This is a genomic window from Edwardsiella hoshinae NBRC 105699 = ATCC 33379 (genome assembly GCF_000474215.1).
Classification (GTDB): domain Bacteria; phylum Pseudomonadota; class Gammaproteobacteria; order Enterobacterales; family Enterobacteriaceae; genus Edwardsiella; species Edwardsiella hoshinae.
This window is the reverse complement of the sequence record NZ_BAUC01000023.1, coordinates 57,019-153,560: the sequence shown is the minus strand read 5'-3', so window position 1 is coordinate 153,560 and position 96,542 is coordinate 57,019. Positions and strand designations below refer to the sequence as shown.

The following is a 96,542-nucleotide window of genomic DNA, read 5'->3' as shown; positions in this document are numbered from 1 at the left end:
ATGTGAGAACTATGGCTTGTGGCTCCCCCTCGGTTTCGTTGCTCTCTGGGTAAGCCGGCGCAAAGAACCATGCCTCCGTTTTTATCCCAACGGCCTTTTGCGGCTGTATGACGAAATGTGGCGACATGATCTGTACGTCGAGCGGATTAAATACATCTAGCATATGGGCCGTGCAACGTACTTTTTACTTGCATGGGAGCTTCATTTGCGGTGATTTCGCCCTGTAGTTCATAACTGACATACCAATTCTGTAGCTCTGTCTGGCGAATACGTGCTGCTTCCTCATGCAATATTCCATCCGTTCGTTATAGGAGGGGCGGCAAGGGAGAGCGCGAATAACCCGATGATGACACTCAACAGGCGATGCGTCGTGAGAGTGGGGTGGAGCACAAACCTGTGAACAACAGCAGGAGCCTGTGCCGGGTAGCCCTCCCGATAACGACGGTAGGATACTGCTAAGTATAGGCGAGGGGGGATGGCAGTCGGTGGCACGGGTAAGAAGGCGGCCTCCCACAGGAGGCCTGATCAGCGCTTACAAGATGCGGCTAATGAGACGATCGACACGGATGCGACGTAGGCGGCGGATCAGCTTACGTACTTTTAACGGATAGTGTTGGATATTCTCCAGCTCTTCATAGCTGCGAACGACTTGGGTATGGCGGCGGATACATGCCAGCTCTTCCTGACGCTGATGCTGGATTTCACCCAGGGGATCATGGATCAGGATGGCATTTTCCAGATCCAGACGCCAAGCGCGCGGGTTGAGATTGTTGCCGGTGATCAGTTGCCAGCGATCGTCGACCCACATCCCCTTGAGATGATAGGTGTTGTCGTCATCACGCCACAGACGCACAGTGAGCTGACCATTATCGACGTAGGGCTGCAAGCGACTGATGAAGCGGCGCAGGTTGATCTCATAGAGATAAGGGAGTGCACCGATGATTTTGAACGGTTCATTCTCTGGGATGAAGAAGTCGTTAGCCCTCTTGTCTCCCACGATGATTTCCACCTGTTTTCCCTGACGTAATAGCGAGATGATGTCACGAACCAGTAATGCAGGCAGGTTAAAGTAAGGAGTACAAAGGGTCAGCTTGTGCTCGGTACTACAGATCAGATGATGAATCGTTCTGTTCAGAATGTTTTGCTTGCCCAGCCCGGCCAACGGGGTCACCGCGAGTTCGCCGTTTCCTGCCTCAGCAGGGATACGGTAGCCGCTGTCGCGCAGCGTATGGCGGAATTGACGCGTTTCGTTGCGGATCTCTGGGCTCTTCGGACGATCGCAACGATCCAGTCGCTGTACGGCGGGATCGCTCAGCAGCGTGGACTGTACAAATTGGCACATCACTCCGGCCAGACGCGGGTTACGGATAAAGTGGTAACGATCGTAACGGTATTTGTCATGGCGATGTAGATAGACATCGTTCAGACTGGCACCGCTGTAGATCACCCGATCATCAATGATGAATCCTTTTAGATGCAGTACTCCCAAGGCTTCGCGGGTGTTGACCGGAACGCCATAGATCGGCACGATGACGTCGGGATGTTCGCTGGCCATGCTGCAGTACCAGTCGGCATTGGTGTTACTGGCCTCGGCACCGATGCGGCCTCGCTGGGCGCGATGCCAGTCGACCAGAACGAAAATCTCTAACTGCGGGCGCTGACGTTTGGCCTGATAAAGCGCGTTCAACACATCCCGGCCACCGTCATCATTTTCCAGATACAGCGCAACCAGATAGATCCGCTGGGTCGCTTGACCAATGGCCTCAAGCAACGCCTGGCGGAAATCCGCCGGGGCAAACAGCGTTTCCACCTCGCCGACCTGTTGCGGGAGTTTTGGCAGCTGGGCAAGGTGTTGTTGATGTCTGGCTCGCTTAAATTTGGACAACATCACAGTGCGCTTCTTCTCTTGTCATAGTGCAGCGCGGCAGTCGCACACGCTCAGTTTAACCAACGGAATCGGACGATAATAACACTAGTTTTATCTGGTTGCGTATGTTTTGCCACGATTTGCCGAAATTGTCTCAGCATTTTTCTCTGTCTTGCGTTGCATCCGTCGTCAGGGGGAGAGAAAGATTGACGATGCCATCCTCTAACAGAATTTCCACCTTAAATCCCACTTTACGCGCTAGGGCGATCATGCCGCGATTGGTCGGCATGGTGATCCCTAGCAAGCGTTGTAGCTGGCGCTGGCGGGCATAGCGGATCAGCTTATCCAGTAGAATGAATCCCAAGCCGAGACCTTTACGATCGCTGCGTACCAGTACGGCGAATTCTGCTTCGATGCTGTCGGGATCGATCAGCGCGCGGGTCACGCCGAGGATTGCCTCTCCCTCCGAGTTGTTTTGCACGGCCACAAAAGCCATCTCCCGCTCGTAGTCGATCTGCGTCATTTTAGCGAGATCTTCGTGGGTAAACTCATTGATCTCACTAAAGTAACGGTAATAGAGATCCTCTTTGCTGACGCGCTGAATGAACTGCTGCAATAGCGGCTCATCTTCCGGCAGGATCGGCCGTAACAGGCAAGGACTGCCATTGCGTAAGGTTACAGCCTCTCGCAATTGATGCGGGTAGGGGCAGATGGCTAGGCGCGCGGGCACCGCATCAAGGGGGGCCAGGTGGAGTGTGGCATCCAATAGGGTAAAGGCACCGCCGTTGGCGAGTAACGGATCGATGTCTAAACGCTGAATGGCAGGACAGTCGACAATCAGGTTTGATACTTGCACCAGCACCTGGCTTAGACCGGCGACATCCCGATCCGTCAATGGTGTACGGCGGCGAATTTGACCCTTTTTCTGTGCCTGTACGATCAGGTAACGCGCCAGATTCATGTTGAGCGGCGGTAGCGCGGCAGCGGCGTCACGTTGGGTGTCCCACGGCGTGCCACCTTCGCCTAGCAGGATCAATGGCCCGAACACCGCGTCGTTTTCGACGCAGATGCGCAACTCCTGCGCCCCGATACGATTGGCGCTGCTCTGCACCAACAGGCCGAAGATGCGCGCCTGGGGGTATGCTTGACGGGCCCGATCGAAGATGGCGTTGGCGGCCTGTTCGACTTCCCGTGCATTGCGCAGGTAGAGCATAACCCCCTGGATCGCCGAGTTATGAGCGATATCCGGCGAACGTAGCTTGAGGGCGACGGGGTAGCCGACGCGTTCGGCGATGTGCACCGCCTCGGTGCTGTCATTGGCGATCCAGCCGGGGAGGGTCTCCAGACCGTAACATGCCAGGATATCGCGCACTTCATGGGTATCGAGGCGGGTGAGGCCATCGGCTTGCGCTTGTGTCAGCAGGCGGTGAGCCAGGGCGCTATTGACTGGCAGTCCCGCCGGTAGTGCTGGCGTCTCCATCAACTGCTTCTGGTTACGCCGGTACTCCACCATGTGCATGAAGGCCGTGACGGCACCTTCTGGCGTGCGATAGGTCGGGATGCCGGCTTCGCTAAAGCGGCGGCGTGCCTCTTGCGAGGTGCTCTCACCGCTCCAGTTGGTCATCAACGTGATGTGTTTGGCGCGAGGGTGCACGCGCAGCGTCTCGATCAGGGCCTGTGCGGTCTCGGTTGCTGGCGCGGCGGCGCTGGGAGCGTGCTGGATCAGCAGGGCATCGTAGCAATGGCTGTCGAGCACCCGTTGTAGTGTGGCGCGGTAACGCGTTGGGGTGGCGTCATCACGCAGGTCGATAGGACCTCGCAAATAGACATCTCCCGTCAGCTCGCCAGACAGCGCGTTACGTAACGTGTCATCCGTCTCGGCGGGGTGGCCGTTACGCCGTTGTAACTCGTCTAACGCCATCGCGATCGGCGCGGCGCCGTTGCCAATTATCAGCAATCGTTCACCGCGTAAGGGACGCATATGGCTAAGGGTCTCGACGGCAGAAAAGAGCTCATGGGTGTTCTGTACCCGGAGTAGACCGGCGCGTTGAATGGCGGCGTCATAGGCGATGTCGAGCCCGGCCGCCTCGCCAAGAACCTGACGCGCCTGAGGCGATCGTCCGCTTTTGATCACCAGGATCGGCTTATTGCGTGCCGCGCTTCGCGCGGCAGAGAGGAAACGCCGGGCATCGTGTAGATGCTCCAGATAGAGAAGGATTGCGCCAGTCTTCGCATCTCGCGCTAAATAATCCAGTAACTCGTCGACGTCGCTATCCAGACCATCGCCTAATGCTACGAATAGCGAGAAGCCGATCTCACGCTGGCGCGCCCAGTCGAGAATGGTGTTGGAGACTGCCGCCGATTGAGAGATGAAGGCCAAGCGGCCCGGTAAGATCGGTACCGGTGAGAAACTGGCATTCAGCTTTTGCCAGGGGGCCAGTAACCCCAGACTATTGGGGCCGAGCAAACGCACGCCGTGCTGTTGGGCGCACTGCTTTAGCATCTGAGCTTGACTCGCCGGTGAGGCGAGGACGATCGCCGCCCGGCAGCCCTTGGCGCCCAGTTCGGCGATCAGTGTCAAATTGCGCTGGGGGTTAACGCACAGGATAGCGAGATCCGGTACGCCCGGTAACGCATCGATCGACGGATAGGCTAATACACCGCACACGGCCTGGTAGCGAGGATTGACGGGCATGACTGGACCGGAGAAGCCTCCGCGCAACAGGTTCTGCATGACCAAATAGCCATTGCGACCGATTTGATTGGAAGCGCCGATGACGGCGATGGATTTGGGACGTAGCAGGGATTCGAGACTGCGTTGACTCATGCCATCCTCCTGTACGGGGGAAGCCCTCTGGCGGGCGTGTTAAAACGCACGGGATGGCATGATAGTAGAGGTTTTATTCCACCTGTGCAGCGTTTCCGCTTGGAGGGTGCGATTTGCCTAGCAAATATTGCTGCCGGAAATGGGTGAAATGCTGGCGTAACCCCTGCGCGGCGGGTTGGTCGCCGGCCAGACTCAGTAGCGCCGCCGCAACTTCGGCGGTGCAATACTGCTCCGGGCGCTGCGCCTCGCGTAGTAGGTAACCGGGAGCCTGCGCCATATTGATGGAGAGAACCGGGAAGCCGTCCAGGTAGGGGCTCTTGCGGAACATCTTACGCGCCTCGGGCCAGGTGCCGTCCAGCATGATGAACAGCGGGCGGCGTTCGGCCTCGATGGCGACCTGGGTGACGACGCGTTGCGGCTCGGCATAGCTACCGGGGAAGATGACGTAGGGCTGATAGTGCGGATCGGCAAGGAGCGCCAGAAGCGTAGGATCCGGTTGGGTACGCGACCAGCTATAGGCCAGGGTATCCGGTAACACGTCAGCGATGAGGCGCCCGGTATTACTCGGTTTTAGCGGCTCGGTATCGTACATCATCAGGCAGAAACGGCTATGTGCCGGGTAGCTCGTCAGGGTTGCGCACAGACAGTGCTTCTTAGGTAGCAGACAACGCTGACAGCGTTGTACACGGCAACCGCGGGCGTGAAATGGCCGGGTCGACTGGCGTAGACGCTCGGCCCGCAGGCGGAGTACGGCATTGGGGGACATGATTATCTCGGGAGGATGCACAAAGACGTCATTCTAAACAAGCCCTACTCTCGGGTACAGCGTTAAGCGGCCCGGATGGCTCCGGGCCGTGTATTATTAGGGCTGTTTCGCCAGTTGCTCGTCAAGCCAGGCATCGAATGGCGCCTGTGGCATGGCACCGTTAAGCATGTCGACCAATTGACCGTTGCGGTACAGCATAATAGTCGGAATGCTACGGATGCGGAAACGCGTGCTGAGCGCCGGTTGATCTTCGGTGTTTACCTTCAGGCAGCGTATCTGTCCGGCCCGCTCGGCGGCGACGGCGGCGAAGATCGGAGCGAACGCTTGGCATGGACTGCACCACGGTGCCCAGAAGTCGATCAGAAGCGGCATCTCGTCTTGCAGGAGACGATCCAATGTTTCACCCTTGGCCTCAATGACCTTGCCGTCGAAGAGCGGCTGGGCACAGCGTCCGCACTTCGCCTGCTCATTGCGGCGTTCATCAGGGACACGGTTGATGGTATGGCAGGCAGGACAAACAGTATTCATGATTACCCTCGGAGAGAAAACAGTGAAACGTCAGCTATCATAATCAGCGATGTTTCATAGATGTTAATCATTATTATTCTGAATGTTCTTTAGCACAATCAGATTTATTCAATGACTATAATAGACTAGGGCTTTTATCCTAGGCGTATGGTAACGCGTACTCACATCAGGTAATCTTCGCGCCCTGCGCGTAGGTGGAGAAAGCAATGAACGATTCTTTGAATGGTAAGAACGGTAAGGTAAAAGTGATGTACGTCCGCGATGCGGATACGACGGACGCGCGTTCGTCACGGACATCGGGTAAGGGACGCCAGGGACAGAGTGGACGCGGTGAGCGGGCTGAGCGTAGTCGTGGCGATCGCACCGATCGTCCGCGCCACGAACGCGGCGGACGCCCGGCGCGCGCGGATAAGCCGAGCGCTGAACGTTCGCCGTGGCGTACGGTTGCGCTGGGGGATAGCCCGGCTCAGGTCAGCGATCATGGTGGCATCAGCGGTAAGAGCTTTATCGACCCGGAACAACTGCGCCGCCAGCGGGCTGAAGAGACGCGCGTTTATGGTGAGAACGCTTGCCAGGCGCTATTTGCTAGCCGTCCAGAGGCGATCGTCCGCGCCTGGTTCCTGCAATCGGTTACCCCTCGCTTCCGTGAAGCACTGCGCTGGATGGCGGCCAACCGCAAGGCTTATCATGTGGTCGATGATGCGGAACTGACCAAGGCATCCGGTACCGATCATCACGGCGGCGTCTGCTTCCTGATCAAGAAACGTCGTGCGCTCGACGTTCAGCAGTATTTGGCCTCACAGGCTGAGCAAGCGGTCGATTGTGTACTGGCGCTGGAGAGTGTCGCCAACCCGCATAACCTGGGCGGCATCATGCGCACCTGCGCTCATTTTGGCATCCGTGGCATCATGGCACCGGAAAGCATGGCGCTAGAGTCGGGTGCCGCGGTACGGACCGCCGAAGGGGGCGCCGAGCATGTTCAGGCCATCGATGCCGAGGACTTTGCCGCGACGCTGGATACCTTTCGGCGCGCCGGTTATACCATTGTGACGACGTCGAGCCACAAGGGAACGACGCAGCTGCATCGTGCAACATTGCCGGCCAAGATCGTGCTGGTGGTCGGTCATGAAGGGGATGGTCTGTCTGACGGTACCCTGCACCAGGGGGACTTGAGCATCTCCATCGGGGGAACCGGTAGTGTCGAGAGTCTGAATGTCTCGGTGGCGACCGGGATTATGCTGGCCGAATGGTGGCGGCAGAACACACGTTAAGCGTGGCTTCAGATAGCGAAAAGGCCGGGTAATCCGGCCTTTTGTTTGCTGTATCGTATCCGATGCTGCCGATTACTCTTCTAGATCGCCGCAGAAACGATATCCTTCGCCGTGAATGGTGGCGATGATTTCTGGTGTATCCGGTGTCGATTCGAAGTGCTTACGGATACGGCGGATGGTGACATCTACCGTACGATCGTGCGGCTTCAACTCGCGGCCGGTCATTTTCTTCAGCAGTTCGGCACGAGATTGGATCTTGCCCGGATTCTCGCAGAAGTGCAGCATGGCGCGGAACTCGCTACGCGGCAGTTTATACTGCTCGCCGTCTGGGCTGACCAAAGAGCGGCTGTTGATATCCAGTTCCCAACCGTTGAAGCGATAGTGTTCAACGCTTTTGCGTTCTTCGCTGCCGCTGCCCAGATTCATGGTACGGGAGAGTAGGTTACGGGCGCGGATGGTCAGTTCACGCGGGTTAAACGGTTTAGTGATGTAATCGTCGGCACCGATTTCCAGGCCGAGGATCTTATCCACTTCGTTATCGCGACCGGTCAGGAACATCAGTGCGACATTCGCCTGCTCACGCAATTCGCGTGCCAGCAGCAGGCCGTTTTTCCCAGGCAGGTTGATGTCCATGATGACCAGATTGATGTCGAATTCAGACAGAATCTGATGCATCTCGGCACCATCATTGGCTTCATGAACGATATAACCTTCCGCTTCGAAAATACTTTTTAACGTATTGCGAGTGACGAGTTCGTCCTCGACGATCAGAATGTGCGGGGTCTGCATGTTTTGCTACCTAAAATTGCCAACAAAATAGAAAAATAGGGGGTGTACAGCAGTCCGGGAACCCAGATCACCAAATATGGGCGGTTCAACCGCGGGGCTCTAGTGACTAAAGTACGTAAACTCGTTCTTGATGCACTTTCCATCAACGTCAACAACATCGCTAGGTTGGTCAGGGGGTGTCACTCCCTACAGCCCCGGTGGTGCCAAAAGCGGCGCACATCCTAACCCTATTAACAGCAATATAACAGCGCATGTGTCAAATGCCACCTAACAAAACTATCCTTTGTTGACATATATCAAGTCCAATTGTAGCACGTTAACAGATTTGTGAAAAACACTTACAAGTTTGCAAGCTTAATGCCTCTCGGATAGCGATTTCTCCAGAATGTTCGAACGGGTATGGCCCGATGAATAAATGGAGTTTTTTGGTTTTCGGTCATAAGTAAACGCATGAATATAATAACAATATTTATTTGTTTTTTCTGAAAATTGCATTTCGATGTTAATGAGTAAAATTTTTTGCATAGAACGTTATTTAACAAATGGAAACGTTATTTTTTGTTAAGAATATGTGGTAAAAATGCGGCGTAGAAAAATGATGTTTGGCGGGGTAGAGTGTGCGCTTCGGTAAAAAATAGGCACTGAATATGCAAATTCATATTGTACTGGTCGCTCCGGCCAGGGCGGAAAATGTCGGCGCGGCGGCGCGGGCGATGAAAACCATGGGCTTTACCTCGTTGCGTATCGTGGATAGCCAGGTGGACCACGAACCGGCTGCTCGTTGGGTGGCACATGGGGCCGGCGACATTCTGGATAACGCCTGTCATTTTGCCACCTTGGAACAAGCGCTAGCGGATGTTGAGTTCAGCGTGGCCTCAACGGCGCGCAGTCGCGCCCGTTTCCATTACTACTGCACGCCGCAGGAATTAGTCGATATCTTGCAGGAAAAGCAGCAGTGGATGGCTAGCTGTGCGTTGGTTTTTGGTCGTGAGGACTCCGGCCTGACGAATGATGAGTTGGCGCAGGTGGACTTGTTGACCGGGGTGCCGATGGCGGCTGATTACCCTTCGTTGAACCTGGGGCAGGCCGTGATGGTCTTCTGCTATCAACTCTCCTCGTTGATGCAGGTACAAGCAGCATCAGAGGCGGCGGCACAAGGAGATCAACTGGCAGCCTTACGGAGGCGAACGACGCGTCTACTGAAGACGCTGGGAGTCGAGGGTGATAGCAAACTGAGCGATTGGCTTGACCAACGGCTCGGTCTGCTGGCACAACGCGATACTGCTATGCTGCATCGTTTGCTGCACGACATCGAATCCGCCTTAGATAATGCGGCGGTGCCGAAGAAATACTAAAAAGGATAATCCTTGGCTATTTAGTGTGTTGAGTTGTGATATGTGGTGAGGATGCGCTGATAAACCATAATTTTATTCTAATTATTTTGATTTATTGGTTTTTAAAACTGCTAAAAATTGGCTGCGATCGATATCACAAAATAGAAATAGGTTGACTCACCGTTGGCTTTGCTTTAACCAATATAGGGCAGACACAGGAATAACTTGGACAGACTATGCGTAACTTCGGCCTGAATATCATCACTACAATTACCACCACCGGTACGACCAGTAACGGGGCGGGCTGACGCATACAGAAAAGTGAAAACGAAAAAGCCCGCACTGTACAGTGCGGGCTTTTTTTTCGGCCAAATTCGGAGAGAGTCAGATGAAAGTATTAAAGTTCGGCGGAACATCGGTTGCCAACGCCCAGCGCGTGCTCAGCGTAGCCGACATTTTGGAAAATAACGCCGCCCAAGGACAGGTCGCCGCCGTGCTGTCTGCTCCGGCTCGTATCACTAACCACTTGGTTGCCCTGATCGAGCGCACTATTGTCGGCCAAGATGTGCAACCGATCCTCGGTGAAGCCGAGAAGATTTTTACCGATCTGCTTGATGGCTTGGCTCTGGCGCAGCCGGGATTCGATGCCGCGTCGTTGCGTCTACGGGTGAGTCAGGAATTCGGCCAGATCCGCCAGGTATTGCACGGCATTTCCTTGTTAGGGCAGTGTCCGGATAGCGTTAACGCAGCCTTGATCTGTCGCGGTGAAAAACTCTCTATCGCCATCATGGCCGCACTGCTACAAGCACGCGGCCGACATGTCAGTGTTATCGATCCGGTCAGTCATCTGCTGGCGCGCGGCGGCTATCTTGAGTCGAGCGTCGATATCGCCGAATCCAGTCGCCGTATCGCCGCACTGGGCATCCCTGGCGACAGCGTGATCCTGATGGCTGGCTTTACCGCAGGCAATGAACAGGGTGAGCTGGTGGTTTTGGGGCGTAACGGCTCTGACTATTCCGCGGCGGTGTTGGCCGCCTGTCTGCATGCCGAGTGTTGTGAGATCTGGACTGATGTCGACGGTGTATATACCTGCGATCCTCGCCTGGTGCCCGATGCCCGTTTGCTGGATGCCATGTCCTATCAGGAGGCGATGGAGCTCTCCTATTTCGGTGCCAAGGTGTTACACCCGCGCACCATTTCCCCCATCGCTCAGTTCCAGATCCCCTGCCTGATTAAGAACACCGCCAATCCGCAAGCGCCTGGAACCCTGATCGGGGCGCAGCGTGGCGATGCGGCGCTGCCGGTCAAGGGGATCACCCATCTGAACAATATGGCGATGATCAACGTCTCCGGGCCGGGAATGAAGGGGATGATTGGCATGGCGGCGCGCGTCTTCGCCGAGATGTCGCGTAGCGGCATCTCGGTGGTACTGATCACCCAATCTTCCTCGGAGTACAGCATCAGCTTCTGTGTCCCGCAGCGTGAGTTGCAGCGGGCCTGCCAGGCGTTACAGGAAGCGTTCTATCTGGAGCTGAAGGATGGTTTGTTGGAGCCGTTAGATGTGACGGAGCATCTGGCTATCATCTCGGTGGTCGGTGATGGCATGCGTACCTTGAGAGGTATCTCGGCGAAGTTCTTTTCGGCGTTGGCGCGAGCCAATATCAATATCGTAGCCATCGCGCAAGGCTCGTCGGAGCGCTCCATCTCCGTGGTGGTCAGTAACGACGTCGCAACCACCGCCGTGCGGGTAACGCATCAGATGCTGTTTAATACCGATCAAGTGATCGAGGTCTTTGTGATTGGCGTCGGCGGCGTCGGCGGCGCGCTGCTGGCGCAGATAGAGCGCCAACAAGCCTGGTTGAAGAGCAAGCACATCGATCTGCGGGTGTGCGGCATCGCTAACTCGAAAGCGTTACTGACCAATGTGCACGGTATCGACATGGCACAGTGGCATGCGGCGTTGGCACAGGCGTCGGAGCCGTTTAATTTGGGTCGGTTGATCCGTCTGGTGAATGATTACCATCTGCTCAATCCGGTGATCGTCGACTGTACTTCCAGTCAGACGCTGGCTGATCAGTATGCTGACTTCTTAGCGAACGGTTTCCATGTGGTGACGCCGAACAAGAAGGCGAATACCGCCTCGATGGATTATTACCATCTGTTGCGTCAGCGGGCAGCGGGTAGCCGGCGTAAGTTCCTGTATGACACCAACGTGGGAGCGGGGCTGCCGGTGATCGAGAATCTGCAAAACTTGTTGAGCGCCGGCGATGAGCTCCAGCGTTTCAGCGGCATCTTGTCTGGTTCACTCTCGTTTATCTTTGGCCGTCTGGAAGACGGGGCAACGCTCTCTCAGGCTACCGTCGAGGCTCGCCAATTAGGTTATACCGAGCCGGATCCACGCGATGATCTCTCGGGTATGGATGTGGCACGCAAACTGCTGATCCTGGCTCGTGAAGCGGGTTATACCCTGGAGCTGGATGATATCCATGTTGAACCGGTACTGCCGGCAAGCTTTGATGCGAGCGGAGAGGTCGACGTTTTCCTGCATAACCTGACGCGTCTAGACGACGACTTTGCTGCTCGGGTGTCGGCGGCGCGTGCGCATGGTTGCGTGCTGCGCTACGTCGGCGAAATCGATCAAGGCCGCTGTGTGGTCCGTATCGCCGAGGTGGATGGCAATGATGCACTGTATAAGGTGAAGAATGGCGAGAATGCCTTGGCGTTTTATAGCCGCTATTATCAGCCGCTGCCGCTGGTACTGCGCGGTTACGGCGCCGGCAATGAGGTGACGGCCGCCGGTGTGTTCGCTGATCTGCTGCGCACCCTGTCATGGAAACTGGGGGTATAACATGGTGACAATCTATGCGCCGGCCTCGATCGGCAACATTAGCGTCGGTTTCGACGTGTTGGGGGCGGCGGTCACGCCGCTGGATGGCAGCTTATTGGGCGACTGCGTGAGCGTCGCGGCCAGCGATCGTTTTTCCCTGGCGTGTCGTGGCCGTTTCGTCGCTAGCCTGCCGATGCGTGAACAAGAGAATATTGTCTATCAGTGTTGGCAACGTTTTTGCGCAGTAACAGGACGCGAGCTGGCCGTCGAGATGGTGCTGGAAAAGAACATGCCGATCGGCTCTGGGTTAGGCTCCAGTGCCTGCTCGGTCGTGGCCGCTTTGGCGGCGTTGAATCGGTTCGCTGGTGACCCCCTTTCGCCACAGCAATTACTGACTTTGATGGGGGAGCTGGAGGGGCGTATCTCCGGTAGCATACATTACGATAACGTCGCTCCCTGTTATCTGGGCGGCGTGCAACTGATGGTTGAGGCCCAGGGGATCATCAGTCAGCCTGTGCCCTGTTTCGCTGACTGGCTCTGGGTGATGGCCTATCCGGGGATCAAGGTGTCCACCGCCGAGGCGCGCGCCATTCTGCCGCCTCACTATGCCCGCGCCGACTGTGTACGTCACGGGCGCAATCTGGCTGGTTTTATTCATGCCTGTCACACGCGTCAACCACAGTTGGCTGCCGCCTTGATGCAGGATGTGATCGCCGAACCTTACCGCAGCGGCCTGCTACCCGGTTTCATTGAAGCGCGTCAGGCGGCGGAAGGCCTTGGTGCACTAGCGTGCGGTATCTCGGGATCGGGGCCGACGCTATTCGCGGTGTGCGACGATCAGGCTGTTGCCCAACAGGTGGCGCACTGGTTGGCACAACACTATCTGCAAAACGAGCAGGGATTCGTTCATATTTGCCGTTTGGATACGGCGGGCGCACGACAACTGGGATAAACCATGAAACTGTACAATCTGAAAGATCACAACGAGCAGGTTAACTTTGCCCAGGCGTTGCTCCAGGGACTGGGTCGTCAACAGGGGTTATTTTTTCCTCATACGTTGCCGTCGTTTGAACGATGCGAGATCGATGCCTTACTGGCACAGGATTTTGTGACGCGCAGCGCCCACATCTTGGCCGCCTATTTGGGGGATGAGTTCCCCTTCGATACCATCTTGGCGCGGGTAGGCGCCGCCTTCACTTTTCCTGCGCCGGTTGTGCCGGTGAGCGAAGATATTGCGGCGTTGGAGCTGTTTCATGGCCCGACGCTGGCCTTTAAAGATTTCGGCGGGCGCTTTATGGCGCAGATGTTGCAGCAGGTGGCGGGCGATCGACCGGTCACCATCTTGACGGCGACCTCGGGCGATACCGGAGCTGCCGTTGCCCACGCTTTCTACGGCCTGGATAACGTGCAGGTGGTGATCCTCTATCCGTACGGCAAGATCAGCCCGTTGCAGGAGAAGCTGTTCTGTACTCTGGGCGGCAATATCCGCACCGTGGCGATCGAGGGGGACTTCGATGCTTGTCAGGCGTTGGTCAAGCAGGCGTTCGATGATGTGGCGTTGCGTGAGCGACTCGGCTTGAATTCGGCGAACTCGATCAACATCAGCCGGTTACTGGCACAGATCTGTTACTACTTTGAAGCGGTGGCGCAACTGCCACAAGCGGCACGCAATCAGTTGGTGATCGCGGTGCCGAGCGGCAACTTTGGCGATCTAACTGCCGGATTGTTGGCCCAGTCGTTGGGGCTGCCAGTGAAGCGTTTCATTGCCGCCACCAATGCCAACGACACGGTGCCGCGTTTCTTAGCCAGTGGCGTTTGGCAGCCGCACGCCACGCTGGCGACGCTCTCCAACGCGATGGATGTCAGCCGTCCCAATAACTGGCCGCGTGTCGAAGAGTTGTTCCGCCGCCGCGAGTGGCCGTTGGGCTCCTTGGGGTATGGGACATTGAATGACGCGCAGACCGAGGAGGCGATGCGGGCATTGGCCGCGCTGGGGTATGTCAGTGAGCCGCACGCGGCCATCGCTTATCAGGTGCTGCGCGCGAACCTCGCTCCCGGTGAGTATGGTTTGTTCCTGGGGACGGCGCACCCGGCTAAGTTTGCCGAGTCGGTGGAGCGCATCTTGGCGCGCGCGTTGCCGTTGCCGCCGGCCTTGGCCGAGCGTGCCGCGCTGCCGCTATTATCACAGACGTTGCCTGCCGACTTTTCTCGCTTGCGCCGTTTTCTCTTGGCCGATGAATAAGACCTCTCGCCCCGACTGAGTGCGGGGGCGAGACACTTCGCGGGGAGAGGCATTTTAGTGGCGGCGTTGGAACAGAAGTTCTCGACCCAGCCGGCCCTGGCTCTCCCCGGCAAAATAGTAGCCCTCGAGATCGAAGCTTTTCAGCTGTTCTACATCTTGGAGTCGTTGCTTGATGATAAAGCGACTCATCAGCCCGCGCGCTTTCTTGGCGTAGAAGCTGATAACTTTAAAGCTGCCGTTTTTTTCATCCATGAAGATGGGTTTGATCACCTCACCCGCCAGGATGCGGGGATTGACCGCCTTAAAGTACTCGTCCGACGCCAGGTTGATCAGTACCCGATCGCCTTGTTGTTGTAACTGCTGGTTCAATTGGTGGGTGATTTTATCACCCCAGAAGGCATACAGGTCGTTACCATAGGGGGTGGTCAGCCGGGTCCCCATCTCCAGACGATAGGGCATCATCAGATCCAGCGGGCGCAGTAGGCCGTACAGCCCGGAAAGCATGCACAGCTGCTGTTGGGCGAAGTCGAAATCTGCCTCGCTAAAGTCTTCCGCCTGGAGTCCGCTATACACATCACCTTTAAATGCGAGCACCGCCTGGCGGGCATTATCTGGGGTAAAATGGGGTTGCCATTCGGCGAAGCGCGCGGCATTCAACCCGGCCAGCTTGTCGCTGATCTTCATCAGCGAGGCCAACTGCGCTGGCGTGAGGGTACGAACCGTCTGCATCAGGATCTCAGCTTGCGCCAGCATCAAGGGTTGCGTATAGCGTTGTGTGGCGAGCGGGGTGCGGTAATCCAGCGTTTTAGCGGGAGAGATAATCGTCAGCATGGCGGCATCCTACAAGAAAGAAAAGAGAAACGTCGTCTACTGTAGCAAACTGGCGTGCAGGTAGGAAAAATTGCTGTGATAGGGCGCAGGGGAGTCGCCTCCCCCGCCGGCATTACTTACGTGCGGGTTTTTCCCAGATCCCCGCTTCGACTTGCTGTTGGATCTCGGGATATTTACTGAGATCTAAGGTCGGCACCAGTCCCAAGCGACGCTGGTGGTTATAATCACGGGCCAGTTTAAAGGCGACGCCTGATAGCAGCAGGATGGCGATCAGATTGGTGATTGCCATCAGGGCCATCGAGAGATCAGCCATCTTCCATACTAACGGCAGCTCCGCCAAGGCGCCAAACATCACCATACCCAGCGCTCCTAGACGTAGGAAGATCAAGCCACTAGGGTGATTATGCTCCAGGAAGATCAGGTTACTTTCAGCATAGGCATAGTTGGCGATGATCGACGTGAAGGCGAAGAAGAAGATCGCCACCGCGATGAAGATCCCCCCCCAGTCGCCGACGGCCGACGAGAGTGCCCGTTGGGTGAGTTCGATACCGCTGATGGTGCCTGGTGCCGCGTCCAATACGCCAGAAGAGAGGATGATGGCGGCGGTGGCGCTACAGATCACTAGCGTATCCATGAACACTCCGAGCATCTGTACGTAGCCCTGAGACGCGGGATGAGGTGGATAAGGCGTGGCGGAGGCCGCGGCGTTCGGTGCCGAGCCCATGCCTGCCTCGTTGGAGAACAAGCCGCGTTGGATCCCCTGGGTCATCGCCTGGGATATACCATAGCCGACGGCGCCAGCGGCGGCTTCTTGGAGGCCAAACGCACTCTTGAGCACCAGCATCAGTACTTCCGGCAGACGGGCGATGTTATGCCCCATAACCCAGAAAGCCAGCAGCAGATAGGTGATGGCCATCACCGGCACGATCAGTTCGGCGGTACGGGCTATCGAGCGTAGACCACCGAAGATCACCACGCCGCAGATCACCACCAAGGTCATGCCAACATACAGCGGTGAAATGTGGAAGGCGACGGCGGTTGCCTGAGCGATGGAGTTGGCTTGTACTGCGTTGAATACCAAGCCGAAAGCAACCAACAGGAATAGGGAGAAGAGCACCCCCATCCAACGCATGCCGAGTCCTTTTTCCATATAGTAGGCCGGCCCACCGCGGAAGTTACCCTGATCGTCGCGTGTCTTGTAGAGCTGGGCCAACGTACTTTCGATGAAAGAGGTAGCCATACCGATCAAGGCGATGATCCACATCCAGAAGATCGCGCCCGGCCCACCGGCGGTCAGCGCGATGGCGACTCCAGTTAGATTACCGGTACCGACGCGTGCAGCCAGACTCGTGCACAGTGCCTGAAAGGAGGAGATACCACCGCTGTCGGCTTTATTGCTGTTTTTTAAGACAGAAAACATATGACCGAAGTGGCGAAACTGAATAAACCCGGTGCGGAACGTGAAATACAGGCCGGCACCGATCAATAGATAGATCAGTACTGAGCCCCATAAGATGTTGTTGATAAAACTAATGAGATCCGTCAATGCGTAGTCCTCTCTTATTATGTCTTTCCCTGATGATACGACGTCGCCACTCGTCCGTTGCGCAACGCTGTGTGGCACCGTATCGGTAAGGCGGCAAGAATGTAGCATGATTTTTAACAACTAGGGCAGAATATTCGCGTTAACGCTTGCCTTAGGGTGACTGTCAACAGGGAAACGGTTGCGATGCAATTTCCTTGATGGATGGGGGAAAAACGGCGCATTTACTGGGATGTTTCCTCCATTGCGCAACGCAAACAGCGTGTTATCATCAGACCAGGCACGTCACAAGCTCATGCTCAATTTGTTAGCACCTTCGCCTTTGCGCAAGGCGATGCCCCTGATTACAGTGTGGCGGAGTGGCCATAGATTAAGAGGGGGAGATAACAATTGGCGTATCAAGCTGGTTAATACACCAAAATGGGAACGCTAAAAATGACCGATAAACTGACCTCCCTACGTCAACTGACTACTGTGGTCGCTGATACCGGCGATATCGCCGCGATGAAGCAGTACCAACCGCAGGATGCCACGACGAACCCTTCTCTGATCCTCAACGCTGCGCAGATCCCCGAGTACCGCAAGCTGATCGATGACGCCATCGCTTGGGCACGTAGCCAGAGTGGCGATCGCGCACAGCAGATCGTGGACGCCTCCGATAAACTGGCGGTGAATATCGGTCTGGAAATCCTGAAGCTGATCCCGGGCCGTATCTCCACCGAAGTTGATGCTCGCCTCTCTTATGACACCGAAGCCAGCGTGGCCAAGGCGAAGCGCCTGATCAAGCTGTATAACGATGCCGGTATTAGCAACGATCGTATCCTGATCAAACTGGCCTCCACCTGGCAGGGCATCCGTGCCGCCGAGCGTCTGGAGAAAGAGGGCATCAATTGTAACCTGACGCTGCTGTTCTCCTTCGCTCAGGCGCGTGCATGTGCCGAAGCGGGCGTTTACCTGATTTCGCCGTTCGTTGGTCGTATCCTCGACTGGTATAAGGCGAATAGCGGTAAGAGCGAGTTTGCCGCGGCGGAAGATCCGGGCGTCATCTCTGTAACCGAAATCTATAACTACTATAAGCAGCATGGTTATGAGACGGTGGTGATGGGCGCTAGTTTCCGTAACGTCGGCGAGATCTTGGAACTGGCAGGGTGCGACCGCCTGACCATCTCGCCGTCGCTGCTCAAGGAACTGTCAGAAAGCGCCGGTAGCGTCGAGCGTAAGCTTGTCTATCAGGGGGAGATTAAGGCGCGCCCGGCACGCATGAGCGAAGCCGAGTTCTACTGGCAGCATAATCAAGATCCGATGGCGGTAGAAAAACTGGCCGACGGTATCCGCAAATTCGCCGTGGATCAAGGTAAACTGGAAAGCATGATCGACGCACTACTGTAAGTGGGTCTGGTTTACCAATGAGCCCCCCGGCCGCGTAGGCGCCCGGGGGGTTATTTTTTATCGGCCGGTTAGGGGTTCGGCAACGAGCGTACTGCCGGTATAGCGAGTGCAGCGAGGGGAATATGATACAGCTTAATGATCGTGGCCTGTTTCGTCAGCAGGCGCTGATCGACGGTGTCTGGTGTGATGCTGATAACGGTGCCACCATCACTGTCGTCAATCCGGCGAATAGTGAGGTTATCGGCCGAGTACCGCAGATGGGGCGTGACGAGACCCGGCGAGCGATCGATGCCGCAGCTCGGGCCTTGCCAGCCTGGCGAGGGCATACTGCCAAGGCCAGGGCGCAGATCTTACGTCGTTGGTTTGATCTGATCCTGGTTCATCAGGAGGATCTGGCGCGTTTGATGACCTTGGAGCAGGGTAAGCCGCTGGCTGAATCACGCGGCGAGATCGCCTATGCCGCCTCTTTCATCGAATGGTTTGCCGAGGAGGCGAAGCGTGTTTATGGCGACACCATCCCGGCTCCGCAAGGGGATAAGCGTTTATTGGTCCTGAAACAGCCTATCGGAGTGACGGCGGCGATCACGCCGTGGAACTTCCCGGCGGCGATGATCACCCGCAAGGCAGGGCCGGCATTGGCCGCCGGCTGTACCATGGTACTTAAGCCAGCCAGCCAAACACCCTATTCCGCTCTGGCGTTGGCAGAGTTAGCGTTACGCGCCGGGGTGCCGCAGGGGGTGTTTAGCGTGGTGACCGGTGCCGCGGGCGAGGTGGGCGCCGAGCTGACCGCCAATCCGCAAGTGCGTAAGTTGAGCTTCACCGGCTCAACGGAGATCGGGCGACAGTTGATGGCACAGTGTGCGCATGACATCAAGAAGGTTTCTCTCGAGTTGGGAGGCAACGCGCCGTTCATCGTGTTCGACGACGCGGATCTGGATCAAGCGGTGGCGGGGGCATTGGCCAGTAAGTTCCGTAATGCCGGACAGACCTGTGTCTGTGCCAACCGCCTGTATATTCAACAGGGGATCTATGATCGTTTCGCCGAGAAGCTGATCCAGGCAGTGCAGGCACTACGCGTCGGCGATGGCTTGGAGGAGGGGGTGACGGTAGGGCCTCTGATTGACCAGCGGGCGCGCGCGAAGGTTGAAGCGCATATCGCCGATGCTGTCGCGCGCGGTGCCCGCATCGCCTGCGGCGGGACGGTCGATAGCCACGGTGAGAACTTCTTCACGCCGACCGTGCTGCTGGATGTGCCGGTTGATGCCTTGGTGGCGCGTGAGGAGACCTTCGGCCCGCTGGCGCCGTTGTTCCGCTTCCGCGATGAGGATGAGGCGATCGCCTTGGCCAATGCGACTGAGTTTGGCCTGGCCTCCTACTTTTACACCCGTGACCTGGGACGGGTGTTCCGCGTCGGCGAGGCACTGGAGTATGGCATCGTCGGCGTTAACAGCGGTCTGATCTCGAATGAGATGGCGCCTTTCGGCGGCGTGAAGTCGTCGGGATTGGGGCGCGAAGGATCGAAGTACGGTATCGACGATTATCTGGAGATTAAATACCTTTGTCTGGGGCTCTAAGCGGGTGTACTGCTGGCGAGTGCCGGCGTGTTTGATGCTTGCTGGCAGCTTTCTTTGCCGTTTCACGCCGGTAATGGCAGCGATAAACTTTGCCTCTTCGCTGCGATGGCGCTAACGTTTTTCCAGAGCGTCAGTTACGACACAGTACATTGCCGATAGAGGAGTATGCGTCATGTGGAGAAAGCATTTCGCCGCCATCTTTCTGGATATGGACGGCGCGTTGCTCGACAGCGATAGTCACGCCGAACAGGTATGGGAGCAGTGGGCGCAGCAGCGGCGTATCGACCGCGCCCTATTGCGTCCGCGCATCTATAGCCAACGCGTGCAGGAGACCCTGCGCCAATTGGCGCCCGCTTATAGCGATCGGGCCGAATGTCTGCGTCTGGAGCAGGCGCTGTTGGCGGCAGTGCGTCAGCAACGTAGCGCGTTGCGTCAGGATGCGGCGGCGTGGTTGCGGGGACTGGGTGAGCTCCCTTGGGGGGTAGTCACCCAGGCTGGGCAGCAACGTGCCGCCGAGCAGATTGCACATAGCGGTATGCCGCGCCCGCCGTTGGTGGTCGGGGCGGAACAGGTGAGCTGCGGGCGGCCGGATCCAGAGCCTTACCTCCAGGCCGCGAGTCACTATGGCTTGGATCCGCGCGATTGTCTGGTGATCGAAAGCGATGAGGCGGGAATTCGCGCCGCTCAGGCGGCGGGTATGACGGTGATCGCCCTCAGTTACCGTCGTCCGCGTCACTCTTTGCAGCGTGCGGATGTGGTGATCGGCGGTTGGCGTAGTATCATCCTGCATCCACAGCCGGAAGGCATCGTCGTTGAGGTTATTGCATGAATACACTACGCATAGGTTTGGTATCGATCTCCGATAGGGCATCTAACGGTGTCTACCAGGATCAAGGCATTCCGGCGCTGGAGGCGTGGTTGGCCGCAGCACTGGCGACACCCTATAGCCTGGAGACACGCTTGATCCCCGATGAACAGTTATTGATCGAGCAAACGCTGTGTGAGCTGGTGGATGAGCAGCGTTGCCATTTGGTGTTGACCACCGGTGGTACCGGTCCAGCGCGGCGCGACGTGACACCGGACGCGACACTGGCGGTTGCCGATCGCGAGATGCCGGGCTTCGGCGAACAGATGCGCCAAATTAGCCTGAACTTCGTGCCGACGGCGATCCTGTCGCGTCAGGTCGGTGTGATCCGCAAGCAAGCGTTAATCATTAATCTGCCGGGGCAGCCTAAGTCGATCCGCGAGACGCTGGAGGGGCTGAAGGATGAGTCTGGGCAGACGCGGGTCGCAGGGATCTTTGCCAGTGTGCCTTACTGCATTCAGTTGTTAGATGGTCCCTATGTGGAGACGCATAGCGAAGTCATAGCAGCATTTCGGCCAAAAAACGCCCGTCGCGAAACAATCAACTGAAGTTACAGTCATTGCAAGATAAGATTCAGAATGACTGGTATGTATACGACTAACGTTATATCTCTATTTTTGCAACACAACATGATTAATAAGTGTCAAAAAAATAGGGCCGTAATGACATATGGAATTGTACAATCACCGTCAGTTGAATCCGCAGGACTATAAAACGCTAGCGCTGGCCGCTCTTGGCGGGGCGCTAGAGTTTTATGACTTCATCATCTTCGTGTTTTTCGCCGCCGTAGTCGGCGCGCTATTTTTCCCGTCGGATATGCCGGATTGGCTGCGCTTGGTGCAGACCTTCGGCATTTTCGCCGCCGGGTATCTGGCGCGTCCGCTCGGCGGGATCGTCATGGCGCATTTCGGCGATCGTATTGGCCGCAAGCGCATGTTCTCTCTCAGTATTCTGTTGATGGCGTTACCGACGTTAGCGATGGGGATGCTGCCGACCTATCAAACCCTCGGTATCGCGGCACCGTTGTTGCTGTTGTTGATGCGTGTGTTACAGGGGGCTGCTATCGGTGGCGAGGTGCCCGGTGCCTGGGTGTTTGTCGCCGAGCATGTTCCTCCGCAACGCATTGGTTTCGCCTGCGGTGTGCTGACGGCCGGCCTGACTTTCGGCATTCTGCTCGGATCGTTGGTGGCGACGGGACTGAACAGTTGGCTGACGCCGCAGGCGATCCAGGATGGTGGCTGGCGTATTCCCTTCTTCCTTGGCGGGGTATTTGGGCTGATGGCGATGTATCTACGTCGTTGGTTGCAGGAGACGCCCGTCTTCCTAGAGATGCAGGCGCGCCGCACCCTGGCCGAGGAGTTGCCGCTAAAGCGCGTGGTACGAGACCACCGGCGCTCGGTGGTGGTCTCGATGCTGCTGACCTGGTTACTCTCTGCCGGTATCGTCGTGGTGATCCTGATGACGCCTAGCTTGTTGCAGACACAGTATGGTTTACCCGCCGCATTGACCCTACAGGCGAACAGTATCGCCATCCTCACCTTGACTCTGGGTTGTATTGTGGCGGGTTCGCTGGCAGATCGCTTAGGGGCCGGGTGGTTGTTTATCGCAGGTAGCTTGCTGCTGGGCGTGTGTAGTTGGCAATTCTTTAGTCATCTATCGCCGCAGATCGCGGTGGAGCAACTGTTCTGGCGTTACGCTCTAGCCGGTTTCAGTGTCGGCCTGGTTGGGGCGGTGCCTTTCGTGATGGTCTGCGCCTTTCCCGCCGAGGTCCGTTTTAGTGGCATCTCCTTTTCCTATAATCTGGCTTATGCCATATTCGGCGGCTTGACGCCGATCGCCGTGACGCTCTTACTGACCCTGACACCGCTGGCAGCAGGATGGTATGTTCTGGCGCTTTCATTGTTGGGGGTAGCATTAGGCGGCTACTTCCTGCGTATGCCTTGGCGGGCGGTATCGCGTCAGCGAGGCTTCGTGCGCTAGTCTACGCGGCGCATTCAGCGATAAAAAAGGCTTCCTAAGGGAAGCCTGTACTTTTATGAGGAATCAGCCTTAATCAGGCATGCTTGGCACCGATAGGCAGGAGGTCGCGACCGTACTGCTCATTGATCACCTCGGCCATCGCCAAGTAGATGGCGCTGGCGCCGCAGATGATGCCTTCGATGCCGGCGATGTGCAGTACACTGGCGTTAGCGGTGATGTTGCCATAAGCCAACAAGAAGAACAGCACGGTCAGGCTGGCGAAGACAAACTGCAATACCCGATTGCCGCGCAGGGTGCCGAAAAACATGAACAGTGTGAAGACGCCCCATAGCGCCAGGTAGGCGCCGAGCGACAGGGCATCGGTCGCTTCGGCTAGGCCCATCTTCGGCAGCGTCAGCAGCGCCACCAGAGTCAGCCAGAAGGAACCATAGGCGGTAAAAGCGGTGAGTCCAAAGGTATTGCCTTTCTTATATTCCAGCAATCCGGCCAAGATCTGAGCGATACCGCCAAAGAAGATCCCCATAGCCAAAATAACGGAAGTTAGTGGAAAGAGCCCCGCGTTGTGCAGGTTCAGCAAGACGGTAGTCATCCCAAAACCCATCAGACCCAGAGGGCCGGGATTTGCCAACTTGTTGGTGTGCATAAAGCCTCTGTAATAATAGAATGTAGAAACAGGCGAACGCCTGTAGGTACGTGCGCCGAGCCGCCCAGACCGGCCGCTTTTCTCGAGCGCGCGGCATAATAAAGAGGCATCGGACAAGAAACAATCTCTAGCAATAAAAAATCCATTTTTTTTGCATCCGCCCCCTTGATGCGCATTAGAGCGACCCCATCTTAGTAACATCGAAGTTGTTACCCTGTTCGGCAAATGTAGTGAGAACGGTGGTTGAAAGGCGAAAAATCGCCCCCACTTAAGGTAACAACGAGCTTGAAAACCGAATTTTTAGTGGAGACGTTCGATGGGTAAAATCATTGGTATCGACCTGGGTACAACTAACTCTTGTGTAGCAATCATGGATGGCGGCCAGCCTCGTGTACTGGAAAACGCCGAAGGCGACCGTACCACGCCTTCTATCATCGCCTATACGCAGGATGGCGAAGTGCTGGTAGGTCAGCCGGCCAAACGCCAGGCGGTCACCAACCCGCAGAATACGCTGTTTGCGATCAAACGTTTGATCGGTCGTCGTTTTGAAGACGCCGAAGCGCAGCGTGATAAAGACATCATGCCCTATAAGATCGTGGCCGCCGACAATGGCGACGCGTGGGTAGAAGTGAAAGGTCAGAAAATCGCGCCGCCGCAGATCTCTGCCGAAGTACTGAAGAAAATGAAGAAGACGGCGGAAGATTTCCTGGGCGAGCCGGTTACTGAAGCTGTTATCACCGTCCCGGCCTACTTCAACGATGCGCAGCGTCAGGCAACGAAAGATGCCGGCCGTATCGCCGGGCTGGATGTAAAACGTATCATCAACGAACCGACCGCTGCTGCACTGGCCTACGGGTTGGATAAAGGCGCCGGTAACCGTACTATCGCGGTCTATGACCTGGGTGGCGGTACCTTCGATATCTCCATCATCGAAATCGACGATGTCGATGGTGAGAAGACTTTCGAAGTTCTGGCAACCAACGGGGATACTCATCTGGGTGGGGAAGACTTCGATAGCCGCTTGATTAACTACCTGGTTGACGAGTTTAAGAAAGAGCAGGGTATCGACCTGCGTAATGACCCGCTGGCGATGCAGCGTCTGAAAGAAGCCGCTGAGAAGGCGAAGATCGAACTCTCTTCCGCTCAGCAGACCGACGTCAACCTGCCGTACATCACCGCAGACGCCACCGGTCCTAAACACATGAACATCAAGGTGACCCGTGCCAAATTGGAGTCTTTGGTCGAAGATCTGGTTGCACGCTCCATGGAACCGCTGAAGGTAGCCTTGAAAGATGCCGGTCTGTCTGTTTCCGACATCGATGATGTGATCCTGGTCGGTGGTCAGACACGTATGCCGATGGTTCAGAAGCAGGTTGCCGATTTCTTCGGTAAAGAGCCGCGTAAAGACGTAAACCCGGACGAAGCTGTGGCTATCGGCGCCGCGGTACAGGGTGGCGTATTGGCCGGTGATGTGAAAGATGTGTTGTTGCTTGACGTAACGCCGCTGTCACTGGGTATCGAAACCATGGGTGGGGTAATGACCTCCCTGATTTCGAAGAACACCACGATTCCGACCAAGCATAGCCAGGTGTTCTCTACCGCCGAAGACAACCAGTCTGCCGTGACCATCCATGTCCTACAGGGTGAGCGTAAGCGTGCGGCAGATAACAAGTCTCTGGGGCAGTTTAACCTGGATGGTATTCAGCCGGCTCCGCGCGGTATGCCGCAGATCGAAGTCACTTTCGATATCGATGCCGACGGTATCTTGCACGTTTCCGCTAAGGATAAGAACAGCGGTCGCGAGCAGAACATCACCATCAAGGCCTCTTCTGGTCTGAGCGAAGACGAGATTAAGCAGATGGTTCGCGACGCGGAAGCCAACGCTGAGGCTGACCGTAAGTTCGAAGAGCTGGTACAGGTCCGTAACCAAGCCGATCAGCTGGTACACGGTACCCGTAAGCTGGTTGAGGAAGCGGGCGATAAACTGCCGGCCTCCGATAAGAGCGCTATCGAGGATGCCGTGAAGGCGTTGGAAGCGGCCAGCAAGGGTGAGGATAAGGCTGAGATCGAAGCTAAGATCCAGGCCCTGGTTCAGGCTTCCGCTAAGTTGCAAGAACTGGCGCAGCAGCAGGCTCAGGCCGGTGAAGCGCAGGCAGACACCAGCGCCAAGAAAGACGACGACGTGGTCGATGCCGAGTTCGAAGAAGTGAAAGATAAAAAATAATCGCCCTTAAGCGGGCATGGTAACGGCGGCGAATGCCGCCGTTATTCACCGGCACGGGCGTCGAGGAAACTCAACGCCCGTGCCTCTATGTTAGGGGCAAAGTAATCGAGATGGCGAAGAAAGACTACTATGAGATTTTGGGCGTATCCCGTGAAGCGGATGAGCGCGAAATCAAGAAAGCCTATAAACGCCTGGCCATGAAGTATCACCCTGACCGTAATCAGGGAGATAAAGAGGCTGAGGATAAGTTTAAGGAAATCAAAGAAGCCTATGAGATCCTGACCGATGCTCAGAAGCGTGCGGCCTATGACCAGTACGGTCATGCGGCCTTCGAGCAGGGCGGCATGGGGGGCGGGGCCGGCGGTTTCGGCGCCGGGGCCGACTTTAGCGACATCTTCGGCGATGTATTCGGTGACATCTTTGGCGGCGGCCGCCGTCAGCGGGCGGCCCGTGGCGCAGATTTGCGTTACAACATGGATCTGACCTTAGAAGAGGCGGTACGTGGCGTCACCAAAGAGATCCGCATCCCGACCTTAGTCGAGTGTGATGTTTGCCATGGCAGCGGCGCGAAGAAAGGCAGTGAGCCGATCACATGCCCGACCTGCCATGGCGCGGGTCAGGTACAGATGCGTCAGGGTTTCTTTACCGTACAGCAGCCTTGCCCACACTGTCATGGCCGCGGCACTATCATCAAGGATCCTTGCACTAAGTGTCATGGACATGGTCGGATTGAAAAATCCAAGACGTTGTCGGTCAAGATCCCGGCAGGGGTCGATACGGGTGACCGTATTCGCCTGGCGGGGGAAGGGGAGGCCGGGGAGAACGGCGCGCCAGCCGGCGATCTGTATGTACAGGTACAGGTGAAGGCGCACCCGATCTTCGAGCGTGAAGACAACAATCTGTTCTGTGAGGTACCGATCAACTTCGCCATGGCGGCATTGGGCGGTGAGATCGAGGTACCGACGTTAGATGGCCGGGTCAAGTTGAAGATCCCAGCAGAAACCCAGACCGGCAAGATGTTCCGTATGCGGGGCAAAGGGGTGAAATCGGTACGGGGTGGCGCGCAAGGCGATCTGCTGTGCCGGGTGGTAGTCGAGACCCCGGTCAACCTGAACGAGAAGCAGAAGCAGTTGCTGCGTGAACTGGAGGAAAGCTTCGGCGGCCCGACCAGCGATAAAAATAGTCCACGCTCTAAGCGCTTCTTTGATGGCGTGAAGAAATTTTTTGACGATCTAACGCGCTAAATCAGTCAGTTGCCGCATGAAATCTCCCTGTACCGCTGAGGCGTACGGGGATTTTTTTATCCAACGATGTGAATTCAATTCGTTAATGATGTTATCTTTTCGTCATGCATTTCATTTTTTTCGAATAATATGTGAAAAATAAATTACTTTTTTCGAGCTATGAGAGGGAGTATTCTACCGCCAGAGTTTTTCTATTTAAGTTGCTTGGATGAGTGCAATGATAAAGAGTTTGCAACGTTTTGTCGGCAGTGATGCCTTTGGCGGGGTCATCCTGATCATCGCCGCCGCGTTGGCAATGGTCTTGGCCAACACGGAGTGGACTAGCCATATCTATCAGGCGTTCCTTAACACGCCGGTCGAGGTACGGGTAGGTAGTCTGCATATCAATAAAAATATGTTGCTGTGGGTCAATGATGCTTTGATGGCAATCTTCTTCCTGATGATTGGCCTTGAGGTGAAGCGTGAGTTGGTCTGTGGCTCATTAGCCAGTGCGCGCCAGGCGGCTTTCCCGGTGATTGCCGCCCTCGGTGGGATGGTGGTGCCGGCGCTGATTTATCTGCTCTTTAACGGTCAGGATGCGGTGGCCAGCACGGGGTGGGCTATCCCGGCGGCGACGGATATTGCGTTCGCTTTAGGGGTGCTGGCGCTGTTGGGCAATCGTGTCCCATTGGCGCTGAAGGTCTTTTTGTTGGCCTTGGCGATTATCGATGACCTGGGCGCTATCATCATCATCGCGCTGTTCTATACCAGCGATCTGTCTATCTTGTCGCTGGCGGTGGCCGGAGCGGCGATCGTGGTATTGGCGTTGCTGAATCTGTTTAACGTACGCCGCATTGGGCTCTATGTCCTGGTTGGCGTGATCCTGTGGACGGCGGTGTTGAAGTCCGGGGTACATGCGACATTGGCAGGGGTCGTGATCGGTTTCTTCATTCCGCTGAAAGAGCAGAATGGTTCGTCGCCGGCACGTACCTTGGAGCATGCCTTGCACCCTTGGGTGGCTTACATGATTCTGCCGTTGTTCGCTTTTGCCAACGCCGGGGTTTCGTTGGATGGGGTGACCTTTTCCGGCCTGTTCTCGCTGTTACCGCTTGGGGTGATCGCGGGCCTGTTTATCGGTAAGCCGTTGGGGATTAGTTTGTTCTGCTGGCTGGCGGTGAAGATGAAGTGGGCCAGCTTACCGCAGGGGACGACGTTCAAAGAGATCATCGCGGTTGGCGTGCTGTGCGGCATCGGGTTTACCATGTCGATTTTCATCGCCTCGCTGGCCTTCGGTGATGCGGATCCGGCGCTGGCCGTTTTCTCTCGCCTGGGTATACTGCTGGGCTCGTCGCTGGCGGCGATCGTCGGTTATCTGCTGTTGCGGCGGGTGTTACCGGCTCAGAAAGCCAACGCCTGATGGCGCAAGGATAGCGCTGTACCTAAACTGCGGGGTCGCTTTTGCGACCCCGCTCTCGTATAGGAGGTGATGACGTGTGGTTCCCGATTTATTGATGGCATCATATTACTCTGTGTTATTGCTAGACTTAAGATACCTTTTCTGCCGCTATGCGGATAGTCGTCTGGCGGTTTGTGGTGGCAACTCATTTAGGAGAGCGCAGCAGTGCGTTTGTCACATATAAATTTCAATCATCTCTATTACTTCTGGCAGGTGTGTAAAGAGGGATCGGTGGTCGGGGCCGCCGAGGCGCTGTTCCTGACCCCTCAAACCATTACCGGCCAGATTAAGGCGTTGGAAGAGCGCCTTGGCGGGAAGTTATTCAAACGCCAGGGGCGCGGTCTGGTACCCTCTGAGCTGGGGCAACTGGTATTCCGCTATGCGGATCGGATGTTTATGCTTAGCCAAGAGATGCTGGACATTGTGAATTACCGCAAAGAGTCTAGCATGTTGTTCGATGTCGGCGTCGCCGATGCGTTGTCGAAACGCTTGGTCAGTCAGGTGTTGGAGACGGCGGTGGCTGACCACGAGCAGATCCATCTACGTTGTTTCGAGTCGACCCATGAACTGCTGTTAGAACAGTTGAGTCAGCATAAGTTGGATATGATCTTATCGGACTGTCCGGTAGACTCTAGCCAGCAGGAGGGCTTGTTCTCGGTTAAACTCGGCGAGTGTGGTGTCAGCTTCTTTTGTCGTCAGCCGTTACCGGAGATGCCGTTTCCGACGTGTCTTGAGCAGCGTAAGTTACTGATTCCGGGGCGTCGTTCGATGCTCGGACGTAAATTATTGAACTGGTTTAATAGCCAGGGGCTACAGGTGCAGATCCTCGGAGAGTTCGACGATGCGGCGTTGATGAAGGCTTTTGGTCTGTATCATGATGCCATCTTTGTGGCGCCGTCGATCTATGCGCAAGATATGTACGCTAACGTGCAGGATAATATCCGAGAGGTTGGGCGCATCGACAACGTGCAGGAGGAGTACTACGTGATCTTCGCCGAGCGGATGATCCAACATCCGGCGGTACAGCGGGTGTGTAACAAGGACTTCTCGGCGCTGTTCAGCCGCTAGCGGACAGGTACAGGCAATAAAAAAACCGGCCGAGGCCGGTTTTTTTATCACGCTTACAACGTAAGGCAGATTACTGCATTGCGTTGATCTGAGCGGTCAGATTAGCTTTATGACGTGCAGCTTTATTCTTGTGGATCAGGCCTTTGCTTGCCTGACGGTCAACGATCGGCTGCATTTCATTGTAAGCAGCCTGTGCTGCTGCTTTGTCGCCGGTAGCGATAGCTGCGTATACTTTCTTGATGAAAGTACGCATCATGGAACGACGGCTAGCATTGTGCTTGCGACGCTTTTCAGACTGAACGGCGCGTTTCTTAGCTGATTTGATATTAGCCAAGGTCCAACTCCCAAAATATTCTATAGAGGACAATTCAAAGGCCGAGGAATATGCCCTTTCAGCCTTCTTTTGTCAATGGATTTGTGCAAATAAGCGCCGCATATACTGGCGACACCCGTGCGTTTCAATGGCGCCGAATTTTACCAGCTTTGTTGTGTGGAATACAGCGTTTCGCACTATTTTTCCCATCTTGTCGTGCGCCGCGCGCAACGAGGAAGAAAAAAGGCGCCGCTAAGGGACGATGTTGGGGGAAAAAGCCGCATTCATGTATTTAATCGTAGCCTTAACTCCGGTATGGTGATTCTATCCCGTTAAACACCTAACAATCGCCGGTTAACCTTAGTCGCTGTACAAGGTATAATCCGTCGATTTTCACTGTTTTGAGCCTGATATGGAGCTAATTCGCGGCATTCATAACCTGCGCGCGCGGCATCGTGGCTGCGTGCTGACCATCGGTAACTTCGACGGCGTGCACCAGGGGCACCGGGCTTTGTTGGCGCGATTGCGTCAGGAGGGCGAGCGTCTGGGGCTGCCGGTGATGGTGATGATCTTCGAACCGCAGCCGTTGGAGATGTTTGCGCCGCAGAATGCGCCGGCTCGACTGACTCGGTTGCGCGATAAGTGTCGCTACCTGGCCGAGGCTGGCGTCGATGCCGTACTGTGCGTGCGTTTCGACCGCCAGTTCGCTGCCCATTCGGCTCATTATTTCGTGAAACACCTGCTGGTCGATCGCCTCGGGGTGAAGTTTCTGATGATTGGCGACGATTTTCGCTTCGGCGCGGGGCGTGAGGGCGATTACCGCCTGCTACAGGCGGCGGGTAGAACGTATGGGTTCACCGTGGCCAATAGTCTCAGCTTCTGCGTCGGCGATCTGCGTGTCAGCAGTACCGCCGTGCGTCAGGCTTTACGTCATGATGATCTGGCGTTGGCGGAAACCCTGCTCGGCCACCCTTACTGCATCGCTGGCCGAGTGGTGCATGGCGATGCCTTGGGGCGAACCATCGGTTTCCCTACCGCTAATCTGCCGTTGAAACGGCTGGTCGCGCCGGTAAAGGGTGTCTACGCCGTGGATGTTTATGGACTGTGGCCCACGCCGCTGCCCGGTGTGGCGAATATCGGAACCCGTCCGACTGTCGCTGGCATCCGCCAGCAATTAGAGGTTCATTTGCTCGATGTGACAATGGATCTCTATGGGCGCCACATTGATGTGGTGCTCCGCGCAAAACTGCGTAACGAACAGCGTTTTGATTCGCTTGATGCACTAAAGCGGCAAATCGCCCAAGATGTGGTGGCTGCCCGCAAGTTTTTTGGGCTGACAACACCGGTCCAGAGCCTGATGGCTCAATCCCAATAGCCGAAAACGGAACCGAAATCGAAGATGAGTGACTACAAGAATACCCTGAATTTGCCGGAAACAGGGTTCCCGATGCGCGGCGATCTGGCCAAGCGCGAACCTGGCATGCTGCAACATTGGTATGAGCAGGATCTGTACGGGATGATCCGTAATGCTAAGAAAGGCAAGAAAAGCTTCATTCTGCATGATGGCCCTCCGTATGCGAACGGCAGCATTCATATCGGTCACTCAGTCAACAAGATTCTGAAAGATATTATTATCAAGTCCAAGGGGCTTTCCGGTTATGACTCCCCCTATATCCCGGGTTGGGATTGTCATGGTCTGCCGATCGAACTGAAAGTCGAACAACTGATCGGCAAGCCCGGGGAGAAGTACAGCGCCGCCGAGTTCCGTGAGCAGTGCCGCGCCTACGCCGCCGAACAGGTCGCTGGACAGAAGGCAGACTTTATCCGTCTTGGGGTGCTGGGCGACTGGGATCATCCTTACCTGACTATGGACTATGGCACCGAGGCCAATATCATTCGCGCCCTGGCGCGCATTGTGGATAACGGCCACCTGATGAAAGGGGCGAAGCCGGTACACTGGTGTCCGGATTGTGCCTCCTCGCTGGCGGAAGCTGAAGTCGAATACTACGACAAAGTATCGCCGTCCATCGATGTGCGCTTCAGCGCCGTGGATAAGGCGCTGGTACTGGAGAAATTCGGCGTGCAGCAGGTTGAGGGCCCGGTGAATGTCGTCATCTGGACTACCACCCCCTGGACTCTGCCTGCTAACCGTGCCGTGGCGTTGCATCCGGAGTTGGAGTACCAGCTGGTACAGATCGAAGGTGAATGCCTGATCTTGGCGGCCGAGCTGGTCGACAGCGTGATGAAGCGCGCGGGTATCGCTCACTGGCAGGTGTTGGGTAGCTGCAAAGGGGCCGATCTGGAACTGTTGCGCTTCCAGCATCCCTTCATGGCTTTCGCTGTGCCGATCATCATGGGCGAGCATGTCACCCTGGATGCTGGTACCGGTGCCGTACACACAGCACCGGGCCATGGCCCGGATGACTATGTCGTCGGCCAGAAATATGGTTTGGAGATCGCGAACCCGGTCGGCAGCAATGGTTGCTATCTGCCGGGCACGCATCCGGAGTTGGATGGACTGTTTGTCTTCAAAGCTAACGATGTGGTGGTGGCGATGCTACAGCGTAGCGGCGCCTTGCTGCATGTCGAGAAGCTGACTCACAGCTACCCATGCTGCTGGCGCCATAAAACTCCGATTATCTTCCGTGCCACACCGCAGTGGTTCATCAGCATGGATCGTCAGGGGTTGCGTCGCCAGTCGCTGGCCGAGATCGATCGTATCGAACAGCAGGGGCTGGAGCAGAACAACCTCAGTGGCTGGATCCCGGCCTGGGGCAAGGCGCGCATCGAATCGATGGTCGCCAACCGTCCAGACTGGTGTATCTCACGTCAGCGCACCTGGGGGGTGCCGATGGCCATGCTGGTCCACAAAGAGACGCAAGAGCTGCATCCGCGCACCACGGAGCTGATGGAGGCGGTCGCTCAGCGTGTCGAGCAGTCTGGCATTCAGGCTTGGTGGGATCTGGATATTCGTGACTTGTTGGGTGACGAGGCCGATCAGTACGAGAAGGTACCGGATACCTTGGACGTCTGGTTCGATTCTGGCTCGACCAGCTACTCGGTGGTGGATGCCCGCCCGGAGTTTGCAGGCCATAGCCCAGATATGTACCTGGAGGGTTCCGACCAGCATCGCGGCTGGTTTATGTCCTCGCTGATGATCGCCGTAGCGATGAAGGGTAAGGCCCCTTACCGCCAGGTGTTGACGCATGGTTTCACCGTCGACGGTCAGGGACGCAAGATGTCCAAGTCGGTCGGCAACGTGGTCAGCCCCCAGCAGGTAATGAACAAGCTGGGCGGTGATATTCTGCGCCTGTGGGTAGCGTCGACCGATTACACCGGCGAGATGGCCGTTTCCGATGAGATCCTCAAGCGCTCTGCCGATGCCTATCGTCGCATCCGTAACACCGCGCGCTTCTTGTTGGCCAACCTGAACGGTTTCGATCCGCGCAAAGACATGGTGAAGCCGGAGGAGATGGTGGTTCTGGATCGCTGGGCGGTCGGTTGTGCTAAGCAAGCGCAGGACGAAATCATCGCAGCCTATGAAAATTACGATTTCCATGAGGTGGTACAGCGTCTGATGCAGTTCTGCTCTGTCGAGATGGGATCTTTCTATCTGGATATCATCAAGGATCGTCAGTACACCGCCAAATCCGATTCGGTGGCGCGTCGCAGTTGCCAGACCGCGTTGTACCACATCGCCGAGGCGTTGGTACGCTGGATGGCTCCGATCCTTTCCTTCACTGCCGATGAGATCTGGGGCTATCTGCCGGGCGAACGTGCGCAGTTTGTGTTTACCGAGGAGTGGTATCAAGGGCTGTTCAGTCTGGAGAGCAGCGAGCCGATGAATGACGCCTTCTGGGCGGCGTTGCTGAAGGTGCGTGGCGAGGTCAATAAGGTTATCGAGCAGGCGCGTAACGACAAGAAAGTTGGTGGCTCGCTGGAGGCGGCGATCACCTTGTATGCCGATGAGGCATTGGCAGAGCAGTTGAACAGCTTGCACGATGAGCTGCGTTTCGTGTTGATCACCTCGGCGGCGCGCGTACAACCGCTGGCGCAGGCTCCTGCGGATGCCGTCGCCAGCGAATTGGCCGGGCTGAAAGTGGGCTTGAGCAAGGCGTCTGGCAGTAAGTGCCCGCGTTGCTGGCACTATTCCGATGCTATCGGTGCGGATGCCGCGCATCCGCAGCTGTGTCCGCGTTGTGTCACCAATGTGGCCGGCCAGGGCGAAGAGCGTAAGTTTGCATGATGCGGCGGCCTCTTCTTTCAACCGGACTGCGTTGGCTGTGGGTGGTTGTCGCGGTGCTGATTGTGGATTTGGGCAGTAAACAGCTGATCCTCCAGCATTTTATGCTGGGGGAAACCCTGCCACTGTTCCCGTCACTGAACCTGCACTACGCACGTAACTACGGTGCCGCATTTAGCTTCTTGGCGGACAGCGGCGGTTGGCAGCGCTGGTTCTTTGCCGCTATTGCTATTGCCATTTGTCTGGCGCTGTTGGTGATGATGTACCGTAACGCGGCGAGCGCGCGTCTGAACAACATCGCCTATGCGCTGATCATCGGGGGGGCCTTGGGTAACCTGTTCGATCGTTTGTGGCACGGTTTTGTGGTCGATATGATCGATTTCTATGTCGGTAATTGGCACTTCGCTACCTTTAACTTGGCCGATACCGCCATCTGTATCGGGGCGGCCTTGGTGGTATTGGAAGGCTTTCTGCCAGCGCACAACAAGGAAAAGTCGTGATGCAGCAAGCCCCGCGTGCACTGTTGGTACACTTTACGCTGACGCTGGAGGATGGCTCCCTGGCGGAGTCGTCGCGTGAACGTGGCCAGCCGGCCTTGTTCCGCTTCGGTGATGGCAGCTTGTCGCCAGCGCTAGAGGCCGAGTTAGCATCCTGTGTCGCCGGTGATCGCCGTTGCTTCACGCTAGCGCCTACCGATGCGTTCGGCGAGCGTAGCGATGATCTGGTGCAGTTCTTCCCTTTGGGGCAATTCCGTGACAGCGGCGAACCACAGGCCGGAATGGTGATCCTGTTTAGCGCCGCCGATGGTGCTCAGATGCCGGGTCTGGTGCGCGAGGTCACCGGCGAGTCGGTGACCGTCGATTTCAACCATCCGCTGGCGGGGCGGCCGGTGACCTTCGATATCGAGGTGCTGGAGCGCGATCCCCAGCAAGAGGTGAAGCATGAACATCCTGTTGGCTAATCCACGCGGCTTTTGTGCCGGCGTGGATCGGGCGATTAGCATCGTGGAGCGGGCGCTGGCGATTTACGGTGCGCCGATCTATGTGCGGCATGAGGTGGTGCATAACCGTTTCGTGGTCAATAGTCTGCGTGAACGCGGCGCGGTGTTTATTGAGGCGATCAGCGAAGTGCCTGATGGGGCGATCTTGATCTTCTCCGCGCATGGCGTCTCTCAGGCGGTGCGCGCCGAAGCCAAGGCGCGTAACCTGACTATGCTGTTCGACGCCACCTGTCCATTGGTGACGAAGGTGCACATGGAAGTGGCGCGAGCTAGCCGGCGCGGCACCGAGGCGATCCTGATCGGTCATGCTGGTCACCCGGAGGTCGAAGGTACCATGGGGCAGTACAGCAATCCTCAAGGGGGGATGTATCTGGTCGAGGCACCGGAGGATGTTTGGCGTTTGCAGGTCAAAGATGAAGGTAATCTTTGTTTTATGACCCAGACGACATTGTCGGTTGATGATACGTCGGCCGTGATCGATGCCCTACGGGCGCGCTTCCCGGCGATCGTCGGACCGCGCAAGGACGATATCTGTTACGCCACGACCAATCGCCAAGAGGCGGTGCGTTCGTTGGCGGCACAGGCGGATGTGGTACTGGTCGTCGGATCGAAGAACTCTTCCAACTCTAATCGTCTGGCTGAATTGGCCCGTCGGGCGGGGAAATCGGCCTACCTGATCGACAGTGCGGCGGACATCGATGAGCGCTGGCTAAGCGGCGTGGCCTGTGTCGGTGTGACGGCTGGCGCTTCCGCCCCGGAAGTCTTGGTGCGCGAGGTCGTCGCGCGTCTCCAAGCGTTAGGTGGCGTGCTGGCGCAGGAGATGCAAGGACGCGAGGAGAACATCGTATTCGAAGTCCCGCGTGAGCTACGCATCGAAACGCAGCAGGTTGACTAACGACAGCGGGATGCCGGCGTGTGAGAATGAGAACGGGGCGCCGAGGCGCCCCGTTTTTTTGTCTTCATCTACCGTCAGAGCGGAAGCGTGACGGTGGGTTTAACGCATATTGGTCGGCGCGGTCAGGCGCGCCTCGCCAATTTTGTGTTGCAGAATGAAGTAACCGGCATAGGCGGGAGACGCGTGAGGTGGGATGTCGAGTTTCGCCACATTTAGCGCATACACCGTGATCTGGTAATTATGCGGTTTGGCGCCCGGCGGTGGACAGGCACCACCGAAGCCGTCATAGCCAAAGTCGTTACGTAGTTGGATGGCTCCCTTGGGGAGATCTTTACTGCCCTTCTCGCCGACATTCTGTGCCAAGCTATGCGTTGAGGCCGGAATATCGACCATTACCCAATGCCACCAACCACTGCCCGTAGGGGCGTCGGGATCATACATGGTAACAGCGAAACTCTTGGTTCCGGCGGGGATATCGCCCCAACTTAAGGCCGGTGAGATGTTCTTTCCGCTGCACCCCCAGGCGTTAAAGATCTGGGCTTTTTGCAGCGACTGACCGTTCTCCACCGTTGGACTGCTGAGCGTCATCGCTTGTGCGCTCATGCTTAACCCGCCGGCGACCAGCAGGCATACCAGTGCTTTCTTTGCAAACATACACGGTCTCCCATGGATTGTGTGGTAGTGCTTGGTTTGTTCTCTTCGCGTCTTGAGCATAGACGCTGTGCGGGGAACCACCAGTTTATCGTGTGACTTTTGTGGGGACGTCGAGGAGCTATCGCAACGCTCCCGCGCAGGCGGATGACTGCGCGGGAGGAGAAGGTTAAGACGAAGAGTCGTCCGTCGCCCGCTGGCAGGCATCGACGGCACGTACGATGGCCTGATAGCCGGTGCAACGGCATAGGTTACCGGATAGACCGCGGCGGATCTCCTCATGGGTCAGCGGGCGGCTACGCGGCTTGGCCAATAGCGCATGGGTTGCCACCACTAAGCCGGGGGTGCAGAAACCGCATTGAACCGCGCCGGCATCGACATAGGCTTGCTGTACCGGCGATAGCCCCTGTGGCTTGCCCAGCCCCTCGGCGGTGACGATCTGTTTGCCGTCGGCCCACAACGCCAGATAGAGGCAGCTATCGGTCGCTATGCCATCGATCAGGACGCTACAGGCACCACATTCGCCGACACAGCAGCCTTGTTTGACGCTGGTCAGGCCATGCTCACGCAGCAGTTCCAGAAGGGACATGGCCGGCGAGACGCAGAACTGATAGCGTTTACCGTTGATCTGACAACTGATTTCAACCCATTCTTTGACATTCATGCAATCTCTCCTCCCGCACGCTGTACGGCCAGGGTGATGGCTCGCTGCGCTAAGGTACGGATCAGGTGTAAACGGAATTCCTTTTCTGCGCGCCAGGACGAGCGCGGCGAGACATCGCGGGCCACGGCCTCACTCACCGCCGCCAGTGTCTGGCGGCTCAGAGGTTGGTCGATGGCGCAAGACTCTGCCTGCGGACAGCGGATCGGTGTCGGCGCCGCGACGCCATAGGCCAGGCGTAGCTCGCTGAAGCGCCCGTCCGCGATGCGGCACAACGCCGCGCAGCCGATAGTGGCGATATCCATGGCTCCCCGCATGGCGTACTTGATGTAGGCGCTGCCGCAGTCGCGGTGATCGGCGGGATGGAAGTGGAAAGCCAACAGGATCTCGCCTGGCGTCAGGGCGACTTTGCCCGGGCCGGTATGGAAGCCATCGATTGGGCGTAGGATGACGCCGTTGGGCGTTAGGATCTCAAGTTGAGCTTTGAGCGCCACGCTGGGGGCCGCAGAGTCGGCGCTGGTGGCGCCGTTACAGATGTTGCCGCCATAGGTGGCGACGTTACGGATCTGTGGGCCGGCGATGGTGGCGGCGGCTTCGGCCAACATCGGCAGGCGTGCCTGGATCAGCGGATGTTCGATAAGTTGGCTGAAGGTGGTGCCGGAACCGATACGCAGGGTGCCATCTTCCAGTTCGCGGATACCGCAGAGCTCGGCTAAGCCGTGGATATCGACGATGTGGGCATAGTGTGCGTTGTGATGATGCAACTGGATCAGCACATCGGTGCCGCCAGCGAGCAGACGGCTGTCCGGGTAGGCCAGCATCAGTTCGCTGGCGTGGCGCGCGCTGGTGGCGCGTAGATAGCGTTGAATATCATACATGAAGCATTACTCCCTGATCAGTCCGGCCTGCACAAACTCGCGATACAGCGTTTTCGGGGTGAGCGGCAGTGCGTTGATCGCGACGCCGGTCGCCATGCGGATCGCGTTACGGATAGCCGGTCCCGGCGAGATGATCGGGGGCTCACCCAACGCCTTATGACCATAGGCCGACTGCGGCTCGTAGGTCTCGACGAAGGCACACTCCAGATCCGGCAGATCGACGCAGGTGGGGAACTTGTAATCGAGCAGATTGGGGTTGCGGACGACGCCGCTGTGTTCGTCGATGATCATCTCTTCGAATAACGCCCAACCGATCCCCATGCCCATGCCGCCATGAACCTGTCCCTCGGCCAGTTGCGGGTTGAGAATACGCCCGGAGTCATGCAGGTTCAGGATACGGTTGATGGTGACCTGACACAGATCGATGTCGACACTGAGATCGACGAAAGTGCAGCCGAAGGCTGGCGGGTTGGTGGTGGTCTTATGCGAGACCTCCGCCAGGATCTGTGCGCCGATCTCCTGGTGATAGTAGGCCTGCATCGACACGTCGGCGACACTCATCAACACCTGTTCTGGTTGCATCGCCATGACCACATTGCCATCACGCAGAGTCAGTCCCCACTCGGGCTGGTGACTGAGTAACGCGGCGTGCGCCAGGATCTTCTGACGTAGCTGCTCGGCTGCCTGGCGGATAGCGGGGGCCGCGACATAACTCTGCCGTGAGGCGAAAGCCCCGGGATCGAAGGCGGTGATATCGGTGTCTTGTGTCGAGATGACCCGGATCTGTGTAAACGGGATCCCCAGGGTTTCCGCCGCCATCTGGGCGAAGACTGTGTCGGAACCTTGGCCGATTTCGGTGGCGCCGATCTGCAAGTTCACCGTACCGTCCTGATTGAGCAGCATGCGCGCGCCAGCGATCTCAACACCGACCGGATAGGTATTGGAGCCATAACTGAAACAGGCGACACCGATACCGCGCCGCAGGCGTGCATCCGCATCTTGGGCCAGGCAAGCGGCTCGGCGCTGATCCCATTCGAACAGGGTACGTCCTTTCTCAAGACATTCGCTCAGACCGGCGCTGTAGATGGTCTTACCGTTGACGGGGTTGCGATCGCCTTGGCGGGCGACGTTACGTAGACGCACCTCTAGCGGATCTAATCCCAGGCTGACGGCAGCATCATCCATCAGGCACTCCAGGGCGAAATCGACCTGTGGCGCGCCATAGCCCCGCATCGCCCCGGCGGCGGGAAGGTTGGTGTATACCGTGTCGGCGCAATAACCGAAAGCACTGCGTGGGTAGAGGTAGCTGATCTTATTGGCCCCGGCGGCGGCGATGGAGTGCCCATGCGAGGCATAGGCGCCGGTATTGGACAAGACATTCAGCCGGTAGCCCAGCAATTGCCCATCGCGCTGCATGCCTAAACGTGCATCGATACTGAAGGCGTGGCGAGTGCGCGTAGCGACAAAGCACTCTTCGCGGCTCAGGCTGACTTTCACCGGCTTACCACCAAGGCGTAGCGTCAGGAAGGCCGCCATCGGCTCCTCCAATACATCCTGCTTATTACCGAAGCCACCACCGATGTAGGGTTTGATCACGCGAACATGTGACCAGGGCAAGCTGAGGGCCTGAGCGACGGTACGACGCACGATCTGGGGGATCTGGGTACTGGATACGATGACCACATGGCCGGGTTGCTCCATGTAGGCATAGCAAGTGACGCCTTCCATATGGCAGTGCTGCACCACCGGAGTCTCGTAATGCCCCGCGAATTGCCGCTCGGCGGCGGCGATACGCGCATCCGGCTCGCCGGCGTCGATCTCGCTGTGACGCAACAGATTTCCGTTAGGATGGAGCGCAGGCGCCCCCTCGGCTAAGGCGGCTTGTGGCCGCGTCAGTACCGGCAACGCTTCATAGCTGACCTGCACCCGTGCCGCGGCGCGCTCGGCGCTCAACAGATCGCGTGCCACCACGATAGCGACACCGTCGCCGAAGTGGCGTACATGGTCGGTAAGCAGATGACGATCGGCGACGTCGTGTTTCGCGGGATCCAGAGACCAGGCGTGCCCGGCGGTGGGAAAGGGCGTCTGCGGGACGTCATAACAGGTGAAGATGGCCTCGACACCCGGCATCGCAGCGGCCTCGCGGGTATCGATGGCAGTAACCTTGCCGTGGGCGATGCGGCTGCGAACATAACAGGCGTGGAGCATGCCGGGCATCATCATATCATCGGTATAACGTGCCTGTCCGGTGACCTTGGCTTCGGCATCAACCCGCCGTAGCGGTGATCCTAAAGACATAGTGTTCTCCTGTGAGGAAATAAGCCTGGGGGGATGGTTCAAAGCAGCAAGATATGCGCCAGACTCCTTGATAATAGGGGAGATATCCTCATAACTGTGAGTCAGATCGAGATATACCCGGAAAATTATGATGCCCTAAGGCGGGAAAAAACGGGCTGTATATCACTTTGAGAGTGATAAGGGGGTATTTTTGATAGTTTTTCTCTCAAAGTGATAGCATTATCATGCTTCGTTATAGGGTGTGATTTGCATAATTATGCGTATTGATTCTGGCTGTTGCTTACCGGTGCGGCGTGGGGGGAATGGCGAGTGAACTTTCTAATGATAGGCGATTTCCACTGGCTCGCGGCGCAGAGTGTCGCTAACCTGCAAGAGCGCGTTAGCGCCGCGCGATCCGGCATGTGACCATGTCAATGGCGTGATGCGTAAGACAACAACGAGGGATACTGACGATGGTAGAACAGATTCGGGTGGCCGTGGCGGGAGCCGGCGGCCGTATGGGCCGTCAGCTGATCGCGGCGGCGCAGGCGATGCCTGGCGTGACGTTAACTGCCGCCTTAGAGCGTGAGGGATCGAGTCTGCTAGGTTGTGACGCGGGTGAGTTAGCCGGTTGCGGTGCATTGGGCGTGGTGGTGGAGAGCGCCTTGGCGCGTGTCGTCGATCAGTTTGATGTTTTGATTGATTTTACCCGTCCACAGGCGACCCTGGCGCATTTGGATTTCTGTCGGATGCACGGTAAGGCGATGGTGATCGGTACCACCGGTTTTAGTGGGGCTGAGAAAGCGATGATCAGTGCGGCAGCACAGACGAGTGCCATCGTCTTCGCTGCCAATTTTAGCGTCGGTGTCAATGTGATGCTGCGTTTGTTGGCGAAGGCGAGCCAAGTGATGGGCGACTATTGCGATATCGAGATCGTGGAAGCGCATCATCGTCATAAGGTCGATGCGCCTTCTGGGACGGCATTGGCAATGGGGGAAACCATCGCCGCCACCTTGGGTCATAGTCTCGCCAGCTGCGCGGTGTACAGTCGCCAGGGGCAGACTGGGGAGCGTATTCCCGGTAGCATCGGTTTTGCCACCGTGCGGGCTGGCGATATCGTCGGCGAGCATACGGCGATCTTTGCCGATATCGGTGAACGCTTAGAGATCACGCATAAAGCCTCTAGCCGGATGACCTTTGCCAACGGTGCGTTGCGTGCGGCCCAGTGGGTAGTACAGCAACCTGCCGGTTTATATGATATGTGTGATGTTTTGGCGTTAGATACCTTGTAAATGCCCGATTAAGGCATAATTTATTGCGTGGTTTATTTTATTAAGGTGATGAAAATAATGATTTTTTATCACCTTTTTGTTTTCATGCGCCTTATTTTTCTTTTTATCGATAATGTCGCTAATTGTTTCACTCTTCTGTTTTTTATCCCCCGCCAAACCGTGTGTGCCTTGATTTTTTCAGTGAAAAAACGCATTATAGCGTCATTGCCTTTAATATGTGTCTTTGGCAACCGTTTTCTACTTTCCTAATAAATGTGTTTTTGAGCGCTTCGCTTAAAAAACACATCCAACATCGTAAAAAAACATAAAAAACTCGTCTTTCATCTGGACAATGCCCGGGTGCGTCATTAGAATGCGCGCAATTTGTCAGAAATTCGCCGCAATGAGCACGTTGCCCATTGATTCAGATGACGATGTCTGAATTAATATGCAGTCATTGTGATTGGATATTACTTTGGAGGGTGTTTTGATTAAGTCAGCGCTTTTGGTTCTGGAAGACGGAACCCAGTTTCACGGCAGGTCGATCGGAGCGGATGGATCGGCTGTGGGGGAAGTGGTCTTCAATACCTCGATGACCGGTTACCAAGAAATCCTCACCGACCCCTCCTATTCCCGTCAGATCGTTACCCTTACTTATCCCCATATTGGCAATGTCGGCACTAACGCCGCCGATGAGGAATCCTCTGCCGTACATGCCCAGGGGCTGATCGTGCGTGACCTGCCGCTGATAGCCAGTAATTTCCGTAGTCAGGAGAGCCTCTCCGACTACTTGCGTCGTCATCAGGTGGTCGCCATCGCCGATATTGATACGCGTAAGCTGACCCGCCTGCTGCGCGAGAAAGGGGCGCAGAATGGTTGTATCATCACGGCCGAACCCGGGTGTGAGCCGGATGCCGCGTTGGCGCTGATGCAAGCGCAAGCCTTCCCTGGTCTGAAGGGGATGGATTTAGCCAAAGAGGTTACCACGCCGCAGCCCTATGCGTGGTGTCAGGGCAGTTGGACCTTGAACGAAGGCCTGCTGGCACTGCGCGACGCCGCGGCGCTGCCCTACCATGTGGTGGCCTATGACTTTGGCGTCAAGCGCAACATCCTACGTATGCTGGTGGATCGCGGCTGCCGTTTGACGGTTGTTCCGGCACAGACGCCAGCACAAGCGGTGCTGGCGCTTAACCCGGATGGCATTTTCCTCTCCAACGGCCCTGGCGACCCGGCGCCGTGTACCTATGCCATTGAGGCTATCGCTACTTTCCTGCGTGGTGAGATCCCGCTGTTCGGTATCTGTCTGGGGCATCAGCTGTTGGCGTTGGCCAGTGGCGCTCAGACGGTGAAGATGAAGTTCGGCCACCACGGCGGTAACCATCCGGTGAAGGATCTGGATCATGACCGAGTGATGATCACGGCGCAAAACCACGGCTTCGCCGTCGATGAAGCGACGCTACCGGCGACACTGCGTGCGACCCATAAGTCGCTGTTCGATGGCTCGCTACAAGGTATCCATCGTACCGACCGTCCGGCCTTCAGCTTCCAGGGCCATCCAGAGGCTAGCCCCGGACCGCATGATGCCGCGCCGCTGTTCGACCACTTTATCGCATTGATTGAAAACTACCGCCGTAGCGCTAAGTAATCAGGGAGCCTGAACAACCATGCCAAAACGTACTGATATTAAAAGCATCCTGATCCTGGGCGCCGGCCCGATCGTCATCGGCCAGGCGTGTGAATTCGATTACTCCGGCGCACAGGCCTGCAAGGCGCTGCGTGAAGAGGGCTATCGTGTCATCCTGGTCAACTCAAATCCGGCTACCATCATGACCGATCCGGAGATGGCCGACGCCACCTACATAGAGCCGATCCATTGGGAGGTGGTGCGTAAGATTATCGAGAAAGAGCGTCCGGACGCGGTGCTACCCACCATGGGGGGGCAGACGGCGTTGAACTGTGCGTTGGAGCTGGAGCGCCAAGGGGTGTTGGCCGAGTTTGGCGTCACCATGATCGGCGCGACCGCCGATGCCATCGATAAGGCCGAGGATCGCCGACGCTTCGATCAGGCGATGAAAAAAATTGGTTTGGATACCGCGCGCTCCGGCATCGCCCATAGTATGGAAGAGGCTTTGGCGGTGGCTGAGCAGGTGGGTTTCCCCTGTATCATTCGGCCCTCGTTCACCATGGGCGGTACAGGCGGCGGCATTGCTTATAACCGCGAAGAGTTTGAAGAGATCTGTGAGCGCGGTCTGGATCTATCACCGACCAACGAGTTGCTGATCGACGAGTCGTTGATCGGATGGAAAGAGTATGAGATGGAGGTGGTGCGCGATAAGAACGACAATTGCATCATCATCTGCTCCATCGAAAACCTCGACCCGATGGGGATCCACACTGGGGATTCGATCACCGTCGCCCCGGCACAGACCCTGACGGATAAAGAGTATCAAATCATGCGTAACGCCTCGATGGCGGTACTGCGTGAGATCGGTGTCGAAACCGGTGGCTCCAACGTGCAGTTCGCGGTCAATCCGAAAAATGGGCGGTTGATCGTCATCGAAATGAACCCGCGCGTATCGCGCTCCTCCGCGCTGGCCTCCAAGGCGACCGGTTTTCCCATCGCCAAGGTCGCCGCCAAACTGGCGGTGGGGTACACCTTAGATGAGCTGATGAATGATATCACCGGTGGCCGCACCCCGGCCTCTTTCGAGCCCTCTATCGACTACGTGGTTACCAAGATCCCGCGTTTTAACTTCGAGAAGTTCGCCGGCGCCAACGATCGTCTGACCACGCAGATGAAATCGGTGGGGGAGGTGATGGCCATCGGTCGTACCCAGCAGGAGTCGCTTCAAAAGGCGCTGCGTGGCTTGGAGGTGGGCGCGAGTGGCTTCGATCCCAAGGTTAATCTGGACGATCCGCAGGCGCTGACCAAGATCCGCCGCGAGCTGAAGGATGCCGGTGCCGAGCGTATCTGGTATATCGCCGATGCCTTCCGCGCAGGTCTGTCAGTGGATGGGGTGTTTAACCTCACTAACATTGATCGCTGGTTCTTGGTGCAGATCGAGGAACTGGTACGCCTGGAAGAGCGGGTCGCCGAGGTCGGTATCAACGGCCTGAACGCGCCTTTCCTGCGCCAACTGAAGCGCAAGGGGTTCGCCGATGCACGTTTGGCTCGTCTGGCCGGCGTGGCGGAGAGTGAAATTCGCAAGCTGCGTCATAAGCTGGGGCTGCATCCGGTGTATAAGCGCGTCGATACCTGCGCCGCCGAGTTTGCCACCGATACTGCCTATATGTACTCCACCTATGAGGAGGAGTGTGAAGCCAATCCGCACCACGATCGGCCGAAGATCATGGTGTTGGGCGGTGGGCCGAATCGTATTGGTCAGGGGATCGAGTTCGACTACTGCTGTGTGCATGCGGCGCTGGCCCTGCGCGAAGATGGTTACGAGACCATCATGGTCAACTGTAACCCAGAGACCGTCTCCACGGACTACGATACCTCCGACCGTCTCTACTTTGAGCCGGTAACGCTGGAGGACGTGCTGGAGATCGTCGCCGTCGAACAGCCGCAAGGGGTGATCGTGCAGTATGGCGGACAGACGCCGCTGAAACTGGCGCGGGCGCTGGAGGCGGCCGGGGTGCCGGTTATCGGCACCAGCCCGGATGCCATCGACCGAGCCGAAGACCGCGAGCGCTTTCAACAGGCCGTCAATCGTTTGGGGCTGAAGCAACCGGCCAATGCTACGGTGACCGCTATCGAGCAGGCGGTGGAGAAGGGGGCCCAGATCGGTTATCCGTTGGTGGTGCGCCCCTCCTATGTCCTCGGCGGACGGGCGATGGAAATCGTTTACGATGAGAGCGATCTGCGCCGTTACTTCCAGACCGCAGTCAGCGTTTCCAACGATGCGCCGGTGCTGCTGGATCATTTCCTGGATGATGCCGTTGAGGTGGATGTCGATGCCATCTGCGACGGTGAGCAGGTGTTGATCGGCGGTATCATGGAGCACATCGAACAGGCGGGGGTGCACTCCGGTGACTCCGCCTGCTCGCTGCCAGCCTATACCCTGAGCGCGGAGATTCAAGATGAGTTACGCCGCCAGGCGGAGAAACTGGCGATGGAGCTGTGTGTGCGCGGTCTGATGAACGTACAGTTCGCCGTTAAGGATAACGAAGTGTACCTGATCGAGGTGAACCCGCGCGCCGCTCGCACTGTCCCGTTCGTCTCCAAGGCGACCGGTGTCCCGCTGGCCAAGGTGGCGGCCCGAGTGATGGTAGGCCAGACACTGGCGCAACAAGGCGTCACCGAAGAAGTGATCCCGCCGTACTATTCGGTCAAGGAGGTGGTGCTGCCGTTCAACAAGTTCCCCGGCGTCGACCCGATCCTCGGGCCGGAGATGCGCTCTACCGGCGAGGTGATGGGGGTTGGCCGAACCTTTGCCGAGGCTTTCGCCAAGGCGATGCTCGGCAGCCAATCCCAGGTGAAAAAGCCGGGCCGTGCCCTGCTGTCGGTACGCGAAGGGGACAAGCACCGGGTGGTGGATCTGGCGGCCAAGCTGCTCAAGCAGGGCTTCGAGCTGGATGCGACCCATGGTACCGCCGTGGTATTGGGAGAGGCCGGGATCAACCCGCGTCTGGTCAATAAGGTTCACGAGGGGCGCCCGCACATTCAGGATCGCATTAAGAATGGCGAGTATACTTACATCGTGAATACCACCGCCGGACGTCAGGCGATCGAGGACTCTAAGCTGATCCGTCGCAGCGCACTACAGTATAAGGTGCACTATGACACCACGTTGAATGGCGGTTTCGCCACGGCGATGGCGCTTAATGCCGACCCGACCGAACAGGTGGTTTCGCTACAGGAGATGCACGCGCGTCTACAGTAACGTCAACGCAGCTTTACGAGGCCCGGCATTGCTGGGCCTTTTTCATTCGCGCATCGATTCGTTGCGAGGGATGGGCGCAATAGGTTACGCCACCTGTGCCATTGTGGCACAATAAATCGCCATGGCGAGGTGAGGGTCGAGCCATGGTAACCCCGTGTCCACGATCACAACGGATACGGAGCGATGATAAGGCGGCCCGGACAGGAGTCGATTGTGGAGTATGATCACCAGCGGGAAGTGACCCGTTTGTGTATTTACTGTGCCCTTTTTTTACTACAACATGGCGCGGAAAGCATGTTAGTCGAGCAGCTTTCTACCCGCCTGGGGTTGGCGCTGGGCGTGGATAGTGTCGAGAGCTCTATTTCGGCCAACGCGGTGGTGCTCACCACCATAAAGGAGGGACGTTGCCTGACGTCAACGCGTAAGAATATCGATCGCGGCATTAACATGCATGTGGTGACGGAGGTGCAGCATATTGTGATCATGGTAGAGCACCAACTGTTAGATATTCGCGATGTGCGTAAACGCTTCGAGCATATTCGTCCGCTGCGCTATCCGCGAGCGTTGGTGGTACTGATGGTAGGACTATCCTGTGCCTGTTTCTGTAAGCTCAACGGAGGCGGATGGGACGGTTCACTGGTCGCGTTTTTTGCCAGTGCGGTGGCAATGTACTTCCGCCAGGTGATGACGCATCGCCAATTAAATCCCCTGATTAATTTTTGCTTCACCGCCTTTATCGCTACTTCAGTCTCTGGCGGACTGCTGCAACTCTCCGCCTTTTCACAGACATCGGTGATTGCGATGGCGGCCAGTACCCTGTTGCTGGTGCCGGGTTTTCCCCTGATCAATGCCGTGGCGGATATGTTTAAGGGGCACGTCAATACCGGCCTGGCGCGTTGGGCGATGGCGACCTTACTGACGCTCGCGACCTGTCTGGGGGTGGTGATGGCGTTGTCGCTGTGGGGACTACAAGGGTGGGCATGATGACGCTGTTGTTGCAACTGCTACAGGATATGCTATTGGCGGCGGTGCCGGCACTTGGCTTCGCCATGGTGTTCAACGTGCCGACGCGGGCACTGGGTTACTGCGCGCTCTTAGGAGCCATCGGTCATGGTGCGCGTTGGTTCATGATGACCCTAGGGATGAACATCGAGTGGGCCTCATTGTTGGCGGCGATCCTGATCGGTATCATCGGCATTCAGTGGTCGCGCTGGTTGCTGGCGCACCCAAAAGTCTTTACCGTGGCGGCGGTGATCCCGATGTTCCCCGGGATCTATGCCTACCGGGCGATGATCGCAGTGGTGGAGATCTCTCATACCGGCTACAGTGAACCGTTGTTCGCCAATGTGGTGACCAACTTCCTTAAGGCGTCGTTTATCGTTGGCGCGCTCTCTGTGGGTCTGTCACTACCGGGAATATGGCTATATCGTAAGCGCCCCGGGGTGTAAACGGCGCGATGCACCCTGGCAAGATTTTAGCGGGGTAGGGGAAAAATCCCTCACCTGGGCTATCGACGCTGCTATGCCCTTTCCGTATAGTGTGCGCACTTTTTCTCCCAGACAGGACAGACAAGCATGATTATCAGCCTGATCGCCGCGCTGAGCGCGGATCGCGTGATCGGCATGGAGAACGCGATGCCATGGCATTTACCCGCCGATCTCGCCTGGTTTAAGCGTAATACGCTGGCAAAACCGGTGGTAATGGGACGTAAGACCTACGAGTCTATCGGTCGCCCGCTGCCGGGGCGACATAATATCGTGTTGAGCCATTGGCCAGGCCAGGATGCGCGGGTGACGTGGGTGAGTACGCCACAGGCCGCTTTGGCGGCGGCGGCGGGGGCGGACGAGGTGATGATCATCGGTGGCGGTACCCTTTACCAGCAATTCTTGCCGCTGGCGTCTCGCCTCTATCTGACCCATGTGGATGCCGATGTCGCCGGGGATACTTACTTCCCCGATTATGCCTCGGAGGAGTGGCAGACTCGCTTTAGCGAGTTTCACGATGCGGATGGCGATAACACGCATCCCTATTGCTTCGAGATCCTCGAACGGCGTTAATCGAGAGATAATTGCCCTGTGTTGACGCGCCCCCGCGAGAGATGGGGCGCGAGTTGCGCTTAAGCTCTCTTGTCATGACGTGCAGCACGCTGTGAGGGCACATGGAAATAACGCCCATCCTCCCAACGCAGCGCGGTCAGCGTTCCCCCCCAACAGCAACCCGTATCTAGGGCGTAGACCTGTGCGGGGGTACCCCGGCCTTCCAATGATGCCCAGTGGCCGAAGGCGATACGGTAACCTGCCGCCAACACCGGACTGTCGAGATCGAACCAGGGACGCAACGGTGCTGGCGCTTCGCCTGGCGCATCCTTACAGATCATGTCCAGTTCGCCGCCCGGGAAGCAGTAACGCATGCGGGTGAAGGCGTTGGTACTGAAACGGAGGCGAGCCAGTCCGCTGAGAGATTCGCTCCAATTATTCGGCATGTCGCCGTACATGGCGTTCAGGAAATAGGGATAGCTGTCGCTGGCCAGCACTGCTTCCACCTCGCGCGCGCAGCGTTGGGCGCAGGCCAGATCCCATTGCGGGCTGATACCCGCGTGCGCCATCACTAAGCGTAATGACTCATCGACCTGCAACACCGGCTGGCGACGTAGCCAGTTGATCAGGCTGTCGGCGTCGTCGGCGGCTAGCAGCGGGCTCAGCTTATCCTTGGGTTTGTTGCGACTGATGCCCGCGTAAACCGCCAGCAGATGCAGATCGTGATTGCCTAGCACCAGGCGTACACTGTCGCCGAGGGATTTGACATAGCGCAGCACCGCCAGTGAGTCGGGGCCGCGGGCCACCAAATCGCCGGTCAGCCACAAGGTATCACGGGTGGGATCGAAGTCCGCCAGAGACAGCAGGTCGCGCAGTTCCTGGTAGCAGCCATGAACGTCGCCAATAAGCAGTGTCGACATAAATTAGTTAATCAGACTCGGGATGGCTAGACGGAATACCGGGATGGCGATACGGAAGATCTGCCCGTGATGGTCGACCATTTCGTAATGCCCCTCCATGGTTCCGCAGGGGGTTTCGATGATAGCGCCGCTGGTGTACTGAAACTCGCCACTGGGCAGGATCAGCGGCTGTTCGCCGATGACTCCTTCGCCCTGGACTTCAGTTTGGCGACCGTTACCATTGGTTATCAACCAATAACGGCGCAGGAGCTGTACGTTAAAACGCCCTAGGTTACGCAGCGTCACCGTGTAGGCGAAGACGAAGCGCGCCTCTTCCGGCAGAGACTGCGATGCGGCATAGACACTCTGTACCTGGACGGTAATACGCGGGGTGTCGATCATAACGTAAGGCTCCTGTTTGCACGGTTACTGGACCGGAGGATGCTCACACAGCCAGTTAGCCAGCCGGCAATACTCTGCCACGGATAGCGTCTCTGCTCTGCGTGCGGGATCGATTCCCAGCGCGCTGAGTTGTTCGGCGCTAAACAGATGGCCCAGGCTATTGCGGATGGTCTTACGCCGCTGGTTAAAGGCCTCGGTGGTGATACGGCTCAACACCCGTACATCGCTAACCGGATGGGGCAGTTCGCGGTGCGGGATCAGACGAACCACGGCGGAATCCACTTTCGGTGCGGGACGGAAGGCTGAGGGCGGCACCTCCAATACCGGGATCACCTGGCAATAGTATTGCGCCATCACGCTCAGTCGGCCATAGGTTTTGCTATCTGGCCCGGCAACTAAACGGTTAACGACCTCTTTTTGCAGCATAAAATGCATATCGCCGATGGCGGCGGCGTAGCTGAATAGATGGAACATCAGCGGCGTGGAGATGTTATACGGCAGGTTGCCGAAGACACGCAGAGGCTGGCCGGCTTCACGTGCCATCTCACCGAAGTCGACGCTCATGGCGTCTTGCTGGCGAATGGTCAGCTTGCGGCTGATAAACGGATGGGTCGACAGGCGTTCGGCCAGATCGCGATCCAGCTCGATGACGGTCATCTTATCCATCCGATCGGCAACGGGCTCGGTCAGGGCACCGAGTCCTGGGCCGATTTCGACCACCGCCTGACCTGGCTGTGGATTGATGGCGGACACGATGCTGTCGATCACGAACTGATCGGTCAGGAAGTTCTGTCCAAAACGCTTGCGGGCCAAATGCCCCTGGTGAACTCGACTATTCATTGCTGTGGTTGGTCATCTCTATGGCAAGATTTAATGCGGTAATAAAACTGCCGGGTTGTGCCTGGCCGCTGGCGGCGAGATCCAGCGCGGTGCCGTGATCTACCGAAGTACGGATAAATGGCAAGCCCAGCGTGATGTTGACGGCGTGGCCGAAGCCTTGGAACTTGAGCACCGGCAAGCCTTGATCGTGATACATCGCCAATACGGCGTCGGCCTGATCCAGGTACTTGGGTTGAAACAGTGTGTCAGCGGGAAGTGGCCCGACGAGATCCAGGCCACGGGCGCGTAGGTGCTCAAGAGTCGGGATGATCACCTCCAGCTCTTCGCGCCCCATATGCCCGCCTTCGCCGGCGTGGGGATTGAGCCCACACACGTAGATGCGCGGCTGGTGAATACCGAATTTATTGCGTAGATCACTATCCAGAATGGTGATCACTTCGCTCAGTGTCTGCGGGGTGATGGCGGCGGGCACGGCCTGCAATGGCAGATGGGTGGTGGCCAACGCCACCCGCAGGCGTTCGCTAGCCAGCATCATCACGACTCGCGCGCAACCGCTGCGCTCGGCAAAAAACTCGGTATGGCCCGTAAACGGCACGCCGGCATCGTTGATGATCCCTTTATGCACCGGCCCGGTGACCAGGGCGGCGAACTCACCGTTCAGACAACCATCACAGGCACGCGCCAATGTGGCGACGACATAGTGGCCGTTGACGACATTGAGTATGCCAGGGACGACATCGCCGTCCAGCGGCACAGGCAGAACCGTCAGGGTACCGGGTTGCTGCGCTTGCGCGGGGTGATTCGGCTCATAGTCACGCAGGGTTAAGGGCACGCCGAGTAGACGCGCCCGAGCCAGCAATAACACCGGATCGGCGCAGACCACCAATTCGACCGGCCAGGCGTGCTGCGCCAGCAGGACGAGCAGATCCGGGCCGACCCCGGCGGGCTCGCCGGGGGTGATGACGATGCGACGCGTCGGTGTCATGAGATTACTGTGCTCCGTTGGCGTTATTGCCGAGGATCTTCACATAGGCGGCGGCGCGTTGCTCTTGCAGCCAGCTCTGTGCCTCTTCGGCGAACTTCCGGTTGAATAGGATGCGATAGGCTCGTTCTTTCTGTGCCTCGTCGGTCCGGTCGACTTGACGCGTTCCTAGCAGTTGGATCAGATGCCAGCCGAAGTTGGAGTGCACCGGTTGGCTGATCTCACCCTTATTCAGTTTCATCAGAGCGTCACGGAAGGCGGGGTCATACATCGACGGTACCGCCCAGCCGAGATCCCCGCCTTTCTGGGCGCTACCAGGATCTTCGGAATACTGTTTGGCGGCCTGTTCGAAGGTGATTTGGCCCGACTTGATCTGGGCCGCCAGCGCCGCTAACTTGGCATGTGCCTGCGCATCGCTCATCACCGGCGAGGTGCGTAGCAGGATGTGGCGGGCATGTACCTCGGTAACGGAGACGTTAGCTTGATCGCCACGCAGATCGTTGACGCGCAGGATATGGAAGCCGACACCAGAGCGGATCGGCCCGATGATGTCGCCTTTCTTGGCGTTTTGCAGGGCTTCGGCAAACAGGGTCGGCAACTCTTGCAGACGACCCCAGCCCATCTCACCGCCTTTCAGCGCCTGGGGATCGGCGGAGTAGGTAGCCGCCAGCTTGGCGAAGTCGGCACCGTGGTGTAGTTGCTGTACCAGCGATTCGGCTTGTTGCTGTGCTTCGCTGACTTGTTGCTGCGTCGGGTTCTCCGGCAGCGGGATCAGAATATGGCTCAGATTGACGGCGGTCTCACCGCTATTCTGGTTGCTGATTTGCTTGGCCAGGGCGTCAACTTCTTGCGGTAAGATGGTGACGCGGCGGCGCACTTCGTTGTTGCGCACTTCGCTGATCAGCATCTCTTTGCGGATCTGGGCGCGGTAAGACTTATAGTCGAGCCCATCGGCGGCCAGGCGGCTACGCAGCTGTTGCGGCGTCAGATGGTTCTGCGCGGCGATGCCGTTGATGGCGTTGTCCAGCTCGCTGTCGGAGACTTCCAACCCCATACGTTTGGCCATCTGTAGCTGAATGTTGTCCATGATCAGGCGTTCGAGGATCTGATGACGCAACGTCGCATCGTCCGGTAACTGTTGGCCGGCCTGCTGTGCGTTGAGTTTCACCGATTTCATCATGCCATCGACGTCGCTTTCCAGGACCACACCGTTGTCTACGATAGCCACGACTTTATCGACGACTTGGGGGGCCGCAAAGGCGGTATTAGCGCACAGCACCACGCCGAGGATCAGCGTTCTCCAGTTCTTCATAACTATCCTATAGTAGTAATCCGCCTCTGGCGGGTTTCAAGTTTACCTTACTGCCAGCCCTGCATGGCTAACGGTATTATCTGCATTTTTCTACCGTTAGACCACGCGCGGCGCCAAATGTTAGAAGGCGCGTTGATACGGGAGGATACCGGTACGCAGCATCTCTTCCGCACCCAGGCTGTAGTTCTGGTTCATGCCACGTAGGGAAAAGCGGAGCGAGAACCGATTATCGTATTTACTGCTCTGAGTCGTGTTGTCCCAGCTGTTGATCTTCCGTTCATAAGTGACGCCCAGCGACCAGCAGCAGGTGTTGTACTGCACCCCGGCGATGGCGTCGGCGGACTGTTTCGCTTTGGTGTCATAATAGTAACCGGCAACCGCCGCCCAACGCTCCGCTAATGGCAGGCTACCGATGATCCCGGCCTGGCTGATCCCTTGGTTATAGATGGCGTTGTTGGCATAACGCGGCAGCATGGAGGTAATGTACTCTGGGCTGGCATAACGATAGCTCAGCTGCAACACGCTTTCGGCATCTTTGCGGTACTCCATTACCGCGTTACCCAGCGCCACGCTGTTTAGGCGGGTATCGTACTGCAACCCGCCCCGCAGTCGCCAATTATCGGTCAGTTTGAGATAACTGTCGCCGGCCCACACCAGGCTGCCGGTATTCTCATGGCGATCGATATTGGTGGTTTCATCGCCGGTGCGTGCTGGCGAGAAATAGTAGATCTGACCGATAGAGGCGTTGAAGCGTTCATTCTGTTGATCGTCATACAAGCGAGTGGTCAGACCGGTGGTGACCTGATTGGCCGAGGCGATGCGATCCAGCCCACTGTAGCTACGATCGCGGAACAGGCCGGTATAGTCGGTTTGCAGCAGCGTAGAATCGTAAGCGTAGATATCGCTCTGGTTGCGATACGGAATATACAGATACTGGGCGCGAGGCTCCAGCGTCTGGGTATAGCCGCTGAACAGTGCGGCATCACGCTCGAAAACCATCTTGCCGTCGAGTTTAAACTCTGGCATTACCCGATTTATCGAGTCCTTCAGCAGCGGGAAGTTCTTGGGTTTCGGTATATCCTGTTGGTAGTGGGTCGCCAGCAGTTTGACTTCCGTATTCAGGCTAGCCCAGCGGTTAGCGAGCGGGAGCGACAGTGTCGGTTCGGCGTGGTAGCGATCCGCCTCCGGCATGTCAGGGTTTTCGTTGGTGAACTTGACCGCCTGGCCATACAGGGTGAAATCGAACGGTCCCAGATCGTTTTTGTAGTAGTTCAGATCCAACTGGGGCTGGGTACGGTAGGCGTTAATGTCCCCGGCATTGGCGAACACTTGGAACTGGGTGGTCGATAGGGTGGCGTTCCAGTTGGTTTCCGCATAGCCCAGAGAGAATTTCTGGGTGGCGTAACCGCTGGTACTGGAGCCATAGGCCGAGTTGAGATCGGTAAAGTAGTAAGGATCGCTGACCTTGGTGTAGTCGACGCCGAAACGCCAATGGTTGAGCACACCGCTGTGACGCCAGTAGAACAGCCAGCGATCACGGTTTTGCAGATCCGCCAGGGCCTGACCGGTGATGCCCTGTTCTTTACGGTCTTGCTGGAACTGACGATCGTTACCCAGCCAGTCGAACTCGATCAATCCCATGCCGAATTCGCTCAGGTAGCGGAATTCGTTTTGCAGCTGTAGCCCGCGCTTTTGCATATAGTGCGGAGTGATGGTGGCGTCAGCCTGCGGGGCAATGTTCCAGTACCAGGGTAAAGAGAACTCCAACCCATCACCGTTGGAGTAGTTGACGTTGGGGATCAAGAAGCCGGAGCGGCGTTTGCTGCCGGTCGGGAACTGGAGATAAGGACTATAGAATATCGGTACCGGGCCCACTTTAAAGCGAGCGTTCCAGATTTCAGCAACCTGCTCTTGGCGATCCTGAATGATTTCGGAGCCGGCGATGCTCCAGCTATTGTCGCCTGGCAAGCAAGAGGTAAAGGTGCCGTTTTCCAGAATGGTGTAACGATTGGCGGCGCGCGTCTTCATCAGATCGGCGTCGCCGCGCCCTTGGCGCCCGACGAACTGGTAATCGCCACGCCAGACGTTGGTATCTTTATTATTCAGGTTAGACCAGGCACTTGGACCCTGTAGGCGGATCTGGTTATCCGCGTAGTTGACGTTACCGGTCGCGGTGATGGTTCGCAGCGGGTCGGGTTGTCCACGGATGGCCTTCTGATCCAACTGTACCCGATCGGCGGTCAGGGTACTGTTTCCCTGCTGAATGTCGACGTTACCCTGGAACAGGGCGTTATCCGGGTAGTTGGCCTCGCTCTTATCAGCGGTGATATGCACCGGCAACTCGTTGATATCGCCAGAAACCAGTGGTTTGTCATACGTGGGTACGCCGACCAAGCACTGCTCGGCGAGAGAAGCCAGCGCCTGCTGACTGTAGAGCGCTGACCAGACGAGGGTGGCTATCAGCGTGGGTATACTTTTTTTCATACGCGGTGTCAGGAATTCCGTCATCAGGGGCGTCTTGCCGCAATCGGTCAGAGACTATCTTACCCGCCAGCGTGGCGCTAGTGCTAAATTGGGGCACAGCGATGCCGCTGCCATTAGGCGTCCGAATAAATGACAGGTATGATAAAGCAAATTATGTCCCACGACATGATGAATTGAGGACGATATGCGCTATTGGGGTAAATTAGTAGGGGTGCTGCTGGGCCTGATGTCCGGGATCGGTTTCTGGGGCGTGGTACTGGGTTTTCTGGTCGGCCATATGTTCGATAAGTCGCGCGAGATCAAACGGCGTGGCTATTTCACCAACCAGCAACAGCGCCAGGAGCTGTTTTTCCGTACCACCTTTCAGGTTATGGGGCATCTGACCAAGTCGAAAGGACGGGTGACGGAAGCAGATATCCAAGTCGCCTCCATGTTCATGGATCGCCTGAATCTGCATGGTGAGGCCCGTATGATGGCGCAGCAAGCCTTTCGTGAGGGCAAGGCGTCGGGTTACCCGTTGCGTGAACGCCTGCGCGAGCTGCGTAGCGTCTGCTTCGGCCGTATCGACTTGATTCGCATCTTTTTGGAGATCCAGTTGCAGGCGGCTTTCGCCGACGGTCAACTGCATCCGAACGAGCGGGCCGTCTTGTATGTGATCGCCGAGGAGTTGGGTTTCTCACGCGCCCAGTTCGACCAATTCCTGGGAATGATGGAGGGGGGACGTCAGTTCGGTGGCGGCTACCAGCAAGCGGGCGGCCAACAAGGGTATTATCAGCAGCAAGGCGACTTCTACGCGCCGCCGCAGGGGCCTACGCTGGAGGATGCTTGCAAGGTATTGGGGGTGGCGCCCAGTGCCGACGCCACGACGATTAAGCGAGCCTACCGCAAGCTGATGAGCGAGCACCATCCCGATAAGCTGGTGGCGAAGGGATTGCCGCCGGAGATGATGGAGCTGGCTAAGCAGAAGGCGCAGGAGATCCAGGCCGCCTATGATCTGATCAAAAAAGAGAAAGGATTTAAATAGTGGCGCGGGCTAGCGCTGCCGCGAGCGTGTGATGATGGCCCGCCTTAGCGGGCCATTTTTTTTGCAGCATGTCGTGCAGCCTAGAAGTCCGCTTCGCAGCGGAAATGCATCGGGGTGGCGAAGGCGGGATGGACGATGCGCAGCTCTTGAGCATGTAGCAGCAGGCGAGGCGCTAACGCCAATGCCTGCGGCGGAGCATAGAAGCCATCACCGAGGATCGGATGGCCGATAGCTAACAGATGAACGCGCAATTGGTGCGAACGTCCCGTGATCGGGGTCAGCAGGAGACGCGCGGTTCCGTCGCCGTCACGCGCCAGTACCCGATACGCGGTTTGTGCCGGTTTGCCCTGTTCAAAGCAGACCTTCTGCTTAGGGCGGTTTGGCCAGTCGCAGATCAGCGGCAGATCGATGAGACCTTCATCCTGAGCCGGGTGTCCCCATACGCGGGCGACATAGTGTTTCTGCGGCTCGCGTTCGCGGAATTGGCGTTTGAGTTCACGTTCGGCCTCCTTGGTCAGTGCCACCACCAGCACACCACTGGTGGCCATATCTAAACGGTGGACCGATTCGGCGGTGGGATATTGCGCCTGAATACGCGTCATGATGCTGTCTTGGTGTGCGGGCAGGCGACCGGGTACCGACAACAACCCGCTGGGCTTGTTTAGCACGATGATATGCGCGTCCTGGTACAGCACGTGTAGCCAGGGCTCGCGCGGTGGATCATAGCGTTCAAGCGCTGGTGTAGCGCTGGGCAGCAACATGCCGCCCACAGCAGTAGGCCGGCCCATTACTGGTGCGACACCACGATGAGGCGCAAGGCGTCCAGGCGCCAGCTAGCCTGATCCAACGTTTCCAACACCTTACGCCGGGTGAACTCCAGCGTTTCTAGCTCATCGTCGCGGATGTTGGGGTTGACCGCCTTCAACGACTCCAGGCGGGTCAGTTCGGCGCTCAGCGCCTCGTCGGCCTCTCGTTTGGCTTCGGCGATCAGCTGTTGGGCCTGTTCGCCGATCAGTGTCTCGCCCACTTGCAACATGGCATGTACGTTAGGTTGCACCGCGTTGACCAGCTTGCTGGCGGTATGGCGATTGACGGCGTTCAACTGGCGGTTGAAGCTTTCAAACTCCACCTGCGCAGCCAGGTTATTGCCCTTGGCATCCAGCAGCATGCGCACTGGGGTCGGTGGCAGGAAACGGGTCAGTTGCAACTGCTTCGGCGCCTGGGCCTCGACCACATACACCGCTTCCAGCAGCAGCGTACCGACCGGTAGCGCCTTATTTTTCAGCAGAGAGACGGCGCTGGATCCGGTATCGCCGGAGAGAATGAGATCCAGGCCGTTGCGCATCAGTGGGTGTTCCCAACTGAGAAATTGGGCATCCTCGCGAGACAGCGCCTGTTCGCGGTCGAAAGTCACGGTGCATCCATCCTGCGGTAGACCGGGGAAGTCAGGCACCAGCATGTGATCGGAGGGGGTCAGGACGATCAGATTGTCGCTGCGGTCTTCTTGATTGATACCAACGATGTCGAACAGGTTGAGGGCAAAGTTAACCAGGTTGACGTCGTTGTCCTGCGCCGCGATAGCTTCGGCCAACGCTTGCGCCGCTTCGCCGCCGTTGGAATGCATCTCCAACAGGCGGTCACGTCCCTGTTCCAACTGTGCCTTCAGCGCGTCGTGTTCGGCACGGCAGGTTTTGAGGAAGTCGTCGAAGCCATCCAACTGAGCCGGTTTAGCCAGGTAGCCCAGCAGCGTGTCGTAGTAGCGGTCGTAGATGGTACGACCGGTGGGGCAGGTGTGCTCGAAGGCATCCAGTCCCTGGTGATACCACTGTGTTAAAACCGACTGGGCGGTGTTTTCCAGACAAGGCACATAGATTTGGATGTCACGCGCCTGGCCGATGCGGTCTAGGCGACCGATGCGTTGCTCCAGTAGATCCGGGTTAAACGGCAGGTCGAACATGACCAGTTGATTGGCGAACTGGAAGTTACGCCCCTCAGAGCCGATCTCTGAGCAAAGCAGAACCTGCGCGCCCTCTTCCTGGGAGGCGAAATAGGCAGCGGCGCGATCGCGCTCGAGCAATGACATGCCCTCATGGAAGACGGCGGCACGAATGCCTTCGCGCTCACGCAACAACTGCTCCAGGTGGACGGCTGTGGCGGCCTGGGCACAGATCACCAACACCTTCTCGTCACGCTGGGCCAGCAGGAAGTCGAGCAACCACTCGGCGCGCGGATCGAAGTTCCACCAGGTGGCGTTTTCGCCCTCAAATTCTTGGTAGATCCGCTCAGGATAGAGCATGTCGTTGGCCTGGGCTTCTGGGCTCTTTTTGCTCCCCATGATGCCGGAAACCTTGATCGCCGTCTGGTACTGGGCCGGTAGCGGCAGGGTGATTTGGTGCAGGGTACGCTGGGGGAATCCCTTGACGCCCTGGCGGGTGTTACGGAATAGCACACGGCTGGTACCGTGGCGATCCATCAACATGCGCACCAGCTCGCTGCGCGCCTGCTGGCTGCCAGTGCCGCCGGCGTTAGCTGCCTTCAATAGCGGTTCGATATCTTGCTCAGCCACCATCTCGCTCAGCATGTTCAGCGCCTCCGGCTGGAGGTGGCCGTCGTTGAGCAGCAGCGTAACGGCATCCGCGACAGGACGGTAGCGTTGCTGTTCATCGACAAATTGAGCGTAGTCGTGGAAACGGTTGGCATCCAGCAGACGTAGGCGGGCGAAGTGGCTCTCTTGGCCTAACTGCTCTGGGGTAGCGGTCAACAGCAGTACCCCGGGGATCTGCTCGGCTAACTGTTCGATAACCTGATATTCGCGGCTGGGGGCCTGTTCGCTCCAGGCCAGATGATGCGCCTCGTCGACGACCAGCAAGTCCCAGCCGGCGTCGGCCAGTTGCTCTAGTCGTTGCTTGCTGCGGCGCACGAAGTCCAGGGAGCAGATCACCAGCTGTTCGGTTTCGAACGGATTGCTGCTGTCTTGGGCGGCTTCGGCGTAGCGTTCGTCATCGAACAACGCCACGCGGAGGTTAAAGCGGCGCAGCATCTCGACCAACCATTGATGTTGCAGGCTTTCCGGTACCACGATCAGTACCCGTTCGGCACGACCATTAAGCAGTTGTTGATGGATAATCATGCCAGCTTCGATAGTTTTCCCCAAGCCAACCTCGTCCGCCAGCAGGACGCGCGGCGCATGACGTTGACCGACATCGCGAGCGATGTGCAGCTGGTGCGGGATCAGACTGGCGCGCATGCCGCGCAAGCCACTGGTCGGCAGGCGGAATTGCTCGCTCTGGTATTTCCGCGCCCGGTAGCGCAAGGCAAAACGATCCATACGATCGATCTGCCCGGCGAACAGACGATCTTGCGGTTTGCTGAAGGTCAGGCGGCTATCAAGTAACACTTCGCGCACTGCAATGGGACTGTCACCGTTATCGCAACGCTTGCCGATGTAGGTCAACAGGCCGTCTTGCTCCTGTACCTCTTCGATGCACAGCTGCCAGCCTTCATGAGTAGTGATGGTGTCTCCCGGATTGAACATCACGCGGGTGATGGGGGAGTCATTGCGGGCATACAGACGGTTTTCGCCGGTCGCGGGGAACAGTAGCGTGACCATGCGCGCATCCAATGCGACCACAGTACCCAATCCCAGCTCGCTTTCCGTATCGCTGATCCAGCGTTGACCTAAAGTAAAAGGCATAGATTATCGACTCAACTTTTCGTTCTTGGTTTACATAATGATCGGGTGGCTATCTCAATGGACGCATTGGTCGCCCAGGCCGATTGGGATAGATTCCGAGACTCCCGTCGTGCGGCGGGTGCCTGCATAATTTAGGTATAAACCAACCGCATCACGGCCTGGCGGCAGTGAAGTCGGCGTTGTCGTGGGGAAAGGGCGTTATGGTAATGGATGGCGTCGCATTCGTCACCCCCTGTGTGGGAAGATTCTTATTATTCCGTCGCGTTAGAACAGCCCCAACTGACCGGTTAACTCGGTCGCGAAGTCGGTACCGAGAAAGGGCAAGATAGCATCGGCCACCGGCTGGAGTTGGCGCTCCAAGTAGTGCTGATAATCGATGGGCGCGTCGATGCACTCTAATGGTTGCGGCCCGTTGCGGGTGATGACATAGCCGATCCAGCCGCCCTGCTGATACTGTAATGGCCGCCCGAGGCGACGGTTGTAGTCGTCGGCCAGTCGGGCGGCACGAACGTGAGGCGGCACATGACGCTGGTAGTCGGCGAGCGGGCGACGCAGACGTTTGCGGTAGATTAGTTGCTCATCCAGTTCGCCTGCGAGCAGACGGGTGCTATAGGTGCGGATGATGTCGCGGTAGGGCTGTTCGAGGAAGATGCGCTGGTAGAGCGCCTGCTGAAATTGCTGAGCTAACGGTGTCCAGTCGCTGCGTACCGTCTCCAGTCCCTTGAATACCAACCGCTCGCCGCATAGCCCGGCGTAACGTTTCTTACTGCCGAGATCGGCGCCGCGCAGGGTGGGCATCAGAAAGCGGCGATAGTGGCACTCGTACTCCAACTCTAGCGCGCTGTCTAGCCCATACTCCTGCTGTAAATGTGCCTGCCACCAGGCGTTGACCTGGGCGCACAGCCGTCGACCGATGGTTTCGGCCTGAGCCTCGTCGTGTGCCCGTCCCAGCCAGACGAAGGTCGAGTCGGTGTCGCCATAGATCACCGCATAGCCTTGCTCTTCGATCAGGCGTCGTGTTTGGCGCATGATCTCGTGACCGCGCAGGGTAATCGAGGAGGCGAGACGCGGGTCGAAGAAACGGCAGGCCTCGGTTCCCAGTACTCCGTAGAAGGCATTCATCAGGATCTTTAACGCCTGAGCCAGCGGTGCGTTACCCTGCCGCTTGGCCGCGTCACGTCCGAGCCAGAGACGGCGTACGATATCCGGCAAGGCGTGTTGGCTGCGGGAGAAGCGGGCGCCGAGGAAACCGGGCACGCTGTGGGCCTCGTCTGCTGTCTGATGACCGGCGATCAAGCCGACAGGATCGATGAGGAAGGAGCGGATGATCGCCGGATACAGGCTTTTGTAATCCAACACGATCACCGAGTCATATAACCCGGGCCGCGATGCCATGACAAAGCCGCCGGGGCTGGCTTGAGGGGCGATCTCGCCCGTTGAGGGCGCGACGAACCCCAGTCGATGCATGCGTGGTAGATAGAGATGGTAGAAGGCGGCGACTGAGCCGCCGTGACGATCGGCCGGTAGCCCCGTGACGCTGGCTCGTTCCAACAGAAAGGGAAGCAGGGCTGTGTGGGCGAAGATACGCGTTACCAGCTCGCAATCCTTGAGGTTGTAGTGTGCCAGTGCCGGTTTATCTTGGCGGAAGCGCCGCTCGATCTCGGCCAAGCGCTGGTAGGGGTCATCCAGCGCCTTGCCCTCGCCCAATAGGGTTTGTGCCACGCTATCGAGACTGTAGGAGGGGAAGTGCCAGAAGGCGCTCTTCAGCGCTTCGATGCCGTCGATGATCAGGCGTCCGGGGGCTGAGGCGAAGAAATGCCCAGCCTTGAAGCCATGTTCGCGCCAGGTTAACGGTGTGGCGTCACGGCCCAGATTGAGCGGAATGCCATAGCGTTCGGCGTGGCGTTGCAGGACGCGCAGATCGAACTGTACCAGATTCCAGCCGATGATCGCGTCGGGATCGTGCTCGGCCAGCCAACGGTTGAGCGCCTCGATCAGGGCGGGGCGGCTGGCGACGTAGGTTAGGGTAAAATCAAGAGCCGTCGCATCGCCGTTAGGTGGCCCTAGCATATAGACGATACGCTGGCCGCAACCATGCAGGCCGATCGAATAGAGCTCGCCCTGCGGGCTGGTCTCGATATCCAACGATACGCTGCGCAGCGTTGGCCGATAGTCGGGATGTGGCTTGATTCGCACGGGCGACGCGCCGTTCGTCGTATCCCCCGGCGGCGTGAACCATAGCGGAGCGCAGATGAAACGCTCCATCAGATAGCGATCGGCGGGACGAATATCGGCTTCCAATAGGTGAATGTCCTGTTCTGCTAGGCGGCGTTCGAGTTGTTGGAGTTGGCGATAACTGTGGCAATAGAGCGCCAGCACCGCTTGATGATGGAAGTCGCGCAGCGCGACCGGGCGGAGCGTGCACTGAGGATGGTCGCGCAGTAATGGCGCGGCTTTGGCCTGTTGCGCCGCGGGCAGAAAGGCGACCGCCGATTGCGGCGCTAGTGTAATGCGGCGTGGCCCATCCGGCGTCGCCAGCCATAGGGTGATGCTGACGCCCTGTGGCGTATCGTGCCAATGACGGGTAAGGATAAAACCAGGTTGTGCGCTGTTCACACGGCAGACTCCCAGAGCGGCGATGTTGGCGCCGCGATACGTTAATTTTGCCGGGGCTCTCGTGGGCTGTCCAATGGCATGGACAGCAGTCGTGTCACGTCGGCGCCTCGCATCCCAGCAGACGTGCCGCGGGCACGCGACCGGCCAGTAACGCGCTGGTACTACCGTCGTAGGCGATGTGACCGTCATCGATGATCAGCGCGCGCGGAGCGATGCGTTGTGCGTCGTCCAGATTATGCGAGACCATTAACAGCGTCAGATGCTGCTGCGTACATACCTGGTCGAGTAGGAGCAACATTTCCGCGCGTAGGGCGGGGTCGAGTGCAGAGAAGGGCTCATCCAGTAGCAGGATCGGCTGATGTCGTAGCAGGCAACGAGCCAGCGCGGCGCGCTGGCGTTGTCCGCCAGAGAGTTGCCCGGGCAGACGCGTCAAGTAGGCGCCGATGCCGACTTGCTCGGCGATCGCCGCCAACTGGCGGCGCTGCTCGGCGTTCAAACGCAGACCGGCGTCCAAGCCTAGCCCCAAGTTTTGGGCGAGGGTTAGATGGGCGAACAGGTTATTATCTTGAAATAGCATCGACACCGGACGGCGTGCAGGGGGGATCAGGCGGCAGTCGTGACCGTCGAGTAAGAGGCGACCGTCACGCGGCGTCAGGAAACCGGCGATCAGGCTCAGTAGGGTGCTTTTCCCCGCCCCGCTAGGGCCAAGAATGGCGATACGCTCACCGGCGGCGGCGTGTAGCGTAAAGCGCAAGGTCTGCTGCTGATAGTGGTAGGTCAGATCATCTAGGTGAATCATGGCGATGTTCTCCCCGCGGGCAAGCGCTCCAACAGGCTAAAGAGTAGTAGACAGACCGACAACAGCACTAGGGCGGTAACGGCTCCATCGGCGCTACGGTAAGCCCCGAGCTGTTGATAAAGGTAAAAGGGCAAGGTGCGGAATTGCTCGTTGCCGAACAGCGCGATGACACCAAAATCGCCTAACGATAGGACGCAAGCGAAGGCCAGCGCCTGTGCCAACGGGCGGCGTAGGGCGCGCAATTCGATCCAGCGCAGGCGGTTGAGCCCGGCGATGCGCAGCGACAGACATAGCGTATCGTAGCGCTCGGCCAGATCGCGCATTGGATACTCCAGCACTTTCATGGCGTAGGGAATAGCCATCAACGCATTGGTCACCATCACCAGTAAGGCCGGGGAGTCTGGTAGACCGACGCTGGCGTTGAGCAACAGAAAGAAACCGGTGGCCAGTACGATCCCCGGCATCGCTAGAATCAGCATACCGCACAGCTCCATGCCCTGTGCCCGCCAGCGCTGTCCGCGCAGAGTAAGCTCACGGCTACTCCACAGCAACATCATGGTCAGGGTGAGCGCCAACACTCCCGTCCCCAAGGCGATATAAAGCGACGTCCATAGCGCTTGCCACAGGGCGGGCTGGTACAGGACGCTTGCGAATGCTTGGTTTACGCCATCCGCCACCACCGCCAGTAGCGGCGGCAGCAGCAACAGCAGGGCGAGGCCGATGGTCAGCGCATCGCCGAGCTTTCGCCAGCCCGAGTCGCGGCCATCACGCCAGACCAGGCGTTGGCTGTATCCGACAGGTAGGACACCGGATAAGCGCTGACTCAACAGGACTAGCCCCAGACAACAGCCCAATTGCAACAGCGCCAACTGAGCGGCCCGCGCCGGATCGTAGTCATAGCTTAACGCTTGGTAGATGGCCAACTCGATGGTGGTGGCCCGAGGACCACCGCCGAGAGCGAGTACCGTGGCGAAACTGGAGAAGCAGAGCATGAAGATCAGCGCCCCGGCAGGGGGCAGTTGGCGGCGTAGATAGGGCCACTCGACCCAACGTAGGATCTGCCAGGAGGACATGCCGAGTTGGGCTGCCAGTTGGCGCTGCTCGACGGGAATGGCCTCTTGCGCCTGAAGCAGCAGGCGGGTCGCCAGCGGTAAGTTGAAAAAGACGTGCGCCAACAGGATCCCCGTGAGTCCGTAGGGACTGAACGTGTAGTCGAGTCCCAGCATGTGGCAGAGTCGAGCCAGCCAGCCTTGGCGTCCATAGACGCTCAGTAACCCGAACACCGCGACTAACACTGGCAGCACTAATGTCATGGCGCACAGGCGCAACAACAGGGTACGGCCAGGGAAACGGCGGCGGAACAGGGCTCGAGAGAGCGCAATGGCTGGCAGCAGTGACAGCAGCGTCGAGAGTGTCGCTTGCCAGAAACTGAAGCGCACCACATGCCACAGATAAGCGTCCTGCCACCATGCACGGGGGGGGCTGGTCGGGGCACTGTGCCATAAGGCGCCGAACGCGAACAGCGCCACCGCTAACAACAGCGTGGCAGCCACCATCCCCGGCCATAGCCAGGTGGGGATCAGCGGCTCAGGGCGTTTTGCCATGAGCGGATCCAAGCGGCGCGATGTTGGGCGACCTCATCGGGAGTAAAGCTGAGCGCGGTCTGCGGTTTGGCTAGGGCCGCGAAGGCTGGCGGCAGCGGTACCGCCGTAACCGGATACATCCAGTTGCCGGTCGGGATAGCCTGTTGGAAGGCGGGGGTGGTGATAAACTGCATGAACTGTCGCGCCAGTGCCGGCTGCGCGCTGTGTTTCAGCATGCCGGCTACTTCAACCTGGAGATAATTCCCCTCAGCGAATGGAGCCGCGGCGTAGCGCTCGGTATGCTCTTCGATGATGTGATAGGCCGGTGAGGTGGTATAGCTCAGCACCATATCGGCTTCTCCCTTCAGGAACAAACCGTAGGCCTCGCTCCAGCCTTTGGTGACGGTAACGGTCTTTTGGGCCAGTTTTTGCCAGGCGTTAGGTGCCTGATCGCCATACACCTTTTGCATCCAGAGTAGCAGGCCTAATCCTGGGGTACTGGTACGCGGGTCCTGGTAGATGACGCGCCACTTCTGTGGCCCTTCGACCAGTTGTTTCAAACTGGTGGGCGGGGTCTTTACTTTCTGGCGATCATAGACGAAGGCGAAGTAGCCGTAGTCGTAAGGGACAAAGGTGGTATCGTGCCAACCGCCTGGTACCGTCAGCGCCTGGGTATCGACTTGGCTGGGGGTAAACAGTCCGCTTTGTTGCGCGGCAGTCAATAGGTTGTTATCCAAGCCGAGAACCACATCGGCCGGGCTGGCCTTGCCTTCCATGCGCAGACGATTGAGGATGGCGACCCCATCGGCCAGGGGCACCAGTTTTAGCTCGCATTGGCAAGATTGTTCGAAGGCGTGTTTGATCTTCGGCCCTGGCCCCCAATCGGCGGCGAATGAGTCATAGGTATAGACCGTGAGGACAGGTTTATCGGCGGCGTGCGCCAGTAGTGGTGCGACTAACAGGGCCAGAAGTGGCCAGATTTTGTGTAACACTTTGCACTCCCTCAGATGGTGGCAAAGGTCTTTGAGCAGCAGCAGGCTCTCTCAAATCCCTCCGCCGGTATTAACCGGATCAGGTTCGACGGGTATGCTCTCAGCCCGCAGCGATGGCGGACACCCCGTTGAGACAGGCGCTTATTGTAAAGAGCGGGTGCGGGTTTAGAAAGTCGTTTGTTAACGGGTGGGCGACGGGGGATGCTCTGGCGGGGCAAACCAGGCGGATTTAAAGTCAAACCAGCCGAGGGTATTCATGCGTACGCCGCGCATGCTGTGCTGGCCGTGTAATTTGAGCCAGTGATGGAATAGGGGGTGGAGCAGATGGCGTTGAATTAATTGTTGGCTCCATTCGGCCATCGCGAGACGCTGTTCCCGCCAACGGCGCGCCTCTTCGGTCAGATCCTGCCCGGTACAGTGGGCGAGCAGCGGCATCTCGTACAGCATGGCAAAGATGGAAAACTCCAGCGGCAGATAAAAGTTGGCGCTGCCCAGCCATAGATCGCTGTTGGCTTCCCCTTGATGCCAACGCGTATAGTCGATCTCTTGCATCTCCAGCGTGACCCCTTGTGCGTTGAGCAGCGGTTGTAGGGCCTGATAGATGGCGTGAAACTCGGAGTGATCGCGGTAGACGGTGATGCGTAGATGGGTCAGTTGCGGTGGTTTAGGCGTGTGGCCAAGCTGGGTATTGTGATGCCAGCGCGGCAGTAAGCCGTAAGCAGGCGACCAATAACGCTGATGCAACGGGCTGGCGTTATTGAGCAAGGCGATGGGGCTTATCGTCTGGCATAACCAGGCGCGGATCGCGGGATCGCGCAGTTGTGCGCTGCGCTGGTCGAACAGCATAAAGTAGCACCCCTCCTCCAGCCGGCTCTCCAGCTCGTCTCCGCCGCCTTCTTCGGCCTGGAGTTGTACCCCGGCGTGTATCAGCGCCTCGGAGATCTCCGGTAACACCCAGATGTTGACCTCATCGATCAACGCCCGATAGCCGAAGTAGGCATCGAAAGCGCGGATCTTCAACTGGGATGGCGTATTACGTACCACCTGATAGGGACCGGTGCCACTCGGGAGACGCGCGAAGTCCGCCATCTGCTGCCACTCCTGCGGCAGGATCATCGCCGGCACGCTGCCGACCAGCCAAGGTAGCCAGGCATCGGCCTCGTGTAGATGGATGTCGATCACGTGGGGCGTGGGTGAGATCACCTGGGCGATGTGACGAAACAGCGCCAGTGGACGCAGACGCTCCAGCGAGGCGATGACATCCGCCATGGTGAGCTCCCGTCCGTGGTGGAAATGAATCGCCGGGCGCAGGTAGAAGCGCCAGTGGCGGGGGGTGAGCGCCTGCCAGTGATGGGCGAGATCGGGCTCGAGTTCCCCGTTTTCCTCATTTATATGCGTCAGACCACTGAAGATCTGACGCGCCAGGTGAGTCTCCGAACGGCGTAGCGGCGAGGCGGGCAGCAGGCCGAGGAGGGGACGATAATAGAGGATGCGTAGAATATGGCGTCCCTGGCGGAAGCTGCGTCCCAGTTGAGCCAACAGCATCTGGCGCGCGCTGTCGCGATCGCCGACCAGCTGTACCAACTGCTCGAAATGATCTTGCTCCATCAGTTCCTCGGCGCGCAGTTGCTGCATCTCTAGAGCGCTGCGCTGGAAACTGAGGTGGGAGTGCTTACCCCGGCCACTGGCGGCTTGCCAGCGTAACCAACCCTGTTGTTGCATGGTATTGAGCAAGGTACGCACGTGGCGTCGCGAGCAACTGAGCGCTTCGGCCAACTGTGCCAGGGTGGTGTGACAACTTTGCCCCTGACAGTGTTGCCACAGGCGGATGAATTGGTGTTGCAGCCGGGGTGTCGACATAAATGAGGATCTCTTAGTTAAAAGTCATCCATTTTTCTTTCCTCATATTAGGCAGATAATGACCACAGATGAAAGAGGCTATCTCTCCGACATCGAAGAGTGTTTCTGAGTAAAGGTGCTTTTCACCGGCCGACGATCGTGGATCGTCGGCATTTTTCTGTTCGGGGCGAGCAGTTGGCAGATAAAAATGTGCCGTACTTCATATGCCCTTCTCCTACCTGCGCTTTTTTCATCGTCGCTATCGTGAACGCGGCTATGCTAACGCGACACTCGCCCGATGGCTGGATAGGTTGCGGCCGGGCGTGTCCATCGAATCGACAATAAAAAAGTATAAGGATGGCCTCGCATGGAAAAAATGGAGCGACTCACGCCGTTAAAACCGTTACCTGCATTGATCGCGTTAGTTATCGGCTTGACGATCTGGTTTATTATTCCCGTCCCCGCAGGGGTGAGCCCAAACGCCTGGCAGCTGTTGGCCCTCTTCGTCGGCACCATCGCCGCCATTATCGGTAAGGCGTTACCCATCGGCGCCGTTTCGGTAGTGGCCATCGCCTTAGTGGCGCTGACCGGAGTCACTAATCCCGGCAAGCCTGCGGCGGCGTTGAATGATGCGCTGAGCGGTTTTTCCAATTCGTTGATCTGGCTTATCGGTATTTCGATCATGGTGTCACAGAGCCTGAACAAGACCGGGTTGGGCGAGCGCATCGGTTATTGGTTCATCGCGCTGTGCGGCAAGCGGACACTCGGCATCGCCTATGGTCTGGCATTGGCGGAGACGTCGTTAGCGCCGGTGACCCCGAGTAATACCGCTCGTGGCGGCGGCATTATTCATCCTATCATGCGCTCCATCGCCGACAACTTTGCCTCGCATCCACGCCCTGGATCGACAGAGAAGATCGGCCGTTATCTCTCTTTGGTTAACTACAACATTAACCCGATCACCTCGGCGATGTTTATCACCGCTACGGCACCCAATCCATTGATTGTCAATCTCATCGCTAAAGGAACGGGCCATGAGTTTGAGTTATCGTGGGGCGCCTGGGCATTGGCGGCATTACTGCCTGCGCTGCTGTCACTGCTGCTGATGCCGCTGGTGGTCTACTGGCTCTATCCACCACAGATCCGTCATACCCCCGATGCGCCGGGCTTCGCACGAGAACGTCTCCGGGCGTTGGGGCCGATTTCCTTGGCGGAGAAGATCACCCTGGCGGTATTTATCCTGTTGTTGGTGCTCTGGGCCGATATTCCCGCTTGGCTGTTAGGCGCAGGCTGGTCGGTCAACGCTACCACCGCCGCTTTCATTGGCCTGGCTATTCTGCTGTGTAGCGGGGTGCTCAGCTGGGATGACTTGCTGAAGTGTAAAGGTGCCTGGGACACGGTGGTGTGGTTTGCCGCGTTGGTGATGATGGCGATGTTCCTTGGCAAACTCGGCTTGATAGCCTGGCTTTCGCAGAGTGTCGGCCTGTTGATCGATGGTCTGGGGATGCATTGGGTCGGTGCGATGGTATTGTTGACCTTGGTCTATGTGTACGCGCACTACTTTTTTGCGAGTACCACGGCGCATATTACCGCCATGTTTGCCGCCTTCTTCGCCGCCGGTTTGGCGTTGGGGGTACCGCCGGCACTGTTCGCCTTGATCCTGGCGTTCTCTTCATCGTTGATGATGTCGCTGACGCATTACGGTACCGGTACCGCACCGATCATCTTTGGATCTGGCTATGTCACGCTAGGCGAATGGTGGAAGACCGGTTTCATTCTCAGCGTGGTGAACCTGACGCTGTGGCTGAGCGTCGGTAGCCTATGGTGGCATTGGCTGGGCTACTGGTAATCGAGCTGGCTATCGAGGGGAACGCTGGACGCGGTATGAGGCCGGCGGGTCGGGTTTCCGGCCCGCCGTGCGCTTAACGCAAGAAGGTGGGACGGCGCGCCTCATAGGCGGCGATGTCCGCCTCATGTTGTAACGTTAGGCCGATGCTATCCAGACCATGGGTCAGGCAGTGGCGCTGGAACGGATCCAGACTGAAGGGGTAATGCTGTCCCCCTGCCTGTAACGTCTGCCGTGCCAAATCAACGCTGAAGGCGATACCCGGTGCCGCGTGGACCAGGGCGAACAGCGTGTCGATTTGCGTTTGGTTAAGCGTGATGGGCAGCAGCTGGCTGTTAAAGGCGTTACCGTAGAAAATGTCAGCGAAGCTGGGGGCGATGATCACCCGAAAGCCGTAGTCACTCAGCGCCCAAGGAGCGTGCTCGCGCGAGGAGCCACAACCAAAGTTTTCCCGCGTTAACAGGATGCTGCCCTGGCGGTAAGGTGCCTGATTGAGGATGAAGTCGGGATTCGGACGTTCGCCAGCGGCGTCGAGAAAACGCCAGTCATGGAACAGATGGCGGCCGAATCCGCTGCGCGTCACCTTTTGCAGGAACTGCTTGGGAATGATGGCGTCGGTATCCACATTGGCGGCGTCCAGCGGCACCACGATGCCGGTGTGAAGAATGAATTCAGTCATGGTTCCCCTCCTGGAACTGGCGGATGTCAGCGAAGTGGCCGCAGATGGCGGCAGCGGCGGCCATGGCCGGGCTGACCAGATGCGTGCGTCCGCCACGCCCTTGGCGTCCCTCGAAGTTCCGGTTGCTGGTCGAGGCACAGCGTTCGCCCGCGGCCAAACGGTCATTGTTCATTGCCAGGCACATGGAGCAGCCCGGCAGGCGCCATTCGAAACCCGCCGAGGTGAAAATCACGTCTAACCCTTCGGCCTCGGCTTGGGCTTTGACTGGTCCGGAGCCAGGTACCACCATGGCTTGTACCCCCGGTGCGACTCGGCGCCCGCGGGCAATAGCGGCGGCGGCGCGCAGATCTTCGATGCGTGAGTTGGTACAAGAACCGATGAACACGCGATCGACGGCGACCTCACTCATGCGTACGCCGGGTTGCAGATCCATATATGCTAACGCCTTACGAGCCGAGGCGCGGGCGACCGGATCGGCCAGCGTGTCGGGGTGGGGGATTGGCGTATCGATGGCGATTACCTGACCGGGGTTGGTGCCCCAGGTTACCTGCGGGGCGATATCGCGGGCTTGTAGGGTGACGACACGATCATAATGCGCATCCGCATCCGATCGCAGCGTGCGCCAATACTCGACCGCCTGTCGCCACTGCTCGCCGCGCGGGGCGAACGGTTTACCGTGCAGATAAGCGAAGGTGGTGTCGTCTGGAGCGACCAGACCTGCCTTGGCGCCCAGCTCGATGGCCATGTTGCACAGGGTCATGCGCCCCTCCATCGACAGTGCCTCCACCGCCGGGCCACAGAATTCCACGACATAGCCGGTGCCGCCCGCGTGACCGAGGTGGCCGATCACCGCCAGCACCAGATCTTTGGCACTGATCCCGACGGCGCTGTGGCCCTCGATGGCGATCTTCATGGTACGTGCCCGTCCCTGCTTCAGGGTCTGGGTGGCTAAGACATGCTCTACCTCGGAGGTGCCGATGCCAAACGCCAGCGCGCCAAAGGCACCGTGAGTCGCGGTATGGGAGTCGCCGCAGACGATGGTGCTGCCCGGTAGCGTCATCCCTTGTTCTGGCCCAATCACATGGACGATCCCTTGGTAGGGATGGTGCAGATCGTACAGTTGAACGCCGAACTCGCGACAGTTGGCGATCAAGGTCTCCATTTGGATGCGCGCCATCTCGCCGCAGGCATGAATATCTCGGCTCTGGGTAGAGACGTTATGATCCATGGTAGCGAAAGTCTGTTCTGGGCACCGTACCCGACGTCCCTTGGCGCGCAGGCCGTCGAAGGCCTGCGGTGAGGTGACTTCATGGATCAGATGGCGATCGATATACAGTAACGGGGTCTCTCCTTCGCCCTGGCGAACCAGGTGAGCGTCATACAGTTTTTGGTACAGCGTCTGACCCATGATTAGGCCTCCTGAGTAATCAGCCGGGCGATGGCATCACCCATCTCGTCGGTGCTGGCCGCCGCACCGCGGGTGATCAGATCGGCACAGGCGATGCCTTGGCTCAACGCGCGGTTGACCGCGTGCTCAATGGCGGTGGCGGCGGCGGGGGCCGCCAGGCTATGGCGCAACAGCAGCGCTAACGACAGGATCTGGGCGATGGGATTGGCCACATTCTTCCCAGCGATGTCCGGTGCCGAACCGCCTGCGGGTTCATACAGGCCGAACCCCTGTTCGTTCAAGCTGGCGGAGGGCAACATCCCCATCGAACCGGTTAGCATGGCGCACTCGTCGGAGAGAATATCGCCGAACAGGTTACTGCACAGCAGTACGTCGAATTGGCTGGGATCTTTGATCAGTTGCATGGTGGCGTTGTCGATATACAGATGATTTAACGTCACCTGGGGGTAATCTCGGGCGATCTCGCTGACCACTTCGCGCCATAACAACGAGCTTTGCAACACGTTAGCCTTATCGATGGAGGTCACTCGGTGACGGCGCGTGGTTGCTGCCTCGAAGGCCAGCCGGGCGATGCGCTCGATCTCGAAGCGGTAGTAGACCTCGGTATCGAAGGCTCGCTGATGCATCCCTTGTCCCTCGCGGCCTTTCGGCTGGCCGAAGTAGATACCTCCGGTCAGCTCACGCACGCACAGAATGTCGAAGCCACGCGCGGCGATATCGGCGCGCAGTGGGCACAAGGCCTCCAGACCGGGGTAGAGGCGCGCCGGGCGCAGGTTACAGAACAGTTTAAAGTGTTTTCGCAGCGGCAACAGCGCACCACGTTCCGGTTGTTCGGCCGGTGGCAGATGTTCCCAACGAGGTCCGCCGACGGAGCCGAACAGGATGGCGTCGGCTTGCTCGCAGCCGCGCAGCGTGGCGGCAGGCAGTGGGGTGCCATGACGATCGATGGCAATACCGCCGATGTCATACTCGCTGGTGGTGATGCGCAGGCCGAAGCGGCTACGGATGGCGTCCATGACTTTATGGGCCTGCGCCATGACTTCGGGGCCGATGCCGTCGCCGGGCAATACGGCAATGTGGTGGTGATGGCTCATCGTTACAGGGCTTCCTTAGTTGTCTGCGTGGCGGAATGGGCGGCGGCATGCAGGCGTTGGCGTTCCTGCTCGACCTGACGCGCGCGCCAGATGTGGTTCAATACATGGATCAACGCTTGGGCGGAGGAGTCGACAATGTCGGTGGTCAGGCCGACACCGTGGAAACGTCGGCCTTGATGTTCGGCGACGATATCCACTTGCCCCAGAGCGTCGCGCCCTTGTCCCTTGGCCGATAACTGATATTTCACGATATCGAGCGGAATGTCGGTGATACGGGTGATCGCTTGGTAGACAGCGTCGACCGGGCCGTTGCCGGTCGCGGCTTCGGCGCGGATTTCATCGCCGCAGATCAGTCGTACCGAAGCGGTGGCCAGCACACTGCTGCCCGATTGCACGCTGAAGTATTCCAGACGAAAGTGATCGGCGTCTTCCTGCTGGCGGTCGATGAAGGCTAATGCCTCCAGATCGTAGTCGAAGACCTGACCTTTTTTGTCCGCTAGGCGCAAGAAGGCGTGGTACAGCCGCTCCAGATCGAAGTCGTTCCCCTCGCGGTAACCCATCGCCTCCATACGGTGCTTGACGGCGGCACGCCCGGAACGGGAGGTCAGGTTTAACTGGGTCTGCGGCAGACCAATCGACTCGGGAGTCATGATTTCGTAGTTTTCTCGGTTCTTCAGTACGCCGTCTTGATGAATGCCAGAGGAGTGAGCGAAAGCGTTGGCGCCGACCACCGCTTTATTGGCCGGGATCGGCATGTTGCACAGCTGACTCACCAGTTGACTGGTGCGGTAGATCTCCTGGTGATGAATGGCGGTATGCACCTGCAACAGGTCGGCGCGGGTTCGGATCGCCATGATCACCTCTTCCAACGCGCAGTTGCCGGCGCGTTCGCCGATCCCGTTCAACGTGCCCTCCACCTGGCGCGCACCAGCCTGGATCGCGCTGATTGAGTTGGCGCAGGCCATCCCCAGATCGTCGTGGCAGTGCACGGAGATCACTGCCTGATCGATGTTCGGTACACGTTCGAACAGGGTATGGATGATAGTGCCGAACTGATAGGGGGTGGTATAGCCTACCGTATCGGGAATGTTGATGGTCTTAGCGCCAGCGGTAATGGCGGCTTCGACGATGCGGCACAGGTTATCGATGGGCGTGCGCCCGGCATCCTCGCAGGAAAACTCGACGTCGTCGGTGTAGCGTCGTGCGTGTTGGATCGCCTGGCGCGCCATGGCGATGGCGTCATCAAATGAACGGCGTAGCTTGGACTCCAGATGCAGGGTCGAGGTGGCCAGGAAGGTGTGGATTCGGAAGGCCTCGGCGGCGCGTAACGCTTCGGCTGCCGCGTCGATATCGGCCTCCACGCAACGCGCCAAGGCGCAGACCCGGCTGTGCTTGATCTGCTGGGCGATGGCGCGTACGGAGTCGAAGTCGCCGGGGGAGGAGACGGGGAAACCGACCTCCATCACGTCGACGCCCATGCGTTCCAAGGCCAGGGCGATTTGCAGTTTCTCTTTTACGCTCAGGCTGGCTTGCAGGGCCTGTTCACCGTCGCGCAGCGTGGTATCGAAAATAATTACCTGTTGGCTCATCGTTCCATTCCTCGTGAGAGTTCCCTGTGGTAAAGCGCCGCGCAGTGTTTTTACTAAAAAAAAACCCGCGCTGTTGCGCGGGCTGGTGGATCGGGGGTGAGAAACTTAGTGGTAACCTCCGCCCATACGCCATCCGCGCAATGCCGCTGCGAGAATAAGTAGTAGTAGGTTCTGGCGTATGAACATCATCATGTTACCCATTCATTGTGAATCATCGATTGATATAAAGTGATACTGGATAGTTTTTGCCTTGTCAACACATCGCTGCCGCGTGGCGGTGTGGGCCAGCGCGGCGTCGACAAGAGGTTATTTTGCCTAATTGGATAAAACCAGGATGATACATTGTGCTCTGACTCGTTTTTTTAATCGAGGACGGTAAAGAATATAAATAATTTGTAAATGTGTTTAGTAAATAATAGAAAAATTCTGAATAAATAATCCGAAATAATTTAACGGTACTTTCTTAATAATTAAGTACAGCTACACTATTAATCTATAGAATATTTGTTGGATAAGTTATTGTAGATATTTTTCTTATATTATAGACTGACAGTCATAATCATATCTAATGACTTATTTTTTAGAATAATTAGACAAAATAAGTTTATATCCGGCGCCTGCGCCGGTAGAACCAGGGTAAACGCGCAGGGAGGTTGCAATGACAGAGACGGAACATGAGAATCAGATGCCCTCGGCAGAGGGACATCCTAGCGCGGAGAATAGTCTGCGTAATGTCGATCTCAATCTATTGACCGTGTTCGACGCAGTGATGCAGGTACAGAGTATTACCCGCGCGGCACGGTCGCTAAATATGACCCAACCCGCCGTAAGCAATGCGGTAGCTCGCCTGAAACTGATGTTTAATGATGAGCTGTTTATGCGCTATGGGCGTGGTATCCGCCCGACGAATCGGGCTTATCAACTGTTTGGGCCGGTTCGTCAAGCGTTACAGATCGTGCGTAATGAGTTGCCGGGAGCCCGCTTTAAACCGGAGAGCAGTGAACGCCTGTTTCATATTTCCATTACCAGTCCCGTGGATATATTACTAACGGCCAAGCTGTTTAAACAGATAAAACAGTATGCGCCGCGGGTGCAAGTCAACTTTGATTCGTTAGTGAATGAGCAGATCGAGCGTAAATTACGCTATCAGGAGAGTGATTTTCTGATCGATTATCAGGATCTGCCGGGTGATGAATTTTGCTGTGAGGCGCTGTTTGAGGATAAGTTTGTATTGGCGGTCGCCCAAGCGCATCCCCGCATCGGTGCGGAATGTACGCTACGCAACTTATTGCTGGAGTCACATGCCGTGGTCAGCATTAATCAGTTCTCCAGCGTCAGTCGCTTTTTTTATGCGCATACCGATCTATTTCGCCAGATGGCCTACCAGGGGACAGACTTAAGCAGCGTATTAAGCATGGTGTCGAAGACGGAGATGGTGGCGATCGCCCCAAGTTGGATGGTGGAGCAATATGCCGATTATCTCAAGATCCGAGCGGTTACGCTGGTGGATATCGAGACGCGGCGCACCTGTTTCTTCAATTGGCATCGGGCTTCCGAGCGCGATAGCGCCCACGTTTGGCTGCACCAGTTGATGAGTGAATTCGGGCAACGCTATCGCGGGTAAGCACATGGGCAGCAATCGCTGCCCTACGCGCATTATATAGAGGATTATTCCGGTCATTATCCATAAGACCTTATCGAAGAATCATCGCAGGTGATGAGCGAAAATCTATGGCTGCGCACACGTTTCCAGGCGATAACGGTTGATTCATGCACAGGAAACGGTAGACTGCGCGCGAATTTAGTGCACACCTGTAAGCTGAAATCGGCCTAATTAGGTGGGCGTATATCGCGGCAGAACCGCGTTCTTACGATGAATGGACCGAATGATCAAAGCGTTAGAGAATTATCACCTGGTAGCACGTATTCAAGGATTGATTAGCAATTCACCCGATCGCATCGCATTGCGTGATTGGTCGCCAACGGCCGATATCGCCTATCGTTGGTGTGACGTGGGGACGCAGGTTTCACGTCTGGCCCGCGCGCTGCTGGCATGGGGCGTTGAGGTACAAGAACGGGTAGCTATCTTCGCCCATAACTCGGTGGCGTGGTCGCTGGCTGATCTGGCTATCCTCCATCTGCGTGCGGTGACGGTGCCGATCTATGCGACCAACACGGCGGCTCAGGCGGCCTATATCCTTAACGATGCCAGTGTGCGCATCTTGTTTGTCGATGGCCAAACGCAATATGACGCGGCGTTGGCATTGCGTCGCAACTGCCCACAGTTGCGCCATATTATCGTGCTGTCGCGCACAACCGATCTCCGTGGTTGCGAGATAGCTTGCCATCTGGCTGAGTTGACGTCCGTGGAGCATGAGCGCTATGCCGAGCCATTGGCGCATCGTATCAACGGAGCGACGCTCGACGATCTGTTTACCTTGATCTACACCTCCGGCACTACGGGGGAGCCGAAGGGGGTGATGCTGGATTACCGTAACTTGGCGGCGCAGCTTTACTTGCACGATGCCCGCTTGAACGTCAGCGCTCAGGATGTCTCACTCTGCTTCCTACCTCTCTCCCATGTTTTCGAACGAGCCTGGAGTTTCTATGTCATGCATAGCGGGGCACAGAATGTGTATCTGCATGATACCAATCTGGTGCGTGAGGCGATGCAGGCGGTGCGTCCGACCATGATGTGCGCGGTCCCCCGCTTCTATGAAAAGATCTTTAGCGCGGTGCAGGCCAAGGTTGCCCAGGCGCCTTGGCTGCGCCGTCAGCTGTTCCGCTGGGCGGTGTGGTGCGGTGAGCAACGTTTTCTCCGTGAGCGCGCTGGGCGTCCGTTAAGTGGCGTCATGGCCGCGATGCACCGTGCCGCCGATCGTCTGGTGCTCAGCAAACTGCGAGACATCCTTGGTGGGCGGGTACGCTTCTTGCCGGCAGCCGGTGCTAAGTTGGACGATCAGGTGATCTTGTTCTTCCAGGCGCTGGGGTTGAACATCAAGTATGGCTACGGAATGACCGAAACCTGTGCCACCGTTTCTTGTTGGGAAGAGCAGGATTTCCGGTTTGGCTCTATTGGCCGTCCATTGCCTGGCGTCGAGGTGCGTATCGGTGAAGAGAACGAGATCCAGGTGCGTGGTCCGATCGTGATGCGTGGCTATTTCAATAAGCCGCAAGAGACCGCGCAGACCTTCACCGCAGATGGCTGGTTGAAGACCGGTGATGCGGGGGCATTGGATGCACAAGGCAATTTGTTCATCACCGAGCGCTTGAAGGATCTGATGAAGACCTCTAATGGCAAGTACATCGCCCCGCAATTGGTCGAAGGAACGCTGGCGCGCGATCGCTTCATCGAGCAGGTGGCGGTGATCGCTGATGCCCGTAAATTTGTCTCCGCGTTGATCGTGCCGTGTTTCGATGCGCTAGAAGAGTATGCGCGCTCGATCAACCTCAAGTATCACGATCGGCTCGAACTGTTGCGCCATAGCCATATCGTGGAGATGTTCGAGCTACGTCTGGCGGAGATGCAAAAAGAGTTAGCCAAGTTTGAACAGGTTAAGCGCTTCACTCTGTTGCCACAGGCTTTCTCTATGGAGCTGGGCGAGCTAACCCCGACGCTAAAACTGCGGCGTAAGATCATCCTGAGTCGTTATCATCAGGAGATCGAATCTATGTATTTGGAACATTAATCGCCGAGGGCATTGGCAAAATATCGGCCGATGCCCTCATGATTAACCTCTGAATTTCTCCTCCTTTTAGTCATAAGCAGACAATGCTTGCGCCGACTCTCAGTGTTTTATCTGTCCGATATCCCACACCACAGAGTTCTCTGCACTATGCGGCTTTTTCGCCCGACTTAGCGGTTTGCTCCCTCGGAAAAGTGACGTTAATGTAACCACATTGCGGCATGGCATGATCAGGGTGCCGCAGCGCGCGGCGGTAGTGCCGTCTTTGTTCAGCCACGCAGGCAGGAGTCACAGGCTATGGAGAGATTATCGGGAGCCGAGATGGTGGTTCGCTCGCTGATCGATCAGGGTGTTAAACACCTTTTTGGTTATCCGGGCGGTAGCGTATTGGATATTTATGATGCGTTGCACACCCTCGGCGGTATTGAGCACATCCTGGTGCGGCATGAACAGGGCGCGGTGCATATGGCCGATGGCTATGCTCGTGCAACGGGGCAAGTGGGCGTGGTACTGGTTACCTCTGGGCCGGGGGCAACCAATGCTATCACGGGTATCGCCACCGCCTATATGGATTCGGTGCCGTTGGTGGTGCTCTCTGGGCAGGTCGCCTCATCGCTAATCGGTAACGATGCCTTTCAAGAGTGCGATATGGTCGGTATTTCCCGGCCAGTAGTGAAGCACAGTTTTTTGGTAAAGCGCAGTGAAGATATTCCCAGCGTGCTGAAGAAAGCTTTCTATCTGGCCAGCAGCGGGCGACCGGGACCGGTGGTCGTCGACCTGCCCAAAGATATCCTCAATCCGGGGCAAAAATACCCCTATAGCTATCCGGATCAGGTGAGTATGCGTTCTTACAGCCCGACTTGCCAGGGGCATCGCGGTCAGATTAAGCGGGGATTACAGACATTGCTGGCGGCACGCCGTCCGGTGATCTATGCCGGTGGTGGGGTGATCAGCGCCGGGTGCCATACAGCGCTGCGTTCGCTGGCTCAGCAGCTCAACTTGCCGGTTGTTACCTCACTGATGGGGTTAGGGGCTTTCCCTGCCTCGCACCCGCAGAGTCTGGGGATGCTGGGGATGCACGGCACTTATGAGGCCAATATGGCTATGCATCATGCCGACGTGATCTTCGCCGTCGGAGTGCGTTTCGACGATCGTACCACCAATAATTTAGCCAAGTACTGTCCCGATGCCACGTTGGTGCATATCGATATCGATCCCAGTTCGATCTCCAAAAATGTTATGGCGGACGTGCCGATCGTCGGTGATGCCGGCGATGTGTTGGCGGGGGTGCTGACATTGTTGGCGCAGGGAGAGCATCAACAGGATTTCGACAGTGTGCGCGATTGGTGGCAGCAGATAGCCCAATGGCGTGAGCGTCAGTGCTTGCGTTATGAGTGTGATGGGCAACGGATCAAGCCACAACAGGTGATTGAGACACTGCACCGTCTGACAAACGGCGAAGCCTATGTGGCCTCGGACGTCGGCCAGCATCAGATGTTTGCCGCCCTCTATTACGGTTTCGATCAGCCTCGGCGCTGGATCAATTCGGGCGGCTTGGGCACCATGGGATTTGGTTTGCCCGCGGCACTCGGTGTGCGTCTGGCGTTGCCGCAGGCGACGGTGTTGTGCATCACCGGTGATGGCAGTATCCAGATGAATATTCAGGAATTATCGACGGCGTTACAGTACGATCTGCCAATCGTGGTGGTGAATCTGAATAATCGCTTCTTGGGGATGGTCAAGCAGTGGCAGGATATCATTTATGCGGGTCGCCATTCCCAATCCTATATGCAATCCTTGCCTGACTTCGTGCGCTTGGCTGAGGCCTACGGCCATGTCGGCATTGCTATCCGTCATCCGGACGAGTTGGAGGAGAAGCTGCGTGAGGCATTGGCGATCCGCGATCGTCTGGTCTTTGTCGACGTGACGGTGGATGAGACAGAGCATGTATACCCGATGCAGATCCGCGGTGGGGCGATGAATGAAATGTGGCTGAGCAAAACCCAAAGGAGCTAATCATGCGGCGGATTTTATCGGTATTGCTGGAGAATGAATCCGGCGCATTGTCGCGGGTGGTCGGGTTGTTTTCCCAGCGTGGTTACAACATCGAGAGCCTAACGGTGGCGCCGACGGATGACGCGACCTTGTCACGCATGACCATTCAGACTAAGGGGGATGCGCAGGTCTTGGAGCAGATCGAAAAACAGCTGCATAAGCTGGTAGATGTGTTGCGCGTTAGCGAATTGGTGCCGGGGGCTCATGTGGAGCGCGAGATCATGCTGGTGAAATTACGTGCTAGTGGTTATGGGCGTGAGGAGATCAAGCGTAGCACCGACATCTTCCGCGGTCAGATCGTTGATGTGACGGCCTCGCTGTATACGGTGCAATTGGCCGGTACCAGCGACAAACTGGATGCCTTTTTGGCGGCGTTGCGTGAGGTTGCTGAAATTGTTGAAGTCGCCCGTTCTGGCGTCGTCGGCGTAGCGCGAGGTGAGAAAATCATGCGCTGACAGGGCGTTGCTGTGCCATCCCAGGGAGTTTCGTGGCCCGGCTTTGTGTCGGGCCTCTTATTTTTCCATTTTTGCTGACGCCTTTCAGCCAAATGGGTTGCCCCGTGAGCGTTTATGCGCTTAGATCGTTAGATATTAAGCGAATACGTCAAGGCATGCGCGGTCACCGAGAGGGGATTGCTTGTAAGGGGGAGAATGTGAAACTGGATGAAATTGCGCGTCTTGCCGGGGTCTCGCGCACTACCGCCAGCTATGTGATTAATGGTAAGGCTAAACAGTATCGCGTCAGCGACAAGACCGTCGAGAAGGTGATGGCGGTAGTCCGTGAGCATAATTACCATCCGAATGCGGTGGCGGCTGGATTACGCGCCGGGCGCACCCGTTCCATCGGACTGGTGATCCCGGATCTGGAGAATACTAGCTATACCCGTATCGCCAACTATTTGGAGCGCCAAGCGCGGCAGCGTGGTTATCAACTGTTGATCGCCTGCTCAGAGGATCAACCGGATAATGAAATGCGTTGTATCGAGCATCTGTTACAACGCCAGGTCGACGCGATCATCGTCTCGACGGCGTTGCCACCGGAGCATCCTTTCTATCAGCGCTGGGCTCAGGATCCGTTACCGATCATCGCGCTTGATCGTGCCCTTGATCCAGAGCATTTCATCAGTGTCGTCGGTGCCGACTTGGATGATGCAGAGATGCTGGCCGCCGAACTGCGTCGTTTCCCCGCGCAGTCGGTGCTGTACCTCGGTGCGCTACCGGAGCTTTCTGTCAGCTTCCTGCGTGAGCAGGGGTTCCGCAAGGCGTGGCAGGGGGATGAACGCCAGGTCAACTATCTGTATACCAACAGCTATGAGCGAGATGCCGCGGCGGCGGCATTTAGTCAATGGTTGCAACATCATGCGATGCCGCAAGCGTTATTCACCACCTCCTTCCCGCTCTTGCAAGGGGTGCTGGATGTGACACTGAAGAAGCAAGGACACTTGCCGAGCGATCTGGCCATCGCGACCTTTGGCGATAATGAACTACTGGATTTTCTGGATTGCCCGGTGCTGTCCGTTGGTCAGCGTCATCGCGATATTGCTGAGCGTGTATTGGAGCTGGTGTTGGCGAGTCTGGATGAGCCGAAAAAGCCGAAGCCTGGCTTGAGCCGAATGCGACGTATTCTGTTGCGGCGAGGGCGGTTAAACCGGCAATAAAATAGAATAAAAACCGGCTATTGCCGGTTTTTTTATGCATAGATATCGCGCGATATGTAGAGGGGCAGCGTGAGACGAGAACGGACCCCATGCCGAGTGAGAGCTGCGCCTGATACGATGTTGACCATAAATTGGTTTTTAATTCTATAAATGCATTTATTATTGATTTAAAAGTCTAAATTTTTCATCAATATTGGTTGATTATTTTGCTTATAAACTGTTTCTTAAATTTTCATGTGTGCTCTTTAAGTGGCGCATGTGTTAGAAATTATTTGTTAAGGGGAGGGCGAGGAATAGTCTTAAAAAATCAAGCTATTGCTCAAAATGAGAGCGAAAAAATATCGCGAGGGGCTTTGTATTTAGCGCGACGGAGCAAGGAGATAGACGGAGACAAGGGACAAAGAGAGCGATGATTAATTATTCTAACGTATTAATGGGAGAGAAAAAGGAGAACTGAAAAATCTGGAAAAATATTTAATAGAAGAAAGCGATTATTATTAGGCGTAAAGTAAGATAAAATGCGAGAGAATAAAATTGGCAGGAAAATTTTAATATAACATAGTGAAATTAAAAGATATTTTTAATTCTTGCGCTTGCTTGCTTTATTCAGAGTATTCCCGTTGCCAGGCCGTAATGTGAGTGGGTGATTTATGTGCAGATTGGTTAAAACGAGAGCTGTATTGCAAAAATTGAGTAAAGTTTATGAGGCGTTAGCGTGGTTCTTTTACGGTTATTGCCGTTGCCTGAATTGAAATTTCTACCATTTATCATGATGTTAATTTGTACACTCTATGCTCGGATTTTTCTTGCCTATTTTGTTTAAAAGAAGTGTTGACAAAAATATTGCCAAACCGCGCCCGCTCTGGCTTGACAAGGTTTTCCTCCCCTCCGTAAACTTCTTAACGTGGGAATTTGTGGGATAAAGTGGTGATATGGGGCGGCGAGGAGTTACTCCAGCATGTTTCGAGGTGCAACAACCATCAATCTCGACAGTAAGGGACGTCTGGCGGTGCCAACCCGCTACCGAGACCTGCTGATCGACGAGGCGCAAGGTCATATGGTTTGCACCATCGATCTCCATCACCCCTGCCTCCTGCTTTACCCCCTGCCACAGTGGGAAGTGATTGAACAGAAGTTATCCCGTCTGTCGAGTATGAACCCCGCTGAGCGTCGCGTGCAGCGTCTATTGCTGGGTCATGCCAGTGAATGTCAGATGGATGGTGCCGGGCGACTGTTGATCGCCGGCACGCTGCGGCAACATGCTGGGCTGCAAAAACAAGTGATGCTGGTGGGCCAGTTCAATAAATTTGAGCTGTGGGATGAAGAGACCTGGTATCAACAAGTCAGGGACGATATTGAAGCGGAACAGTCCGCAACGGAGATCCTCTCCGAGCGCTTACAGGATTTGTCGTTATAGTCATGTCGGAAAATTTTCAACACAAGACCGTGTTGCTTGATGAGGCGGTAGCAGGCCTTAATCTGCGCAGTGACGGTATCTACATTGATGGCACCTTTGGTCGTGGTGGTCATTCGCGTCTTATTCTCTCCCAATTGGGGGCGGAAGGGCGCCTCATCGCCATCGACCGCGATCCGCAGGCCATCGCTGCCGCTGCTCAGATTAATGATGCGCGTTTCTCCATCGTCCACGGTCCCTTTTCGGCACTGGCGGAGTATGTCGAGGAGCTCGGCTTGGTGGGCCGCATCGATGGCATCCTGCTCGATCTGGGCGTCTCCTCGCCGCAACTCGACGATCCGGAGCGTGGTTTCTCTTTTATGCGTGACGGGCCGTTGGATATGCGCATGGATCCCTCACGCGGTCTTTCCGCCGCCGACTGGCTGATGCAGGCGGAAGAGGAGGATATCGCTTGGGTGTTGAAGACCTTCGGCGAGGAGCGTTTTGCCAAGCGTATCGCCCGTGCCATCGTCGAGCGTAACCGGACGGAGGCACCGCTGACGCGCACGCGTGAGCTGGCGGCGTTAATTAGCGAGGCCAGCCCGTTTAAAGAGAAACATAAGCATCCGGCGACGCGCAGCTTCCAGGCGATCCGCATCTATATCAACAGCGAACTGGATGAGATCGAACGAGCGCTGGAAGGGGCCCTGACGGTCTTAGCGCCGGCGGGACGCCTGTCGGTGATCAGCTTCCATTCGTTGGAAGATCGTCTGGTAAAACGCTTCATGCGCCAGTATAGCCGAGGGCCGCAGGTACCGAAGGGGTTGCCATTGACCGAAGCACAGTTACAGGCGCAAGGCGGCCCACAATTGAAGGCGTTGGGTAAACGCATGCCGGGTGAACAGGAAGTGGCTGAAAACCCGCGCGCACGTAGCTCGGTGTTGCGTGTGGCGGAAAGGATCGCCCGATGATCGGTAACGAGCGCCATTCGCTGATCTCTATCATCGGCGGCGACTTATTACGTCACGGCAAGTTACCCGTACTGCTGTTTGTGGCGGTGTTAGTGTCGGCGCTGTTGGTGGTGACGACCACGCATAAGACGCGCCTGCTGACTGCTGAGCGCGAGCAGTTGGTGCTAGAGCGGGATGCGCTAGATATCGAATGGCGTAACCTGATTTTGGAGGAGAATGCGCTGGGCGACCATAGCCGGGTTGAGCGCATCGCCACGGAAAAACTGCATATGCAACATGTCGATCCGTCTCAGGAAAATATTGTTGTTCAACAGTGAATTAGCTGGATTATGGCGATCAGGTGATTAAGGAATAAATGAAAGCGGTACGAAAGATACGGCGTCAGGAGGAGCAAGCCAGCTTTGTGAGCTGGCGTTTTGCGTTGTTATGCGGCTGTATTCTCTTGGCATTGCTGGGGCTGCTGGCACGGGCGGCCTATCTCCAGGTCATCAGTCCCGAGCATTTGGTGCGAGAGGGCGATGCGCGTTCTTTGCGTACTCAAGCGATCCCGACGGCCCGCGGCATGATCAAGGATCGTGCCGGGCGTCCGTTGGCGGTCAGCGTACCGGTCAACGCCATTTGGGCCGATCCCAAGGAAGTCAACGCTCACGGCGGAATCACGTTGGATACCCGTTGGCAGGCATTGGCTGATGCGTTGGATATGCCGTTGGACAAAATGTCTGCCCGTATCAATGCCAACCCGCGCGGACGTTTCGTCTATTTGGCGCGCCAAGTCAATCCTGCGATGGGTGAATATATTCATAAGCTCCGTCTGCCGGGGATCTACCTGAAGCAGGAGTCGCGCCGCTATTATCCAGCAGGGCAAGTGACCGCCCACATCATTGGTGTGACCAACATCGACGGTCAGGGAATCGAAGGTGTCGAGAAGAGCTTCGATCGCTGGCTGACCGGGCAGCCGGGCGAACGCACGGTGCGTAAGGATCGTTTCGGTCGTGTGATCGAGGATGTTTCCTCGGTAGATAGCCAGGCGGCCCATAATCTGTCGCTGAGTATCGATGAGCGTTTGCAAGCCTTGGTATACCGCGAGTTGACCAATGCAGTGGCGTTTAACAAGGCCGAGTCGGGGACGGCGGTGTTAGTGGACGTTAACACCGGTGAGGTATTGGCGATGGCGAATAGCCCGTCCTATAACCCCAACAACCTGGCCGATACACCGCAAGAGGCAATGCGTAACCGTGCGATTACCGATATTTTCGAGCCGGGGTCGACCGTCAAACCGATGGTGGTGATGACCGCGTTACAACGAGGCATTGTGCGTGAGAACAGCGTGCTCAATACGCTACCGTATTATGTCAACGGCCATGAAATTAAAGATGTGGCGCGTTATGCAGAGCTGTCTATTACCGGGATTTTACAGAAGTCGAGTAACGTCGGCGTTTCTAAGCTGGCGTTAGCGATGCCGTCCTCGGCGCTGGTGGAGACTTACTCCGGCTTCGGGTTCGGAAAACCGACCAATTTGGGGTTGGTCGGGGAGAGCAGTGGCATATACCCAAATAAACAACGGTGGTCTGACATAGAGAGGGCCACCTTTTCTTTCGGATATGGGCTGATGGTAACGCCGTTACAGTTAGCACGTGTCTATGCAACCATCGGCAGCTTGGGTATCTATCGCCCTCTGTCGATCACCAAGGTGGATCCGCCAGTGCCAGGCGAGCGGGTTTTCCCCGCCGCGCTGGTACGTAGCGTGGTACACATGATGGAAAGCGTTGCGCTGCCCGGAGGGGGCGGCGTCAAGGCGGCAGTGAAAGGCTACCGGGTCGCCGTAAAGACCGGTACGGCCAAGAAGGTTGGGCCCGACGGGCGCTATGTGAATAAATACATCGCCTATACGGCAGGCATTGCGCCTGCCAGCAATCCCCAATTTGCTCTGGTTGTGGTGATCAACGATCCACAGGCGGGGAAATATTACGGTGGTGCGGTATCCGCGCCGGTCTTTGGCGCCATCATGGGCGGTGTACTGCGCACCATGAACGTTGAGCCGGATGCGTTGCCCACGGGTGATAAGAGCGAATTGGTGAACAACAAAAAAGAGGGTTCAGGTGGCAGATCGTAATTTACGCGCGCTTTTGGCTCCTTGGGTGGAACAGGCCCCGGAGCGCGCTTTGCGGGAAATGACATTGGACAGCCGCGTGGCGGCGGCCGGCGATCTGTTCGTGGCCGTGGTCGGTCATGCGGCAGACGGGCGCCGTTTCATCCCGCAGGCCATTGCACAGGGCGTAGCCGCCATCATTGCTGAGGCCGATGGGGTGGCCGAAGATGGGTGCGTGCGTGAGCAGCACGGGGTTCCGGTCGTCTATCTCAGCCGCCTCAATGAGCGTCTGTCGGCGCTGGCTGGGCGTTTTTATTGCCAACCGGGCGACGACGTGCAACTGATCGGGGTAACGGGGACCAACGGAAAAACCACTACCACCCAACTATTAGCGCAGTGGGCACAGCTGTTGGGCGCGCGAGGGGCGGTGATGGGGACGGTCGGTAACGGCCTGCTGGGACAGGTTTATCCCAGCGAGAACACCACCGGCTCCGCCGTTGAGGTACAGCATAGGCTGCGTAACCTGGCCGATGCCGGGGCGACGTTAGTGGCGATGGAGGTCTCCTCGCACGGTCTGGTACAAAACCGGGTGTTAGCGTTGCCTTTCGCCGCGTCGGTGTTTACCAATCTAAGCCGCGATCATCTGGATTATCACGGCGATATGGCGCAGTACGAGCAGGCGAAATGGCGCCTGTTTTCGACCCATCACAGCGGCGAGAAGATCATCAATGCTGACGACGAGGTCGGCCGGCGTTGGCTGGCCAAGCTACCCGATGCGGTTGCTGTCACCCTGACCGATGCCTTGCCGCAGGACTGGCCGGGACGTTGGCTCGCCGCGCGTAGCGTCACTTACCATGACGGTGGGGCCACTATCGACATCGACTCCAGTTGGGGAAGTGCGACCTTGCACAGTCGCCTGATGGGCGAATTCAACGTTAGCAACCTACTGGTGGCGCTGGCGACATTGCTGGCGCTCGGTTACCCGTTGGCGGCGCTGAGCGCCGTCTCTGGCCAGCTACAACCAGTCTGCGGCCGCATGGAGGTATTCCAGGCCGCTGGCAAACCGACGGTGGTGGTCGATTATGCCCATACGCCGGACGCGTTGGAAAAAGCACTGTTGGCCGCGCGCCTGCACTGCCAGGGGCAGTTGTGGTGCCTGTTTGGCTGTGGCGGTGATCGCGACACGGGGAAACGCCCGCTGATGGGCGCCATCGCCGAGCAGTATGCCGATCGTGTGGTGGTCACCGACGATAACCCGCGTAGCGAGGAGCCGCGTAGTATCATCAACGATATTCTGAGCGGCATGCTGGATCCGGGGAGCGTGCAGGCTATTCCGGGGCGTGCCGAGGCGGTAACCGCCGCCATCATGCAGGCCGCGCCACAAGATGTGATCCTAGTGGCGGGCAAGGGGCATGAGGATTACCAACTGGTCGGTAACCGTCGCCTGGATTACTCCGATCGGGTAACGGTGGCGCGTCTGTTGGGGGTGGTAGCATGATCGCGACGACATTGCGCACCCTCGCCGACGTCCTCGATGCGACGCTATACGGGGACGATGCCCCGATCACGGCGGTGACGACGGATACGCGCAAGCTGACGCCGGGTTGCCTGTTCATCGCCTTACAGGGCGAGCATTTTGATGGTCACGATTTTGCCGCCCGCGCTGGCGAGGGCGGGGCTGGCGCATTGCTGGTCAACCGTCGCCTGCCGCTTGCGTTGCCACAATTGGTAGTGGCGGATACGCGTCTGGCGCTGGGTCAACTGGGCGCTTGGGTGCGTAGCCAAGTGCCGGCGCGCGTCGTCGCGTTGACCGGTTCGTCGGGCAAGACCTCCGTCAAGGAGATGAGCGCGGCGATCCTGGCGCAGTGTGGCACGGTGTTATACACCGCCGGTAACCTGAACAATGATATCGGTGTGCCGCTGACACTGCTGCGCCTTGAGCCGCAGCACGACTTTGCGGTGATTGAACTGGGCGCTAACCATGTCGGCGAGATCGCTTACAGTGTGGCGCTGACTCGCCCACATAGCGCACTCGTTAATAACCTGGCGGCGGCCCATCTGGAGGGATTCGGTTCTCTGGCCGGGGTCGCGCGCGCCAAGGGCGAAATCTTTACCACCCTGCCCGCGCAGGGAACGGCGATCCTCAATGCCGACAGCAACGACTGGGATAATTGGCGCCAGACGCTGACCACGCAGCGCGTATGGCGCTTCTCGCCGCAAGGGGGAGACGACGTCGACTTCTACGCCAGCGAGGTGCGTAGCGCGGTGGATGGCACCCATTTTGTTCTGCATACCCCTGAGGGACAAATTGCCGTAACGCTGCCATTGCCAGGGCGACATAACATCGCCAATGCGTTGGCGGCGGCGGCACTGACCATGTCGGTCGGCGCCTCGCTGACGCAGGTACGTCAAGGGCTGGCGGGGTTACAGGCGGTACCGGGACGGTTGTATCCGATCCGACTGGGTGAGCAGCAACTGCTGTTGGATGACAGCTATAACGCTAACGTCGGCTCGATGAGTGCCGCCGCCGAGGTGTTGGGCAGCATGCCCGGCTACCGGGTGATGGTGGTCGGCGATATGGCCGAACTGGGCGCGGAGGCCGAGGCGTGCCACCGCCGTGTCGGCGAGGCGGCCCGTGCGGCGGGTATCGATAAGGTGCTGAGTGTCGGCGGGTTAAGCCGGCTGATCGGCGAGGCCAGTGGTTGTGGCGAACATTACATGGATCAAGGGGCCGTGATTGAGCGCCTGAAACACCTGTTATGCGAGCATGCGGCGATCACCATCTTAGTTAAAGGTTCACGTAGTGCCGCAATGGAGCAGGTAGTACGAGGCGTATCTGTGCAGGAAATGCAGGAGAATCAATCATGTTAGTCTGGCTGGCCGAGCATTTGGTCAAATATTTCTCGGGCTTTAACGTCTTTTCCTATTTGACGTTTCGAGCCATCGTCAGCTTGCTGACCGCACTGTTCATTTCGTTATGGATGGGCCCGCATCTGATCGCCTGGTTACAGAAATTACAGATCGGCCAGGTAGTGCGTAACGACGGGCCGGAGTCGCATTTCAGTAAGCGCGGTACCCCGACCATGGGGGGCCTGATGATCCTGACCTCGATTACCATCTCGGTATTGATGTGGGCCTATCCTTCTAATCCCTATGTCTGGTGCGTGTTGTTCGTACTACTGGGTTATGGCGTGGTCGGTTTTGTCGATGACTATCGCAAGGTCGTACGCAAGAATACCGATGGGCTGATCGCCCGTTGGAAGTATTTCTGGCAATCGGTGATCGCTCTGGTCGTGGCTTTCACCATGTACAGCATCGGGAAAGACACGCCTGCGACCCAACTGGTGGTGCCGTTCTTTAAAGACATCATGCCGCAGTTGGGGCTGTTGTATATCCTGCTGAGCTACTTTGTCATCGTCGGTACCAGTAACGCCGTCAACCTGACGGATGGCCTAGATGGCCTGGCCATCATGCCGACAGTCTTTGTCGCCGCGGGTATGGGGCTGGTTGCGTGGGCGACGGGTAACGTTAACTTCGCCGCTTACCTTCATATTCCTTATATTCGCTACGCCGGCGAACTGGTGATTGTGTGTACCGCCATCGTTGGGGCCGGGTTAGGGTTCCTGTGGTTCAATACTTATCCGGCCCAAGTCTTCATGGGCGATGTCGGTTCGCTGGCGCTGGGCGGCGCGTTGGGAACTATCGCCGTGTTGCTGCGCCAGGAGTTTTTGCTGGTGATCATGGGAGGGGTATTCGTGATGGAAACCCTGTCGGTGATCTTGCAGGTGGGCAGTTTTAAACTACGCGGCCAACGTATTTTCCGTATGGCCCCGATCCATCACCACTATGAACTGAAAGGCTGGCCGGAGCCGCGTGTAATCGTGCGTTTCTGGATCATTTCGCTGATGCTAGTGCTGATTGGACTGGCAACCTTGAAGGTACGTTAATATGGCTGACTATCAGGGTAAGAAGGTCGTTATCATCGGGCTGGGTTTGACCGGTCTGTCTTGTGTCGATTTCTTTATCGAACGCGGCGTCGTGCCGCGGGTGATCGATACCCGTCCGACGCCGCCGGGGCTGGACAAGTTGCCTGCGAGCGTCGAGCGTCATCTGGGCGGTATCGAGCAGTCCTGGCTGATGACCGCCGATCTGATTGTCGCCAGCCCGGGGATCGCGCTTTCGTCGCCGGCGTTGGATCAGGCGGCGCAGGCCGGTATCGAGATCGTCGGTGATATCGAGCTATTTTGCCGCGAGGCGCAGGCGCCAATCGTCGCCATCACCGGTTCTAACGGTAAAAGTACCGTGACGACGCTGGTTGGCGAGATGGCGCGGGCGGCTGGCTGGCAGGTCGGGGTGGGTGGCAATATCGGCGTGCCGGCCTTGACGCTACTGAAACACGAGTGCCGCCTGTATGTCCTTGAGCTCTCCAGCTTCCAGTTGGAGACCACCCAGAGCCTGAAGGCCGCGGCGGCCACCATCCTGAATGTTAGCGAAGACCATATGAATCGCTATCCCTTGGGGTTGCAGCAATACCGCGCCGCCAAGCTGCGGATCTATGAGCAGGCCCGCGCTTGCGTGGTCAATGCCGACGATGCCCTGACGATGCCGATTCACGGTGCTGACGCGCGCTGCGTTAGCTTTGGCGTCGATGTGGGCGATTACCACCTCAATCGCCAACAGGGGGAGATCTGGTTACGGGTGCGTGGCGAAAAGATCCTGAATACCAGCGAGATGCAGTTAACAGGGATGCATAATTATACCAACGCCCTAGCGGCGTTGGCGTTGGCCGACGCCGTTGGTCTGCCGCGGGCATCAAGCTTGAAGGCATTGACCACCTTCCGTGGGCTGGCGCACCGTTTCCAACTGGTGCTTGATCATAACGGGGTGCGTTGGATCAACGACTCCAAGGCGACCAATGTCGGCAGCACCGAGGCGGCGCTGAAGGGGTTGCATCTAAACGGTACCTTGCACCTGTTGCTGGGCGGCGATGGCAAGGCGGCGGATTTTACCCCGTTGTTACCCTATTTGCAGGGCGAGCGTATCCGCCTGTACTGCTTTGGCCGTGACGCTGCGCCGTTGATGCAACTACGTCCCGAGGTCTCTTTGCGTTTCGAGACCATGGAGCAGGCGATGCGCGCTATTGCGCCGCAGGTGCGTGCTGGCGATATGGTCTTGCTCTCGCCGGCCTGCGCCAGTCTGGATCAGTTTAAAAACTTTGAGCAGCGCGGCGATGAGTTCGCCCGCCTGGCAAGGGAGTTTGGCTGATGCGTTTGCGTCTCGCGCTACCTCGTCCGCGTCTGCCGCGTCTTTCCCTGCCGTTGATCGGCGGGGTAGCTCGCCTGCACGACTGGGTGATGGGCGTCAGAGAGTCGGATAATGCTGGAGCGGTATTGTATGATCGCACCTTGCTTTGGCTCACCTTTGGCTTGGCGGCGATGGGGTTCATCATGGTGACATCAGCCTCGATGCCCATCGGGCAGCGTTTGGCCGATGATCCGTTCCTGTTCGCTAAGCGTGACGCCCTCTATCTGACCTTGGCTTTCGGCCTCGCCATGGTGACGTTACGGGTGCCGATGGCGTTTTGGCAGCGTTGGAGCAATGCCATGCTGCTGTTGTCGTTGGTGATGTTACTAGTGGTGCTGGTGGTGGGTAGCTCGGTCAACGGCGCCTCGCGTTGGATCGCCTTGGGGCCGTTGCGTATCCAGCCTGCGGAGTTCTCCAAGTTGTCGTTGTTCTGTTACCTCGCCAGTTATTTGGTGCGTAAGGTTGACGAGGTACGTAACAACTTCTGGGGCTTCTGTAAGCCGATGGGAGTGATGGTGGTATTAGCCGTGCTACTGCTGGCGCAGCCGGATCTCGGCACGGTGGTGGTCCTGTTCGTCACCACGCTGGGGTTGCTGTTTCTTGCTGGTGCGAAGCTGTGGCAGTTTCTGGCGATCATCGGCTCAGGGATTTTTGCGGTGATCCTGTTGATCATCGCAGAACCCTACCGTATGCGGCGCGTAACCTCCTTCTGGAATCCCTGGGCCGATCCCTTTGGCAGTGGTTATCAGCTTACCCAGTCACTGATGGCCTTTGGGCGCGGTGAGTTTTGGGGGCAGGGGCTGGGTAACTCGGTGCAGAAGTTGGAGTACTTGCCCGAGGCGCACACCGACTTTATTTTCTCCATTCTCGGTGAAGAGCTCGGCTATTTCGGTGTGGTTCTTACCTTGTTAATGGTATTCTTCGTCGCTTTTCGCGCGATGTCTATCGGACGTCGTGCATTAGAGGCCGACCAGCGTTTCTCCGGTTTTCTGGCGTGCGCTATCGGGATCTGGTTTAGCTTTCAGGCGTTGGTTAACGTTGGGGCGGCGGCGGGCATGTTGCCGACCAAAGGGCTGACGTTGCCGTTGATCAGCTACGGTGGCTCCAGCCTGATTATTATGTCGACGGCGCTGGTGTTTTTGTTACGGATTGATTATGAGACCCGTCTGGCGAATGCCCAGGCGGTCGTTAAGGGGTCACGATGAGCGGTGCGGCGAATCATCAAGGAGCAAAACGCCTGATGGTCATGGCGGGAGGAACCGGGGGACATGTCTTTCCCGGTTTGGCCGTGGCGCACTATTTACAGGCTCAGGGATGGCAGATCCGCTGGTTAGGCACCGCGGATCGCATGGAGGCACAGTTAGTTCCGCAGCACGGCATTGAGATCGATTTTATTCGTATCTCCGGTCTACGCGGCAAGGGCATAAAAGCCCTGCTCGGAGCACCGTTTCGCATCGTGCGGGCGGTATGGCAGGCGCGTCGAATCATGCGGGCGTATCGACCTGATGCGGTCTTGGGGATGGGGGGGTACGTGTCTGGGCCGGGAGGTTTGGCCGCTTGGCTGTGTGGCATCCCGGTGGTGTTGCATGAGCAGAATGGCATCGCCGGTTTGACCAACCGGTGGTTGGCGAAGATCGCCAAGCGTGTGCTACAGGCATTTCCTGGTGCTTTCCCCGCTGCGCCGGTGGTCGGCAATCCGGTGCGTGAAGATGTGTTGGCGCTGCCGGCGCCAGCGCAGCGGCTAGCCGGACGCAGCGGACCGATCCGCGTGTTGGTGGTCGGTGGTAGCCAGGGCGCGCGCATCCTGAATCAGACCTTGCCCGCGGTGGCGGCTCGTTTGGGGGATCGCGTCACCCTATGGCATCAGACAGGCAAGGGCGCCCAGCAGACGGTCGAAGCGGCGTATCAGCAATTGGGCTTGCACGCGCATCGGGTAACTGAATTTATCGACGACATGGCGGCCGCGTATGCCTGGGCCGACGTCGTGGTGTGCCGCTCTGGCGCGTTGACGGTGAGCGAAATTGCCGCCGCAGGTTTGCCGGCGCTATTTGTGCCTTTTATGCATAAAGATCGACAGCAGTACTGGAATGCCGCCTCTTTGGCGCGTGCCGGTGCGGCTCGCATTATTGAGCAACCCGATTTCAACGTCGATGTGGTGGTGGAGACGTTGGCGGGTTGGGATCGTCCCACGTTGCTGTTGATGGCCGAGAAGGCCCGGGCAGCCGCCATCACCGATGCGACCCAACGAGTCGCTCAGGTGATCTGCGACGTGGCGCGTTAGTTAATCGCAACCGGGACGGCGAGCCGGCTCGGATAAAGTCAAAATGGATTACAGTGAATAAGACAGTGAATACTCAACAGCTTGCCAAACTGCGTACCATGGTGCCCGAGATGGGGCGTGTTCGCCACATACACTTTGTCGGTATCGGCGGCGCCGGTATGGGGGGCATTGCGGAGGTGCTGGCTAACGAGGGATACCAAATCAGCGGTTCCGATCTGGCCCCGAACGCGGTGACGCAACAACTGAGCGAACTGGGTGCGCAGATCTATTTTAATCACCGCCCTGAGAATGTGCGTGATGCCAGCGTGGTGGTGGTCTCCACCGCTATCGCCGCCGACAATCCGGAAATCATTGCCGCCCGAGAGGCTCGCATTCCGGTGATCCGCCGTGCCGAGATGTTGGCTGAGCTGATGCGTTTCCGCCACGGTATCGCGATCGCCGGTACTCACGGTAAGACCACCACCACGGCGATGGTGGCCAGTATTTATGCTGAGGCGGGGCTGGATCCGACCTTTGTTAATGGCGGTTTGGTGAAAGCGGCGGGGACACACGCGCGCCTCGGATCTAGCCGATATCTGATCGCCGAGGCCGATGAGAGTGATGCCTCTTTCCTCCATCTGCAACCGATGGTGGCGATCGTCACCAACATCGAAGCCGACCATATGGATACGTATCATGGCGACTTCGAAAATCTGAAACAGACCTTTATCAATTTCCTGCACAACCTGCCCTTCTACGGTCGAGCGGTATTGTGTATCGATGATCCGGTGATCCGTGAGTTGCTGCCGCGCGTCGGACGTCACGTGACGACTTATGGCTTCAGCGAGGATGCGGATGTTCGCATTGAGGAGTACCGCCAGCATGGGGCGCAGGGGAGCTTCTTCCTCTGTCGCCAGGATCGTCCACGTTTGGCGGTGACCCTAAATGCGCCGGGACGCCACAATGCGCTGAACGCCGCCGCCGCCGCCGCCGTGGCGATGGAAGAGGGCATCGATGATGAGGCGATCCTGCGGGCGCTGAGCGGGTTCCAAGGCACTGGGCGCCGTTTCGATTTTCTGGGGGAGTTCAGCCTACAACATGTCAATAATCAGCCGGGACAGGTGATGTTGGTGGATGATTATGGCCATCATCCGACCGAAGTGGAGGCGACCATCAAGGCGGCGCGTGCCGGTTGGCCGGAGCGGCGCTTGGTGATGGTGTTCCAGCCACACCGTTTTACCCGTACTCGTGATCTGTACGATGACTTCGCCAACGTGCTGTCGCAGGTGGATGTGTTACTGATGCTGGATGTCTATCCGGCGGGAGAAAGTCCGATCCCGGGGGCGGATAGCCGTTCGCTGTGCCGCACCATTCGTGGACGTGGCAAGCTGGATCCGGTGCTGGTCTCGGAGCCGGCAACCCTGGCACAGGTGTTAGCCCAGTTCCTACAAGACGGCGATCTGATCCTGACCCAGGGCGCCGGCAATATTGGCCGCGTGGCGCGTGTGTTGGCGGAATGTCGCCTGCAACCGTCCTCGACAACGGAGTAAGCGATGATGGCGGAAAAAGTAGCGGTATTGCTGGGCGGCACCTCGGCAGAACGTGAGGTCTCGCTCGAATCGGGCCAGGCAGTAGTGAATGGTCTGAAACAGGCCGGGATCGATGCTTATCCGGTTGATACGCGCGCCTTCCCTGCAACACAATTGCGTGACGCCGGTTTTACACGCGTCTTTATCGCGTTGCACGGACGTGGCGGCGAGGACGGCACCCTACAGGGGGTGCTGGAGTTTTTGCAATTGCCTTACACCGGTAGTGGCGTAATGGCCTCGGCATTAACCATGGATAAGCTACGCTCTAAACAGGTGTGGCAGGCGGCGGGACTGCCGGTCGCTCCCTATGTGGCGATCAGCCGTGAGCAGTTCGATGAAGGACTGACCATGGATACACTGCGTGCGATCAACGATCTCGGACTGCCGCTGATCGTCAAACCAAGCCGCGAAGGCTCCAGCGTAGGGATGAGCAAGGTGAGCGAGCCGTGCGAGTTCGACCCAGCGCTGGTCGAGGCGTTGCGTCACGACGACGAGATCCTGATCGAGAAGTGTCTGGTGGGGCCGGAGTATACCGTGGCGTTTATCGGCGATGAAATTTTACCGTCGATCCGTATCAAAGCGGCGGGGGAATTCTATGATTATGAGGCCAAGTACCTGTCGGATAAGACCGAATACTTCTGCCCCAGCGGCTTGAGCGCCGAGCAGGAACAGGCGTTGGCGGCGTTGGTGAAGCGGGCCTACCAGGCGTTAGGCTGTAGCGGCTGGGGCCGGGTGGATGTGATGCAGGACGAGTCCGGTCAATTTTGCCTCCTGGAGGTCAATACAGCACCGGGCATGACCAGCCACAGTCTGGTACCGATGGCGGCGCGTCAAGCCGGGATCAGTTTCTCGCAATTGGTGGTACGCATTTTGGAGTTAGCGGATTGATATGTCTCAGGCAGCCCTGAATTCGCGTGAGCCGAGCGGCTCGCCCCGTAGCCGTAACGCGCTGCGGCGTAGCAACGGGATGCGTCTGGCTGGGATGGTGTTTCTGCTGTTGGTATTGGCGGCTATCGCCTCGGGAGGGTGGATGGTGGTCAACTGGATGAAAGATGCCAGTCGGATGCCGATGTCCAAGCTCGTGGTGACCGGAGAGCG

General features: G+C 57.5%; 75 protein-coding genes, 1 pseudogene, 1 riboswitch and 1 other annotated feature (1 of these 78 running past the window's edge). Of the genes and pseudogenes, 46 read left to right on the top strand and 30 right to left on the bottom strand.

Annotated features, from left to right (window positions below; all coding sequences use genetic code 11):
* Positions 1-532: 532 nt before the first annotated feature.
* The 4 genes from pssA to trxC all read right to left on the bottom strand — a co-directional run bounded on the left by pssA (position 533) and on the right by trxC (position 5,988).
* Positions 533-1,888 (bottom strand): CDP-diacylglycerol--serine O-phosphatidyltransferase, encoded by a 1,356-nt coding sequence (gene pssA, locus EHO01S_RS11650; RefSeq protein WP_024524116.1) that lies wholly within the window; start codon positions 1,886-1,888, stop codon positions 533-535.
* 133 nt (positions 1,889-2,021) lie between these two features.
* Positions 2,022-4,694, bottom strand: a complete 2,673-nt coding sequence (locus EHO01S_RS11645) for a bifunctional acetate--CoA ligase family protein/GNAT family N-acetyltransferase (protein ID WP_024524115.1) — start codon at positions 4,692-4,694, stop codon at positions 2,022-2,024.
* A gap of 73 nt (positions 4,695-4,767) precedes the next feature.
* Positions 4,768-5,460, bottom strand: a complete 693-nt coding sequence (locus EHO01S_RS11640; RefSeq protein WP_024524114.1) for a tRNA-uridine aminocarboxypropyltransferase — start codon at positions 5,458-5,460, stop codon at positions 4,768-4,770.
* Positions 5,461-5,556: 96 nt separating this feature from the next.
* The gene (gene trxC, locus EHO01S_RS11635) at positions 5,557-5,988 is read right to left on the bottom strand and encodes a thioredoxin TrxC (RefSeq protein ID WP_024524113.1); all 432 of its coding nucleotides are present in this window, start codon (positions 5,986-5,988) and stop codon (positions 5,557-5,559) included.
* Positions 5,989-6,194: 206 nt separating this feature from the next.
* On the opposite strand from trxC, the gene EHO01S_RS11630 reads away from it, so the two are divergent.
* Complete coding sequence (locus EHO01S_RS11630; protein ID WP_024524112.1) at positions 6,195-7,259, top strand: tRNA/rRNA methyltransferase; 1,065 nt, start codon at positions 6,195-6,197, stop codon at positions 7,257-7,259.
* Between the two features lie 72 nt (positions 7,260-7,331).
* Here EHO01S_RS11630 and arcA read toward each other — a convergent pair whose 3' ends face one another.
* Entirely contained in the window at positions 7,332-8,048 is a 717-nt protein-coding gene (gene arcA / locus EHO01S_RS11625) for a two-component system response regulator ArcA (protein ID WP_005282404.1), read from the bottom strand.
* A 102-nt stretch (positions 8,049-8,150) separates the two neighbouring features.
* On the opposite strand from arcA, the pseudogene yjjY reads away from it, so the two are divergent.
* The 5 genes and pseudogenes from yjjY to thrC all read left to right on the top strand — a co-directional run bounded on the left by yjjY (position 8,151) and on the right by thrC (position 14,451).
* Positions 8,151-8,293, top strand: a pseudogene (gene yjjY, locus EHO01S_RS19325) (YjjY family protein).
* Positions 8,294-8,695: 402 nt separating this feature from the next.
* On the top strand, positions 8,696-9,403 hold the full coding sequence (locus EHO01S_RS17610) for a tRNA/rRNA methyltransferase (RefSeq protein WP_035370520.1): 708 nt from the start codon (positions 8,696-8,698) through the stop codon (positions 9,401-9,403).
* A 222-nt stretch (positions 9,404-9,625) separates the two neighbouring features.
* Positions 9,626-9,748 (top strand) — a sequence feature (Thr leader region).
* Positions 9,749-9,770: 22 nt separating this feature from the next.
* Positions 9,771-12,230 (top strand): bifunctional aspartate kinase/homoserine dehydrogenase I, encoded by a 2,460-nt coding sequence (gene thrA / locus EHO01S_RS11615; protein ID WP_024524111.1) that lies wholly within the window; start codon positions 9,771-9,773, stop codon positions 12,228-12,230.
* 1 nt (position 12,231) lies between these two features.
* A complete protein-coding gene (gene thrB, locus EHO01S_RS11610; protein ID WP_024524110.1) occupies positions 12,232-13,161 on the top strand; it encodes a homoserine kinase in 930 nt (309 codons plus the stop codon).
* Positions 13,162-13,164: 3 nt separating this feature from the next.
* The gene (gene thrC, locus EHO01S_RS11605) at positions 13,165-14,451 is read left to right on the top strand and encodes a threonine synthase (protein WP_024524109.1); all 1,287 of its coding nucleotides are present in this window, start codon (positions 13,165-13,167) and stop codon (positions 14,449-14,451) included.
* A 54-nt stretch (positions 14,452-14,505) separates the two neighbouring features.
* Here thrC and yaaA read toward each other — a convergent pair whose 3' ends face one another.
* Both yaaA and EHO01S_RS11595 read right to left on the bottom strand, forming a co-directional pair.
* A complete protein-coding gene (yaaA, locus tag EHO01S_RS11600; protein WP_024524108.1) occupies positions 14,506-15,282 on the bottom strand; it encodes a peroxide stress protein YaaA in 777 nt (258 codons plus the stop codon).
* 112 nt (positions 15,283-15,394) lie between these two features.
* Positions 15,395-16,828 (bottom strand): alanine/glycine:cation symporter family protein, encoded by a 1,434-nt coding sequence (locus tag EHO01S_RS11595; protein ID WP_024524107.1) that lies wholly within the window; start codon positions 16,826-16,828, stop codon positions 15,395-15,397.
* Between the two features lie 432 nt (positions 16,829-17,260).
* On the opposite strand from EHO01S_RS11595, the gene tal reads away from it, so the two are divergent.
* The 5 genes from tal (at position 17,261) to EHO01S_RS11570 (ending at position 22,633) form a co-directional block, all read left to right on the top strand.
* The gene (tal, locus tag EHO01S_RS11590) at positions 17,261-18,214 is read left to right on the top strand and encodes a transaldolase (RefSeq protein ID WP_024524106.1); all 954 of its coding nucleotides are present in this window, start codon (positions 17,261-17,263) and stop codon (positions 18,212-18,214) included.
* Between the two features lie 125 nt (positions 18,215-18,339).
* Positions 18,340-19,788 carry an NADP-dependent succinate-semialdehyde dehydrogenase gene (gene gabD, locus EHO01S_RS11585; protein ID WP_024524105.1) on the top strand — a complete coding sequence of 483 codons (1,449 nt, stop codon included), beginning with the start codon at positions 18,340-18,342 and terminating at the stop codon, positions 19,786-19,788.
* 172 nt (positions 19,789-19,960) lie between these two features.
* Positions 19,961-20,617: an HAD family hydrolase gene (locus tag EHO01S_RS11580; protein ID WP_024524104.1), complete on the top strand. Its 657-nt coding sequence runs from the start codon at positions 19,961-19,963 to the stop codon at positions 20,615-20,617.
* Positions 20,614-21,201, top strand: coding sequence for a molybdopterin adenylyltransferase (gene mog / locus EHO01S_RS11575; protein ID WP_024524103.1), 588 nt, complete (start codon positions 20,614-20,616; stop codon positions 21,199-21,201). Before EHO01S_RS11580 ends, mog begins: the two co-directional genes overlap by 4 nt.
* Positions 21,202-21,322: 121 nt before the next feature.
* The gene (locus EHO01S_RS11570; protein ID WP_024524102.1) at positions 21,323-22,633 is read left to right on the top strand and encodes an MFS transporter; all 1,311 of its coding nucleotides are present in this window, start codon (positions 21,323-21,325) and stop codon (positions 22,631-22,633) included.
* A gap of 73 nt (positions 22,634-22,706) precedes the next feature.
* Here EHO01S_RS11570 and satP read toward each other — a convergent pair whose 3' ends face one another.
* A complete protein-coding gene (gene satP, locus EHO01S_RS11565; RefSeq protein WP_024524101.1) occupies positions 22,707-23,276 on the bottom strand; it encodes an acetate uptake transporter in 570 nt (189 codons plus the stop codon).
* 316 nt (positions 23,277-23,592) lie between these two features.
* Here satP and dnaK point away from each other — a divergent pair, with 316 nt between their 5' ends.
* From dnaK to nhaR, 4 genes are all read left to right on the top strand, one after another.
* Entirely contained in the window at positions 23,593-25,500 is a 1,908-nt protein-coding gene (gene dnaK, locus EHO01S_RS11560) for a molecular chaperone DnaK (RefSeq protein ID WP_024524100.1), read from the top strand.
* A 110-nt stretch (positions 25,501-25,610) separates the two neighbouring features.
* The gene (dnaJ, locus tag EHO01S_RS11555) at positions 25,611-26,744 is read left to right on the top strand and encodes a molecular chaperone DnaJ (protein ID WP_024524099.1); all 1,134 of its coding nucleotides are present in this window, start codon (positions 25,611-25,613) and stop codon (positions 26,742-26,744) included.
* A 220-nt stretch (positions 26,745-26,964) separates the two neighbouring features.
* The gene (gene nhaA / locus EHO01S_RS11550; protein WP_115314645.1) at positions 26,965-28,140 is read left to right on the top strand and encodes a Na+/H+ antiporter NhaA; all 1,176 of its coding nucleotides are present in this window, start codon (positions 26,965-26,967) and stop codon (positions 28,138-28,140) included.
* 204 nt (positions 28,141-28,344) lie between these two features.
* Entirely contained in the window at positions 28,345-29,247 is a 903-nt protein-coding gene (nhaR, locus tag EHO01S_RS11545) for a transcriptional activator NhaR (protein WP_012847450.1), read from the top strand.
* A 70-nt stretch (positions 29,248-29,317) separates the two neighbouring features.
* On the opposite strand, the gene rpsT is transcribed toward nhaR, so the two are convergent.
* Positions 29,318-29,581, bottom strand: coding sequence for a 30S ribosomal protein S20 (gene rpsT / locus EHO01S_RS11540; protein WP_005294808.1), 264 nt, complete (start codon positions 29,579-29,581; stop codon positions 29,318-29,320).
* A 391-nt stretch (positions 29,582-29,972) separates the two neighbouring features.
* Here rpsT and ribF point away from each other — a divergent pair, with 391 nt between their 5' ends.
* From ribF to ispH, 5 genes are read left to right on the top strand one after another with little or no spacing between them, the layout of a single operon-like run.
* Positions 29,973-30,935: a bifunctional riboflavin kinase/FAD synthetase gene (gene ribF, locus EHO01S_RS11535; RefSeq protein WP_024524097.1), complete on the top strand. Its 963-nt coding sequence runs from the start codon at positions 29,973-29,975 to the stop codon at positions 30,933-30,935.
* A 24-nt stretch (positions 30,936-30,959) separates the two neighbouring features.
* Entirely contained in the window at positions 30,960-33,806 is a 2,847-nt protein-coding gene (gene ileS, locus EHO01S_RS11530) for an isoleucine--tRNA ligase (RefSeq protein WP_024524096.1), read from the top strand.
* Positions 33,806-34,303 (top strand): signal peptidase II, encoded by a 498-nt coding sequence (gene lspA, locus EHO01S_RS11525; protein ID WP_024524095.1) that lies wholly within the window; start codon positions 33,806-33,808, stop codon positions 34,301-34,303. The genes ileS and lspA overlap by 1 nt, the downstream gene beginning before the upstream one ends.
* The gene (fkpB, locus tag EHO01S_RS11520; RefSeq protein ID WP_024524094.1) at positions 34,303-34,764 is read left to right on the top strand and encodes an FKBP-type peptidyl-prolyl cis-trans isomerase; all 462 of its coding nucleotides are present in this window, start codon (positions 34,303-34,305) and stop codon (positions 34,762-34,764) included. The genes lspA and fkpB overlap by 1 nt, the downstream gene beginning before the upstream one ends.
* A complete protein-coding gene (gene ispH / locus EHO01S_RS11515) occupies positions 34,745-35,698 on the top strand; it encodes a 4-hydroxy-3-methylbut-2-enyl diphosphate reductase (RefSeq protein ID WP_024524093.1) in 954 nt (317 codons plus the stop codon). Before fkpB ends, ispH begins: the two co-directional genes overlap by 20 nt.
* Before the next feature lie 99 nt (positions 35,699-35,797).
* Here the strand turns inward: ispH and EHO01S_RS11510 are convergent, their stop codons facing one another.
* The 4 genes from EHO01S_RS11510 to xdhA all read right to left on the bottom strand — a co-directional run bounded on the left by EHO01S_RS11510 (position 35,798) and on the right by xdhA (position 40,186).
* Positions 35,798-36,352, bottom strand: a complete 555-nt coding sequence (locus EHO01S_RS11510; protein ID WP_024524092.1) for a YbhB/YbcL family Raf kinase inhibitor-like protein — start codon at positions 36,350-36,352, stop codon at positions 35,798-35,800.
* Positions 36,353-36,518: 166 nt separating this feature from the next.
* On the bottom strand, positions 36,519-37,013 hold the full coding sequence (xdhC, locus tag EHO01S_RS11505) for a xanthine dehydrogenase iron sulfur-binding subunit XdhC (RefSeq protein ID WP_024524091.1): 495 nt from the start codon (positions 37,011-37,013) through the stop codon (positions 36,519-36,521).
* Positions 37,010-37,888, bottom strand: coding sequence for a xanthine dehydrogenase FAD-binding subunit XdhB (gene xdhB, locus EHO01S_RS11500; RefSeq protein ID WP_024524090.1), 879 nt, complete (start codon positions 37,886-37,888; stop codon positions 37,010-37,012). Before xdhB ends, xdhC begins: the two co-directional genes overlap by 4 nt.
* Before the next feature lie 6 nt (positions 37,889-37,894).
* Positions 37,895-40,186: a xanthine dehydrogenase molybdenum-binding subunit XdhA gene (xdhA, locus tag EHO01S_RS11495; RefSeq protein ID WP_024524089.1), complete on the bottom strand. Its 2,292-nt coding sequence runs from the start codon at positions 40,184-40,186 to the stop codon at positions 37,895-37,897.
* A 452-nt stretch (positions 40,187-40,638) separates the two neighbouring features.
* Between xdhA and dapB the strand changes: the two genes are divergently transcribed.
* The 6 genes from dapB (at position 40,639) to folA (ending at position 48,379) form a co-directional block, all read left to right on the top strand.
* The gene (gene dapB / locus EHO01S_RS11490; RefSeq protein ID WP_024524088.1) at positions 40,639-41,457 is read left to right on the top strand and encodes a 4-hydroxy-tetrahydrodipicolinate reductase; all 819 of its coding nucleotides are present in this window, start codon (positions 40,639-40,641) and stop codon (positions 41,455-41,457) included.
* Positions 41,458-41,923: 466 nt separating this feature from the next.
* A complete protein-coding gene (gene carA / locus EHO01S_RS11485; RefSeq protein WP_035370528.1) occupies positions 41,924-43,081 on the top strand; it encodes a glutamine-hydrolyzing carbamoyl-phosphate synthase small subunit in 1,158 nt (385 codons plus the stop codon).
* Between the two features lie 19 nt (positions 43,082-43,100).
* Positions 43,101-46,322: a carbamoyl-phosphate synthase large subunit gene (gene carB, locus EHO01S_RS11480; RefSeq protein ID WP_024524086.1), complete on the top strand. Its 3,222-nt coding sequence runs from the start codon at positions 43,101-43,103 to the stop codon at positions 46,320-46,322.
* A gap of 213 nt (positions 46,323-46,535) precedes the next feature.
* Positions 46,536-47,306, top strand: coding sequence for a threonine/serine exporter family protein (locus EHO01S_RS11475; RefSeq protein ID WP_024524085.1), 771 nt, complete (start codon positions 46,536-46,538; stop codon positions 47,304-47,306).
* The gene (locus EHO01S_RS11470; protein ID WP_035370516.1) at positions 47,306-47,770 is read left to right on the top strand and encodes a threonine/serine exporter; all 465 of its coding nucleotides are present in this window, start codon (positions 47,306-47,308) and stop codon (positions 47,768-47,770) included. Before EHO01S_RS11475 ends, EHO01S_RS11470 begins: the two co-directional genes overlap by 1 nt.
* Positions 47,771-47,896: 126 nt before the next feature.
* Positions 47,897-48,379, top strand: a complete 483-nt coding sequence (folA, locus tag EHO01S_RS11465) for a type 3 dihydrofolate reductase (protein ID WP_024524083.1) — start codon at positions 47,897-47,899, stop codon at positions 48,377-48,379.
* A gap of 59 nt (positions 48,380-48,438) precedes the next feature.
* Here the strand turns inward: folA and apaH are convergent, their stop codons facing one another.
* The 6 genes from apaH to lptD all read right to left on the bottom strand — a co-directional run bounded on the left by apaH (position 48,439) and on the right by lptD (position 55,301).
* Positions 48,439-49,278, bottom strand: coding sequence for a bis(5'-nucleosyl)-tetraphosphatase (symmetrical) ApaH (gene apaH / locus EHO01S_RS11460; RefSeq protein ID WP_024524082.1), 840 nt, complete (start codon positions 49,276-49,278; stop codon positions 48,439-48,441).
* 3 nt (positions 49,279-49,281) lie between these two features.
* A complete protein-coding gene (apaG, locus tag EHO01S_RS11455) occupies positions 49,282-49,659 on the bottom strand; it encodes a Co2+/Mg2+ efflux facilitator ApaG/CorD (RefSeq protein WP_005282530.1) in 378 nt (125 codons plus the stop codon).
* A 24-nt stretch (positions 49,660-49,683) separates the two neighbouring features.
* Positions 49,684-50,499 (bottom strand): 16S rRNA (adenine(1518)-N(6)/adenine(1519)-N(6))-dimethyltransferase RsmA, encoded by an 816-nt coding sequence (gene rsmA / locus EHO01S_RS11450; RefSeq protein WP_024524081.1) that lies wholly within the window; start codon positions 50,497-50,499, stop codon positions 49,684-49,686.
* Positions 50,492-51,484, bottom strand: a complete 993-nt coding sequence (gene pdxA, locus EHO01S_RS11445) for a 4-hydroxythreonine-4-phosphate dehydrogenase PdxA (RefSeq protein ID WP_024524080.1) — start codon at positions 51,482-51,484, stop codon at positions 50,492-50,494. Before pdxA ends, rsmA begins: the two co-directional genes overlap by 8 nt.
* A 4-nt stretch (positions 51,485-51,488) precedes the next feature.
* Positions 51,489-52,793, bottom strand: coding sequence for a peptidylprolyl isomerase SurA (gene surA / locus EHO01S_RS11440; protein ID WP_024524079.1), 1,305 nt, complete (start codon positions 52,791-52,793; stop codon positions 51,489-51,491).
* A 120-nt stretch (positions 52,794-52,913) separates the two neighbouring features.
* Positions 52,914-55,301 carry an LPS assembly protein LptD gene (lptD, locus tag EHO01S_RS11435; RefSeq protein ID WP_035370514.1) on the bottom strand — a complete coding sequence of 796 codons (2,388 nt, stop codon included), beginning with the start codon at positions 55,299-55,301 and terminating at the stop codon, positions 52,914-52,916.
* 160 nt (positions 55,302-55,461) lie between these two features.
* Between lptD and djlA the strand changes: the two genes are divergently transcribed.
* Complete coding sequence (gene djlA / locus EHO01S_RS11430; protein WP_024524077.1) at positions 55,462-56,301, top strand: co-chaperone DjlA; 840 nt, start codon at positions 55,462-55,464, stop codon at positions 56,299-56,301.
* A gap of 80 nt (positions 56,302-56,381) precedes the next feature.
* On the opposite strand, the gene rluA is transcribed toward djlA, so the two are convergent.
* The 7 genes from rluA to sgrR all read right to left on the bottom strand — a co-directional run bounded on the left by rluA (position 56,382) and on the right by sgrR (position 67,845).
* The gene (gene rluA / locus EHO01S_RS11425; RefSeq protein WP_024524076.1) at positions 56,382-57,089 is read right to left on the bottom strand and encodes a bifunctional tRNA pseudouridine(32) synthase/23S rRNA pseudouridine(746) synthase RluA; all 708 of its coding nucleotides are present in this window, start codon (positions 57,087-57,089) and stop codon (positions 56,382-56,384) included.
* Positions 57,089-59,995, bottom strand: coding sequence for an RNA polymerase-associated protein RapA (gene rapA, locus EHO01S_RS11420; RefSeq protein WP_024524075.1), 2,907 nt, complete (start codon positions 59,993-59,995; stop codon positions 57,089-57,091). The genes rluA and rapA overlap by 1 nt, the downstream gene beginning before the upstream one ends.
* A 264-nt stretch (positions 59,996-60,259) precedes the next feature.
* Positions 60,260-62,611 (bottom strand): DNA polymerase II, encoded by a 2,352-nt coding sequence (locus EHO01S_RS11415; protein ID WP_024524074.1) that lies wholly within the window; start codon positions 62,609-62,611, stop codon positions 60,260-60,262.
* Positions 62,612-62,705: 94 nt separating this feature from the next.
* Complete coding sequence (gene thiQ, locus EHO01S_RS11410) at positions 62,706-63,410, bottom strand: thiamine ABC transporter ATP-binding protein ThiQ (RefSeq protein WP_024524073.1); 705 nt, start codon at positions 63,408-63,410, stop codon at positions 62,706-62,708.
* On the bottom strand, positions 63,407-65,014 hold the full coding sequence (gene thiP, locus EHO01S_RS11405) for a thiamine/thiamine pyrophosphate ABC transporter permease ThiP (protein ID WP_024524072.1): 1,608 nt from the start codon (positions 65,012-65,014) through the stop codon (positions 63,407-63,409). The genes thiQ and thiP overlap by 4 nt, the downstream gene beginning before the upstream one ends.
* Complete coding sequence (thiB, locus tag EHO01S_RS11400) at positions 64,990-65,985, bottom strand: thiamine ABC transporter substrate binding subunit (RefSeq protein WP_024524071.1); 996 nt, start codon at positions 65,983-65,985, stop codon at positions 64,990-64,992. The genes thiP and thiB overlap by 25 nt, the downstream gene beginning before the upstream one ends.
* A gap of 38 nt (positions 65,986-66,023) precedes the next feature.
* Positions 66,024-66,123: riboswitch (TPP riboswitch) on the bottom strand.
* A gap of 42 nt (positions 66,124-66,165) precedes the next feature.
* Entirely contained in the window at positions 66,166-67,845 is a 1,680-nt protein-coding gene (gene sgrR / locus EHO01S_RS11395) for an HTH-type transcriptional regulator SgrR (protein WP_024524070.1), read from the bottom strand.
* A 355-nt stretch (positions 67,846-68,200) separates the two neighbouring features.
* Here sgrR and EHO01S_RS11390 point away from each other — a divergent pair, with 355 nt between their 5' ends.
* Positions 68,201-69,673, top strand: coding sequence for a DASS family sodium-coupled anion symporter (locus tag EHO01S_RS11390; protein WP_024524069.1), 1,473 nt, complete (start codon positions 68,201-68,203; stop codon positions 69,671-69,673).
* A gap of 73 nt (positions 69,674-69,746) precedes the next feature.
* Here EHO01S_RS11390 and leuD read toward each other — a convergent pair whose 3' ends face one another.
* The 4 genes from leuD to leuA are packed head-to-tail and all read right to left on the bottom strand — an operon-like array spanning position 69,747 to position 74,440.
* On the bottom strand, positions 69,747-70,349 hold the full coding sequence (leuD, locus tag EHO01S_RS11385) for a 3-isopropylmalate dehydratase small subunit (RefSeq protein ID WP_024524068.1): 603 nt from the start codon (positions 70,347-70,349) through the stop codon (positions 69,747-69,749).
* On the bottom strand, positions 70,342-71,757 hold the full coding sequence (leuC, locus tag EHO01S_RS11380) for a 3-isopropylmalate dehydratase large subunit (protein WP_024524067.1): 1,416 nt from the start codon (positions 71,755-71,757) through the stop codon (positions 70,342-70,344). The genes leuD and leuC overlap by 8 nt, the downstream gene beginning before the upstream one ends.
* A gap of 2 nt (positions 71,758-71,759) precedes the next feature.
* Positions 71,760-72,851, bottom strand: a complete 1,092-nt coding sequence (gene leuB / locus EHO01S_RS11375) for a 3-isopropylmalate dehydrogenase (RefSeq protein WP_024524066.1) — start codon at positions 72,849-72,851, stop codon at positions 71,760-71,762.
* Between the two features lie 2 nt (positions 72,852-72,853).
* Complete coding sequence (leuA, locus tag EHO01S_RS11370; protein WP_024524065.1) at positions 72,854-74,440, bottom strand: 2-isopropylmalate synthase; 1,587 nt, start codon at positions 74,438-74,440, stop codon at positions 72,854-72,856.
* 658 nt (positions 74,441-75,098) lie between these two features.
* Between leuA and leuO the strand changes: the two genes are divergently transcribed.
* The 18 genes from leuO to ftsQ form a co-directional block, all read left to right on the top strand.
* Positions 75,099-76,064 carry a transcriptional regulator LeuO gene (gene leuO / locus EHO01S_RS11365; protein WP_024524064.1) on the top strand — a complete coding sequence of 322 codons (966 nt, stop codon included), beginning with the start codon at positions 75,099-75,101 and terminating at the stop codon, positions 76,062-76,064.
* A gap of 262 nt (positions 76,065-76,326) precedes the next feature.
* Positions 76,327-78,129: an AMP-dependent synthetase/ligase gene (locus EHO01S_RS11360; protein WP_024524063.1), complete on the top strand. Its 1,803-nt coding sequence runs from the start codon at positions 76,327-76,329 to the stop codon at positions 78,127-78,129.
* Positions 78,130-78,423: 294 nt separating this feature from the next.
* Positions 78,424-80,142, top strand: a complete 1,719-nt coding sequence (gene ilvI / locus EHO01S_RS11355; protein WP_024524062.1) for an acetolactate synthase 3 large subunit — start codon at positions 78,424-78,426, stop codon at positions 80,140-80,142.
* A 2-nt stretch (positions 80,143-80,144) separates the two neighbouring features.
* The gene (gene ilvN, locus EHO01S_RS11350) at positions 80,145-80,636 is read left to right on the top strand and encodes an acetolactate synthase small subunit (protein WP_024524061.1); all 492 of its coding nucleotides are present in this window, start codon (positions 80,145-80,147) and stop codon (positions 80,634-80,636) included.
* 197 nt (positions 80,637-80,833) lie between these two features.
* Positions 80,834-81,838, top strand: coding sequence for a catabolite repressor/activator (gene cra, locus EHO01S_RS11345; protein WP_024524060.1), 1,005 nt, complete (start codon positions 80,834-80,836; stop codon positions 81,836-81,838).
* A 958-nt stretch (positions 81,839-82,796) separates the two neighbouring features.
* Positions 82,797-83,255 (top strand): division/cell wall cluster transcriptional repressor MraZ, encoded by a 459-nt coding sequence (gene mraZ, locus EHO01S_RS11340; protein ID WP_024524059.1) that lies wholly within the window; start codon positions 82,797-82,799, stop codon positions 83,253-83,255.
* A gap of 2 nt (positions 83,256-83,257) precedes the next feature.
* The gene (gene rsmH, locus EHO01S_RS11335; protein ID WP_024524058.1) at positions 83,258-84,202 is read left to right on the top strand and encodes a 16S rRNA (cytosine(1402)-N(4))-methyltransferase RsmH; all 945 of its coding nucleotides are present in this window, start codon (positions 83,258-83,260) and stop codon (positions 84,200-84,202) included.
* Positions 84,199-84,519 carry a cell division protein FtsL gene (ftsL, locus tag EHO01S_RS11330; RefSeq protein WP_024524057.1) on the top strand — a complete coding sequence of 107 codons (321 nt, stop codon included), beginning with the start codon at positions 84,199-84,201 and terminating at the stop codon, positions 84,517-84,519. Before rsmH ends, ftsL begins: the two co-directional genes overlap by 4 nt.
* 38 nt (positions 84,520-84,557) lie before the next feature.
* The gene (locus EHO01S_RS11325; RefSeq protein ID WP_024524056.1) at positions 84,558-86,315 is read left to right on the top strand and encodes a peptidoglycan glycosyltransferase FtsI; all 1,758 of its coding nucleotides are present in this window, start codon (positions 84,558-84,560) and stop codon (positions 86,313-86,315) included.
* Positions 86,302-87,789, top strand: a complete 1,488-nt coding sequence (murE, locus tag EHO01S_RS11320; protein WP_024524055.1) for a UDP-N-acetylmuramoyl-L-alanyl-D-glutamate--2,6-diaminopimelate ligase — start codon at positions 86,302-86,304, stop codon at positions 87,787-87,789. Before EHO01S_RS11325 ends, murE begins: the two co-directional genes overlap by 14 nt.
* Positions 87,786-89,162 (top strand): UDP-N-acetylmuramoyl-tripeptide--D-alanyl-D-alanine ligase, encoded by a 1,377-nt coding sequence (gene murF, locus EHO01S_RS11315; protein ID WP_024524054.1) that lies wholly within the window; start codon positions 87,786-87,788, stop codon positions 89,160-89,162. Before murE ends, murF begins: the two co-directional genes overlap by 4 nt.
* Positions 89,156-90,238: a phospho-N-acetylmuramoyl-pentapeptide-transferase gene (mraY, locus tag EHO01S_RS11310; RefSeq protein WP_024524053.1), complete on the top strand. Its 1,083-nt coding sequence runs from the start codon at positions 89,156-89,158 to the stop codon at positions 90,236-90,238. Before murF ends, mraY begins: the two co-directional genes overlap by 7 nt.
* Before the next feature lies 1 nt (position 90,239).
* Positions 90,240-91,556 (top strand): UDP-N-acetylmuramoyl-L-alanine--D-glutamate ligase, encoded by a 1,317-nt coding sequence (gene murD / locus EHO01S_RS11305; protein WP_024524052.1) that lies wholly within the window; start codon positions 90,240-90,242, stop codon positions 91,554-91,556.
* Positions 91,556-92,800, top strand: a complete 1,245-nt coding sequence (ftsW, locus tag EHO01S_RS11300; RefSeq protein ID WP_024524051.1) for a cell division protein FtsW — start codon at positions 91,556-91,558, stop codon at positions 92,798-92,800. Before murD ends, ftsW begins: the two co-directional genes overlap by 1 nt.
* Positions 92,797-93,876 (top strand): undecaprenyldiphospho-muramoylpentapeptide beta-N-acetylglucosaminyltransferase, encoded by a 1,080-nt coding sequence (gene murG, locus EHO01S_RS11295; RefSeq protein WP_024524050.1) that lies wholly within the window; start codon positions 92,797-92,799, stop codon positions 93,874-93,876. Before ftsW ends, murG begins: the two co-directional genes overlap by 4 nt.
* Before the next feature lie 65 nt (positions 93,877-93,941).
* The gene (gene murC / locus EHO01S_RS11290; RefSeq protein ID WP_024524049.1) at positions 93,942-95,405 is read left to right on the top strand and encodes a UDP-N-acetylmuramate--L-alanine ligase; all 1,464 of its coding nucleotides are present in this window, start codon (positions 93,942-93,944) and stop codon (positions 95,403-95,405) included.
* 6 nt (positions 95,406-95,411) lie between these two features.
* Positions 95,412-96,332, top strand: coding sequence for a D-alanine--D-alanine ligase (locus EHO01S_RS11285; RefSeq protein ID WP_024524048.1), 921 nt, complete (start codon positions 95,412-95,414; stop codon positions 96,330-96,332).
* Position 96,333: 1 nt separating this feature from the next.
* Positions 96,334-96,542, top strand: partial view of a cell division protein FtsQ gene (gene ftsQ, locus EHO01S_RS11280; RefSeq protein ID WP_024524047.1) — the beginning only. It continues 655 nt past the right edge of the window; 209 of the gene's 864 nt are visible here — the first part of the coding sequence; its start codon is at positions 96,334-96,336; the stop codon falls past the right edge of the window.

Coding starts and splice junctions, on each gene's coding strand:
- thrB (WP_024524110.1), top strand. CDS start 12,232: ATGGTGACAATCTATGCGCCGGCCTCGATCGGCAACATTAGCGTCGGT.
- ilvI (WP_024524062.1), top strand. CDS start 78,424: ATGGAGAGATTATCGGGAGCCGAGATGGTGGTTCGCTCGCTGATCGAT.
- yaaA (WP_024524108.1), bottom strand. CDS start 15,282: ATGCTGACGATTATCTCTCCCGCTAAAACGCTGGATTACCGCACCCCG.
- EHO01S_RS11285 (WP_024524048.1), top strand. CDS start 95,412: ATGGCGGAAAAAGTAGCGGTATTGCTGGGCGGCACCTCGGCAGAACGT.
- rluA (WP_024524076.1), bottom strand. CDS start 57,089: ATGGGCCGGCCTACTGCTGTGGGCGGCATGTTGCTGCCCAGCGCTACA.
- tal (WP_024524106.1), top strand. CDS start 17,261: ATGACCGATAAACTGACCTCCCTACGTCAACTGACTACTGTGGTCGCT.
- EHO01S_RS11570 (WP_024524102.1), top strand. CDS start 21,323: ATGGAATTGTACAATCACCGTCAGTTGAATCCGCAGGACTATAAAACG.
- rapA (WP_024524075.1), bottom strand. CDS start 59,995: ATGCCTTTTACTTTAGGTCAACGCTGGATCAGCGATACGGAAAGCGAG.
- xdhA (WP_024524089.1), bottom strand. CDS start 40,186: ATGTCTTTAGGATCACCGCTACGGCGGGTTGATGCCGAAGCCAAGGTC.
- pdxA (WP_024524080.1), bottom strand. CDS start 51,484: ATGACACCGACGCGTCGCATCGTCATCACCCCCGGCGAGCCCGCCGGG.
- dnaJ (WP_024524099.1), top strand. CDS start 25,611: ATGGCGAAGAAAGACTACTATGAGATTTTGGGCGTATCCCGTGAAGCG.
- thrA (WP_024524111.1), top strand. CDS start 9,771: ATGAAAGTATTAAAGTTCGGCGGAACATCGGTTGCCAACGCCCAGCGC.
- trxC (WP_024524113.1), bottom strand. CDS start 5,988: ATGAATACTGTTTGTCCTGCCTGCCATACCATCAACCGTGTCCCTGAT.
- xdhC (WP_024524091.1), bottom strand. CDS start 37,013: ATGAATGTCAAAGAATGGGTTGAAATCAGTTGTCAGATCAACGGTAAA.
- carB (WP_024524086.1), top strand. CDS start 43,101: ATGCCAAAACGTACTGATATTAAAAGCATCCTGATCCTGGGCGCCGGC.
- dapB (WP_024524088.1), top strand. CDS start 40,639: ATGGTAGAACAGATTCGGGTGGCCGTGGCGGGAGCCGGCGGCCGTATG.
- folA (WP_024524083.1), top strand. CDS start 47,897: ATGATTATCAGCCTGATCGCCGCGCTGAGCGCGGATCGCGTGATCGGC.
- EHO01S_RS11580 (WP_024524104.1), top strand. CDS start 19,961: ATGTGGAGAAAGCATTTCGCCGCCATCTTTCTGGATATGGACGGCGCG.
- thiQ (WP_024524073.1), bottom strand. CDS start 63,410: ATGATTCACCTAGATGATCTGACCTACCACTATCAGCAGCAGACCTTG.
- pssA (WP_024524116.1), bottom strand. CDS start 1,888: ATGTTGTCCAAATTTAAGCGAGCCAGACATCAACAACACCTTGCCCAG.
- ileS (WP_024524096.1), top strand. CDS start 30,960: ATGAGTGACTACAAGAATACCCTGAATTTGCCGGAAACAGGGTTCCCG.
- djlA (WP_024524077.1), top strand. CDS start 55,462: ATGCGCTATTGGGGTAAATTAGTAGGGGTGCTGCTGGGCCTGATGTCC.
- EHO01S_RS17610 (WP_035370520.1), top strand. CDS start 8,696: ATGCAAATTCATATTGTACTGGTCGCTCCGGCCAGGGCGGAAAATGTC.
- fkpB (WP_024524094.1), top strand. CDS start 34,303: ATGCAGCAAGCCCCGCGTGCACTGTTGGTACACTTTACGCTGACGCTG.
- EHO01S_RS11630 (WP_024524112.1), top strand. CDS start 6,195: ATGAACGATTCTTTGAATGGTAAGAACGGTAAGGTAAAAGTGATGTAC.
- lspA (WP_024524095.1), top strand. CDS start 33,806: ATGCGGCGGCCTCTTCTTTCAACCGGACTGCGTTGGCTGTGGGTGGTT.
- rsmA (WP_024524081.1), bottom strand. CDS start 50,499: ATGAATAGTCGAGTTCACCAGGGGCATTTGGCCCGCAAGCGTTTTGGA.
- EHO01S_RS11390 (WP_024524069.1), top strand. CDS start 68,201: ATGGAGCGACTCACGCCGTTAAAACCGTTACCTGCATTGATCGCGTTA.
- EHO01S_RS11645 (WP_024524115.1), bottom strand. CDS start 4,694: ATGAGTCAACGCAGTCTCGAATCCCTGCTACGTCCCAAATCCATCGCC.
- murF (WP_024524054.1), top strand. CDS start 87,786: ATGATCGCGACGACATTGCGCACCCTCGCCGACGTCCTCGATGCGACG.
- dnaK (WP_024524100.1), top strand. CDS start 23,593: ATGGGTAAAATCATTGGTATCGACCTGGGTACAACTAACTCTTGTGTA.
- leuC (WP_024524067.1), bottom strand. CDS start 71,757: ATGGGTCAGACGCTGTACCAAAAACTGTATGACGCTCACCTGGTTCGC.
- arcA (WP_005282404.1), bottom strand. CDS start 8,048: ATGCAGACCCCGCACATTCTGATCGTCGAGGACGAACTCGTCACTCGC.
- surA (WP_024524079.1), bottom strand. CDS start 52,793: ATGAAGAACTGGAGAACGCTGATCCTCGGCGTGGTGCTGTGCGCTAAT.
- EHO01S_RS11470 (WP_035370516.1), top strand. CDS start 47,306: ATGACGCTGTTGTTGCAACTGCTACAGGATATGCTATTGGCGGCGGTG.
- rsmH (WP_024524058.1), top strand. CDS start 83,258: ATGTCGGAAAATTTTCAACACAAGACCGTGTTGCTTGATGAGGCGGTA.
- mraY (WP_024524053.1), top strand. CDS start 89,156: ATGTTAGTCTGGCTGGCCGAGCATTTGGTCAAATATTTCTCGGGCTTT.
- ribF (WP_024524097.1), top strand. CDS start 29,973: ATGGAGCTAATTCGCGGCATTCATAACCTGCGCGCGCGGCATCGTGGC.
- leuA (WP_024524065.1), bottom strand. CDS start 74,440: ATGAGCCAACAGGTAATTATTTTCGATACCACGCTGCGCGACGGTGAA.
- apaH (WP_024524082.1), bottom strand. CDS start 49,278: ATGTCGACACTGCTTATTGGCGACGTTCATGGCTGCTACCAGGAACTG.
- ilvN (WP_024524061.1), top strand. CDS start 80,145: ATGCGGCGGATTTTATCGGTATTGCTGGAGAATGAATCCGGCGCATTG.
- EHO01S_RS11325 (WP_024524056.1), top strand. CDS start 84,558: ATGAAAGCGGTACGAAAGATACGGCGTCAGGAGGAGCAAGCCAGCTTT.
- thiP (WP_024524072.1), bottom strand. CDS start 65,014: ATGGCAAAACGCCCTGAGCCGCTGATCCCCACCTGGCTATGGCCGGGG.
- xdhB (WP_024524090.1), bottom strand. CDS start 37,888: ATGTATGATATTCAACGCTATCTACGCGCCACCAGCGCGCGCCACGCC.
- apaG (WP_005282530.1), bottom strand. CDS start 49,659: ATGATCGACACCCCGCGTATTACCGTCCAGGTACAGAGTGTCTATGCC.
- lptD (WP_035370514.1), bottom strand. CDS start 55,301: ATGACGGAATTCCTGACACCGCGTATGAAAAAAAGTATACCCACGCTG.
- thrC (WP_024524109.1), top strand. CDS start 13,165: ATGAAACTGTACAATCTGAAAGATCACAACGAGCAGGTTAACTTTGCC.
- EHO01S_RS11360 (WP_024524063.1), top strand. CDS start 76,327: ATGATCAAAGCGTTAGAGAATTATCACCTGGTAGCACGTATTCAAGGA.
- leuD (WP_024524068.1), bottom strand. CDS start 70,349: ATGACTGAATTCATTCTTCACACCGGCATCGTGGTGCCGCTGGACGCC.
- leuB (WP_024524066.1), bottom strand. CDS start 72,851: ATGAGCCATCACCACCACATTGCCGTATTGCCCGGCGACGGCATCGGC.
- mraZ (WP_024524059.1), top strand. CDS start 82,797: ATGTTTCGAGGTGCAACAACCATCAATCTCGACAGTAAGGGACGTCTG.
- ftsL (WP_024524057.1), top strand. CDS start 84,199: ATGATCGGTAACGAGCGCCATTCGCTGATCTCTATCATCGGCGGCGAC.
- ispH (WP_024524093.1), top strand. CDS start 34,745: ATGAACATCCTGTTGGCTAATCCACGCGGCTTTTGTGCCGGCGTGGAT.
- sgrR (WP_024524070.1), bottom strand. CDS start 67,845: ATGTCGACACCCCGGCTGCAACACCAATTCATCCGCCTGTGGCAACAC.
- murD (WP_024524052.1), top strand. CDS start 90,240: ATGGCTGACTATCAGGGTAAGAAGGTCGTTATCATCGGGCTGGGTTTG.
- satP (WP_024524101.1), bottom strand. CDS start 23,276: ATGCACACCAACAAGTTGGCAAATCCCGGCCCTCTGGGTCTGATGGGT.
- ftsW (WP_024524051.1), top strand. CDS start 91,556: ATGCGTTTGCGTCTCGCGCTACCTCGTCCGCGTCTGCCGCGTCTTTCC.
- EHO01S_RS11640 (WP_024524114.1), bottom strand. CDS start 5,460: ATGTCCCCCAATGCCGTACTCCGCCTGCGGGCCGAGCGTCTACGCCAG.
- mog (WP_024524103.1), top strand. CDS start 20,614: ATGAATACACTACGCATAGGTTTGGTATCGATCTCCGATAGGGCATCT.
- EHO01S_RS11510 (WP_024524092.1), bottom strand. CDS start 36,352: ATGTTTGCAAAGAAAGCACTGGTATGCCTGCTGGTCGCCGGCGGGTTA.
- murG (WP_024524050.1), top strand. CDS start 92,797: ATGAGCGGTGCGGCGAATCATCAAGGAGCAAAACGCCTGATGGTCATG.
- leuO (WP_024524064.1), top strand. CDS start 75,099: ATGACAGAGACGGAACATGAGAATCAGATGCCCTCGGCAGAGGGACAT.